The organism is Pseudoglutamicibacter albus (assembly GCF_031458175.1).
GTDB lineage: Bacteria > Actinomycetota > Actinomycetes > Actinomycetales > Micrococcaceae > Pseudoglutamicibacter > Pseudoglutamicibacter albus.
Map to the genome: position 1 here is coordinate 2,076,173 of NZ_JAVDXX010000001.1, position 115,343 is coordinate 2,191,515.

Genomic DNA, 115,343 nt, shown 5'->3' on the forward strand with positions numbered 1-115,343 from the left:
ACGAGTGAGTACCTCAAAGAATCCTGGTGCGCAGCGGCCTAACGCGTCGTCTGGGAAGGGCCGTAGCCCGGCCCCGCAAACGGTGAGTTCGCAGGGGAAGGCTCGTCCGGCGTCGTCGGGGGCTCGCCCAGCTAATGCGCGTGGCAGTAACCCTACCCTGGTGCGCCCTGCGCCTAAGGCGAAGGTGCGTAAGGCACGCCTCATGGTGTCCAAGGTGGACATCTGGAGCGTTTTGAAGCTTGCGTTCTTGTTGTCTGTGGCTTTGGGCGTGGTCACGGTTGTTGCGACTGTGGTGCTCTGGGCTATCTTCGACGTCGCTGGTGTTCTTGACCAGATCAACAACTTCTTGGGCACGATTATGGGTGAAGGCAAGAAGTTTGATGTCAAGGATTATGTGTCGATGGGTAACGTCACGAGCTTCTCGGTGATCATCGCGGTAGTCAACGTGATTCTGTTGACGGTGCTTTCGATGGTGGCTGCCGTGATCTATAACTTGTCGGCTTCCCTTGTTGGCGGAATTACGGTAACGTTAACTGACGACTAGACGCCTGCAGTGACGTTGGCGGTCTCGTCCGGTTTACGTGAGTTTCACATCACATCACGTTCGATTTGGAACTTAGAAAGAAACCAGGTAGAGTCTTTCAACGTTGCTCCTGCTAAGGAAACAAAACGAATGAGAACTGAATACTGAATCTCTTGAAAATTGAGAGATGCAAAGTTGAAGTTTAGATTTCGTTTCGATTTTGTTCAAGAAGGTTCTAGGAATAGAATCGACTGAAGAAAGATTCCTTAGCGGAATTCCGTAGCAAAACTCCTCACGGAGTGAGAGACGGAAATGGTGCGGGCGTATAGCTCAGACGGTTAGAGCGCATCGCTGATAACGATGAGGTCCCTGGTTCAATTCCAGGTACGCCCACCATGGGGGATTGGCGCAATTGGTAGCGCATCTGCTTTGCAAGCAGAGGGTTAGGGGTTCGAGTCCCCTATCCTCCACAAAGTGAAGGTCCGGATGATCGAAAGGTCAGCCGGACCTTCGTCATTTAACTCACGGCCACTGCGCAACCAGGCTGCGGGACAGCCCTATGCCCCGCGCGGCCCCTTTTGACCCTTAACCCTGGTTGCCTGTGGAGCCTTAGGCGCAGACTGATGGGCCGGTGGCTCAGGAGGGCCTCAGGGGAAGGGCCTGAGCGCCTTGACGCCCCGTGGGCCTGTTGACGCCCTTGTGAGGGCCGTTAAAGGAAGCGAGGCATAAAGAGAGCGCCCCCTCACCAACGTGTGGTGAGGGGGCGCTCTCGCGTCTTTGAGCTCGCTGTCTGCGAGCGGGAACGCTTACTTGTTCAGTGGGTTATCCGAACCGGTGCTTGCGTTCTTCAGCGGCTTCTCCGCAGCCGGCTTCTCAGCAACTGGCTTATCGGCTGCGCGGCGGCCGGACTGCTTAGGCTTCTCGCCAGTGACCTTCTCCTTGACGTCTGCAGCTTTGTCCTTAGCGGCATCGACACCGGTCTTAGCGGCGTCCTTAGCCTTCTCCACAGTGGACTCCTTCTCGGAAGCTGGCTTCGAAGCCAAGGTCGGGGCCTTCTCCTGAGGAGCAGGGTTCTTCCAAGGGTCCTCGACTGGACGGGATGCACGCCAAGCAGCAACAGCGGCAGCACCAATCGCTGCGAAGAGGACGAACAAGAAGAACTTCTTGCCGCCGGACTTCTTCTGCTTCTTACGCTCCTTAGCGGCTGCCTTACGAGCCGCCTCGGCCGCCTGCTTAGCCTGCTTCTTCAACTGACGCTTGGACATCTTCTTGCCCTTCTTCGCTTTCTTAGCGGACTTTTCCAACTCTGCACGGCCAGCGTTAGCTCCAGCCTGAGCCTGGGCTGCCAGCTCGGAAGCTTTAGTCTTAGCGTTCGTAAAGGTCTCGCTAGCGGTTTCTTGCGCGCGGGAGGCGAAATCCTTAGCTGCGGGGACGACGTCGTCCTGAACCTTTTCCATCATGTCTGCTGCCTTCTCCTTAGCGGTGTTCAAACCATCGGCAATAACCGGGGAAACCTGCTCATAACCGTGAGCAAGCGCTTCGGTGGCCGCATGGAGCTTAGGAGCAGCCCAATCGCGTACATTCTCGACAGTGCTGGCAATTGCGCCTTCTGTCTTCTTAACTGAACGGTCTTTCATGACTGCTCTCCTGTTTTAGTTGTTCGTCCACACATGAGTAGACGTTGTTCCATACATTTACCCTAGACGGAAAACGAGGTGTTGTGTTGGGATTTGTAGAACTTGCCCCAACCTGTTCACTGAACGCGTATGATTCGGCCACATAAACAGGGGCGCCTCATGGGATGATGGGGGCATGAGCATTGCAACGCATGAAGCAACTATTCATACGAGCTTGGGCGACGTAATTCTGAATCTGTTCGGCAACCACGCGCCACAGACTGTTGAGAACTTTGTTGGTTTGGCAACCGGCGAGAAAGAATGGACCGACCCTGCAACGGGTGAAGCCCGTAAAGGCACTCCCCTGTACAACGGCACCATCTTCCACCGCATCATCAAGGACTTCATGATCCAGGGCGGTGACCCTCTGGGTCGCGGCATCGGTGGCCCGGGCTACCAGTTTGATGACGAGATCCATCCCGAACTGACGTTCGCTGAACCGTATAAGCTCGCGATGGCCAACGCAGGTAAGCGGATGGGCCGCGGCACCAACGGTTCCCAGTTCTTCATCACGACCGTGCCAACCACATGGCTGCAGGGCAACCACACCATCTTCGGTGAGGTTGTGGACGATGCGTCCAAGGCCGTCGTGGATAAGCTCAACGCAGTCCCTACGGGCCCGGCCGATAAGCCACTCGAGGACGTCGTTATTTCCTCGATCGATATTAAGAAGCTGTAACTTGTGGCTCGCTTAGGTGCCCCGGTGCTGTAACAGCGCCGGGGCACCTGCCTTTAAGGGCTCTCACCATGGAGACATCAAACGAACGGGGATATCAATGAGGAATCTGCTGGTGCGTTACCCGGGAACAATCATCATCACTGTGGTCTTGGTGGCGTTCTATATCGTCCAGCTTGTGGTGGAAAGCTTCACCGAGGACATGTTGATCCGCGGGGTCTACGTTAACGAGCAACCGTGGCGTCTATTGAGTTCAGGGTTTGTCCACAGCACCGAGTTCCTGCCTTCAGCGCACCTACTGAGTAACCTGCTGATGCTGTGGTACGTGGGGCTGCTGCTCGAACGGATCCTAGGCACAATCCGGTTCATAGCAGTCTTCCTCGTAGGCGTCGTGGGAGGAAGTGCCGCGGTCGTATTGCTAACAAGCCCCATCGACGGGGCGCTGGGTGCCTCCGGCGGGATCTTCGCCCTGTGCACTTCCCTACTCATGGTCCTGCGTAAAGGAGCAACCACGGCGTTCGCAAGCCTCACGACCGTTGTGGTCATCATGTTTCTCCAGGGGCTGTTCATGCCAGGAGTTTCGTGGGAAGGCCACCTCGGCGGAGCAATCACAGGTATCGTGCTGGGCGCGACCGCACGCTTCCAGCCCTATGTTCTTGAACGTGTGAGTGACCTCTTCGATGTGACAGAAGGAATCAAACCCTCCGTGTCGCGGCAGAAGATCGTGACGGAAGTACCGCGCCGCATTGCAGAAGTTGCGATCTATGCCGGAGTGGTTGCCCTCGCCGTATGGCTGAGCACGAGCCACGTAACATCAACGCTCACGAAATACGGCATCACACCGTGATGTGCAACACCGTGACGTACAACATTGCGAGCTAAGCCTTGTGAGCCTGACCTAGGGCAGAGGACTGACCCTGACCTCTGCTCCTGATGGCGACCCCTGTCCCTCATCCTGACTGACCTCTAGCCCAGACGCCGCGTAAAGCACGCGGCGTCTTTACTTATCCACAGTGGTTCTCCACAGTGTGGACAAGAACACAACGGTGTAATTCGAATAAGGGACAAATATTCGAAGAAAAACTGTGCTAACTATAACCTAGGCCAAGATCCAGCTTAAAGATTACTTAAAGCAAGCACTAGCGAAGATGTGTTCGAATGTTTTCCCACTTTTTATCCCCACCTGTGGATAACTTTGTGCACGGGTGTTGACAGAATCTTGGAATTCTCGTTACTTTTCGCCACCTGCCGTTATCTTCATGTTTATCCACAGTCGTTTTCCACAGTGTGGAGAACTTACACCGTTGTGATTTATGAAGGATCTTTCAGACCTTAAGATACGGGGATGACTGTGATTCCGTGGATCCGGACATCTTTCTGTACATAGACTGTGAGAATATTTCGCAATCCACACACTTTATCCCCACCTGTGGATAACTCAAGTTCACACGTCCACAGCTCTTGTAATCCACAGTCGCCGTTTCTCGGCCTGCATCGCACATCTACCGCTCTTTGCTTCGGTCGCGGAATGCCCTCGTGGATACTGTGGAACGGAGGCTGTTCGCACCAAGATGGTCGAATAGGACGGTCGAACAAGACGGTAGGAAGATAGAGGAACAGCATGGCGTGGGTTGTATTGATCGTGTCCGGGCTCTTCGAAGCCGTGTGGGCCACGGCCCTCGGCAAATCCGAGGGGTTCACTAAGCTGTGGCCCACGGTCATCTTCTTCATCACCGCAGCAGTCTCGATGGGCGGACTCGCATGGGCCATGAGAACCCTGCCAACCGGTTCGGCTTACGCCATCTGGGTCTCCATCGGAGCGTCCGCGGCCGTCGCCTACGGGATGATCACCGGTGACGAAAACTTCAGCATCATCAAAGTGCTTCTCCTGTTAGGGATGATCGCGTGCGTGATTGGGCTCAAACTCGTATCGAGCTGAGCACACACACCTATTGAGGCAGATACGAAAGGGGCGGAAGCCCGCAACTCATGCGAACTTCCGCCCCTCAAAAGCTGAGTAGATAAGATGACTGGCTCTATTCTCGCCAGCCGAACATCATGATGAAGCCGATCATGGAGATACCGAAGCCAATCAGAATGTTCCAGTTACCGATCCTCGGGATCGGCAACTCGACACCGACCATGTGGGCAACATAGAACGTCACGATCCACACCAGACCGAGAATCATGAAGCCAAACATGATGGCCTTATATACAGGAGAAACAGGCTGGAACTCGCTGGCCTCACGGCGCTGACGACGAGTCAGCTCCTGCTGCTTGATCGCAGCGTTACGTGCAGCAGGGTTCCCAATCTTCTTCGGATTAGAAGATGCGCGCTTGGAAGATTCAGACACGTGTCCTCCTCAACCCATTCAACGTAGCGGTGTCAACGGCTCAGTGTTCAACGCCTGGATATGAACAGGTTGTAATATTGGTTAGTGTTCCCGGGCTCGGGCTCAACATCACATTCTAACGGTACATAACCCTGAAAATGCTAAAGAGTCCACAATAGAGCTAACAAACTCAGGAGGGGCTTGTGACAGCAGAGCCAATTGCCCGACGGCCTCGCAGGCGACGCAGCGTCGGGTCAGTGATCATCGGGATCATCGCTGAACTTTTGCTCACCGCAGGTCTCTTCGTCCTCCTCTTCATTGGTTGGCAGCTGTGGTGGACCAACATCGAAGCCGAATCCGTTCAGCAAAACGCCATCAGCCAGGTCACCCAAGAATGGGATCAAGCCGAGAAGAAGAGCAAGGACGGTAAACCCACTACCCCGATCGAAGGGGAAACCTGGGGAATCCTCTATATCCCTAAATTCGGCCACAACTATGCCAAGCCCATCGCTGAAGGCATTGGGATGGATGTCCTCAACACCGTGGGCGTAGGCCGCTACCCACAAACCCAAATGATTGGCGAGAAGGGCAACGTAGCGTTCGCTGGCCACCGCCAAACCCACGGGCAAGTGTTCTGGGACATGGACAAACTCAGCGAAGGCGACACCGCCTACATTCAAACCAAGGACGGCATCTACTCATATAAGCTCCGGCAACTCCAGTACGTCAGCCCGGAGCAATCCGACGTACTACTTCCAGTACCTGGCCAGCCCGGAGCGAAACCGCAAGAGAAACTTATGACGCTGACAACCTGCCATCCGCCGTTCAGTATGGCCGAGCGCATCATCTCAACCTTCGAACAAACCGACTTCTCTAAACGCGGTGAACCAATCCCTGCCGAAATCGAAGACATCGTCACTAAAACTACGGGTGGAAACGGCTGATGTACGGCTTCATTTTCAGGCTCCTACCTGGCCCACTATGGATCCGGGTACTCCAAGCGATCCTCCTTGCAGTCTTTGTGATCCTCTTGCTCATGAACTACGTCTTCCCTCTGCTGAACCCCTACAGCCCGTGGCAAGACTCCACGGTTAGCGGGAGCATTCTGGGAACGTTAGGCGGAGGCAAGTGACACACGGGTACCAACTAGGGGGCCGTGCGCACGAGCGGCTGAGCCCTGAGGCAGCGCAGCGTCAGGAATCGTTGCAGGGTGGTCGGGTACTTGTTGTCGACAACTATGACTCGTTCGTCTATACGCTGGTGGGTTATCTCCGTGAGCTCGGAGCGCAAGTCAGAGTTATTCGCAATGACGAATATTCACTCGAAGAAGCCCGGAATCTAGCAGAAGATTTCGATGGCGTACTCATCTCCCCCGGCCCAGGCAATCCACTAAATGCCGGAATAAGCATAGGTCTAATCCGTATATGTGTTGAACGGAATATTCCGCTGTATGGGGTCTGCTTAGGTCTGCAGTCTCAAGCTGAGGCGTTCGGCGGCATAGTGAGCCACGCAGAACAGCTTATGCACGGGCGAACCTCACTCGTAGAACACACGGGCCACCCCATGTTCGAAGGGGTCGCCAATCCGTTCACAGCAACCCGGTACCACTCGCTGGCAGTGCAAGCCGGTACGGTCCCAGATGATCTCGAGGTAACCGCCCAAACCCAGGACGGGGTGATCATGGGGCTAGCTCACAAGACCGCACTGGCATGGTGTGTGCAGTTCCACCCCGAGTCCGTCCTGACACAAGACGGCTATCGGATGCTCGGTAACTGGCTCGAAGCCCTTGGCCTGCCGGGCGCAGCAGAGCGGGCTGAGAAACTCAGCCCGCTCATCAGTAGTGTCAATCAGCGCTAGTCAGCGGCCTCTACGGCATAAGAGAGCAACCGGTGTGGCAAGGCCGAACGCTGATATGACCATCGGCCGCTGATACTAGATAGCGGCCGATGGTCAACGGTGACTACTCGACGATTCCGAGACTATTCGTCGGCTCCGATGGTTGAGGACGGGGATTCCTCAGAATCCTCTCCGGAATCGGATTCATCTCCCCCATCTTCAGACTCATCGGACGGGCTTTCACTCGGTTGTTCCGGAGCCTCCGCAACCACGATCACAACGATGCTGCCCGGCGAGGTCTTAGTGCCCTTGCCTGGACGCTGAGAAACCACGGTCCCCTCGTCAACAGAATCATCCACGGCGCGGGTCACCTGGACCTCAAGCTTGTACTCATCCGAGGTCAACTTCTTGACGGCTTCGGATTCCTCAAGCCCCGTCACGTCAGGAAGGCTGACCTCACCCGAAGAAATTGTTAACTGGACTTCGTCACCGAAACGCAACTCAGTCCCAGGTTTCGGGCTCACCTCAAGCACCGTCCCCTGCGATTCGCTAGCGGAGTCCTTCGTCTTGACGTCATCCGAAACCGTGAGCTTCGCTTCTTCCAAGATTCGACGGGCTTCGCGCTCATTCTTACCGATCACGTCACGGGGAACCTTAACCTTATCGGTACCCTCAGAAACCATGAGCGTCACCACGGTCTGCTTCTTCACGCTCGTGCCAGCCGCAGGGTCAGTCGAGATCACATGGCCCTCATCAACGGAATCCGAGTGCTCTTCCTTGACCTCATAGTTGAGTTCAAGCTCACTCAGCTTCGCTTGCGCCTGCTCGAGAGAGAGGTTTTCCAAAGAAGGAATGTTGACTGGCGCGTTCCTTTCGCGTTCAGCCTGCATCCACAGCAGCCCGAACACCACGCCGACGATCAGCAACACACCGAAGATCGAAGAAGCGATCCACAGACCCTTCCGGCTGCGCCTATCGCGCTCCTCAAGCTCCTCATCGTCATTGCTTTCCTGCAACGCAACAGGCTGGGCGTTCAAAGGCTGCCCGTTCATGGCATGCCCAGAGCCGTTCTGCGGCATTTGGGTTGCACCCATAATCGCTGCCGCAGGTGCCGCAGCAGGCAGGGTGCGCGTCGCGAGCGTAGCCGGCGACGGCGGTGTCTCTCCACGCTGCACGGAACGCAACGCAGCGGCGAACTCATCCGCGGTCTGGTAGCGGTCCTCGCGGTCCTTGGCTAACGCGACCTGCAAAAGCTCTTCCATAGCCTGCGGGATCTCAGGGTTGAAACGCTGAGCACGCGGTGGAGCTTCACTCACGTGCTGATACGCGACTGAAACTGGAGAATCGCCTTGGAAAGGAGGGCGGCCCGTCAACAACTCAAACAGCAAGCAACCGGCCGAATACAGGTCCGAACGCTGATCAACATCATCGCCACGAGCCTGCTCAGGTGAAAGATACTGGGCAGTACCCACAACCGTTTGTGGCTGTGTCATGGTCGCGGCGGAATCCGCCAACGCACGCGCAATACCGAAGTCCATGACCTTGATAGACCCGGAATTGGTGACCATCACGTTGGCAGGCTTGATGTCGCGGTGCACAATGCCTTGCTTATGAGATGACGACAACGCCGCTAGAACACCGAGGGTCGCGTTGATCGCGTCCTTCTGCGACAACGGGCCATGCTTGAGGCGTTCCTTGAGCGTATGGCCTGCCACGTACTCCATCACGATGAACGGGACCTTGAGGCTCGAATGCTCCCCCGGGATGCGAACATCCGTGTCACCAGTATCAAAAACAGAGACAATCGTAGGGTCATTCAGGCCAGCCACAGCCTTCGCTTCGCGGCGGAAACGAGCCTGGAAAATAGGGTCCCGCGCCAAATCGGAGCGCAGAATCTTCACGGCCACATCGCGGCCCAACAAAACGTCGCGAGCCAGCCATACATCGGCCATGCCCCCGCGGCCAATCAAGCGGTCAAGCTCATAACGACCATTCAGAGTGTGCTGGCGTGGCTGCGCCGCTTGCTCTTCCTCCCGATGACGGGGGCGGTCTTGCTGTTCGTCCTCAGTCACGAGTCACCTCAGTTGTTACTTGGAGGGTCAATGGATGGCAACGGCCTACCTGATCGTTGCGGGGCACTCTGGCTAGGCTCTGCGCTCGGCTGTGCAGTTTCACTAGGCGGCTCCGAGGTCGGGCTTGGCTGCTCTGTCTGTGAAGGCTGCTCAGTTTGAGTTGGGCTCGGCTGCTGCGTCCGCGAAGGGCGGGGCTGCTGAGTCGGTTGTTGCTGAGTTGGCGACGGGGCCGGCTGCGGAGAAGTGAACGCACCGTAATAGATGGTGATGTTGCTACCCTTCTCGAGCTCACCCGTCGGGTCGATATCCACAACCCGAGCCGCTTGCGACGCCGAGGAAACCTGGCGAGGCTCTGCCTCAACCTTAAAGCCACGCGATTCAAGCTCAGCTATGGCTTGTTGATACGGCTGGCCAAGGTACTTCGACTTAGTCACCAGCACGGTATCCTCCGCGCTCTTGGACTCAGACTCGGATTCTGATTCAGATTCGGATTCAGACTCCGAAACAGACTCGCTGACCGAAGGACTCGGCTTCGCCGAACCACCAGTCAACTTCGGAATCAGGACCGCGCCACCAACAATCAGCGCAAGCACCAGAAGACCAATGAGCCACCACAGCCACGTCTTCTTACCGCCATCATCCTCATCATCATCCGGATCCGAAGGCCCAGGGAAACCGGCATCTTCCTCACCCGATTCGAACATCGGGAAGGAAGGAGCCGCGGACCCAGAAACAGAATCCACCGCAGGCAACTGCGAGGTCGACGGGTTCGCGTCCTGAGAATCAACCACGGTCGTCGCGGCAGTAGGAGCGTCGTTGGCGGCATCAGAGTCCTGATTCAGGAACAACTTCATCCCCGGCACCGCAGCAACCGCATCGGACACTCGACCCGCACGCAACGCATCGGCAGCAATCGCCAGCTTCGAAGCGTTAGCCGGCCGGTTCAGAGGATCCTTAGCCAGCATCGACATGATGAGCGCATTCACCGGGGCATCCACCGTGTCAGGCAAGGCCGGCGGGTTGTCATTGACCTGCGCCAACGCGATGGCGATCTGCGACTCACCCGTGAATGGGCGGCGACCAGCCAAGCACTCGTAACCGATAACGCCCAAGGAATACAGATCAGACTGGCCCGTAGCCTGCTGCCCGGTAGCCTGTTCCGGCGCTAAATACTGCGCTGTACCCATAACCTGGCCCGTAGCAGTCAACGGAACCTGATCAGCCAAACGCGCAATACCGAAATCAGTGATCTTGACCTTGCCGGACGGCATGATCAAAAGGTTGCCCGGCTTCACATCGCGGTGCACCAAACCACGCGCATGCGCAGACCCCAACGCGCGCGCCGTCTGAGCGATCACCGAAAGCGTGAAATCAGAGTTCAGGTTGCGTTCACGCTCAATGATGGTGGAAAGCGGCTCGCCGGGAACCAGCTCCATCACCAGATAAGCAGAGCCATCGGCCTCGCCGTAGTCATAAACATTCGCGATGCCGTCATTATTAAGCAGGGCCGTATGCCGAGCCTCAGCCCGGAAACGCTCCCTAAAGCCCGGATCGCCCATATATTCCTCTTTGAGGATCTTGATGGCAACAACCCGGCCCAAGACATCGTCTAGAGCTTTCCAAACCTCACCCATACCGCCAATCGCGATGCGGTCAGTGAGCTTATAGCGGCTTCCAAGAACCATTCCGCTTGATGGTCTCATCGGTTCATCACCGCCCTCTCAATCTTGCTCATGATGGCGCTAGACAAGCCAGCGCTTTTCTCATAAGTGACGTTCTTGACAACAATCGTGACCGCATACTGAGGCTCATCTGCTGGGAAGAAACCGGTGATCCAGCCGTTGACTTTGCCTGATTCGCCAATATCTGCGGTACCCGTCTTGGCTGCAAGGTCCACGCCAGACACACGCGCACCCGTAGCTGTACCGGACTTGACCGGTTCACGCATCAGCTTGGTCATATCCTGAGCGACGTCAGAGCTGGTGGCGCGGCCATACTCCTCGGCCTTGAAACGCCTCAAAACACGCAGATCAGGGCTAGTGACCTGTTTGATGAGCTGCGGACGCATGATCTTTCCATCATTCGCGATACCCATGGCCACCATGTTCATCTGCAGAGCGGTTGTCTGAACATCGAACTGACCGATCGACGAATACGCAAGCTGGGCAGGGTCCGAGGTGTCTGGCCACACCGATGCTGAGGTTGGAGCCAAACCCATCCAGTCCGGCTTCTCACCGAAACCGAACCGCTTGGTGACGTCCTTCATCTTGTCTGCACCGATGTCCTGAACAACCTGAGCGAACGGAGTGTTACAGGACTGCGCAACGATGAAGGTAAGAGGGGCCTTATCCGGCTTGCTAGCGCAAATACCGAGGCTGAAGTTCTTCAACTCCCTCTCCGTACCAGGTGGCGACCAGGACGGAGGGTTGTCATATTCCTCATCCATTTGGAAATCGCCGGTCTCCAACCCCGCGATCAGGGTTAGCAACTTGAACGAGGAACCGGGTGAGATGCGGTCATAGACCGCGGGATTCCAGTTGACCGACATACCAGGTACCGATTCGATCTTGGCCCGGTTCTGCTTAGCTTGATCAGCGTTCTCTACAGACAGCTCGTTCGCATCGAAGGTCGGCTTGTTGACCATCGCGAGAATGCGTCCGTCGCGGGGATCAGTCACAACAACGGAACCCTGCTTGCCATCCGGCAGCGCGTCGTAGGCGGCTTTCTGGATAGCTGGGTCGATGGTCAGCTCGATATCAGCGCCGCGGTCTTCCTTGCCCGTGAAGAGGTTGCTCAAACGGTCAAAGAACTGATCATCGGAGGTGCCAGACAAGGTCGACTCTTGAGTCGATTCAAGCTGAGTTGCGCCACTGTTGATCGAGTAGAAACCCGTCAAGCCCGAATAGAGCTTCGAATCCGTGTAGGTTCGCTTGAACTTATATGGACCGTTTTCAGTCCTGACGCTCTGGGCGATCGGTTTGCCGTCCACGAGGATCGCGCCACGCGGACGGTCATAGTTAGCGAGGATGGGTCGACTGTTCAGGGGGTTCGTATTGAGTTTTTCAGCGCCGATGAACTGAACATAGGTTGTGCCCATGAGGATAACTACAAACAGGGTTACGACAGCCAGCCAGGTACGGCGGATTGCTGGATTCATGCTGACGTAGCACCTCCTGCGTTTGGACGGGCATCACTAGGCCGGGAATCATCGCGATGGTCTTGGTGTCCTGCCCGATGCGCGGCGCGGCGGCCGCTTGGACGAGCATGTGGATGGGCACCTGGACGAGAGTTGGACTGGTCCGGCCGGTTTGCCTGGCTAGTGTGGTTGCTTTGGGGGCGTGGCCGGTCATCTTCACGCGCGTCCAGGGCTGACGGCGTCTCAGGCGCCGAAAGTTTGCTTGCAAGTAGCGAATCATCTTCGCTTGTAAGCAACCCACCGGTTGCTGGGCGCCGCGCATTGTGGCTGATGAGCAGCAGCACTGCCGCTAGAACCCAGTTAGCAAGCAAGGAAGAACCACCTGCGGACATGAACGGAGTGGTCAAGCCGGTCAATGGGATGATGCGTAGCACGCCGCCTGTGACGATGAAGAACTGGAACGCGACCGCGAAAGACAGCCCGGTGGCTAGTAGCTTGCCGAAGCCATCACGGGCACCCAGGCCAGCGCGGATACCGCGCGAGGTAAACAGCAAGAAGAACATGACGACGGCGAAGAGGCCGACGAGGCCGATTTCTTCACCGAGAGCGGCGTAGATCATGTCTGACTTCGCTACTGGGATGCGTTCAGGGGAGCCAGCACCTAGTCCGGTGCCGCCAAGACCACCGTGAGCCATACCGAATAGGCCCTGAACAACCTGGTAGCTGCCGCCTGGATCGCGGTAGTAGATGTCTGGGTTGAAAGCGTCGTACCAGATCTGGAAACGGGCCCGGACGTGTCCCATGAACATATAGGCGAAGAAGCCGCCGAGAGCAACGAGCCCACCGCCGATGAGGATCCAGGAGATCCTGCCGGTTGCTACATAGATCATGACCATGAAGAGGCCAAAGAACATGAGGGCGCTACCGAGGTCCCTCTGCATCACCATGATGCCCATCGCAATGCACCATGCGATCAACATAGGCGCTAGGTCGCGATAGCGAGGCAACTGGAGGGAACCGATCTTGTGGCCTGCTAGGAGGATCAGGTCACGTTTGGAAGCCAAATAGCTGGCGAAGAAGATTGCGAGGGTGACCTTGGCGAATTCACCAGGCTGAACCGAGAAGGAACCGATGCGGATCCAAATTCGGGCGCCGTAGGTTGCGAAACCGAGGCCGGGAACCATCGGCAAGAGAAGCAATACGACGGAGACCGCGAGCCACACGTACGTGAACTTGCGTAGTACGCGGTGATCGCGGATGACCCACAGGATGATCACGGCAGAAGCCATGCCGACACCGGAATATAGCAACTGGGATGTAGCGGCGGTGGCTAATTCTGGCGGTCCGGCAAGGTCGAGGCGGTGGATCATCGCCAAGCCAATCCCGTTCAGTGCAACCAAAACAGGAAGTATGTAAGGGTCGGCATATTTAGCCCAGATGCGTAGCGAAATGTTCACGCCTACGCCAAAGGCACCCAGAACGAGAATGTTGGGAAGCCACGACTGATCATTACGCGAGGAACCCGCAGTCGTGGAAACCAAAAACTCCGCTAAAGCCGTGACACCCAACGCAAGAACGAGCAAGAAGAGCTCGGTATTACGCCGGGTTGGCAACTTCTTTGCACGATTCGCGGTAACGCTCACTCAACATCACCACGCAACTCATGGCACCACTCCGGAGCCTCATCACCAGGGTTTCCGTCCTGTGCGTTCTCCGGCGAGGACTGTGAACCCTTACCTGAGCTATCCGGTGCAACAACATCAGGCGGTGCTGGCGCCACTACAGGACACGACTGCTGGGCGGTAATCCGCACATCGTGCATGATCTGCTGGGCATCCTTACGCGACTGTGTTGCGATGCCGCTCTTAAGCTGGGTTTGAGTGTATTCGGGCAACGCCTCAAGTGGAATCTTCGATTCGGTGTCCACACTCGACATCTTGATAGGGCCAAGGTCCTGGGAAATACCCTTAAACATCGTGACCTTACCCTTGTGGACTCCCACGTAATACTGGGTTTGGGTCCAGGCGTACCCCAAGTAACCGCCCGTGAGCAGAATCAGCACCAAAACAACGAGCGTGGTAGGCAAAACCCATGCGAACCGACGCCGTGGCGGCTCCTCATCAAGTGCTGCGAGCGCCAGTTGGCGTTCACGCTCGGAGGAGCGATGCTGAAGTAGCGCGGCCGCGCGACGCTCACCGGAACGCTGCGTGACAATCGGGATCTGTCCCGACTCGGTCGCCAGCTGCGCGGCACCAACGAGTTCATGCGGGCGGTTAGCCATCGCGTGACGCAACAGCGCCTGATTAGCGGCGAGGTCACCGCCGCGAGCAACCTCGATCTGACCTGTGTCAAGGGTGGGAATCTCTATGTTGCTGAACTCTTCCGACAGCGGTTTGTCAGCATCGTCCACGATGTCCACGACAGCGACAGTGACGTTATCTGGTGAACCGAGTTCGAGGGTCCGCTCAACCAGGCGGTCCGCGGCTTCCCGCGGGGTCGCGGCGCTACGAACGATCTCCTCGGTTTCTTCCTCGGAAACCACGGCGTTCACGCCGTCGGAGCACAGCATCCAGCGTTCCCCGGCGGTAGCGGGGATTACAGACATATCGAGTTCGGGGGAAGCATCAGAGTCCCCCAAAACACGCATGATCACGTTGCGATGCGGGTGGATTTTCGCTTCGTCTTCGGTGATGCGCCCCTCAGCGAGGAGCTTTTCGACGAACGTGTGGTCCTTGGTGATCTGTTCCCACTCGCCGTCACGCAACCGGTATGCGCGTGAATCGCCGATGTGGGCGAGGTGAAGTTTGGAACCTTCCAGCAAGATAGCGCTGACGGTGGTTCCCATACCGGAGAGTTTGGGGTTTTGTTCAACGAGTTCGTTGAGGATGATGTTCGCTGACTGGATCTCGTCAGCGAGGATCGTGTTGGGTTCCTCGACATCGGGCCGGTCCAGGTGCACGAGGTCCAACACGGTCGATGCGGAGGCGACGTCACCGCCTACGTGGCCGCCCATACCGTCAGCGACGACCGCGAAGTGACGGCCCGCGTATCCGGAGTCGTCATTTTTGCGGCGTACACAGCCCACATCGGAGTGGGCGGCAAAGTCGAAATATAGGGCCATTATGGGCGCAGCTCCATCACGGTTTTGCCGATGCGGATGCGTTGGCCGACCTCGATTGGCTGGGCGCGGGTCAGCTGTACTTCATCCACATAGGTTCCGTTGGTTGATCCGAGGTCTTCGAGGAACCAGCGGGTTCCTTGCGGGAACAATCGGGCGTGTCGGGATGATGCGTAGTCGTCCATCAGCACGAGGCTCGCTTCCTGCGCGCGGCCGAGCAGGATAGGGCTGGCAGCTAGACGTACTGACGTGCCGGCCCCGGGGCCTTCAACAACAACGAGGGCGTGGGCGATGTTGCGGGGCGCCTGTGAGGGCTGGCTGGGCATACCGGCGCCTGGTCCGGATGATCCGGACGGGCCTGCTGGGGCGCCGGCTGGCTGTATGCGTGCACGCTTTCCTACCCCGAGGTCTCGGCGCATCGACATCACGATGATGAGGACCAAGATCCAGAGGAATACGAGGAAAGAGATACGCAGTAGCGTCACTACCAAGGGGACCATGCGGTTAGCTCATTCCTTCGGGGGCGTCCTGCCAGGAGAAGGTCAGGCGGGCGTGACCGATCGAGATGATCGTTCCGTCGAGTAGCTCTTCGTCGCCTTCGATGCGGGATCCGTTGACGTAGGTTCCGTTGGTGGAGCCGAGGTCGCGGATGAATACACGGTTTCCGCGGCGCACGATTTCGGCGTGCCGGCGGGAGGCTCCTTGGTCGTTGATGTGGAGTCCGGCATCGCCTGCGCGGCCCATGACGACGCTGTCGCCGCTTAGGGCGTAACGGCTGCCGTCGATTTCGATGACGGGTGTCCGGTTGCCGGTGGGACGGATGTGTTGGGTGCTGGCTTGTTGTTCCGCGGAGCTCAGTTGTGGGCGCGCAGATGGGCGGGGCTGTGGCGTGCTTGGTGCTTTGGTTCCGCCGAGGGAAGCATCGACTTCGATCTGTGTTGGCTGGATCGATTCGTCTTTGCGGAAGGTTACGGTTACGGCGTCGCGTAGTGAATAGTCCTGGCGTTGCGCGTGTTCGAGTGCGACGTCAGCGAGTTCTTGCGCTAGCGCGGTACCCCATTCGCGTGCCTGGTCGAACGCGTCGGCGCCGAGCCGGACTGTGAAGGAGTGCGGTGCGACGGTGCGGCCTTCTGAGATCGAGAAAGATTCGTCATCCATGGTGTTACGGATTAGATTGGCGATCTCTACGGGTTTGATGGTCCCGTTGGAGTTGCCGCGGAATGCGCGTGAAACGAGGCGCTCGAGTCCTTTTTCGAATCCTCTGACAATTCCCACAACGAACCTCCTCTCAACTGTGTTTGCTGTGTGCTCGCGGTTCACGAGGCGCTACGGTGTGTCCCGTGTTCTGCCGTGATTCTGGTTTTCAGGCACGGCGGATGTGGGGCACATCGTTCTCCGATCTTACCTAAAGCACCTGTTCATGCCTCAACCTGTCTGAAATCAGTGAAGTTTCCGCGCGTTACAGCCGCCCCAATGTGGCACTAAATGCGGCACTGTGACGGGGTTGCGGATGTGTCGATTATGAAATCTAGGCATCCTCAGTTAAGCTTTTCTCTGTTGTCTTTCACATGATGTGTTCACATCGAGCGTGGAGGGAACGAATAAGTTTACGCGCGAGTGGCGGAATTGGTAGACGCGCTGGCTTCAGGTGCCAGTGCCCGCAAGGGCGTGGGGGTTCAAGTCCCCCCTCGCGCACGTTTTCTGAGCGGTGTTGTAACGCAGACCGAATAGGTCTGGTTACAACACCGCTCTTTTCGTTTCTGCTCTTTTTTAGGCTGCTTGGTTGCACTGCTTATACGCGGCCTGCTTGCGCTCCCTTCCGGTAGATCACGCGCCAAATTCACCTTCCTCGAATCGACTACGAGCTATCCCTGTTTGCAACTACGGCGAATCGAACATTATATTTAGGCATGCCATCATGATGCGCTCTGGGCGGGGCACATCAACAGTCCTAGTGGGTGGAAATCCCTTCACCCACTTACTGACATTGGAAGGTTGCCTCTCTTGAAGCACATCAAGAAACTCCTCTCTATAATCGCGATCACCGTACTTGCCACATTCGGGCTCACAGCATGCTCTGACAGCGGTTCCAACACCGAGGCGGGCGGTGACGGCAAATCGATCAAGGTTTACGCGACCACCGGATACCTCGCTGATGCGGTCAAGAACATCGCGCCCGATGCTGAAGTCACGACCATGGTCGGCCCCGGCGGCGACCCACACACCTACCAGCCGTCCACCAAAGACATCGAGACCATCCAGAAATCAGATCTCGTGTTCTGGAACGGCCTACACCTGGAAGCCCAGATGACGGACCTGCTCACAAGCCTCGGTGACAAGCAGGTGGCCGTGGGGGAGAGCCTCCCCAAGAACCTCTTGCTGGACTGGCCTGAAACTGATGATCAGGGAAATGCGTTGCATGACCCGCACATATGGAACAGCCCTGACGCGTGGTCGCTCGTTGTGAAGAACGTCGCCGATAAGTTCGCCGAAGTGGACCCGGACAACGCCGAAAAATACAAGGCGAACGCCGACAAGTACCTCAAGGAGATCGATGCAGCGGTAGATGAGGCACGCGGCCTTCTAGCAGAAGGCAAAATCAACCCCCGCATCCTGGTTACTGGTCATGACGCTTTCAACTACTTCGGTAAAACCTTCGACCTTGATGTTCACGCGACCGACTTCGTCTCCAGCGAAGCGAAACTCAGCGCCTCTGAGCTGGCGAAACTCGCGAAGTTCATCGCCGATAAAAAGGTCCCGGTGATCTTCCAGGACAACCAAGCTAACCCCCAGGCGATCACGAGCCTTAAAGAAGCTGTCCGCTCCCATGGCTGGCACGTCAAGGTCTCCAACCAGGAGCTGTACGCAGACTCCCTGGGCGCTGAGGCACCCATGGACACCTACATCGGTGCCCTCAAACACAATGCCCGCGCTATCGCTGACGCCCTGAAAACCTCAGGAGAGTAGACGTGACCAACCTGAGCGATCCACGCGGGCCTGCCGCAACACCAGATCCACAAGAGGGTAGCCCTCTTCACGGCGCCGCCACGCCTGCGTGCCGTACCCATAACCTCTCGGTTGCCTACGATGCGGTGCCGGTTCTACGCAACGTTGACTTCACGGTCCCGCAGGGGGTTGTGATGGGAATCGTTGGCCCGAACGGCGCAGGGAAATCAACCCTCATCAAAGCGATGCTCGGGCTCGTGAAGCCGTTGACTGGCACGTCCGAGTTCTTCGGTAAACCGCTGGCGCGTGCGCGCAAACGGGTTGGTTATATGCCTCAAACTACGAGTGTCGATTGGGATTTCCCGACCACGGTGCTCGATGTGGTCACGATGGGCACGTACGGATCGCTCGGTTGGATTCGTCGGCCAGGTAAGAAGGAACGCGCCCGCGCTGTCGCTGCCCTCGAACAGACGGGGATCGCTGATCTGTCTTCGCGGCAGATCGGTGAGCTTTCCGGAGGGCAGCGACAGCGCGTGTTCCTCGCCCGCACACTCGTGCAGGCCCCCGACCTGTACTTCATGGACGAACCGTTCCAAGGCATCGACGCGAAAAGCCAACAAGCTATCGTCTCGGTTCTGCACACCCTCAGAGAGCAAGGCAGGACCGTTGTGATCGTGCACCACGACCTCGCAACCGTACGCCAATACTGCGACTACGTGACCCTACTGAACCGGCGCGTGATCGCCTCCGGCCCGGCCGAACAAGCCTTCACGCGGGAGAACATCCGCATCGCTTATGAGGTTTCAGTAACGGATGAAGCGTTCCTGGAGTCCGCGTCGTGAGCCTTATCGAATTCTTCAGCAATCACACCTACCGGATGGTGTTCTTCGGCACCATGACCATCGGGCTTGTCGCGGGCGCGCTCGGTTCCTTCGCTTATCTGCGTAAACAGTCGCTCATCAGCGATGTGATCTCTCATGCCGCTCTGCCAGGCACGTTGCTCGCGTTCCTCACCGCGGTCGGCGTGCTGGGCGCTGACGGCCGCAACATGCTTGGCCTGATCCTCGGCGCAGTCATCGTAGGCACCATCGCGGTGCTGATCGCCAACGGCATCAGCCGCATCTCCAAGATCCGTATCGACACCGCGATGGCGATATCTCTCACCGTTTTCTTCGGTGGCGGGATGCTTTTGATGCGCATCATCGCCAACGGCGCCTACCCAGGCAAAGGCGGCATCCAAGACTACCTGTTTGGTAACGCCTCCGTGGTCACCGTCGCGGACCTGGTAACCAGCATCAGCATCGGGGTGATCGTGCTCGCCCTCGTGGTGGTGTTCTGGAAAGAATTCACGCTACGGACCTTCGACCCGGACCACTCCACGGTGCTCGGGTTCCGGGCCCGCACCATCGACACCCTCATGTTCGCGACCATCGTCATCGCGACCGTGATCGGCGTCAAAGCCGTGGGTCTAGTGCTCATGGTTGCTTTCGTGGTCACCCCACCTGCAGCGGCTAGACAATGGACTAGGACCCTGCCCGGCATGGTAACGCTCTCGGCCGTGATCGGTGGCGTCGGCAGCGGGGTAGGGGCATACCTGTCGATTGTGCTCGGCAAAGTTCCAACCGGGCCGCTCATCGTTCTCACACTGTTTACGATCTTCCTGTTTTCGCTCTTGTTCGCGCCACGGCGCAGCATCATCACTCGTGCCGTTTCTCGCGCCCGTGCACGCGCGAGCCTTAAACAGGAACTGATCGAGGAAGGCGGGCACGCATGAGCTTCTTACTCGGGACCATGTTGCTTGCGGTAGTGACCGCGCTCGCCTGCGCACTGCCCGGCGTTTTCGTTGTGTTGAGGCGAAACTCGATGCTCGTGGACGCCATCAGCCACTCGATTTTCCCCGGGATCATCTTCGGATATTTCCTCACCCGCAACTTCAACTCGCCTTTGTTGATCCTCGCGGCTGCACTGGCAGGGTTAGCTGTAGTCTTGGGAAGCGAATGGCTCGCCCGCACCGGCTTACTGTCCGGTGACGCCCCGCAAGGTCTGATCTTCCCCGCCCTGTTCAGTGCCGGCGTGATCTTGGTGACCCTCGAATTCGCGAACATCCACCTTGATACCCACGCGGTTCTGGCAGGCGACCTCAACATCGCGGCCTGGCAGCCCCTCATCATCGCAGGAACACACTTAGGGCCTGCCTACCTCTATGTGATGCTGGGTGTTCTGCTGATCAACATCGTGTTCCTTATGTTGTTCTATTCAAAGCTCAAGGTCACAACCTTCGATCCCCAGTTCGCAACCAGCCTCGGCATCCGCTCCGGGCTCATGAATACTGCGTTCATGTTCCTCGTCTCCGTCACCGTGACTGCCGCGTTCAACGCAGCCGGCGCGATCCTGGTTATCGCCCTCGTGGTTGTTCCGCCCGCGACAGCTTACCTGCTCACCACCCGTTTACCGGCAATGATCGCGCTCACTGTGCTCATCGCCATCGTGGGCGCGCTGGCTGGGTTCTGGATAGCGTATGTGCTCGATGCTGCAACAAGTGCGGGTATGTCGCTGTTCTATGGGCTTGTGTTCGGTGCTGTGCTGTTAGCTACAAGGCTTCTACCCAAACGGCATCAGAAGCAGCACGCCCTAGCATGAGCCGTTCGGTTTGCCCCTCAACAAGAAGCTCCACGGTTTCTGAATAAGGCGCGCTCGGGTGCACTTCGAGCAGCGTGCCGAAATGTATGCCGTTTTCTGCAAAGAACTGCAGCAGTTGCGGATCATCGTCAGAGATCCGCTCGACCCGAGCTTTCGAGCCCGCCGCGAGCGTGGTGAGGAGCGTTGCGTTGGGGCGTGCCACATCGCCGTCGGTCGTTGGGATCGGATCGCCATGCGGATCACGAGCAGGGTGGCCCAAGAATTCGTCGAGGCGCTCGATCATGAAATCAGACACCGCGTGTTCGAGTGTCTCGGCCTCATCGTGCACTTGATCCCATCGGTATCCAAGGGTTTCTAGCAGGAACGTCTCGATCAGACGATGCCGGCGTACCATCGCAATCGCGTGCGCGCGCCCCGTATCCGTCAACGTCACTTCGCCGTACGGCGCATGATCAAGAAGACCTTGTTCGGTGAGTTTGCGCACCGCATCCGATACCGAGGACAGCCTCAGCCCCATCCGATCCGAAATCAGTTTCGGCGTGACCGGGGCATCTGACCACTCACCGAGGTACCACACGGTTTTCAGATAGTCCTGGGTGCTCGCAGACAACTCAGAAACAGACATAGCGAACAGTCTAGCTGTCCAAAGACCTGCGAAGGCCTACGCTTAAGGTATCGAGGCAGCGTCCAAGATGAGTCTGTATATGAGGAGTAAGGGTGTCGCCGGGACAGGTTAATAAGCCGCATAGCGATCCGTTGATGAGGCAATACGATATTTCGACGCTGGGCGCGTTGAAGTCTCCGCGGAAGCTGGTGCGCGAGGTTTTGGCAGGTCTCGTGGTGGCGTTGGCTTTGATCCCGGAGGCGATCTCATTCTCGATCATCGCGGGCGTGGACCCTGCGGTGGGCCTGTTTTCTTCTTTCATCATGGCGGTCGTGATCGCGATCGCCGGTGGCCGTACCGCGATGATTTCCGCCGCTACGGGGGCTGTCGCGTTGGTGATTGCGCCGCTGATGCGGGATTACGGTTTTGACTACTTCATTGCCTGCGTCTTATTGGCCGGAGTTTTCCAGGTTGTTTTCGCGCTCCTGGGTGTATCGAAGCTGATCCGGTTTGTGCCGCGTGCGGTGATGGTCGGGTTCGTGAACGCGTTAGCGATCCTTGTGTTCATGGCGCAGATGCCGCAACTGATTGATGTGCCGTGGGTTGTGTATCCGCTTCTGGCGGCAGGGATCGTGATTCTGTGGCTTTTCCCCAAGATCACCGGCGCTGTTCCGCCGCCACTGGTAGCGGTGGTCGTGATTACCGCTGTGGTGATGATCTTCGATATCAAGGTTCCGACGGTTGGCGACCAGGGCGAGTTACCGCAAGGGTTACCGCAGCTGTTCATCCTGAATGTTCCACTCACGTGGGAGACCCTGCAGATCATCGCCCCGTATGCCGCGGCGATGGCTTTGGTGGGTCTCATGGAGTCATTGTTGACGGCCCAGCTGGTTGACAACATCACCGGTACTTCTTCAGATAAGAAGCGTGAATCCTGGGGTCAGGGTCTCGCCAACATCACGTCCGGATTCTTCGGCGGTATGGGTGGTTGCGCGATGATCGGGCAGACCATGATCAACGTCAAAGTGTCAGGTGCACGCACACGTATCTCTACATTCTGTGCCGGCGCGTTCCTGTTGGTTCTGGTTCTGGTATTCGATCAGTGGGTGGCGCAGATCCCGATGGCGGCATTGGTTGCGGTCATGATCATGGTGTGTATCGCCACGTTTGATTGGCACTCGATTCAGCCACGTACGCTGCGCACTCTCCCGAAGTCAGAGACGGTAGTCATGCTGGTGACGGTCGCTGTGGTTTTGATGACTTCGAACCTTGCGATCGGCGTGATCGTGGGTGTTTTGACTGCCGCTGTGGTGTTCGTGCGTCAGGTTGCTCACGTGGTGCGGGTCGAGCGGGAACTGCAGGACGAGGAAGGCAACGTCCTTTCTGCGGATACACCAGCGGATCAGGTGGCCCAAGCCGTCTATAAGGTGCGTGGGGCGTTGTTCTTCGGTTCGAGTAACGATTTCACGACGATGTTCCGGTACGGCGAGGACCCGGACCTCGTGTGCTTGGACTTGTCTCAAGCGCAGGTCTGGGATGCGTCATCGGTCGCCGCGCTCGACAGCGTTGAGGCAACATATGCCGAACAGGGAAAGCGTCTGGTGATTGCGGGCATGAGTGAGAAGAGCCGCCGGATCCATGACCGTTTGAGCGGTGAGCTAGGGGAGAGCTAGCTATCGCGAATTCGCGCGGTGTTCACGTGATATTTACGTCCTATCTGCGCTCGGATTATTCCCCGCAGGTCCGATTAGCGTACGCTGTCGGACGTAGTACGGGACTACTTTTTGCGCGACGAATAACGTGTGAAAGGTAGTAGCGTCATCATTTTGGTATGAACTCTAAGGAGAGATTGTGAAAGCTTTCACCAATACTCGTCGCCCAGGCGCCCGCCTCATCGCTGGCCTGTCCATGGTGGGCCTTGCAGGCGCGCTGCTGACCGGTTGCTCGGGTGATAACAACCCAGATGGCAAGCTGTGCGATGACGCCACCAAGGCGCTCAAGGATGCTGGCATCGAAAAGCCTACTGAAGTCCTGCAGATCGAGGACAGCGCTAAGATGTCCAAGCTCGGCCAGGATCTCAAAGCAGCAGCTGAAAACAGCAAATCGGACCTTGCAGAACCTGTCAACCTCTTAGGTAAGTCAGCCGAGCTCGCCGCTAAGGTGAAAGAAGACCCATCGAACGCTGATCAGCTCAAGTCTGAAATGGATGAGATCGGTGAACAGCTCCGGGACGAGGATAACGGAGAGAAGGCTAAGGAACTCTCTAAGAAGTGCGACGCCTTCAAGAACTAGTGGAACCTAGCGCAGGCTAGGTGACATGCTCCCCGTTGGCTGGACTGAGAAATCAGTACCTGGCTAGCGGGGAGCATCTTTATGCGATCCGTGCTGAGATGAGTAGAGATCAGTTTTGAGTAGGGCTGAGTTGCCTAGGAAGTTGAGGAATGGATCATCGCCGCACGTTCTAACGCACGCAGTGCCCAGCATTCTGGTGCACGCCTCATCGCAGGGTTATCGGTTGCTGGTCTTGTGACTGCCTTCCTCGCTGGATGCTCGGCTAAGGACCCAGATGAGGCCTTGTGCGAAGACATGGTCAAAGCAGTAAACGCGACCGGTGCCAGAAGTTCCGACGAGCTCGAGGACAGCGACAAGAAACTTAAGGCCGGGAGGAACCTTCAGATAGCGGCTCACAATAACAAGGGTTCGCAGTACTCAGATGCTCTGGAACTTTATGGTCGCTTCACAGAGGCTGAAGCCAAGGCGGATCACGAGAGCTCGAACCCTGAATATCGTGAAGAGAAATGGGTGCTTGAAGTCAGGATGAATGAAGAGCGCACAGAGGAAAAGGTGGACGAGTTCTACAAGAAGTGTCTGGCCTTCCGGGACGAGTAAACAACTGAGCGTGCATGACCACTTCAATATGAAAGTTGATGGTCACTACACTAAAGTGCCCTGTTATTGGTGTGAAGTAACAACTAGCATCGTTTTTAAGCAGGAAGCAGGGAGAAGGTCATGAAAACACGTTCTAGTGCACCCAGTACCCATCGCCCAGGCATTCATCTCATCGCGGGCTTGTCCGCACTTGGCCTTGCGGCCGGGCTTCTGACTGGTTGCTCGAACAAGGACCCCGATGAGGGTCTGTGTGAAGAGGCGACCAAGGCACTCGAGTCCGTTGGCTTGGACAACGGGAACGATATCCCGAACCTCGAGAAGGCTGAGAAAGTGAGTCAGCTCGGCGAAGGGTTCGTTGATGCAGCCGAGAAGTATGACGATTCTGAGTACGCTGAACCCATTGAAGTCGTAGGCAAGATGGCGGTTACTTCCGCCAAGCTTGACCAAGACCGCGAGAATCAGGAACTTCAAGCGGAGTTATACAACCTGTCGCAGCAGGCCGCCCAGCCAGAGCTAGGGGAGAAGGCTAAGAAGTTCGCTGAGAACTGCCCTGCCTTCGATGAGGACTAGCTACCAGCGTTGTTCCCCCCCCCAAAAGCGTTGTTCCCTGAGTAGGAACTTAAGGAGTAGATTATGAAAGCACGTTTCAACACACGCGGCACCAAGCACCCAGGTGCCCGCCTCATCGCTGGCTTGTCCGCACTTGGCCTTGCGGCCGGGCTTCTGACCGGTTGCTCAAACAAGGACCCCGACGAGGCCCTGTGTGAAGACTTCTCTCAGGCGCTGAAGAATGCAAACATCGAAAGTTTCAGTGACTTCATGCGCATCTCAGACTCCGAAAAGCTGGCTCAGTTCGGCCAGGACCTCAAAGGTGCCGCTGAGAAGAACAGTACGTCGGAGCTGTCCGATCCGATCTACCTGCTTGCCAAGATGATTGACGTTCAGGTCAAGATCTCAGAAGACATGTCGAACACTGAAGCTCAGGCTCAGATGCGTGAACTCGGGGAACGAGCCACAGACCCAGCGATGGACGATAAAGCCAAACAGTTCGCTGAGAAATGCCCTGTCTTCGAAGAGGGACGCGAGTAGTTCCCGCAACGGGCCAACGTTTTTCTTGTTTAGGACTGTTCTCACACGTGTTCTGCGGTTAGTATCAGTTCAAGACTGACCTGAAACAGATACGGAGTACACCATGGGCACCTTCATCGTCGGCGTTGACGGCTCGCAGACTGCATTCAAAGCTGCATCCCGCGCAGCGCATGTAGCGGCACGAACTGGCGACACCCTCGTTGTGGTTTCGGCTCACTCCAAAGACAACACTGAGGTTGTCAACATCGGTACCGACACCTGGGTTCTCGACGACGCCGACCTCGCAGGTGACCTTGCTCGCCGCGTGGCAGACCGACTCCTCGAAAACGAGCCCGACCTCAAAGTAGAGACCGCCGCGATGTTCGGCAAGCCCGTGGATGCCTTGATCAAGGCCGCTAAAGAACACAAGGCTGACGTGATCTTCGTAGGTAACGTCGGCACTCACGGCCTGGGCCGTGTGCTCGGCTCCGTAGCCACCGGCATCGTGCACAACGCACCGTGTGACGTCTACGTTGTCCGTACCTCCGGAAACTAATATCCCGCACCCTTCTGAGATGCCCGCGCAGCTGAACCGCCTGCGTCTGTGGTGTGCACCTGGAACCAGCCCTGACAAGTGGCTTAAGCGTTTTGGTGACGCACGCCCTGATGTTTCGGTCCAGCTGACCGCGGGCACCTCTGATTCTGAGGCAATCGAGGCGCTACTGAACTTCCGCTCGGACGTCGCTTTGGTGCGCCACAGTGTTGACGAGGTCCTCACCCGCCGCGAGTTCCCCCGGGGCGTCCGCCTGCACGCGGTGAGGCTCTACGACGAGGATGTTGCGGTTGTAACGGCCCGCGAGCATGACGCGGAATACTGGGATGAACACGATTCAATCCCGCTAGAGGAAGTCGCGGCGTGGGCGCGTCTTGACCCTGCCGATTACCCAGATGATGTTGCGGGCCAGCGCATGATGGTCGAGGTCGCTGCCTCGGGTGCTGGCGCGGTAGCTGAGCTACCTTTTCCGTTGGCGCGCATGCTCTCCCGCAAGGACGTTGTGGTGCGCCGCCTGCAGGCAGAACCTCGAACACGCGTCTCCGTTGTATGGGTGCACCCGGACGCGGTCCCAACAGTGAGTAACGGGGATTGGAGCCTGGCTGAGCGCGAGACGCGCGAGGCTGTGATCCAAGACTTTGTTGGAGTGCTCAGAGGCCGCAGGGCAGGGTCATCCCGCGGATCAACATCATCTCGCGGATCAACCCAGACTTCCCAGCAAGAGAGCTCTTCGCAACAGAGTTCTTCTCGGCGGTCTTTTTCTCAACAGAGATCTCTAAAGAGCCGGACTTTACGAAGAAATACAGCTAGTTCTCGAAAATTACGTAGGAAGCGCTAATTTTCCACATATACGATAAATCCACGCGCTTGCTCATGTGGGCTTAATGGTGACCCTGAAAACGCGTGCTTATTCCGAATAAATCCATCTAACAAATTTCGTTCGTCAAAATGGGAGCGATATTTGCGCAAGGTATGTGGGAAATAAGTCAGGTCGGATAGTGACACCTATCAGCATCAAATGACTGGCGGCTCATAGCTATCCGTGACCTCACACAAGAAAAACATCAGGAGAATTCAACCAAATGGCCACAGCTGACCATGACAATCTGAAACAGACCATCAATGAGGGCATAGGATCTTCCTCGCACGTTCTGCGCAACACGGTTGTCGCGAACCTTGGACGGCGCATCGTTCATGGCGAGATCGGCACTGGCTCACGCTTCACGCTCGATGACATCCAGGACCATTTCGACGTGTCCCGCACGGTGGCACGCGACGCGATGCGCATCCTGGAATCTATGGGCCTGATGTACGCCAAGCGCCGCGTGGGCCTCATTGTTACCGGCCTGGAGCACTGGCGTGTGCACGACCCGCAGGTCATCACGTGGCGATTGTCCGGCCCAGACGGTGACACTCAGTTCCGTGAGCTGACGGAGCTGCGCCGCGCAATCGAGCCGATGGCGGCTGCTGGTGCCGCGATCCACGCCCCACGCGAAGTCAAGAACGACATCATTGCGTTGGCAGGCCAGTTGCGTGACACCGCTGCATCGAATGACATGGAAGCGTTCGTGCGCACGGACACCGAGTTCCATGAGCTGATTTACCGTTACAGCGGAAACTCATTGTTCCGCATGTCTGGGCATGTGATCCAGCAGATCATGCGCCGCAGCTTGACCGTCAACGGTGAGCTTGTGTCTCCGAGTGAAGCGGTGCTGGATCAGCATGACGCTCTCGCTCTTGCGATCTCTTCCGGTAGTGCTGAGCGCGCTCGTGAGGCGAGCGAATGGATTACGAGCGAAGCCAACCGCACCGCGCACACTGAGCGTGAGGCCGCCTAGCAGCCTTGCTACCGCGACACCCTTCTAGGTATTACTTTCTAAAGGTGACAATGGGCACACTTCGGTGCACCCTGGTAATAGTCAGGAAGAATCGATTGCTCATCCGGCAGAAGGTGAACCATGGAATTTGGGGAGTTCTCAACAGTAAACGTTTCTGAGCGTGGAAGCGCTTTGCTTGTGAGCATCAACAGGCCGCGGGCGATGAATGCGCTCTCGACCCAGGTGGTCGCTGATCTCGATGCCGTGGTCACCACGTGCTCCCAGTTGCTGGAAACAGCGCCTGAGTCCGGGTGGCCGTTCCGTGCTGTAGTTATCACCGGCGAGGGTGAGAAGGCTTTCGCGGCAGGGGCGGACATCGTTGAGATGAGCGAGTACGGCTCAGAAGAAGCACGCGCCTACGCCGAGTCGATGCATCAGGTCACGCTCGCGTTGGAGGCGTTGCCGGTTCCGGTGATCGCTGCGGTGAACGGTCACGCGCTCGGTGGCGGCTGCGAGCTGGCGTTGGCGTGCGATTGGATCATCGCGTCTGAGAACGCCTCGTTCGGCCAACCTGAGATCACGTTGGGGATCATCCCGGGTTTCGGCGGCTGTGTGCGTTTGCCGCGCCGCGTCCCGTTGGGTGTGGCTCGCGAGATGATCCTGACGGGTAACCCGTTGCGCGTACAGCGTGCTCTGGAGGTCGGCCTGGTCAACTGCGTGTGCCCAGATAAGGATGCGCTGCTTGAGTGCGCTGATGAGCTGGTTGCTTCGGTTGCACAGCGCTCCCCGGTTGCTGTTGCCCAAGCTAAGCTAACGATGGCCAAGGCGGATGCGCTCACGGTCCGTGATGGTTTGGATGTTGAGTTGGGCGCGTTCTCTGCCGTGTTCGGTTCTGAGGATTCGCGTGTAGGGCGGCAGGCTTTCGTGGATAAGCAGACCGCTCAGTTCCCGGGTCGGTAACCAAGACGGTGAGTGATGGTTACAGGGATACTGGCATGTTGGTGATCGGTGAGGCGCTCGTCGATATTCTTCAAAAGACTGACGGCAGCGTTGCGGCGTACACAGGCGGTTCGCCGCTGAACGTCGCTATGGGTTTGGCCCGTTACGGGGCCCAGGTGACGTTTGCGACGCGTCTGGGTGATGACGATGCCGCGCACGTTGTTTTGGAGACGTTGGCGCGTGAGGGCGTTGAGGTCTTCACTCCGCCTTTGCGTGGAGCCACGACTGTTGCGCGCGGCCAGGTGGACTCCGATGGTCAGGCGGATTATCTTTTTGAGTCACTCACGTGGGATCTAGGCCCGGCTGATGATGAGTTGGCTGCGTTGGCGACTGACGCGTCGGTGGTTCATTCGGGCTCGCTTGCGGTTTCGTTGGATCCGGGGCGCTTCGCCGTGTTGAACGCGATGCGGGCGGCCCGTGGGCGTGCGCTGGTGACGTTTGATCCGAATGTGCGCCCTGATACGGCGGGGACCCGTGAGGTCGAGGCTGAGTGTATCGAGGAGGTTGTTGCGCTGGCTGATGTGGTGCGGGCCTCTGATGAGGATTTGGAGTGGCTGTATCCGCAGTGCCCTGCTGTTGATACGGCGCGTAGGTGGCTTTCGATGGGCCCTTCGCTTGTTGTGGTGACGAGCGGGGGTAGTGACGCGTTGGCTATGACTCACGAGCATCTTGTGACGCGTGCGGCTCATTCGGTTGATGTGGTGGACACGGTGGGTGCAGGGGACGCTGTGATGGCTGCGTTGATTTCTGCCTTGGTGGATGCCGGTTGTGGCGGTATTGGTGCGGCTGAGCGGGTGCAGGGCTTGTCTGAGGGACAGGTTTCGCGTCTGTTAGATGTCGCGTTGGCCGCGGGTGCGTTGGCGGTTGAGTCTGAGGGGCCTGATGGGCCCTCGCGTGAGCAGCTTTTGAGTGTTGTTGGTCCGGTGGCGGATGGCGGCAGGGAGGGGGTGTTGCTGTGAAGCTTTTGGTGACTGACCTGGATGGGACGGTTGTGCGTCGTGATGGGACGATGTCTGACCGTACTGTTGAGGCTTTGCACGCCGCGCGTGCCGCGGGTGTGCACGTGGTTTTGGTGACGGGGCGGCCGTTGCGGTGGCTTGGGTCGGTGCGTGAGCGTTTGGGTGATCTGGGGCCGGTGATCGCCTATAACGGCGCTGTTTTGTTCGATGATTCGCGTGGCGTGGTGGTGGATGCTGCGGAGATTGATGCGGCTGCGATGCGTGAGGCGCGGGAGCGGATTCTGCGTGCGGCTCCGGATGCGTTGTTTGCTGCGGAGACGTTGGAGGGGATTGTTGCGGAGCCGGGGTTCATTCCAGCTCAGGCTCGCGCGGGTTTTGTTGATGCGGGCGCGCGTGTTTCGGATTCGGGTCTGGATCTCGATGCGGCGGTTGCTCAGCGTACTGTGAAGCTTTTGGCTAAGCGGCCCTCGGGTAAGGCTTCGGAGTTCGCCGCGGTTGTGGGGCGTGCCGTGGATGATGTTGTGACGATGACGCATTCAGCGTTTGATGTCGCGTTGCTTGAAATGTCAGCCCCGGGGGTTGATAAGGCGGCACGTTTGCGTGATTTCGCGGCGTCTTTGGGGGTTGCGCGTGAGGATGTGTGGGCGTTCGGGGATATGCCTAATGACATCCCGATGCTCGCGTGGGCTGGCACGGGTGTTGCGGTGGGCCCGGATTACCAGGTGGTGGCTGACGCCGCGGATCGTGTGGTTGGCCCAGTGCACGAGGACTCGGTTGCTGTTGAGATTGAACGGGTCCTGAAACGCTTAGCTTAGAGCCGACCGGCGCCCGTGGCGGCGCCCGTTCCTGCTAGCCCCGCTCCTACTAGCGTTGTTCCTGCTGCTTCCGTTCCGGTTGTCGCTGTTCCCGCCATCACCGTTCCCGCCGGCGCTGTTTGCGCGGGTATCGTTCCTGCCAGCGCCATTCCTGCCAGCGCCGTTTGCGCGGGCGCTGTTTCCATTGGCGCGGTGGTTGTGGTGGCGTGGGTCTGAATCGACCGCATAGTGCAGGAGTGCGCGCAGCTCGCCCGCGTATTTCGTTTGGGTTTCAGGCGGGGCGTCACGCATGAGCTCCATGAGCGCCAGATAGTTCCGCACGTGCGCAAGCAGGGTTGCTGGGATGAGGTAGTCCAGCAGGTTCTCTGGTGAAACAGGGGAGTCCGCGGCGAGTGGGGTGATGTAGTTGACCAGCAGGGAGCGCATCGGTTCCTGGAGTGGTTCTGTGCGTAGCACGTTGCCGAGTTCCAGCGCGATCCCTGCGATCGCGAGCAGCGGGTTGGTGAAGGTTGCCCCGCTCCAGCCAACGAACATGATGGGGTTGCGGTGGGAGTCCGGTAGCAGGATGCTTCTGCTTTCCGGGTTGAGCTGGTTATAGACCAGGGGGAGCTTGGTTGAGGCGAGCGCGGCGGAGGCGTCCTTGAGGTGACGTGATTCACGCCGGAGGAAGTCCAGGGTTGTGGGCTCGATCCATAGCGGGTGGTAGTCCGGCATGCTCTCGTGGATGTCGAGTGCGTCCGTGTACAGGTCTGGCCAGGACTCATCGGTGTAGGCGAGCGCTCCGAGGTTCATGAGGCGGTCCTGGCTGGTGGCCGTGGCCTGGTGCAGATCCGATGCCTCGGTCAGTACCCGTCCAATGAGTTTGGTGGCTGCTTCTGCTTCTTTAGGGCTCAGTGCGGAGCTGCGGCGCTTGCCGTGTTGCCGTTGCGGCATGAGGTCGGAGAGCGGGGTTCCGATGCCGGGGGTCAGGATCCAGCCTTGTTCGGGCTCAACCGCGATGGGGACCGGGACGTGGCCTTTCGTGACGGCGGCCAGATGCGCGGACAGCGTCGCTTCCGCGGCTCGCGCGGGAGCGGTGGCCTTGAAATAGATGGTCCCCTCGGGTGTATCGATGCTGTAGACGGCCGCCGCGAGGGTTGCTGTGACAGGTTTGAGGCGGGCTACACACTCGATACCGAGGGTGTCGAGGGCACGCTGAATCCAGCCGCGGGCAGTGTCTTTCCACCCTGCGGCTTTCCAGGTGTCTTCCCATTCACTCATATCTGTACCATCTTAGGTTGGCCCGGCCTTCTTGTGTACCTCTCGGATCTACTAGCCTAGCTTGCCTGGCTGGGCGCCTTGAGGCTCGTCTACGTGGGTGGGGACGGTCTTACGCCACAACGCAATTCCTCGCATCACGTGATAAATCAGCAGGGTTGCGATGGTTCCCAACGCGATCCCGTCCAGCGTCAGGCCCGCGATCATCAGGACGTTATCGCCGCCGTTGAGTGCGATCGCGATGATGAGGCCCGCGCCCGCGGTCATGAGGTTGATCGGGTTGCCGAAATCCACTTGGTTTTGAACCCAGATGCGGGCACCCATGATCCCGATCATCCCGTAGAGCACGATGCCCGCCCCGCCGAGCACGCCCGGAGGGATGGTTGCGATGACGGCCCCGAATTTAGGCATGAAAGACAACACGATCGCCACGAAACCAGCGATCCAATACGCCGCGGTGGAATACACTCGCGAGGAAGCCATGACGCCGATGTTCTCTGCATAGGTCGTGGTGCCCGAGCCGCCAGCAGAGCCTGCGAGCATGGTCGCAATACCGTCACCCATCAGGGTTTTACCGTTGAGGTGATCGTAGCTTTTGCCCGTCATGACGCCCACGGTGCGGACGTGGCCCACGTTCTCCGCGATCAGGACGAACAGAACCGGCAGGAACAGCAGGATCACGTGCAGATCAAACGTCGGGGTGTGGAACGCTGGCAAACCAACCCACGCGGCCTCCTTGACGGGCGCGAAGTCGATCTCGCCCTGAGGCAGTGCCACGAGGTAGCCGATCACGATGCCCAACAGGATCGACAACCGTCCCAACATTCCGCGGAACAGAACCGAACAGATTACTACCGCGGCCATCGTGCTGAAGGTCGTGAGCGTGTATTCCTTCATTTTCGGCACGGTCGAACCGGCAAGGTTAAGCCCGATGAGCGCGACGATGGTCCCCATGACCGCCGGCGGCATGAGCGCGTGAATCCAGCCCGTACCGGTACGGTTGACGATTACGCCCACCAAGAACAGAGCGAAACCCGTAACAAGCACACCACCGAGTGCCGCACCGAAGTTGTCGCGGCCAGGCCCCATCGCAGCGCTGACCGGCGCAATGAACGCGAACGAAGAACCGAGATAACTCGGGATCCGGTTGCCCGTAACCAACAAGAAAATAATGGTTCCAAGCCCCGAGAACAACAGTGTTGTGGTGACAGGGAAGCCCGTGAGAGCCGGAACTAGAACCGTGGCTCCAAACATCGCCATGACATGCTGAACACCGATGCCGATAGTCTGCGGCCAGTGGAGGCGCTCGTCCGGGGCAACAGCTGTATTCGGTGAAACCGTGCGGCCATCGCCGTGCACAGTCCAACTGAACACAGGCTTGCTTTTCTTGGACATGGAACTTCCTGAATGGCGCCAAAAACGGCACCGTTAAAACATGTGGGGCTGAACGAGTATCTTACTCTTCAGTACGCCAAGAAACTAACTCGTAACTCATATGTCCTTGGCCGGCCGATACCCACCCCATAGGATCGAAATATGATGGCCACCAATCAGACTCCCGAGAACGCCGCCCGCATCCGTACCGCCCCAGACGACGCGGAGAACCGCGGGATCCAGGAGACCGTGGCGCACCTGCGCGAAGGCGCGCTCTCCCGGATCGCTCACGTGCGTCGCTTCAGGATCGCTCAACTCGATGCTCTCGAGGCGATGCTCGCTGAAAACCGCGAGGAACTACTCGAAGCGCTCGCGCAAGACCTCGGTAAGTCTGAAACCGAATCCTCCGTGGCCGAGCTGCAGGTTGTTGAAGGCGAAATCGCGCACGCCCGCCGCCACCTCGATGACTGGATGATGCGCCGCAAAGTATCTTCACCCATCGCGCTCGCGCCAGCATCAGCCACCGTGATGCCGCGGCCTAAAGGGCTCGTGCTCATCATCTCGCCGTGGAACTACCCCGTGAACCTCACGCTCGCCCCACTCGTAGCAGCGCTCGCGGCGGGCTGCTGCGCCGTGATCAAGCCGAGCGAACTCGCGCCAGCCACAGCACAGATCCTGACTGAACTGATCCCTAAATACCTTGACCACCGCACCGTGGCCGTCATCAACGGTGGGGCAGAGGAAACCCAAGAGCTACTGAAGGAACAGTGGGACCACATTTTCTTCACCGGCTCAGAAAAAGTGGGGCGCATCGTCTACCGTGCCGCAGCCGAACAAATGACCCCGTGCACACTCGAACTCGGGGGCAAGAGCCCCGTAGTGGTTGTGGACGGCAACATCAAGACCGCGGCACGGCGCATCGCCTACGGCAAGTTCATGAACGCCGGGCAGACATGCGTGGCACCGGACTACATTCTCGCGGTGGGTTCACGCGTGAGCCGGGCGCTGGAAAAAGAACTGCCGGCCGCGATCCAGCAGTTCTACGGGACAGACCCGCAACAATCCCCGGACTATCCACGCATCATCACCACACGCCACGCAGAACGCCTTAAAGGCTTCCTCGACCAAGGCCGCGTGGTCACCGGCGGAACCGCCGATATTGAAGACCGCTACATCGCCCCGACCGTGCTTGCCGATGTTGAGCCGGACCAGCCCGTGATGCAAGAAGAGATCTTCGGGCCCATCCTGCCGATCATCACGGTGGAAACCTTCGATGACGCCCTCGACTTCATCGAAGACAGGCCAGACCCGCTGGCCGCCTACCTGTTCTCAGGCAAGGCAGGGCTCCAGCGGATCTTCGAAGACTACGTGCGCGCAGGCGGGGTGTGCATCAACGCGACCGTGATCCAACTAGCGATCCCGTCCCTACCATTCGGCGGCATCGGAGCCTCCGGGATCGGTCAGTACCACGGCAAAGCCGGCTTCGACGAGTTCAGCCAAGACCGCCCAACCCTCTCCAAGCCGCTGCGCTTCGATACCCTGCGGGTCGCCTACCCGCCATATAAGGGAACCAAATCGAAGCTCCTCAAAGAGCTGCTGTAGGGAGCTAGATCAGGCCGGCTGAAGCCAACTCACGCTGCATGAGAGCCGCGATGCACAACAGGTGGACCTCCGAACCCATCCGGCCAATCAACTGAGCCGACATCGAGAACCCATCAGGGGTCCACCCCACCGGAACCGTCACGGCCGGAACCCCAGCCACGTTCACCATCGACGTGTACGGGGTATACAGGCACTGTAAGCGGTAATCCGTCTCGGCATCGTTGTCGGTGAAATAACCGAGCGGCGGCGGGGTTTCAGCCATCGCAGGAGTCACCACGACATCGAAGGAACCCCACGCGGTGGACATCGAACCACCGATCTCCAGAAGCCGCTCGTTGGCCCGTTCTTGTTCGTTCTCTGAGCGGGCCTGCGCCTCCGCACGGAAGGACGCCGCCAACTCGCCCAGCTTGTCCTCATACGGGATCGGAGTGCGCCCCAACCAGGCCGTCCACACCTTCCGGAAAGTTTCGTCATAATCACTCGGGGCCTGCCACGGGGACTCCTCGACATCGGCACCCAGGCGTTCCAGAACCGCGCAAGCCCGCGCAAACGCGGCCTCAGCGGCAGCAGAAATCTCAACCGGCAACGCGGAATCGAAAGCGCTGGTGCGCGTGAAACCCACATGCAACCCAGCCAGGCCCTCCGAATGATCCAACGTAGCTTCTACGGAATCCAGCGCCGGGGTAGCGGAATGGCCAGCGGCCAGCCGCGAACGGTCAAAAAGCAATCCATCCAGCATCAACGCGGCATCCCGTGCATCTCGACCCAACGGGCCAGTGACCGATAGCTTCGGAGCACCCCAACGGTCGATCGGTGACGCCGCACCGGTTTCATCCGTGATGTCTTCGACCATCGCGCCGCGGCCCAACTTCAGACCAATCAGCCCGGTGGCTGAAGCCGGAATGCGAACCGAACCCCCACCATCACTACCCGGAGCGACCGGCATCAAACCGCCAGTAACTGCCGCCGCAGACCCACCCGAAGAACCGCCGGGAGTCCGGGAAATATCCAAAGGGTTCTTAGCCGGCGGAAGGATCGGGTTCTCCGAATGGCACGAAAGCAGAAACTCCGGAACCGAGGTCTTAGCAAACAGATTCGCCCCAGCTGAACGCAAACGCGCAGCATGTAGCCCATCCTCGCCCGCCACTACATGGTCCATCGAGGCGGAACCATACGTAGTAGGCAGACCGGCAATATCGAGGCCATCCTTCAACCCCATCGGCAAGCCAAGCAACGGCGGAACCCGCTTACCCAGGGAAGCCGCTGAGGTCGCTGAAGACGATGACGCTGAGTCACCGCCCGTAGAGTCACTGCCGCTGGAGTTAGCGCCGTCGGCCGGGCTGCCGGATGAGTCCCGGTAACCAGCCAGCGCATCGTCGGCTTCACGCGCTTGCGCCAGCAACATGTCCTCATCCCACGTCACGACAGCGTTCAGGTCAGGGTTCTTAGACCGCACCCGTTCAGCAACATCGTGGGCAAGCTCACCCGCGGAAACTTCGCCCGCAAGCAAGCTGTTTCTCAACTGGACGGCCAACGGCAAACCATCATCAACCCTGCGCGGAACACCAGACAACGCTTCTGGAATCTCAAAACTCATACACCCATGATGCCAACCCATATCCACCACGTCACACGAACGCCACGAAAACTAACACCACCCTGAAAACAAATCGCACAGAGAGGCTCGATACAGTGGGAAATCTGTAGGCTGGGAACCACCGGCACCCGGACACACAGTTTCCGGGGCACGCAACACAGCTACCGGGACACCGTCAGCAAGGAGCACAGCATGTCAGACCTCTTCGAAAACGTCAGCGTCAGCGACGTCCCAGATGGTGCAGCCATCCTCGATGTCCGCGAACAAGACGAATGGGACGCAGGGCATATCGTCGGGGCACGCCACCTCCCACTCAGCGAACTCATGCAGCGTTACGAAGAGCTCGATCCGGATGAGGACCTCTACATCGTGTGCCGCACCGGTGGCCGTTCGATGCAGGCTTGCGGCTGGCTCGCGAACCAGGGCTACAGCGTCTTCAACATCGCTGGTGGGTCCGGCGCATGGCTTGATGCCGGCAAACCCATCGAAAGCGACAACGGAGAAACCCCGCGCATCAAATAGGGCAGCGCCGGATATGAGACAACACTGTGCATGCCTACCAAACCGTGCATGCATACCAAACTGTGTATGTCCACCAAGGCATACACAGGCGTTGTATGTCGGATTGCTTATATAAGGACAGAGTGAGCGTGAAATACACCTATCTGGGACCAGCCGGAACCTTCTGCGAACAAGCCCTCCTGACACTGCCGGGGCCCGCCGCGGAACCGGAACACAACCGGATCCCGGCCACCAACGTGGACGCAGCACTCCAGCTAGTTCGCACAGGTGAGGTTGATGCGGCCGTTGTGCCGATCGAAAACTCCGTTGAGGGCGGGGTCTCCGCGACCCTCGATGCGATCGCCGCAGGGGATTCGCTCCACATCGTCGCAGAAGCCGTGATCCCCGTGACCTTCCAGCTCGCCGCATTGCCAGAAATCAACGCCCTCGACCAGATCCGCACCATCTCAACCCACGGCCACGCGTGGGCCCAATGCCGGCAATGGGCGCAGAACGCGATCCCGGAGGTCAACTTTCTGCCCGCATCATCCACCGCGGCAGGCGCGCTCGGCCTCCTCGAAGACAACCCCGCCTACCAAGCGGCAATCTGCTCACCCTTGGTCGCCCAACGCCACAACCTCAACGTCCTAGCTGAAGGCATCGAAGACAACCAAGGCGCGGTCACCCGCTTCGTCATGGTCCAAAAACCCGGCCGCATCCCAGGGCCGACCGGGTCCGATAAGTCCACCATCGTCGTCGAACTCACCCACGACCGCCCCGGCGGCCTGCGTGAAATCCTCGACCACTTCGCAACCCGCGGCGTGAACCTCACCCGCATCGAATCCCGCCCCACAGGCCTGGGACTTGGCCAATACTTCTTCTCGATCGACCTCGAAGGCCACATCAGCGAACCCCGCGTCGTAGAAGTGCTCCACGGCCTCCACCGCATCAGCACCTACATCCGCTTCCTCGGCTCCTACCCATCCGCAACCCCGATAGTCGTCAACGTTCCACCACACGCAACCCCCGAGGCCTATCAAGCCGCCGACGCCTGGCTCAACGACATCCTGACAAGCGGCAACCAGGCCGATGCCACCCAAACAGACGGCAACCAGGCGAGGTAGTCGCCTAACTACGCAGAGAATTCAGGGCCTTACGGAAACCGCGCGGCAGCATCGCAAGCAAATCCCCACCAGGAGCACACCGATCCACAGGGCGCGGAACCCGCAAAGTCAGCGCATGCTTGACAACCTCAGTCGTCATGGTCGTGACCTTACCCACCGGGTCACCATCAATCTGAGCCATCACCGGCTTCAAAGGACGCACCGAAATCTTCCGCATCTGAACATGCGCCATCAACCGGGTGCGCAAACGCTTATGCCACAACGTCTTCACACCCACAATCGACCACCCCAACGCAGTACGCGGCCTATACAACACAACATCCTGCACACCATCAGACATCGAAGCACCCGGCGCGAACTCGATACCACCCTGAATGTAGCCAGCGTTCGCCATCACAATCGTGCGGAAATCAACCGTCTCCCACGCACCATCATCAATCCGCACACGAGCCTCCTTAGGGAAACCCGCTAACCGCTGCAAACCAGCCGCAACATAAGCCCCCGGACCAATCAGCCTCTTCAACCGGGAATTCGTGTTCGACATGACCTCCGCATCGATCCCCACACCAGCAGCGACCAAACTCAACTGCGAATCCACAGACTTATCCGGGCCCACCAACTCAACCCGCAAGGCATCCACCCGATACGTCTCCCCCAACAACGCCGTACGGATAGCGCCTGAAACATCGTCCGGATCAATACCCACATTCCGGGCCAACAAATTACCCGTCCCCAACGGCAAAACAGCTAACTCAACATCGCCACGCCCCACCAAATACTCAGCGACCAACCGAACCGTACCGTCACCGCCACCAACAACAATCAGATCAGCGCCCGTAGCCAACGCCTCCGCAGCCTGCCCAGCCCCCGGATCATCCTCCGTCGTCTCAAAAAACAAAGGCTCCGCAATACCCTCCGCCAGCGCAACCTCACGGAACTCATCGCGGATGGCCTCCAAACCGGGCTTACCGCCATTCAAAATCACCGCAGGCTGAACCAACGAACCCACCAAAACCTTCCACTACAACAACCACAAACAGACACAAACGTGCCGTCCCCATAGATTACCGACCAAGCCACCATCCTGTGAACCACATAAGACACAACAAACCCGTCAAGAAGACCGTGACAGGTAGGCTTATAACCATGATCGACTTGAAAGACCTGGCCGAAAACCCAGAGAAATACCGTGCATCCCAACGCGCCCGCGAAGCCGACGAACAACTCGTCGATCGCGTTCTCACGGCCGACGCCGAACGCCGCAGCGCGCTCGCCGAGTTCGAAACACTGAGAGCAGAACAAAAAGCGTTCGGCAAAAAAGTCGCCCAAGCCACAGGCGAAGAAAAACAAGCCCTCCTCGAAGGCGTGAAACAACTCGCAGGCCAAGTCAAAACAGCAGAAGCCGCCGCCAACACAGCCCAAGAACAGCGCGATACGATCGCCGCATCGTTCCCCAACCTCATCATCGACGGCATCCCAACCGGCGGCGAAGACGACTACACCGTCCTCAAAACCGTAGGAACCCCACGCGACTTTAGCGCCGAAGGATTCGAGCCACGCGACCACCTCGAACTCGGTGAAATTCTCGGGGCCATCGACATGGAACGCGGCGCGAAAGTATCCGGCTCCCGCTTCTACTTCCTCAAAGGAGTAGGCGCACGCCTTGAAATGGCGCTCATCAACATGGGTATGGACCTCGCGCTACGCAACGGCTTCGAGCCGATCATCACCCCAACTCTCGTACGCCCACAAACCATGCGCGGTACCGGCTTCGACGTCGAACACGACGACGAAATCTACCGGCTCGAAAAAGACGACCTCTACCTCGTCGGAACATCCGAAGTCGCACTCGCCGGCTACCACGCCGACGAAATCCTCGACCTCACCGCCGGCCCCCTCAAATACGCCGGCTACTCCACCTGCTACCGCCGCGAAGCCGGCTCCGCAGGCAAAGACACCCGCGGCATCATCCGCGTACACCAGTTCAACAAACTCGAAATGTTCGTCTACTGCCAGCAAGAACAAGCAGAAGAACTCCACGAACAACTGCTCGCCTGGGAAGAAGAAATGCTGCAGTCCCTCGGGCTCGCTTACCGCGTCATCGACACCGCGGCAGGCGACCTCGGAACCAGTGCGGCACGCAAATTCGACTGCGAAGCCTGGGTACCAACCCAAGGAACCTACCGCGAACTGACCTCCACATCGAACTGCACCACATTCCAGGCCCGCCGCCTCAACATCCGCGAACGCGTCACCGACGTCGAAGGCAAGAACAAAGGCACCCGCTCCGTAGCAACACTGAACGGGACGCTGGCAACCACCCGCTGGATCGTCGCGATCCTCGAAACCCACCAGAACGCCGACGGCTCCGTGACCATCCCAGAAGTCCTGCGCCCATACATGGGCGGAATGGAAAAACTCGAACCCATCCAGCGCTGAAGAACCCATCCAGCGCTGAAGACGCACCATCACCTTGAGGGCCCGCCCAATAACGAAACCCCGCTGAAAGAGCAGGTTGAAATGAGTGAGCTTGAGATGACAAAGGTTGAGACAATCGAGACTGGGAACCCTGAGCACAGTCGGTACATGATCTGCCTGGATGTAGACGGCACCATCGTTGACCATTCAGGTGAACTCTTCGAACCCGTCCGTGAGGCCGTCCACGCAGTGAGGCGGGCGGGCCACGAAGTGATCATCGCTACCGGCCGCTCGCTTCCAGCAACCTTGCCGGTCGCGGAAGCCTTAGGCATCGATAAAGGCCACGTGATCTCCTCCAACGGTGGGGTCACAGCCCAACTCGACCCCACGTATTCGCGCGGGTTCTCCGTTGTCGACCGGAGAACCTTCGACCCGGAACCCGCACTGAGGGCCCTCCAGGAAGCCCTGCCGGTAGCGAAGTTCGCCATCGAAACAGACACCGGAGACTTCCTCTCAACCGAACGTTTCCAAGACGCCAGCTTCGGCGTCCAAGCCCGCGGCGTGAGCCTAGAGGAGATGATGCAAGCCGATGCGGTGCGGCTCGTCGTGTTCTCAACCGACTCAACCGCTGAGGACTTCGGCCGCGCCGTCGAAGGCATCGGCCTATCCGGGGTGACCTATGCGGTCGGCTGGTCCGCGTGGCTCGACATCGCAGCCCACGGCGTCACGAAAGGCTCCGCACTCGAAGCGCTACGTTCACGGCTTGGCTTCCCGATCGAAAAGACCGTGGCGGTCGGGGACGGCCGCAACGACATCGAAATGCTCGCCTGGGCCGGACGCGGCGTGGCCATGGGCCAAGCAGTCGAAGAAGTCCGCGCCGCCGCCGGTGAAGTCACAGGCCATGTGGACGAGCACGGGCTCGCCGACGTCCTCAACTCGCTGCTTTAGTCCTCGACTTCGGCGATGGCGCCGCGGACAGCGGCCTCCAGCCGCTTCGCCGCATGCCCCGTATGCCCGGGTGCCCACGGAGCCACCAGCTCCAGATGGCGCGCGAAACGTGCGTTATCAAACGGAACGAGTGCGACGTCGTCGTTGGCCATGTGCTGCGCAAGGAGCGGGATCAAACCCACCGCAAGCCCTGCCCCTACCAGGCCAAGCAGGGATGGAAGATCATCGGTGCGCAGCGTGGAAACATTGAGCTGGAGCCCGGCGTCAGAGAACACGTCCATGACCACCTGATCCATAGGGTCACCCTCTTTGGTGCCTAAAGCCCACTTCTCTTGAGCCAACGGAACCAGGTCTTGAGCGCGGACAACACTCAGCCCAGCCGCCCAATGGTCTGTGGGGACCGCGAGTAAAAGTTCGTCCTCATACAGCGGAATACGTAGGGCGCGCGGCCCAAGCGAGAGCGGATAGCCGTCCACCGCGTAAATGATCGCGGCATCCAAGGCGCGGCGGTTGATGCGCTGGATCAAGTCCGGGCTTTCCTCCAAGGTTGGCTCGACCTCGAAACCCAGCTGCTCAGCGCTACGAACAATCGAGGGCAGAAGCCGCGCCGCCGCGGTAGGGAAGAGGCCCAACGTGAGGCGAGTACGGCCCAGACGAGCAAGATCCCGGGTGTCGCGCAGCGCGGAATCAGACAACGCGAGGATCTCCGCGGCGCGCTCCGCCATGAGCTCACCCGCATGTGTGAGCCGTGTACCGCGCGTATCGCGCACCGTGAGCGGGGCACCCACAGCGCGGTCAAGATTACCCAGGTGATGATCAACCGTGGGCTGCGACCAGCCCAAAGCCCGCGCCGCCTTAGCCACCGAGCCGTGACGAGCTATCGCATCCAGGGCCTGCAACTGCCGCGTATCGAGCATGAACCTGCCTCTATCGTCTTTGGAAGTGAGAGTGGAGCGCCCTAAAGCTGGGTCACCTAGAGCTTGCTGAGTTTGGAATGTGGCGACCCTAGAGCTGGCTGACCCTAGAACTGGTTAAACCGAGGGCCGGCTCCATACTGAGTATAGAGGGATATAGAAAAATGACCCGTTCACAGCATAGATTTCGCATGTTTTCATAGAGGTTATGCTCAAGGAAACCTTTATGTGCAAGCCGGGATCTGACCTCCAGAAGACCGCCCGCGAGGTTGGCGACATCGCCCGCGGAAACCCAGCACAGCATCGTGCCCCGTTCGGCCATGCCCTCCTTGAGTATGCCCAGCGCGACACCCTCCAGGTCATGGTGCCCGGCCATGCGTGTGATGCTGAGCGTTCGTATCCGGAGCTCGTGGACTTCATGGGCGCCCAAGGTGTAGCGCTCGATGTTCCACCGATGACCGACGGCATCGACCTAGGCGAAAACACCCCGCTCGATGAGGCGCTCGAGCTCGCCGCTGAGGCGTGGGGTGCCTCCCGCACGTGGTTCATGACCAACGGCGCGTCCCAGGCCAACCGCACCGCCGCGATCGCGGTGCGAGCGCTCGGTGAGCGCGTCATGGTTCAGCGTGCTATGCATTCGAGCTTCACCGACGGGATTCTGCTGGCGGGGCTCATGCCGTCTTTCGTTGTCCCGAACGTTGATTCACGCAACGGCGTCACGCACGGCTTGACCCCTGAAGCGCTCGATGAGGCGCTCACTTCACAGGCCCAGGCCGGTGAGAAGGTCGATAGCGTCTATGTGGTTTCGCCGAGCTATTTCGGTGCGGTTGCCGATGTCGAGGGGCTCGCTGAGGTTGCGCACGCACACGATGCAGCACTCATCGTGGATGGCGCGTGGGGCCCGCACTTCGGTTTCCACCCGGATCTGCCCGGCTCGCCGGTGGCGCTCGGTGCGGACCTCGTGATTTCTTCGACGCATAAGCTCGTTGGTTCGCTCACCCAATCAGCGATGCTGCATTTGGGGCACGGGCCGTTGGCGCGAAAGCTCGAGCCGTTCGTTGAACGCGCGTACACGATGACCGGCTCGACCTCGGCCTCCAACATCCTGAAGGGCTCTCTGGACGTGGCCCGCCAAGGCCTCATCAACGGCCGTGACCGCATCGAGAGCGCCTTGCGTGGTGCCGAACAGCTACGCGAGGCGCTACGTGAGGATGATCGTTTCCGTGTTCTTTCTGATGATTTCGGTGATTTCGCGGACATCCATGAGATCGACACGCTCCGCATCCCCGTGGATGTATCCCGTTTGGGGCATACGGGCCATTGGGTGCGTCAGCGGCTCATCGCGGACCACGACGTCTACTGCGAAATGTCCACTGCCACGACCATCGTCATCATCTTCGGTGCCCTGGCTACCCCTGCGGTTGACCGGACCCTCGAGGCGCTGCGTGCTGTAGCTGATGCCGCGCAGAACCCGAATGTCGACGCCGATTCCGCTGACATCCCGGTTGCTTCCGGTAACTCGGTGGTTGCGGCAACGGACGCTTGGGAAGCAACCACCCCAGGCCATGCAGTTGACGCGCTCAGCGGTACCGCGGAACAGCCCGGTACTGAGGAGCGTTTCCCCGAGCTCCCGAAAGCCGGAACTATGCGGCTGCTGCCGCGCGATGCCTACTTCGCGGACGCTTTCGACGTGGTTTCAGATCAGGACGCGGTGGGCCGGATCAGCGCGGACACCCTGGCCGCTTACCCGCCAGGCATCCCGAACGTTCTGCCGGGCGAGGAAATCACGCAAGAGATCGTCTCGTTCCTGCAGGCAGTAGCGACCTCGCCCACCGGATACGTGCGCGGTGCGCAAGACGCGAAAGTAACGACCTTCCGCGTAGTCGCAGAATAGGGCCAGCCGTGTAGCCCCGGTGTTGCCGGCCCAGCCGCTGCTGACCCACCCGCATGTTAGACGAGGGTCTCTGCGAGCCGTAACAGGAGCTCAGCTGAGGCGCGGCCCGCTACTTCTTCGCGCCAGCGGGCGCGCGCTATGGTCTGCGATACCGCTTGAACGGTGACCCCTAAAGCCTCGGCTACGGCCTTCTGTTGGCCACGCACACCAGGGAGAAGTAAGTCAATGACCGCCCAGTCGGCGGCCGAGCGGCGTGAGATCACGTCCCCTAAGAGGACGAGCGCGCCCTCAGCGGCGGCAGCGGTTTCCGGCGCGGTGGGTAGCCCATCGAGCGCTATACCCGCCGGTCCGGCCTCAACCGCGACGGGCACCGTGGCCCGCACCGTACGTTCAACGGCCACCCGAGACCGAGCCGCCGCGGCATCGTGTGCATCAACCCCGGCAATACCGACCCCCACCCGGAACACGGCACCGTCAGGGCCGGGCCGCAACCCCGTCAGAACAGCCAACACCACATCGGCGGGGTCAGCGATAAGGCCCGCGGCCTCATCGCCCACGGTCCGGTCGAAACCATCCGCGGCATCGCCCACCGACCGTTTAAGTGACTGCAGCAGAACACCCACGCCATCGCCGACGTCGCGGGTGTTCTGCTGCGTCAAAGTCACATGGAACAGAGGTGCTCAGCCCTTGAAACGTTCGATGGACTCCTGAAGTTCCTTCTCGGCGGCCTCACGGTCAGCCCATCCCTCAACCTTGACCCACTTGCCAGGCTCAAGATCCTTATAACGAGTGAAGAAGTGCTCGATCTCCTGGCGTAAGAACTCGCCCAGGTCCTCAACGGACTGGATGTGATCGAAACGAGGATCAGACGGAACGCACACAACCTTCGCGTCCTCACCGCCGTCATCAGTCATGTTCAAAACGCCGATCGGGCGAGCCTCAACCACAACACCTGGGTGCAAATCCACGCCTGGGATGTAAACCAAAGCATCCAGCGGGTCGCCGTCCAAACCGAGGGTGTTGTCAAAGAACCCGTAGTGGGTTGGGTACTGCATAGGGGTGAACAGGACGCGATCCAAGTGGATGCGGCCGGTTTCGTGGTCCACCTCGTACTTGACACGGGAGCCGGCAGGGATTTCGATGGTCACATCATGCTTCATGTGTGCACTCCTTTAAGTGGTGGGTAAATGGTGGGGTGTCCCGCGCGTTGCCGGCGCGCGGGCGTTCTCTGTTTAAGGGTAACTGACGTGAGCTAAGTAGAATTTCATTGATGACCAATGCTTCCCGACCCGCGCGTCGCTTCCTTGTCCCTGTAGTTGTGGCCCTGTTGTTGGTGGCCGCAACCCAGGTGGTGTCTGCGTTTTTTGGGCGGCCGGATGATCCGGCCGCGACCGCCGAGGTTCCTCAGTTGCCGGCCCCGGCGTTCAGTACGTCGGGGCCGGCCCCGGATGCCGCGGTGCTGCAACGCAAGGTCGATGCAGCACTTGAGGACAGCCCGGGCACGGTTGAGGTATCAGTGGTCGATGCGGTCACAGGCAAGCAGGTCGCTCACGTTGGTGAGGGGGAGGCGTTGATCCCGGCGTCTTCCTTGAAGGTTCTGACAGGTACCGCGGTGGTGTCCACGCTGGGGCTGGAGGATCAGTGGGTCACGCGGACCGTTCTGGACAAGCGGGGCTCCGGGGCGCCTGTCGTGTGGCTGGTTGCTGGTGGCGATGTGATGCTCAACCCGGGCGCAAGTGATGCGAAGGCCGTGAATGGTCGCGCAGGTTTGAAGACGTTGGCTGAACAGACCGCTAAAGAACTCAAGGCCTCCGGGGCGCTTGATGAAGCGGATGGTTCGCTCAAAGTGGGTGTGGATACCCGGATGTTCACAGGCCCAGCGTTGAACCCTGACTGGGCAGATGATCTGGTTTCAACCAACAACGTCACCGAGATCGCCCCGATTGCCCTTTACGCGGGCCGCTCAGAGGCCTCACACACCTCCCCGGTGGTCCGGAACCCGGACGAGCATGCTTTAGAGGTGTTCACCGGCCACCTGCAGTCTGCCGTGAAGTCAGGGAAGAAAAGCGTTGAGGTCAAGCAGGCGTCTGGGAAGACTAAACCGGGCTTTGACGCCGTAGACCCGTTTGAGCCCGGCAGCGTCGAAGGTCAGCTCGCGGCCGTGCATTCAGCGACGGTGCGTGAACAACTCGCCTACGGCGAAGCGCATTCAGACAACGTGATCCTCGAAACATACGGCCGCCTCGTGGGGATCAAACGCGGGCATGAAGGCTCGACTCAAGGCGCCATCGAGGGCGTTAAACAAGCCCTCGAAGAACTCGGCGTAGAAACAAACGAGCTCGTGATGCGAGACACCAGCGGGCTCTCAGACAAAAACCGCGTCCAAGCAGGCACGCTCGCCGACGTCATGGCGCTGACCCTCAACGATGGCTCGGCAAGCCAGCCTGCTCGTCGGGATCTAGCGTTCGTGCCATCCTTGCTACCGCGCGCGGGCGTCAACGGAACCATGGAAACCCGCCTGGATGGGAAGAAGACTAAGGCGCTCGTGCTCGCGAAAACCGGCACGCTCGCAGACGTCATATCCCTCACCGGCGTCGTCACCACCAAGGAAGGCCGCCCACTCGGGTTCTCCATCATTTTCAACGACGTCGAAGGCAACCTGGACGCCGCACGCGCCTCAGCCGACGCCGTGGCCACCGCGCTCGCCGACTGCGGTTGCCAATAGAGCGTCCCCATGAACGAAACCCGGCCACGATGAGTAGCGAACGCATCCCACCCGCAGTATTCAGGCGGATTCAGCGTGCCCGCGAGGCGCTACGCCAGCGGTTGCCGGGCGGACTGAATTATGTGCTCGCGGTGTCTGGTGGCGCGGATTCGCTCGCGCTCGCCGCGGTGTGCGCGCAGATGCGTCGCGACGGGGACTTGACTGGTCGGCTCACCGCTGTGGTTGTGGACCATCAGTTGCAGGCCGGAAGCGCTGCCGCCGCGGAAGGGGCGGCGCGCGCATGCCGCGTTTTGGGTGTGGAGCAGGTGGTGGTCCGCCGTGTTGAGGTGCCGGGTAAAGGCACAGAGAACGATGCGCGGGAGGCCCGGTATCGCGAGCTTGAACTGGTGCGTGAAGAGGTTGGGGCCGAGTTCGTTCTGACCGCCCACACCGCCAACGATCAGGCTGAACAGGTGCTGCTCGCACTCGCGCGGGGTTCAGGCACACGCGCTATAGCTGGGATCCCGGACCGGCGGGGACGGTTCCTGCGGCCGTTCCTGGAGGTGTGGCGCGAGGATACCGAGGCGGTGTGTGAGGCTTATGGGGTCCAGCCGTGGGAAGACCCCACGAACACGGACCCCGAATTCGCGCTACGGAACAAGGTCCGGCTCGAACTGCTACCAGAATTCACGCGAGTGCTGGGCGATGGCGCGCTCACCAACCTTGTTCGCACCGCAATCCAAGCCCGCCACGATGCCGAGCACCTCGATAACGAAGCCGAAGCCGCACTCCAAACGTGCGCACTGACCGAAACCCCAGAAGTCCTCGACGGGCCCCGCGCATCAGGGCGGGCACCGATGCAGTGGGACCTCGACCGTTACCTGCTGAAAAACGCGCCGCAAGCCATCCGCACCCGCGTATTGCGTTTCGCCGCGCAAACCGTAGGGGGGCGTGCTCCCACCGCAGAACGCACAGCGGCACTCGAACGCCTCACTGCAGGTGAAGGCTCCGCAGGCCCCATCGAGCTCGACGGCTACGTTACCGCTCACCGCATCAAAACCACACCTAACCACAGCGTGATCCGGTTCATCGGGCGGCCGCCGGCGGGCGCATCGGACGCATAAATCTGAGCACAAATCCTGCAGAGAGCACTATCGTGTGCAAACATGGAGGGAAGCGGCTTTCTATATCGCTAGCCGCCGGCCGCCACATCGTGTAAAAAGGGGAAGTCCGTGAAGCCAGATCACGTCGCCGATGACCTAAAAAACGTACTCATGTCGCGTGAGGAAATCGATCAGGTGGTTCGCGACCTGGCCGCAAGAATCGACGAGGACTACAAGGGCCGCGACCTGCTGCTCGTCGGCGTCCTCAAAGGTGCCGTGATGATCATGGCTGATCTTTCCCGCGAGTTGAAGATGAACGTCTCGATGGATTGGATGGCGGTGTCCTCCTACGGATCCGGCACGCAGTCCTCGGGTGTCGTACGGATCCTCAAGGACCTCGACACTGACCTCATGGGCCGCGACGTGCTCATCGTTGAGGACATCATCGACTCCGGTTTGACGCTCTCGTGGCTTGTCTCCAACCTGAAGTCGCGCGGGCCGCGTTCCCTGGAGATCTGCACGTTCCTGCGCAAGCCTGACGCGATCAAGGTCGATATCGACGTCAAGTATGTGGGCCGCGACATCCCGAACGAGTTCGTGGTCGGTTACGGCCTAGATTTCGCAGAGAAGTACCGCAACCTCGATGCGCTCGGCACGCTCGCTCCGCACGTGTACCAAAGCGAGTAGTACCTCGGGTTGATTCTGGCGCGGTAGGCGACAGGTAATCTAGAACGTTAGAAGTATGTAAGCGGGTTCGCAGCTCCCCTTTGAACAGCCGGCCGTGTTGAAGAACAGCCGGTTTTGACGGGTGGGGTAGGGGCTGTGGCTAAGAGGAAGGCGCGTCAGCGCATCAATGGACAAGACGACTCAGCCTAAGAAGAAGCTGTATCAAACCTGGTATTTCTGGGTCATTCTGGGTGTTGTTGGACTCATGGTTGGTATGTCCGTTCTGTTGAGCGGGCAGCGCAACGAGGTCCCGACCTCGGTTGGTCTGAAGCTTCTTGAGGACAACAAGGTCACGCGCGTTGATCTGAATGATGACGGCAACCGGGTTGAACTGAAAACCACGGAACCGGTCAAGCATGAGGGCCGTGACCTTGGTAAGAAGGTCACGTTCAAGTATTCGGTGACCCGCGGCCCGGAGGTCGCTAAGGCGATTGCGGCCGCGGAGCCAGAGAATGGTTTCGAGGACCGCCCGCAGACCAGTAACTGGTTCTTGTCCACGTTGGGTCTGTTGTTGCCGATGATCATCATCCTCGGCTTGTTCTTGTTCCTGATGTCGCGCGCCCAGGGTGGTTCCGGCAAGATCATGCAGTTCGGTAAGTCCCGGGCGAAGATGATCAATAAGGACATGCCGGAGGTCACGTTCAAGGATGTGGCTGGCGCGGATGAGGCTGTTGAGGAGCTCCGGGAGATCCAGGAGTTCTTGCAGCATCCGCAGAAGTTCGCTTCAGTTGGGGCGAAGATCCCGCGCGGTGTTCTGCTGTATGGCCCTCCGGGTACCGGTAAGACGTTGCTTGCTAAGGCTGTTGCCGGTGAGGCTGGGGTTCCGTTCTTCTCGATTTCGGGTTCCGATTTCGTTGAGATGTTCGTTGGTGTGGGTGCCTCCCGCGTGCGTGACTTGTTCGAGCAGGCTAAGAGTTCTTCGCCGTCGATCATTTTTGTTGATGAGATCGATGCGGTGGGCCGCCAGCGTGGTGCCGGCATCGGTGGCGGTAACGATGAGCGTGAACAGACGCTGAACCAGTTGCTGGTTGAGATGGATGGTTTCGATGCGAACACCAACGTCATCTTGATTGCGGCGACGAACCGTCCGGATGTTTTGGATCCGGCCTTGTTGCGTCCGGGCCGTTTTGACCGTCAGGTGCCTGTTGAGGCGCCGGATCTTGCGGGACGTAAGAAGATCCTTGAGGTGCATGCGCGCAATAAGCCGCTGGTTGATGGGATTGACCTTGAGGCTGTCGCGAAGAAGACACCGGGGTACACGGGTGCTGATCTTGCGAACGTTTTGAATGAGGCCGCGCTGTTGACGGCGCGTTCCAACGCTCATTTGATTGATGATCGAGCGATCGATGAGGCGATTGACCGTGTGATGGCGGGCCCGCAGAAGCGTACGCGTTTGATGCGTGAGCATGAGCGCCAGGTGACGGCTTATCACGAGGGTGGCCACGCATTGGTTGCGGCTGCTTTGAGGCATTCGGCTCCGGTCACCAAGATCACGATTCTTCCGCGTGGCCGTGCGTTGGGCTACACGATGGTTGTGCCGACGGAGGACCGTTATTCGATAACCCGCCAGGAGTTGTTGGATCAGCTCGCGTATGCGTTGGGTGGCCGCGTTGCGGAGGAGGTCGTGTTCAACGATCCGTCAACGGGTGCCTCGAACGACATCCAGAAGGCCACCGAGACGGCCCGGAAGATGGTGACCCAGTACGGCATGAGCTCCGAAGTGGGTGTTGTGCAGCTGGGTACCGGTAGCGGCGAACCGTTCCTGGGCCGTGAAGCCGGGCAGACCCGCGACTATTCCGAGGGCATGGCTGAGGTTGTGGACAAGGAAGTCCGTCAACTTCTGGATAACGCTCACGCTGAGGCGTATCAGATTCTGACTCAGAACCGGCACGTCCTGGATCGCTTGGCTAAGGAACTTTTGGACCGTGAAACCTTGAACCAGGCGGAGGTCGCAGAGATTTTCCATGATCTGGTGAAGCTTCCGGAACGTGAGCAGTGGCTGTTCGATGAGGCCCGCCCTGGCCAGGACCTCCCACCGGTACGTGGTGAACGTGACATCAAGCGCGACCCGCAGGGTAAGGGCACCGAGCCGAAACCTGGAGAAGGTGTCACGGTTGTGGACCCTCCGGCTGGGGGAACTGAACTGCCGGGAGGGGAACCGCAAGGGCCAGGTGCTTAGGCCCTGGCACATAGCGGCGGAGCTCGCGAGGACCAGGCGTCTGGCCCTCGCGGCGTAATTGTGTACGCGTGTGCGGACGGAACGGTGTTTGAGGTTCTCCGAGCTAGAACCTGCAGGCTGGTCTGATCTAAGATCAAACTGATCTGTCTCCGAAGCCACGTTAGGTTGTCATGAACACCTCCGATTACTCCTCAATGACTGAGGAAGACGTCAGAAATAATCCCCAACTGGATCAGACTACGCTGATGAATGTGGCGCAGTCGCGCCCGGATCTGCGCGCGGCGGTGCGCCAGCACCCTAACTGCTATCCAGGCCTCGCGGAATGGATCGATAGCCAGTCAGCTGGCGGGCAGCAGCCACAGCAGAACCAGTACCAGTACCAGTACGGTCAGCAGCAGCCGCAACAGAGCCAGCCTGCGCAAGGCTATGCGGCCCAGGGTTATGGAGCGCAGGGCAACGGGGCTCAGGGTTATGGGGCTCAGAATCCGTCGCAGCAGTCGGGGTATAACGCCGGCTATGGTCAGCAGGCTCAGCAGTACGGTCAGCCACAGCAGTATGGGCAGCCTCAATCGCAGCAGTACGGGCAGAACCAGTACGGCCAGAATCAGTATGGTCAGCCGCAGCAGAATCAGTACCAGCAGGGTCAGTACCAGCAGTATCCGGCGCAGCAGCAGTCGGGCTACAACCCTGGCTATGGTCAGCAGGCTCAGCAGTACGGTCAGCCACAGCAGTATGGACAGACTCAGTCCCAGCAGTCCGGGCAGAACCAGTACGGCCAGCCACAGTATGGGCAGCCACGTCCGGGCGTTGTGCTTCCGAAGGAGTGGACAGGGTGGCTTCCTGTCATCATCGCGGGCTTGGCTGTTCTTGCTTTCATTGCGATCTTCTTGCCGGCTGTCAGCGCGAAGAGTAGGTTCGGTAGCCACACCGGTTCGCTTCTTGATGCCCCGGCCGGCGTCAAGGTGCTTGCGATCATTTCGATGATCTTGGTGATCGCGGCCGCAGCTGTGCCGGCCGTGGCGTTCTTTGTCCGAAGGAAACCGCTGCCATTGATCTATCCGATTGCGGGGATCGCGGCAGGCGCTTTGGGCGTCATCACCTACATCGTCATGTTCATCCAGGTCGGCGCCGAGGCGAACAAAGCGCGTAAGCAGCTTGAAGAGTATGGCTATTCCCTGGAGGACACGGGCACTTCGGTAGGCCCAGCGTTCGGCACGTTCTTCGGTCTGGTTGTTTTCGGCCTACTCCTTGCGGCGGGTGTTGTTGCGCTTCTCATGGAGCTGAAGGGTAAGGGCATCAGCGCGAATCTGCAGCCAGCTTTCACAGGCGGCTCGAACGGGGCAGGCTGGAATCAGCAGCCGTACCAGAACAACCAGTACGGTGGCTACGCCCAGCAGTCGCAGCACCCACAGCAGGGCCAGCACGGTCAGCAACAGCAGCAGCAACATACTGGCGAACAGCAGTCTGGCCAACAACAGTCAGACCAGTCGCAGGATGATCAGCAACAGGGCGAGCCGCAGCGGGGTGGACAGGCACAGGGAGTCCAGCAGCAGGACAGTGGCCAAGCGCAGGGTCAGCGGGCGGCTTGGCAGTCGCCGGACCAGCAGCCTCAGAACGTCGAGGCCAAGCTTCCGGACTCTGAAGAGTCTGCTCAGAGTGAGGCGAAGGTTTCGGAGACCGCGGTTTCGGAGCCGGTTGCGTCCGAGCCTGAATCTGTTGCTACTGGCGAGCCGGTATCCGAGACACCTGAAGAGGTTAGCGAGGCGCCAACGCAGGCTGCAGATGCTGAGCCTGTCGATGAACCAGTTGTAGCCCCGGTTGAGGAACCAGTTGTAGCGCCGGCTGAGGAGCCTGCCAAGGAAGAGAGCCAGGAGGCGCCGACTGAGGCCTCGGGTGAGACGGTGCCGGCGGGGGCGTCGGCAGTTGAGCTGCAGCAACTTGCCGCGACTAAGCCTCAATTGTGGGAGCAGATCCGTCAGCACCCTAACTGCTATCCAGCGTTGGCGGAGTGGATTAAGCAGGCACAGAGCACAAACTGACCTGCTCAGAAGTAGTTAGCAGAATGCCCCAGGAGGCAAGATGCCTCCTGGGGCATTCTCTTGTTAACGATCCATACTTCTCAGCGCATACTTTTCAACGCATTCTTGCCACAAGCTTGGTGGCAGAATGTGGTCATGGTCACTTAACCTGGGTTAGCCTTAGACCAGGTTAAACCGCCAGTAGCTTCACAAAACACAAAGAAACAGTTGATTACTTCAAGGTAGGTCGCCATGAGCACCCCTGATTTTTCTTCAATGACTGAGGCAGACGTTCGTGACAATCCTCAGTTGGATCAACATACGTTGATGAATCTGGCGCAGTCGCGTCCCGATCTGCGGGCGGTAGTGCGTCAGCATCCCAACTGTTATCAGGGACTCGCGGAATGGATCGACGCCCAATCAGGCGGTGGGCACCAGCCACAGCAGTATGCCCCGACGCAGTACGGTCAGCCTGGTGCGGACGTTGTGCTTCCGAAGGGATGGTCGGAGTGGCTTCCGGTAATCATTGCAGGCCTAGCTGTTCTCGGTCTCGTTGCATTGTTTTTGCCCTTGGTGAGCGTACGGGTTGATATCCACTCAAGTTCTGTCGGTTTCTTCGCGGGGGGCAATTTAATTAAGGAAGCTAAATTAGTTCCGCATGAGGCGACGATACTTGCGATCATCTCTATGGTCCTGGTGATCGTTTCCGCGGCTGTGTCGGTCGCGGCATTCTTCGCTCGTAGAAGAGCGTTGTTATCGACCTACCCGATTGTGGGGATCGTGGCGGGCGCTATGGGCCTCACCGCGTACATCGTGGGGATTGCTGGAGTGAACGGCAAGCTCAGCGAAATACGCAGATTTGCTGAAGCACTTGGAGCATCCTGGGAAACTGAAGACACCATGATTGGTCTAGGCTTCGGTTCATTCTTTGGCCTGGTTGTGTTTGGCCTGCTCCTGGTGGTGAGCGTTCTCGTACTTATTATGGAGCTGAAAGGCCGGGATCTCAGAGCGAATATTCGGCCAGCTGTGTTCGTGCCGGGGTCGGCAGCTCAAGAATTACCAGCTGAGGCAGCGGGTCAGACGGTGCCTGCTGGGGCGAAGCGAGGGGCTGTAGCGATGCCGTTCATGGTGGCCGGTCTCGCCGCCCTGGCATTCGCGACCGTGTTCATTCCAGCTTATGTTCTTAACATCGAGGGCCACGGAGGGCCTGCCTTTGTGTGGAGGCTTGAGGATCCGGTCTTGATCCTGGCGGTCATTTCTATGGCTCTGTCGCTTGTTTCAGCAACCCTTTCCGCCATAGCAATATTTATTCGCTTGAAGCCGCTCCAGGTGACCGGCGCAATGAGTGGGGCTATTGCCGGGGTTGCAGGTGTCGCAACTTATATTGTGTTTTTCCCTCATCTGGCGATGATGAACGATAGGTTGAAAGATCTCGAATATTCCAAGTATTCATTTGCTGCTGCCCCTGGCGCTTTCATCGGCCTGACCGTTTTTTCCATCTTGCTTATAGGCGGAAGCATCGCTGCTGTTCATGCATTCAGGAGTCGTGGTCGTTCGGAGGGGATTGGCTAGGCCTCGATAGAGGTTCCGCTGATGTGGGCGGCGACGGGGACGTGGAGTGTGATGCTCCACGTCCCTTCCTGGTTAAGGACGTAAAAGACTGTTCGAGGCTCACCGTTCGCGTGTACGATAGATCACAGTTGCGAATACAGAATGCAGTGTTCGCATATCGGACTAATCTGTGATCTTTTATCCCAATACTTTCACCGCAATGGAGCCAGAATGCAGTTTCACCACAACGGCTATGTGACCGGAGACCCCCTCATCAAGGAAGCCGCAGGAGTCGGCATCGACCGTAGTGAAGACCTGCCGGAGGTTATGGACGTACTGATCGTGGGCGAAGGTCCCGCCGGTATGACTACCGCAGCGCAACTCTCGGTCTTCCCGCAGCTCGAGGTGCGCCTCATCGAACGCCGCGAACACGAACTCCAGGTCGGCCAGGCAGACGGCATCCAGGCCCGCTCCGTCGAAACCTTCCAAGCCTTCGGGTTCGCAAACCGTGTGATCGATGAGGCCTACCATCTCCGCGAAATGGCGTTCTGGAAGCCAGACCCAGAAAACCCAAAGAACATCGTCCGCGCGGCACTCGCCCCGGATGACCCGCACGGTGTCTCCGAATTCCCGCACCTGATCATCAACCAGGCCCGCATCATGCAGTACTTCGGTGAGTTCATGCGTAACCAGCCTTCCCGCATGAAACCGAACTACGGCATCGAATACGTCTCCCACGAACGCGACGACTCCCAGGAATACCCGCTGCTCGTCAACCTGCGTTACACCTTCGGTGAGAAGGCCGGCGAAGAGTTCTCGGTCCGCACCAAGTACCTCGTCGGCGCTGACGGTGCGCGTTCACAGATCCGCCGCGACATCGGCGCAACCCGCGTAGGCCAACAAGCCGCACACGCGTGGGGAGTCGTGGACTCCATCGTCGAAACCGACTTCCCAGACTGGCGCACCAAGTGCGCGATCCAGTCCCATGACGGCGGCTCGATCCTCCACATTCCACGCGAAGGTGGCGCGATGTCGCGCATGTACGTCGACCTCGGCGAAACCGCCGCAGATGACGACGGCAAGGTTCGCCAGACCCCGCTCGATGAGATCGTGCGTCACGCCAACGAGATCCTCCACCCGTACACGGTTGAGGTGAAAGACGTCGCATGGTGGTCGGTTTATGAGGTCGGCCACCGCGTCACCGACCGCTTCGATGACGTCCCAGTGGAAGAAGCCGGGAACAAGATGCCGCGCGTATTCATCCTCGGTGACGCATGCCACACCCACTCCGCTAAAGCCGGTCAGGGCATGAACGTCTCGATGCAGGACGCATTCAACCTCGGTTGGAAGCTCGCGCACGCCCTGCTCGGTACCGCTCCGTTGGAGATCCTCTCGACCTACACGGGCGAGCGTCAGGTGATCGCGCAGAACCTCATCGACTTCGACATGGAATGGTCCTCGATGATGGCGCGTAAGCCAGAGGAGTTCGAAAACCCGAGCGACCTCGAGGACTTCTACGTCCGTACCGCCGAGTTCCCGGCAGGTTTCATGACCGAATACGAGCCGTCCATGGTGTGCGGTGACACCAAACACCAAGAGCTCGCTGCCGGTTTCCCGGTCGGTAAGCGCTTCAAGTCGGCGTGGGCTACCCGCCGTTGTGACGGAGTCCGTTTGCATCTGGGCCACCTTGCAGAAGCCGATGGCCGCTGGCGTATCTATGTGTTCGCTGACGGTGCGCACCCAACCGAGCACTCCGCGGTGGATGATCTCGCAGCATGGCTCAAAGACGACGAGGCATCGCCGCTGGTTGGCGGCGAGCTGGGCGGCCGCCCACGTCACGAATGGTTCGACGTCAAGGTGATCTACCAGCAGTCCCACGAGGAGTTCGAGGTCTTCGACGCACCAGAGGTGTTCCGTCCACGCTACGGCGACTTCGGCATCATGCAGTGGGAGAACGTCTTCGCCTCGGCTCTTGGTTCGGCTGACCGTGAACGTCAGGAAATGAACCCTGTTGCTTTGAGCCGCGACATCTACGATGCGCGCGAGCTTTCGCGTGACGGCGTGATTGTTGTTGTGCGCCCTGACCAGTACGTTGCCCAGGTCCTGCCGCTGGATGCCACGGATGAGCTGAGCGAGTTTTTCAAGGGCGTCCTCTCGGAGTCCTAAGGAAGCCACGGAAGATAGAGCCAGGTTGTCTTTGTGACGGTTGATTCTGAGGGCCGTGCGGGGGCGTCTGCGGCGGGTTCGCAGACGCTCTCGCGCGGCCTGAGTTTGTTGGAGGCCATCGCTGAGTATGAGCAGGGCCTCACGATCCCGCAATTGTGTGAACGGGTCGGTTTGCACCGTTCGATCGTCTACCGGTTGCTGCGTACGCTAGAGGCGCACAACATGGTGGTGCGGGGCGCCGATGGTGTTGTGACGTTGGGCCCTAACTTATTGGTTTTGGCGCGTTCAGTGAGCCGTGATGTTCAGGCTGCCGCGTTGCCGGAGCTAACGAGGTTGTCTCAAGGTCTGCAGATGACGGCGTTCATTGCTGTTTTGACGCAGGATCAAGTGGTGACATTGGTTTCGGTTGAGCCGAAGGTCGATGGTGCCACGCTGGTTCAACGTCCGGGTTCCGCCCATCCGTTGGACGCTGGCGCCCCGGGGGCCGCCATCCGGGCGCAGCTGGGGACTGCGGAGTTGGCGGCGCGTGGTTTAGCGCATCCGGAGTTGCTTGGGGATGCCGCCGCACCGTATACCAAGAGCCGTTCGCAGGTTTTGACTGGCGTGAGTTCGATCGCGGTCCCGTTGCGGGTCCCGGGCTATGCGGCGGCGTCGCTCGCGGTGGTGTTTGTGGGTAGTGAGGACGATGCGGGGGTCGCTTCCGCGTTGCACCTGTCGGCTTCGGTGATTGAGGCTGAGCTGTTGTAGGTCGGTAGGCTGTGATCATGTCGAACGTGGACTCTAATGGTTTTGGTGTGACGGGCAAGAGCCCTGACGCTGCACCCGGTGACGCTGGGCTCGGCGGCACTGTTGCTGGTGACGTTGAGCTTGGCGAGGTTGAGCAGGGTTGGACGGAGCAGGGTCGTGTTGATCAGGCTCGGATTGAGCGTGCTGTCCGCGAGATCCTGTTGGCGGTCGGTGAGGATCCGGACCGGGATGGTTTGGTGGATACGCCGGCGCGTGTGGCCCGAGCGTATGCCGAGGTTTTCTCGGGCCTGCATATGGATCCGGCTGACGTGTTGTCTGCGTCCTTCGATATTGATCATTCGGAGATGGTCTTGGTCAAGGACATCCCGTTCTATTCAACGTGTGAGCATCACCTAGTTCCGTTTCATGGGCGGGCTCATATCGGTTATATCCCGGGTGTTTCAGGCAAGGTCACGGGGTTGTCGAAGCTGGCCCGGCTGGTTGATCTATTTGCTCGGCGTCCGCAGGTTCAGGAGCGTTTGACTACGCAGATTGTGGAGGCATTGGAGGATCATCTGCAGCCGCGTGGGGCGATTGTGGTGATTGAGGCGGAGCATTTGTGTATGTCGATGCGGGGCGTTCGTAAGCCTGGGTCGACGACCACGACTTCGGCTGTGCGTGGTCAGTTGCGTGAGTCGGCTACGCGTGCTGAGGCGATGGGCCTGATTATGGGGCATGGCCGGTAGCTTTTTCGGCTGGCGGGTAGGCTAGTGGTGTGCGGCCGTGTGCCGCGTGTTCGTTGCGTCTCGTCTGGAAGGTCGGTTGATGTTCAACCTCGCTGCAACCCCTGGTACTGGCCCTAATACGTCTGCTTTGGCTGTGATTCGTGCGAAGTCGCGTGAGGATGCGTGGGCTGATTTGCCGCGTGATCGTTGCTTGGTGATGGGTATTTTGAATGTCACTGAGGATTCGTTTTCGGATGGCGGCCGTTTCCTGAATGTTGATGCGGCGATTGCGCATGGTCTTGAGATGATGCGTGCCGGCGCTGACATTATTGATGTTGGTGGTGAGTCGACGCGTCCGGGCGCTGATTTTGTGGATCCTGAGGTTGAGGCTGCTCGGGTTGTGCCTGTTGTGAAGGGCCTGGTTGCTGCGGGCGCTGTGGTTTCGGTTGATACGACGCATGCTTCGACTGCGCGTGAGGTGTGGGAAGCTGGCGCGCATCTGATTAATGATGTTTCTGGTCAGACGTTTGAACCGGATATGGCTCAGGTTGTTGCCGAGTTGGGTGCTCGGGTTGTGCTGACGCATCGCCGTGGGGATCAGAAGACGATGGTGGATCACGCTGAGTATGGCGATGTTGTGGCTGAGGTTGTTTCGGAACTGGTCGAGGTGCGGGATCAGTTTGTTGCCGCGGGTGTGGCGCGGGAGAACATTATTTTGGATCCGGGCGTGGGTTTCGCTAAGAACGCCGAGCATGATTGGGCTGTTTTGAATGCGACGGATCGTTTTGTGGCGTTGGGTCATGACGTTTTGATTGGTACGTCGCGTAAGCGTTTCTTGGGGCGGTTGCTGGAGGAGCGTAAGCGCCCGCATGAGGTTGCTGACCGTGACGCGGCAACGCATGCGACGAGCACTTTGGCTGCCGCCGAGGGTGCGTGGGCTGTGCGTGTTCATGATGTTGCCGGTACCCGCGATGCGGTTGAGGTTGCGCGTGCGTGGGTGAACCCTGCTGAGGCGGTTAAGGCGTGAGGCCTTTCCAGTGGGATGGTCATGACGTCATCACGATCAACGGAATTTCTGCGACGGGTTTTCATGGTGTTTTTGATCATGAGAAGCGTGAGGGCCAGAGGTTCGTTGTCGATGTGAAGGTTGCGACGTCCTTCCGGGTCTCGGCCGCATCGGATGATGTTTCGGACACCCTGGATTATGGGTCGATGGGCCAAGCCGTTGTCGATGAGGTTCAGGGCGGGCCATACAACTTGATTGAGAAGCTGGCTTCGGTGATTGTTGACCGTTTGATGCGGGACTTTTCTCCGCTCGCGGTGCAGGTCACGGTGCATAAGCCCGAGGCACCGATCCCGGTGCCGTTTGGCGATGTGGCTGTGACGATGAGCCGTAGCCGTTCATAACGTTGGAGGCTGTAATGTCGCAGGGTTCTGAACCGTATGAAGCAGACGGTGGCCCGCTCCCGGAGGTTTTGACGCGCGAGCCGGGTTTCCCGGTGGTTGCGGTGATCGCGTTGGGCGCTAATTTGGGTGACGTTGTTGAGACGTTGGCGTTGGCGCGCGCTGAGATCGCGGCGTTGGATGGGGTCACAGTCACGGGTGAGTCGCCGATGGTGTTGACGGATCCGGTGGGCGGCCCCGAGGGACAGCCGGAATACCTGAACCAGGTGATCGAGGTTTCAACAACGCTGGCGCCGGCGACGTTGCTGGAACAGTTGCAACGTATTGAGGCTGAGCACGGCCGTACTCGTGAGGTGCGGTGGGGTGCCCGGACCTTGGATTTGGACATCATCACGTTCGGCTCTGTTGTGAGCGATCACCCGGTCTTGACCCTGCCGCATCCGCGCGCGCTGGAGCGCGGGTTTGTGGTGATCCCGTGGTCGTGGATGGACCCGGGCGCGTTTGTGGGTTCGGAGTCCGTGTTCCGTGTTGCGCGTGAACTTGAGCCTTTAGGCGGGGTGCGCCCGTACATGGATCCCGCGCATCGGCTACCGGACTCGCGCGATGACCGTGAGGCCACCGCAACCGCTCCGAGCAATGGTGGGGCGTCCGCATCGTGATTAAACTACGCGTTGTGCCGATGCTGGGTGGATGGCTTGTGTTCGCGGCCCTCGGGTTGTTGACCTCGACGCTGCTTGCCGTTGTGAGCGCGGACCTGTGGGCTATGGGGCGGGCGTCCTCGGTCGCGTTGGTTGCGGTGGCTGTTGTCGCGTTAGTTCTGGGTTTGTGGGTGTTTTTATCGCGCACGCGGCGCACTGATCGCCGGATTGACCCGTTGGCGGCGGTGCGTGTTGTGGTGTTTGCGCAAGCCTCGGCGTTGGTGGGGTTGGCGGCATCGGGTTTCCACGCCGGCGTTGTGATCGATGTAGTGGTGAATGGTGTTGTGGGGTCACCGATTTTCTTCCGCGCGCTCTTTGCGGCGGCGGCCGGTCTGATCGTGGCAGCGGTGGGGCTGGTAGTGCAGCGGTTATGCACCGTGGACTCAGACGATGACGACGATGCCGCCCCGACGGAAGGAGCCGCAGATGCAGCACAATAACGATGCGGCGCAGGGTGGCTCGCCGGCGCAGACTGGGTGGGTTGCGGATCACGAGTGGATTCCGGTGGATCCGCGGTTGGCGCAGATTCAGCATCTTTCGAATATTTTCACGGTTCTGTGTCTGGGGGCGGCGGGGTGTGCGCCGTGGATCTTGAAGCGCCTGGGTGTGTTCGATGCCTCGACGTGGCTCGTGTGGGCGGGCTGGATCGTGGCTGGCTACACGCTGGTGAGCGGGGTTGTTCAAGCGTTCCTGATCGGGCCGCGCGTACGCAGCATGGGGTGGATGCTGCGGGAGAACGATTTCACGTACCGGGTGGGGATCGTGTTCCGCCGGGTTGTGGTGGTGCCGTATGGCCGGCTTCAATATGTTGATCTGAAGTCGGGGCCTCTGATGCGCGGGTTCGGTTTGTGCCAGGTCTCCTTCAAGACGGCCGCAGCAGAAGGCTCGCCGGACATCCCTGGCCTGACTCAAGCTGATGGCGAGCGTCTACGTGATGAGCTCGCGGCGCGGGGTGAGCAGAAGCTCGCCGGGATTTAGGGGGCGTTGTGTCAAACGTGCCTGAAACGGTTGAGTGGAAGCGGGTTCATAAGGCGACCCCGTTGGTGCGCGGGTGGATCATTTTCGCGCTGTTGGCATTCAATTTTGTGCGCAGTTGGGCCGAATCGTTTGTCAGCGGTAGCCCCTCCGGCGGCGATGGCGGGCGCGAGGGCGAAGGTGAGGGCGAGGGGTCCTCGGATTCTTTCGGCCTGTTCTCCGATGACACGTGGGTGATGTGGGCGTGGCTCGCGGTCATCATCGGCACGATCGTGTATTCGTGGTTCGCGTGGCGGGCCATGGGGTACCGGATCACAGCGAACCGTGTCGAAGTTCGGCAGGGCATCTTCATGAAGAACGTGCGCCACGCCCGCATCGACCGGATACAAAGCATCGACATCAACCGCCCCATTCTGGCCCGTATTTTCGGTCTCGCTGAGCTCGAGTTCCATGTAGCCGATGCGCAAGAAGCAGCCGCGAAACTCCAGTACGTGACCTACCGGCAGGCCCAACAGTTACGCGAGGACATCCTGCGTGCCGCCCGCGGCGAGCAACAACCCGTGGCCCCGGTACAGACCGAGGGGAACGCAGCACAGACAGAGGGGAGCACAACACAGACCGAGACTGCCCCGGCAACTGCCGAGGTAACAGCGGCAAAGACCCAGGCAACGGGAGTAACCGCCGAGGCAACTGCAGCATCGGAGGTAGTGCGTCCTCTCGTCAAAGTTCGCATGAGTCGGCTCGTGGCCGCGGCCCTACTGAAGAACGTGGTTTTCGGTGCCGTGGTGATTATCGGGTATGTGGTGAGTGCGATCGAGACGTCCTCGTTCACGCAGCCGCTCGTGGTTTTCGGCCCGCTACTCATAGCGTGGGGTGGCCTCGTCTTCTCGATGATCAACACCAACGGCGGCTTCGTTGTCAGCGCGGGGCAGGACGGGCTGGTGCTGACACGCGGCTACACCGAATCAAGCAACACCACAGTCCCCCCGGAACGCGTGCACGCGCTGGGGCTCCAACAGCCTCTGCTGTGGAAACTCACCGGCTGGTGGCGGGTTGTCGCGAACGTCCCCTCCGATGGAGCCTCCGCAGAGAAAAGCAACGTCTTGCTACCGGTGGGCACGTTCCAGGAGGCGCTCGCCGTAGTTGCGGCGTTGATCCCGAACCCGGGGACGGACCGGACCGGACCGCTCGTTGTGGCTGCCGCGGAACGCCCTGGGGAGGAACCGGAGTTTGTGGTGAGCCCACGGAAGGCGCGCTGGCTGTCCCCGATCGCGGGGTCGCGGCAGGCGTTCGCGCTCACGCAGACGATGCTGATCATCACCTCAGGCCGTCTGGTGAAGAAGGTCGCGTTTGTTCCGCATCAACGCACCCAAGGGGTTGCTTTGAGGCAAGGGCCGTTCGCTAGGGCGGCTGGTGTTGCGACTCTCACGGTGGCTACGGCTGCGGGGCCGGTCAACACAAAGATCTACGATGTTGCGGAGAAGACCGCGGACACTTTCGTTTTCAGGCAGTGTGAGCGGGCCGCCGCCCTGGCGGGCTGGGCAGACAAGAACCACTGGGGTGAGGTGCGGTGAGTTTTTCCTCCTTAGGCTCGGCTTCTTTGGGCGCGCATGCCCCGCGTTTAGGCATCGGGATTATCGGTGCGGGCCGCGTAGGCCCTGTGGTTGCTGCCGCGTGGAGGTCCGTGGGCCACCAGATCGTGGGGATCTCGGTCACGGATGAACGTTCCGCCGACCGGGCCGAGGCGATCCTGCCAGGCGTCCCCCACACGAGCACCGCTGATGTCCTCGAACGCAGCGAAGCCGTCGTGTTCGCCCTGGATGCCGCGACCATCCAGCAAGAGGTCGCATCCGCGGCCGCTGCTGGCCGCTTCCAGATGGGTCAGCTCGTGCTCCACACATCACCGGCGGTAGGCATCGACGTCCTGACTCCAGCCGCGGAAGCTGGCGCCATCCCGTTAGCGATCCACCCACTGCTGCGGTTCACGGGCACAAGCATGGACGCCACCGCGCTGAACGGGGCGCGCGCAGCCGTCTCTGCGCCGAAGCTCATGGTCCCGGTCGCGCTGGCGCTCGCCGTGGAGCTGGGTTGTGAACCCTTTGTGCTCGATGAGGATGACCGCGATCTGTATGCCGCGGCCGTCGCTGTGGCTACGGAGCCGGTCTCTGCGTCGCTTGCGTATGCGTGGGATGCGTTGAACAGCGTGGGTGTTGAAGATCCGAGCGCGGCCCTGGGACCGTTGGTGCGCTCCTCTGTTGATGCGGCGATAGCGAGCGGTTCGAGCGCGGGCACAAGTTTTGCTCGCACGCTGAGCCCGGAGGCCGTGGCGTCCGCGCGTCGTGGCTGGTCAGGGCCCGATGCGCCAGTTGGGGCGCACGGCTTCTATGTTGCGATGGCCACAGCGGCCATCACTCGAGCTGTTGGCCGTGGTGAAATAACCGACGCTCAAGCCGCCGCGGTGCTGGATGCGCTACAGAGCGAATAGCTGTTTTGTAGGGCGAACGAGTGATCCCGGGCACGAATTCGAAGGAATTTCGGTGACGGTGGCCACAAATTTTTACGAGTTTTCAGTGGTGCAGCACACCTTGAACCAGCAGGTTCCGCGGAATCATGCGGTTTTCGGTGCTGGTTGGAGCTCTGGAGGGGTTCATCGCCGATTTGCATGTTGTTCTGAACTCCCGTAATGTTTTCTCTTGTCGCCGCGAACGGCTCCGACTGAAAAAGATCGTGAGAGCACTGAGGCGACCAACCCACTGAAAATCACCAAGAAATTGGTTGGTATTCAGTGCGCCCTTCGGAGCGGACTATAGATAACTGTAGCGAGCTGGTTGGGTGTTTGTTGTTTGAGAACTCAATAGTGTGCCAAGTTTGTTTGTTGATACCAAATATTTTTTGTTTGGTGGTTGCCTGCATGCCTTTGATCCCTGTCAGGGTGTGTGGGTTTCTGCTTGGATTAGATGTGACCGCGCCCTTTTTTGTGGGGTGTGGTTGTCCGCTTTGTAGCATCTGTTTTTATGTTTTTTGCGGAGAGTTTGATCCTGGCTCAGGATGAACGCTGGCGGCGTGCTTAACACATGCAAGTCGAACGCTGAAGCCTGGTGCTTGCACTGGGTGGATGAGTGGCGAACGGGTGAGTAACACGTGAGTAACCTGCCCTTGACTTCGGGATAAGCCCGGGAAACTGGGTCTAATACTGGATATGACTCCTTACCGCATGGTGGGGGGTGGAAAGATTTATCGGTTGGGGATGGACTCGCGGCCTATCAGTTTGTTGGTGGGGTAATGGCCTACCAAGACGACGACGGGTAGCCGGCCTGAGAGGGTGACCGGCCACACTGGGACTGAGACACGGCCCAGACTCCTACGGGAGGCAGCAGTGGGGAATATTGCACAATGGGCGCAAGCCTGATGCAGCGACGCCGCGTGAGGGATGACGGCCTTCGGGTTGTAAACCTCTTTCAGTAGGGAAGCAGCCTCTTTTTGGGGTGACGGTACCTGCAGAAGAAGCGCCGGCTAACTACGTGCCAGCAGCCGCGGTAATACGTAGGGCGCAAGCGTTATCCGGAATTATTGGGCGTAAAGAGCTCGTAGGCGGTTTGTCGCGTCTGCTGTGAAAGCCCGGGGCTTAACTCCGGGTGTGCAGTGGGTACGGGCAGGCTAGAGTGCAGTAGGGGAGACTGGAATTCCTGGTGTAGCGGTGGAATGCGCAGATATCAGGAGGAACACCGATGGCGAAGGCAGGTCTCTGGGCTGTTACTGACGCTGAGGAGCGAAAGCATGGGGAGCAAACAGGATTAGATACCCTGGTAGTCCATGCCGTAAACGTTGGGCACTAGGTGTGGGGGACATTCCACGTTTTCCGCGCCGTAGCTAACGCATTAAGTGCCCCGCCTGGGGAGTACGGCCGCAAGGCTAAAACTCAAAGGAATTGACGGGGGCCCGCACAAGCGGCGGAGCATGCGGATTAATTCGATGCAACGCGAAGAACCTTACCAAGGCTTGACATGGACCGGATCGGCGCAGAGATGTGTTTTCCTTTCGGGGCTGGTTCACAGGTGGTGCATGGTTGTCGTCAGCTCGTGTCGTGAGATGTTGGGTTAAGTCCCGCAACGAGCGCAACCCTCGTTCTATGTTGCCAGCACGTGATGGTGGGGACTCATGGGAGACTGCCGGGGTCAACTCGGAGGAAGGTGGGGATGACGTCAAATCATCATGCCCCTTATGTCTTGGGCTTCACGCATGCTACAATGGCCGGTACAATGGGTTGCGATACTGTGAGGTGGAGCTAATCCCAAAAAGCCGGTCTCAGTTCGGATTGGGGTCTGCAACTCGACCCCATGAAGTCGGAGTCGCTAGTAATCGCAGATCAGCAACGCTGCGGTGAATACGTTCCCGGGCCTTGTACACACCGCCCGTCAAGTCACGAAAGTTGGTAACACCCGAAGCCGGTGGCCTAACCCTTGTGGGGGGAGCCGTCGAAGGTGGGACTGGCGATTGGGACTAAGTCGTAACAAGGTAGCCGTACCGGAAGGTGCGGCTGGATCACCTCCTTTCTAAGGAGCACTCAACACCACAACCTGTATGGATATATGCATGGTGGTTGGTGGTGTCAGAGAATAGATGGTGCTGCTGTCACGGGTGTTGACAGGTGCCATGCTCATGGGTGGAATATCAACGAAACCACGCACTCTCTTGGGGGTGTGTGGGTCTTGGTGCATTGTTGGGTCCTGGAGCAACAAACCACCAGGTACGTAGCGGGCATGTTTTGTGTTCGTGTGTTTGGTGTGGTTGTTTCTCTAGTGTGTCCCCGACCTAATACAACACGCTACTGTGTGCGCTGGTTCTTTGACTGGTGTGTCTGGTGTGGTTGGTGGGTGTGGGGTTGTTGTTTGGTTACTGCATAGTGGACGCGAGCATCTTGTGAGGATGACACCCCTTGTGGGGTGTTGTTTTCATGTATGTGATTTTCTCAACCCAACACAATCAGTCCAGTCTTTTCCTTTTTTGGTTGGTTGGTTTGTTGGTTGTGTGGGTTGTGTTTGTTGCTCATGAATCAATGGTTTGCATATGTGTGTGTAAGTTGTTGAGAGCGTATGGTGGATGCCTTGGCATCAGGAGCCGATGAAGGACGTGGGAATCTGCGATAAGCCTGGGGGAGTTGATAACCGGACGGTGATCCCAGGATGTCCGAATGGGGGAACCCCGCATGCTGTGAGGTGTGTGACCTGACACTGAATATATAGGTGTTATGGGGGGAACGAGGGGAAGTGAAACATCTCAGTACCCTTAGGAAGAGAAAACAATAGTGATTCCGTTAGTAGTGGCGAGCGAACGCGGATGGGGCTAAACCTGTATCGTGTGATACCCGGCAGGGGTTGCGGTGCGGGGGTTGTGGGTGTATGTGTCCAGTTACTGCCGTGGCTGGCTGGTGAGGTGCGGGCGTGGAGACGAAGCAGTGTGAGTGCTGCACCGTAGAGGGTGTGAGTCCCGTAGTCGTATTATGTTCCGCCGCTAGATCGTATGACCCGAGTAGCACGGGGCTCGTGGAATCTCGTGTGAATCTGCCAGGACCACCTGGTAAGCCTGAATACTACCTGATGACCGATAGCGGATCAGTACCGTGAGGGAATGGTGAAAAGTACCCCGGGAGGGGAGTGAAATAGTGCCTGAAACCATGCGCTTACAAACCGTCAAAGCCCTTTAGGGGTGATGGCGTGCCTTTTGAAGAATGAGCCTGCGAGTTAGTGCTGTGTCGCGAGGTTAACCCGTGTGGGGTAGTCGTAGCGAAAGCGAGTCTGAAGAGGGCGTTTCAGTGGCACGGTCTAGACCCGAAGCGGGGTGATCTACCCATGGCCAGGTTGAAGCGTGTGTAAGAGCACGTGGAGGACCGAACCCACCTAGGTTGAAAACTGGGGGGATGAGCTGTGGGTAGGGGTGAAAGGCCAATCAAACTCCGTGATAGCTGGTTCTCCCCGAAATGCATTTAGGTGCAGCGTTACGTGTTTCTTTACCGTGGTAGAGCTACTGGATGGCTGATGGGCCCTACAAGGTTACTGACGTCAACCAAACTCCGAATGCGGTGAAGTGAGAGCGTAGCAGTGAGACTGTGAGGGATAAGCTTCATGAGTCGAGAGGGAAACAGCCCAGAACATCAGCTAAGGCCCCTAAGCGTGTGCTAAGTGGGAAAGGATGTGGAGTTGCTGAGACAACCAGGAGGTTGGCTTAGAAGCAGCCACCCTTGAAAGAGTGCGTAATAGCTCACTGGTCAAGTGATTCCGCGCCGACAATGTAGCGGGGCTCAAGTACACCGCCGAAGCTGTGTCACTCCATACTTTTGTGTGGGGTGGGTAGGGGAGCGTCGGGCATGTGGTGAAGCCTGGGTGGAAACCATCAGGTGGAGCGTGTTCGAGTGAGAATGCAGGCATGAGTAGCGAATGGCGGGTGAGAAACCCGTCCGCCGAATGATCAAGGGTTCCAGGGTCAAGTTTTTCTTCCCTGGGTGAGTCGGGACCTAAGGCGAGGCCGACAGGCGTAGTCGATGGACAACGGGTTGATATTCCCGTACCGGCGAAGAACCGTCCATATCGAAGCGATGATGCTAACCACCCCAACCACACCAGACCAGCCACTTTGTGGCTAGATGGTGTGTGCGGCGTGGGACCCGATTCGTGGAGGTAAACGTAGTAACAGGTGTGACGCAGAGAGGTAGCCGGGCCAGGCAATGGAATCGACCTGGTCTAAGAGTGTAGGCCGGTGTATAGGCAAATCCGTACACCATAATGGCTGAGACTTGATGGGCGCCCACTATGGGTGGGTGATCCGGTGATCCTGTACTGCCGAGAAAAGCATCGACGTGAGGTTCTAGCTGCCCGTACCCGAAACCGACACAGGTGATCTGGTAGAGAATACCGAGGCGATCGAGAGAATCATGGTTAAGGAACTCGGCAAAATGCCCCCGTAACTTCGGAAGAAGGGGGGCCTGCCTCGTGACCCCCACATGCTGGGGTGAGCGGGTGTGGGCCGCAGAGACCAGAGGGAAGCGACTGTTTACTAAAAACACAGGTCCGTGCGAAGTCGCAAGACGATGTATACGGACTGACTCCTGCCCGGTGCTGGAAGGTTAAGAGGACCTGTTAGAACATTCGTGTTCGAAGCGGAGAATTTAAGCCCCAGTAAACGGCGGTGGTAACTATAACCATCCTAAGGTAGCGAAATTCCTTGTCGGGTAAGTTCCGACCTGCACGAATGGAGCAACGACTTCCCTGCTGTCTCAACCATGAACTCGGCGAAATTGCAGTACGAGTAAAGATGCTCGTTACGCGCAGAAGGACGGAAAGACCCCGTGACCTTTACTATAGTTTGGTATTGGTGTTCGGTGCGGTTTGTGTAGGATAGGTGGGAGACTGTGAAGCAGCCACGCCAGTGGTTGTGGAGTCATTGTTGAAATACCACTCTGATCGTATCGGATGTCTAACCTCGGCCCGTGATCCGGGTCAGGGACAGTGCCTGATGGGTAGTTTAACTGGGGCGGTTGCCTCCTAAATGGTAACGGAGGCGCCCAAAGGTTCCCTCAGCCTGGTTGGCAATCAGGTGTCGAGTGTAAGTGCACAAGGGAGCTTGACTGCGAGACTGACAGGTCAAGCAGGGACGAAAGTCGGGACTAGTGATCCGGCAGTGGCTTGTGGAAGCGCTGTCGCTCAACGGATAAAAGGTACCTCGGGGATAACAGGCTGATCTTGCCCAAGAGTCCATATCGACGGCATGGTTTGGCACCTCGATGTCGGCTCGTCGCATCCTGGGGCTGGAGTCGGTCCCAAGGGTTGGGCTGTTCGCCCATTAAAGCGGCACGCGAGCTGGGTTTAGAACGTCGTGAGACAGTTCGGTCCCTATCCTCTGCGCGCGTAGGAAATGTGAGAAGGGCTGTCCCTAGTACGAGAGGACCGGGACGGACGAACCTCTGGTATGTCAGTTGTACCGCCAGGTGCACCGCTGATTAGCTACGTTCGGGAAGGATAACCGCTGAAAGCATCTAAGCGGGAAGCCTGCTTCAAGATAACATTTCCAACCAAACATTGCTTTGGGAGAGGCCCCCAGCTAGACCACTGGGTTGATAGGCAGGAAGTGTACGCACGGACCATAGACGTGTTCAGCTGACCTGTACTAATAGGCCGATCACTTACACACAACACCAACCTCATCCTCTTCAATAGCGAGGGTTCGCGTCCACTAAGCGGTCACCACACCACAAACCCACCCCAGCGGTGATACACAACAACTGAATACAGCAACACACACGTACACGTAACAGATTTCCCCAACCAGCACCACAACGAGAGTGTTGGGTTTGGGGTGAGAGAGTTACGGCGGTTATAGCGTGGGGGAAACGCCCGGTCCCATCCCGAACCCGGAAGCTAAGCCCCACAGCGCCGATGGTACTGCAACCGGGAGGTTGTGGGAGAGTAGGACACCGCCGAACACACTTCACGAACGTGACAGGAGAAGAGACCGATTATCGGTTCCGCTTGAGCCACCCCACCACCACCGGCTCGCGACCGATAGCCCCTTTCGGTTCTTCTCCTGTCACTTTTTCTTTTAAACAGGCACACGAACACCAACACATCATCCACAACCCGCCGCTTCACTTTGGAGCCCGTACCCGGCGCCCGGTAGCGTTATATACATGACCGCTACAGCTAACACCGACATCGAAGCCACCGACGTGCCGCGTCCACAAGACGACCTGTACCGTTGGGTCAACCACGAATGGCTCACCAGCAACGAGATCCCATCCGATCGTGGATCCTACGGTGTCTTCCACGAACTACGCGACCGCGCAGAAGCAGACGTGCGGAACATTGTCGAAGAAGCTGTAGCACGCCACCATCAACGCCAAGCCAACAACGGCAGCAGCAATACCGCCGAAAGCAACGGCGGCAACACTGCCGATAGCAGCGACGAAGAAGCCGCGCGCGACGCCCGCATCGCTGGCCTATGGGACTCCTTCATGGAGGAAGAACGCATCGAAGCGCTCGGAACCAGCCCCGTGGGCGACCTGCTGGAGAAAATCGACAACGTCCACGACGTCGAACACCTTATGAAGCTCGCAGGAGAGTTCGCGATCGTTGGGATCGAGGCGTTCTTCAGCATCGGCGCCTCCAACGACGCCAAAGACCCAGAGGTAAACCTCTTCACGATCCTCCAAGGCGGCATCGGCCTACCAGACGAGGCATACTACCGCGAAGACGCCTACCAGGACATCCGGGAGGCTTACCACGCTCACATCGAGCGGATGCTGACCCTCTTCGCATACCCAGACCCAGCAGGTACCGCTATCCGCATCTTCGATCTTGAAACAGCGATCGCCAAGCACCACTGGGACATCGTGAAAACCCGCGACGCCCAAGCCCGCTACAACAAGATGAACAGCGACGAACTGCTCGAGCTGGCCCCGCTGTTGCGGAACTGGTTTGACGGCTCACGCATCTCAGAAAAATACTGGTCCGTTGTAGACGTGTGGCAGCCAAGTTTCCTCGAAGGGCTCAACAAAGAGCTCACCGAACAACCCCTTGAGGCATGGAAGGAACTGCTCGCGTTCAACGTGATGCGCGCACGCGCCCCGTACCTCAATAAAGACGTCGTGACCGAAAACTGGTCCTTCTACTCCCACACCCTCGGCGGGGCCACCGAACAGCGCGAACGCTGGAAACGCGGCGTAGCGTTCGTCGAATCCGGCGTGGGCGAGGACATCGGCCAGATCTTCGTGGCCGAACACTTCCCGCCGGCAGCGAAAGAACGGATGGACCATCTTGTCGACCGTCTGATTGAGGCATACCGCACCTCGATCACCGGGCTGGACTGGATGGGTGAAGACACCCAGAAGCGAGCACTCATCAAGCTCGAGAAATTCCGCACCAAAATCGGCTACCCGAACGAATGGATCGACTACAGCACCCTCGAGGTCGACCCCGAAAACCTGGCGGGCAACGTCGCAGCGATCGCCCAATTCACGCTCCAGCGCGAGCTGAAGAAGATCGAGGACGGTGTGAACCGTGAACTGTGGTTCATGTATCCACAGACCGTCAACGCCTACTACCACCCGCTGCTCAACGAAATCGCGTTCCCTGCAGCGATCCTGCGGCCACCGTTCTTCGACCTCAACGGCGATGACGCAACCAACTTCGGTGCGATCGGCGCGGTGATCGGCCACGAAATCGGGCACGGCTTTGACGACCAAGGCTCCCGCTTCGACGGCGACGGAACCCTCACCGACTGGTGGACCGAAGACGACCGCAACGCCTTCGAAGCCCGCACCAAGAACCTGGTTGAACAATACGGGGCACTCGTCCCGCCAGAAGCGCCGGAGCACACCGTCAACGGTGAGCTGACCCTCGGTGAGAACATCGGCGACCTCGGCGGCCTCGGAATCGCCCATAAGGCTTACCTCGCCGAAATGAAGGCGACCGGCCGCGACCCCGAGGAAGAGACCGACGGGCTGAGCGGCAACCAGCGCTTCTTCACATCGTGGGCAAGGGTGTGGGCGAGCCTCACCCGCCCAGAGTCCATGGTCACCATGGTCTCGACCGACCCGCACTCACCAACCGAGTTCCGGGCCAACCAGACCGCCCGCAACGTGGACGCCTTCCACGAAGCGTTCGGCACCGAAGAAGGCGATGGAATGTGGCTGGCACCCGAAGAACGCGTCAGCATCTGGTAGCCAGTTAGCCGGCAGACTCACGCCCGCCTTGAGTTCCGGTCAGCGACTGGGTTCTATACAGCGCAGTGTTCTGTACAGCGCTTTGAGTTCTATCTAGCGCAGAGGTGCCAGCTAGAATGGTGGGCGTGACTGCCAACGCTAACTCTTCTGAAACGACATCGACCGTTGACAACCGTGACCAGCGCGCCGTGCGCCTGGCCAAGCGTCAGGAAATCCTTGACTCCGGTAAGCAGGCGTACCCGGTAGGGGTCCGCCGCACCCATTCACTGGCGACCGTGCGCGAATACTGGGCGCATCTTGCAAGCGGTGAAGAAACCGACGATGTGGTTGGTGTCGTGGGGCGCGTTGTGTACCAGCGCAACACGGGTAAGCTCTGCTTCGCTACCCTCCAAGAGGGCGGCGAAGACGGCTCGACCGTGCAGTTGCAGGTCATGATTTCGCTCGCGGAGGTCGGTCAGGAAGCGCTTGAAGACTTCAAGCACCTCGTTGACCTTGGCGACCACGTGTTCTTTGAAGGACGCGTGATCTCATCCCGCCGCGGGGAACTGTCCATCATGGCTCAGCGGTGGCAGATGGCCTCCAAGGCGCTACGTCCGTTGCCTGTTTTGCACGCTGACCTCAACGAAGAAACCCGCGTACGTCAGCGTTACGCAGACCTCATCGTGCGTGAAGAAGCGCGCCAGATGATCTATAAGCGGGCCGCAGTCACCCGCGCGATCCGCCGCGTACTCGATTCCCACGGCTATGTGGAAGTCGAAACGCCGATGTTGCAACTCATCCACGGCGGCGCCGCGGCGCGTCCGTTCGAGACGCACCTGAACGCGTTCGATCAGGACATGACGTTGCGTATCGCGACCGAGCTGTACCTCAAGCGCACCGTGGTGGGTGGGGTGAACCGCGTCTATGAGATGGGCCGTATCTTCCGCAACGAAGGTGTGGATTCGACCCACTCGCCTGAGTTCACGACACTCGAGTTCTATGAGGCGTACGCGGATCAGTTCGTGATGGCCGCACGCCTCAAGGAGATCATTCTCGCCGCCGCCGAGGAAATCGGTTGCGGCCTACAGATCCCGGGACCAAACGGCACCACGATCGATCTTTCCGGTGAATGGGCTTGGGTGAGCGTCTACCCGGCGCTATCTGAAGCTGTGGGCCGCGAGATCACCCCAGAAACCGGCATCGACGTGTTGAAGGAAGTCGCTGCTGAAAAGGATGTGGCCTGGGATGAGAACTGGGATGAGCAGAACGCCGTGATCGAGCTGTTCGGGGAGATCGTCGAACCAACCCTGATCAACCCGACGTTCGTCTACGACTATCCGCCGGCAGCCCAGCCGCTCGCACGCCAGCACCGCTCCAAGGACGGTGTCATCGAAGCGTGGGACCTCATCATCGGAGGTATGGAGCGCGGCACCGCGTTCTCCGAATTGATCGACCCGGTGATCCAGCGGGAACGCCTCACGCATCAGTCCGAGCTCGCCGCAGGTGGCGACCCCGAAGCGATGCAGCTCGATGAAGACTTCCTGCGTGCACTCGAATACGGTGCGCCACCGATGGGCGGCACCGGCCTGGGTGTGGACCGCCTCGTCATGCTGTTCACCAACGTAGGCATCCGCGAGACCATCCTCTTCCCGCTGCTGAAACCGGAGGCATAGCCATGGCCGAAATCTGGGACGCCATTTACCCATACGTTTCAGTACTGTTGCCGACCATTACCCTCGCCCTTATTTTCTGGTGGGTTATGCGCTCGATTGTCAACGCCGACCGCCGCGAGCGTGAAGCCGCAGCTAAGGGCAAAGAGCGCACGGACGCGCGGTTCGAAGACGCCGTTGAGAAGCGGATGAAAGAAATCGAATCCGAAATGGCTGCTAAGAACCAAAAATAGCGAAAACCCGTCAGAAAATATCTGACACCCTCAACGGCGTAGCGTAGTATTTTTATTCGAAGCTTATTTTGATGACCTTTCAATTTAAGCGAACTCAATAATGAGTGGAGAAGTATTTATGGCACGCCAAGTTCAAGTCACGCTGATCGACGATATCGACGGCACGCCAGCAGAATCGACGGTTTATTTCGGCCTCGAAGGCATGCACTACGAAATCGACCTTTCCCAAGACAACCTCAACAAGCTACGGGAATTCTTACGCCCCTACATCAAAGCCGGCCGCCGCTCCGCGCCGCACTCATCCGATGAAGCAGCGCGCATCCGCGCATGGGCCAAAGAAAAAGGCTACGACGTCTCCGACCGCGGACGCCTCAGCCACGAGATCATCGTGAAATACCGCGAAGCACACCGCAGCTAAGGCGTCCACAGACTTCGAAGCCAAGGCACAGACTTCTGCTATCTGCGTACACGGTCACAAACTGTTCACCTGATGGTGAACACAGACCAATCAACTGCTTTCGATGCGTAGCATCGGAAATAAGTCATTAAAGGAGTGTGCGCATGTTCGAACGTTTCACGGACCGTGCCCGTCGTGTTGTGGTGCTCGCCCAAGAAGAGGCGCGCATGCTCAACCACACCTACATCGGCACCGAACATATCCTGCTCGGCCTCATCCACGAAGGTGAAGGCGTAGCAGCAAAAGCCCTGGAATCCCTCAACGTGTCACTCGGAGCGGCACGCGAACAGGTCCAGGAAGCCATCGGTCAAGGCTCGCAAGCGCCAACGGGACACATCCCCTTCACCCCGCGCGCCAAGAAAGTCCTCGAACTTTCCCTACGTGAAGCCCTCCAACTGGGCCACAACTACATCGGCACCGAACACATCCTGCTCGGCCTCATCCGTGAAGGCGAAGGCACCGCAGCCCAGGTACTCGAAAGCCTCGGCGCCGACCCACAAGCCGTACGCCAAGAAGTCATCCAACTCATCTCCGGCTACCACTCCTCCAAGGAACCAGCCGGAGCCGGCGGCGGCTCCCGCGACCAGAAAGACGGAACCCCGTCCGGTTCCGCCGTCCTCGACCAGTTCGGCCGCAACCTCACCGCCGCAGCACGCGAGAACAAACTCGACCCCGTCATCGGGCGCGAACACGAGATGGAACGCGTCATGCAGGTCCTTTCTCGCCGCACCAAAAACAACCCCGTGCTCATAGGTGAGCCAGGCGTCGGTAAGACCGCGGTCGTTGAGGGGCTCGCGCAAGCGATCGTGCGCGGCGATGTGCCAGAGACCCTCAAAGACAAGCACCTCTACACGCTTGACCTGGGTTCCCTCGTGGCTGGCTCCCGCTACCGCGGTGACTTCGAAGAACGCCTCAAGAAGGTCCTCAAAGAGATCCGCACCCGCGGCGACATCATCCTGTTCATCGACGAAATCCACACCCTCGTCGGTGCCGGCGCCGCCGAAGGCGCGATCGATGCCGCGAGCATCCTCAAGCCGATGCTCGCCCGCGGTGAACTCCAGACCATCGGCGCAACCACGCTCGATGAATACCGCAAACACATCGAAAAAGACGCGGCACTGGAACGCCGCTTCCAGCCGATCCAGGTACCGGAACCATCGGTCGAGCTCACCGTCGAAATCCTGCGCGGCCTACGCGATAAATACGAGGCACACCACCGCGTATCCATCACCGACGAAGCGCTGCAGTCCGCAGCCCAGCTCGCCCACCGCTACATCTCCGACCGCTTCCTGCCGGACAAGGCCGTCGACCTCATCGACGAAGCCGGCGCCCGCCTGCGCATCCAGCGCATGACCGCCCCGCCAGAGCTCAAAGAGATGGACCAGAAAATCGCGGAAATCCGTCGCGAAAAAGAATCCGCGATCGACGCCCAAGACTTCGAAGGAGCGGCCAAGCTCCGCGACGAAGAGCAGCGCCTGATCACCGAGCGCCAAGAAAAGGAAGCCGCATGGAAGAACGGCGACCTCGACGAAATCTCTGAGGTCACCCCAGAGGTCATCGCCGAAGTCTTGGCTTCCTCGACCGGCATCCCGGTTGTGCAACTCACCGAAGAAGAGTCCACGCGACTACTCAACATGGAAGAGGAACTGCACAAGCGCGTCATCGGCCAGGACGAAGCGATCAAGTCGATCGCCCGCTCGATCCGCCGCACACGCGCCGGCCTCAAAGACCCGAACCGTCCAGGCGGCTCGTTCATCTTCGCAGGCCCAACCGGTGTAGGTAAGACCGAGCTCGCTAAAGCGCTCGCCGAGTTCATGTTCGGTGACGAGGACGCCCTCATCACCCTCGACATGTCCGAATACGCAGAGAAGCACACCGTTTCCCGCCTGTTCGGTGCGCCTCCGGGCTACGTCGGGTACGAAGAAGGCGGTCAGCTGACCGAAAAGGTACGCCGCCGCCCGTTCTCGATCGTGCTGTTCGACGAGGTTGAAAAGGCCCACGCTGATCTGTTCAACTCGCTACTGCAGATCCTCGAAGATGGCCGCCTGACCGATTCGCAAGGCCGCGTGGTCGACTTCAAGAACACGATCATCATCATGACCACCAACCTCGGTACCCGGGACATCTCCAAGGGCGTGATGACCGGCTTCCAATCCACCACCGACGTCCAAACCGGTTACGAACGCATGCAGGCCAAAGTCCAGGAAGAGCTACGCCAGCACTTCCGGCCAGAGTTCCTCAACCGTGTTGACGACATCGTAGTCTTCCCGCAGCTGCAGCACAGCGAGATCGTCCAGATCGTGGACCTGTTCACCAACCGGCTTGCCGAACGGCTCGTCGAACGTTCGATCTCGCTGTCCGTCACGCAACCTGCACGCGACCTGCTCGCAGACCGCGGCTTCGACCCAGCGATGGGCGCCCGCCCACTACGTCGCACCATCCAACGCGACGTCGAAGACCCACTGTCCGAGAAGATCCTCTTCGGAGACCTGCTGCCAGGCCAGACCGTTGTTGTAGACGTCGAAGGCGAAGACGACGCTCGCAAGCTGACCTTCACCGCAGTCGACGGGCCAGACCAGCTCGAAGGCAAACCAACCCCAGCCGCGATCCTCGCCGGCTCCACCGAACCAACCGGCTCGGAAGAGACCGGTTCAGGATCTGACTCCGGTTCGGGTTCAGGCGAGTCAGGCTCGGGTACTGGCGAGTCAGGCGCCGGCCGCCACGCCTACAGGCCAGGCACCTAGCGCATCGAACGCATGAGTGAGCTGTGCCCCGCGTCCCGTGAGGGAAGGGGGCACAGCTCAGTCAGTTAACAGGGCATAGCCTTAGCAGGGCCTAGTCATAATACGGCCCAGTCATAACTGAGCGCAGCCTTAACAGGCCTTTATATTGAGGCCACCAAACTACGATGGACACCATGGCAACCCCAGCAACACACAACCCCAACGCGATCACCGTCCGGCCAGCGCGCTCACAAGACGTGAAATTCATCCGAGACCTCGTACGCCCATACGCCGAACAGCGGATCCTGCTGGAAAAAGAAGCCGTCGCCTACTACGAATCCTTACAAGAATTCAGGGTCGCCGAAGACGCCGACGGGCGCATCATCGGTTGCGGAGCCTTCCACGTCATGTGGGAAGACATCGGCGAAATCCGAACACTCGCCGTCCACCCAGACGCCGCCGGACGCGGATGCGGCGCAATGCTGCTGGAACACCTACTCCAAGACGCCAGAGACCTCGGCATCCACCGGGTCTTCTGCCTCACATTCGAAGTCGAATTCTTCAAAAAACACGGATTCGAAGTCATGGACCAACAAGACGCCGTAGCCCCCGAAGTGTTCCAAGAACTCCTCCGCTCACCTGACGACGGCGTCGCCGAGTTCCTCGACCTCGCACGCGTCAAACAAAACACCCTCGGCAACACCCGGATGATCACCTCGCTCAAAGACGTCGAAGAACGAATCACCCCGCTCATGAGCCAAGATTAAGGTGCGCCAGGGCTGAGCTGCGCCGGAATTGAGGGGTGCGGGGCATATATCCACGCTCTCAGCGGTCGCCGCCGGAAGCCACCTAGCCGGGAAGTGACACCTCACCGTAAGTAGTCAGCACCGCCAGCCCATCCTCAATAAGTCCGCGGGCGCACGAAGCCCGCTGCGCATCGTCGGCACCAAGCAAAGCCAACTGAGCCAAAGCAGAACGCAAATGCGCCTCCGCGACTTCCTGCGCGGCCCCCTCCGCACCATCACGCGTAACGAGCACACCGTACGGAACCGGGCCATCGGACTCCCGTAAAACCGCCATCATCCGGCCACGCACCTGCCGGTCCGTCCCATGCCACGCCTGCCCACGCGGAACGTAATCCGCTGCCGGCTTCCCTGCAGCAACCCACGCACACACAGACTCCACCGGGCACTCACCACACCGCGGATCCCGGGCCGTGCACACCAGCGCACCCAACTCCATCGAGGCCGCATTCCACGTATTCGCCTCAGCGACCTCCGCAGACGTGAACGACGCATCCGCCGCATCCCCCGCCTCATTCGGGTGAGCCGGCATCAATGCTTGAGCCTCACGATACTGCGCCCGAGTCATCGAAGGCCCCGGCAGCGCCTTAGCGTGAAAAGCGCGACCCACAACCCGGCGAATATTCGTATCAACCACGGTCGCCGGGACCTGGTATGCGAAACACGCGACCGCCGCGGCCGTGTACTCGCCGATACCGGGCAGAGAAAGCAGGGTCGGAAGATCGCGGGGAACCACGCCAGCGTGCTCCGTGACGATCGCCTGTGCACAAGCATGTAAACGCAACGCACGGCGCGGATAGCCTAAGCGACCCCAAGCGCGCAGGACCTCACCGGCGGGCTCAGCCGCGAGATCATGCGGGGTAGGCCAGCGTCGCATCCACTCCTCCCACACCGGCTGAACCCGCACCACCGGGGTCTGCTGCAACATGATCTCCGAAACGAGGATGCTCCAGGGGCTCGCCTCAGGACGGCGCCACGGAAGGTCACGGCCGTGGGCTTGGAACCATTCGTTGACGCGTGCGCGGACCACGCTGGCGGAGGGCATTGTGGGGTTTGGGTTGTGGGTGGACACGTGTGTCATCATACGGCGGCTAGCTCGTCAGGGATGGTTAGCCGATTATCCTGGAGGCATGGCCACCGAGAACCAGAAACCGTCTGCAGCCACGTATCGACGTCGCCGTATTGTGGCACTGATTATTCTGCTGATCCTCCTCACCTTAATAACCTTGGGCATCGTGAGTGTCGTTAAATGGGTTTCCGGAGTCTTCGGTGGAGGCAAAACCCAAGCGCAAGAACAAAGTCAAGAACAAAGCCAGCAGCAGCAAGCCGCGGAAGGCTCGAAACAGTCGGGCGAAGAAAATAGCAGCACTGGCGATGCTAAAGATAAGAACACTGGTGATGCCGAAGATAATAAGAGCACTGGTGATGCTAAAGATGAGAAAGAGGGGGAGGGGCGGCCCAGCCCTCGGCCCGACGGCAGCCAAGAATGCGCGGACGGCGACATCAAAGTCAGCGCAGCAACCGACAAGAAATCCTATGGCGCGGGTGAAAACCCCGTACTGATCCTCAAAATCAAAAACACCGGTGACGTCCCCTGCACCATGAACGTCGGCACCAGCCAACAAGAGTTCGTGGTGACCTCCGGCTCCGACCGAATCTATTCGACCCGTGACTGCCAAAAAGACGCAGAAGACATCAAGCTCAAGCTTGAAAAAGGCAAAGAGGAAAACGCCCGTTTCACGTGGAACAGAGTACGGTCCCTGCCCGAATGTCAACCGATTTCAGCAAAACCGCTACCAGGTACCTACAAACTCAAAGTCAGCCTAGGCTCCAACGAATCCGAACCGGCCGCGTTCCTGCTGAAGTAGCCACCGCGCCAGCCTCCGCATGCCGGCGGGTCAGCGGTAGCGTTCCAACAGACTGTCTTCGGCGAAACGGCTTAGCCCTTCTCGTACGCTGCGGGCGCGGCTTTCGCCGACCCCTTCAATCTCTTGTAGCTCATCGACGTTCGCGGCCATGAGCTCCTGCAGGCCATCGAAACGCTGAACCACCCGCTCCACAAGATGCTGTGGCAACGAAGTAATACCGGACAGCAGCCGGAAACCGCGCGGCTCAACATGACGGTCAAGATCCGAGGCGCCCTCCGGGAAACCCAAAAGCATCGCGATCTGCCCAAGGTCCACCAGATGCGGAGAGTCCATGGCAGCAAGTTGTTGCTCTACCTGGTTGATGTCCACAAGCGTCTCACCGATACCGGCACGGCGTGCCGCGTTCGCGTAGTCCCGCAAAACAACCGAAAGCGACGGCCCAGCGCCCGTGCTGAGCTCTTCAAGGTGCAAATCAACGAGCCGCCCGTTAACACCTAGTTCAAGGATGTCGTCACGGATCTCCTCTGAAATGCGGCGCACCATCTCAAGCCGCTGGAGCACCATCGCGACATCGCGCACCGTGACAACGTTCTCGATCTCCTGATTCGATAACGCGTTCGTCACCTCAACCAGGCGTGCCTTATACCGCTCCAGGGTCGAAAGCGCCTGCGTTGCCCGCGCAAGGATCGTCTCAGAACCCTCAAGCTGGTGGCGCTGCCCATCAACATAGATGGTGATGGTGTTCATCGACTGTGATACCGCGATCACCGGATAGCCGGTCTGAACCGAGGTTTGCTCTGCCGTGCGGTGCCGGGTTCCGGTCTCCGTCGCGGGAATTGTCGGGTCAGGAACCAGGTGGATTCCGGCATGCAGGATGCGGGTGACATCCCGGGAGACGATGATCGCGCCATCCATCTTGGCAAGCTCCCGCAGCCTAGTCGGAGAGAACTCGATATCGATCGGGAAGCCGCCGGTGATCAATTGCTCAAGCCCGCGGTCGAAACCCAGCACGATGAGCGCGCCGGTGCGGCCGCGCACAATCCGTTCAAGCCCGTCGCGCAACTCAGTGCCGGGCGCGAGCCTGATCATCGTCTGCCGCAGAGCCTCAGCCTGCTCAGGCCGCAGGTCATCGGCCCGGTAGTGCTCGGCTCGCACATGTTCTGAATAACGAGGCGTCACGTGGGTTGGGTACCTTTCACATCGCGATGCGCAGCCCCGAGCCAGCGGAGCGCGCACGAACATTCATCTTTATTCTAGAAGCGCTCGCCGGCGGATGGGGCCTCATTTAGGATGAGCCGGCCGGTGTGAAACCTGCTAAATGTAGAGCTTCCGCGAGGCTCGTTACGGTCCTGACTTCCATTCCGTCAGGGATTTTCCCGGGCCCGTTGGGGGAGGTGGGGACGATCGCTCGCTGATACCCCAAACGGTGCGCTTCAGCGATGCGCCGGTTAACATCCTGTACCGCACGCACCTCGCCTGCAAGACCGACTTCACCGAACACGATCATGCGTTGGTCCAGAGGGTGGTTCGCTACCGCCGAGGCCACGGCGAGGCACGCCGCAAGGTCGATTGCGGGCTCAGTCAACCGGACACCGCCCACGGTTGCTACGAAGCAATCTGTCTGGCCTAAGGCGAGCCCTGCTCGGGATTCCAAGATAGCTAGCAGCATCGAGACCCGGGAAGAATCGAGGCCGGTTGTACTACGACGCGGTGACGGCGTGGTCGCCGCCGTCACTAGCGCCTGGACTTCAGCGATGAGTGGGCGGCGGCCTTCAACGGTCACGGTGAGGCACGTGCCGGCAACGGGTTGGATGGTGCGTGTACGAAACAGCCCGGACGGATCGGCTAGCCCCTCGATACCGGAGTCAGTCAGGTCGAAGCAGCCGACCTCATCGGTGGGGCCGTACCTGTTCTTGACCGCGCGTAGAAGCCGCAGGCGTGAGTGTTTCTCGCCTTCAAACTGACACACCACATCCACCAGGTGCTCAAGTAGACGCGGCCCGGCGATGGTGCCTTCCTTGGTCACGTGCCCCACAACGATTGTGGTGATGCCTTTAGTTTTAGCGGTACCGATCAACGCGGACGCGACTTCACGCACCTGTGAGACCCCGCCCGCTGAACCGGAAACCTCGGCAGATGCCAGGGTTTGAACCGAATCCACGATCAACAAGTCCGGCTCAATCTGTTCAACCTGGCCCAACGCGGTCCCCAGGTCTGTTTCCGAGGTTAGATACAGATCATCCGAGATGGCTCCGATGCGCTCAGCCCTCAACTTCACTTGCGCGGCGGACTCTTCACCCGAGATATAGAGGACCTTCAAACCAGAACGGGCAGACCGTGCCGCCGCATCGATCAACAGGGTCGACTTACCCACGCCAGGCTCCCCGGCGAGCAGAATCACCGCGCCTGGAACCAAGCCTCCACCTAAGACCCGGTCGAATTCACCCACGCCAGTAGCCCGATGCACCGCCGGCTGCGAATCGATGTCAGCGATTTTCTGAGCCGGCTTAGCCGCTGAACGCACCTGAGTCAGCTGACCCAGCTCAGGGCCAACTTCTTCAACAGATCCCCACGTCCCGCACTCAGGGCAACGACCAACCCACTTGATGGTCGCCCACCCGCACTCCTGGCACCGAAACTCACTCGACTTTCGGGACGCCTTTTTCCCGGAAGAACTCATGCCCCAACCCTACGCAGATACCCTGACACTTTGTTCACGCAGGCCCGCTCCGCCAAAGCATCCCGCCACAGCAGCAACCCCGCCGCAACAACGCACGCTAGATGCGGGGCAGGTATTCCGATGCGGCGTCGCGCGGGACCCCGGTTGCGTGCAGAATATCCACGGCAGTAGGCCGCAACAGCATAATCAGCGTGGTCAACTGCATGGTCTCGGCACGCCACGAGGCCGCATCCAAGTCGCCCACGACCTCCTCCATGATCGAGCGGGCGCGGCGCCGCATCATGTTCGCAGACCCCGTTGAGGTCTCCGCTGCCGAGTTCGCCAAAGCGTTCATCGCATCAGCGAACCCCTCAAACAGAGTGTGTAAGCGTTCCCGTTGTTCCGCATCGGGCGCCAAGGTGTTCAAAAGCCCCGCGGCACGCCGAGCCACCACGTTGAGCCCACGCAGAATTAGGTCAGCAACCTCCAAAAGCTGCTCCTGATCACTCAACTCATGACGGTGCCGCCGCCCCAAAACACTCAACTTCGCGTAATCGTTGGAGGTCTTGATCTCTTGCCGCGCCTGATCAACCAGCGTGCTAGCGTTACGCACCCGCACCAGCGTGTGCCACGCGGCCTGCGAATCTGAACGCTCAAGCGCTTCACCCAACTCACGGAAACACTGACTGACCTCCCGCAGCAGGCCCGAAAGTTTCGCCGCTGGCGCTCGCCGTGGGTCGCGTGGCCACATCAGCATCAAGAGTAGGCCCACGGTGCCGCCGATGATCGCGTCGATGGATCTGGTGAACGGGCCGCCGTAGGGGATGGGTAGCAGCACAACCAGCAGGGATTGGACGCCGAGTTGGGTTGCGAAGATCACGCCGGGGTCAAGGAAGCGTGCAAGCACGAGGGAGAGGAACACGACGATCGCGGCCTGCCATACGCCCCTGCCCAACAGCGTCATCAGCACGTCGCCTAACACGATGCCGAGCGTGCACCCGAGCGCGACCTCAAGGGTTCTGCGCAAGTGGGATGATGTCGCGAAGCCGAGCACGATGAGGGCGCTGGTTGCGGCGAAGATCGGTTGTTGGTGGCCGAGCACTTTTTCTGCGAACCAGAAAGAGAACACTGACCCGACTGTCGCGAAGATGATCCGGGTCATGGAGATCTGTACCCGGCGGAGGCCACCTTTGAGGCGGGCCTTGAGGTGGCGCATGGCTGCGCTCGATGCGCGGGGTAGCTTCCGCTTGCTGCGTGTGCTCATCCCGCGCACCTCCTTACACCCAATGTGATCAATATCTATCCTCCATTCTTACACCACCCCAAATAGTTCACCTGTTGTTCACATAAGGCCACAGGTTCCGTTACCTTGCGTGGTTAGCGTCTAGAGCGTCGCCGCAAAACCGCGGCACTCGCCTCCCCAGGAATGAAAGAGAAAGACCGTGCAGATTAAGCACTTCGGCCGTACGGCTGCAATCCTGTCCATCGCGGCCCTGGGCCTCACCGCATGTGGCCAGGCAAACAACACTTCCGGCTCCTCGGACAAAGACTCCGGCAACGGCGACGCCAAGCAGGTTTCCGGCACCCTTTCCGGTGCTGGCGCTTCCTCGCAGGAATCCGCTATTGGCGCATGGACCGCTGGTCTGAAGGAATCCCAGAAGGACCTCAACGTCCAGTACAACCCAGCTGGTTCCGGTGCTGGCCGTAAGGCATTCCTCTCCGGCCAGGCTTCCTTCGCAGGCTCCGACGCTTCCATCAAGGAAGAAGAAGTTGCTGACGCAGAGAAGATGTGCGGCCCAGAGGGCGCAATCAACATCCCTGCATACATTTCCCCAATCGCGATCGTCGTGAACCTCGAGGGCGTTGACGAGATCAACCTCGATGCCGAGACGCTGGCGAAGATCTTCGCTGAGGACATCACCACCTGGAACGACCCAGCGATCGCCGCACTCAACGAGGGTGTTGACCTTCCAGACACCAAGATCATCCCAGTGCACCGCGCTGACAAGTCCGGTACCACCGACAACTTCACCGATTACCTCGCTGAGAACGCTAAGGACGCTTGGCCAGCAGGTAACGTCGAAGAGTGGCCATCCGACCTCGGCGGCGAAGCGGCACAGGGCACCTCCGCACTGGTTGGTGTTGTCCAGAAGAGCAACGGCGCTATCGGCTACGCCGACAAGTCCGCAGCTGGCGACCTGACCCTTGCGAAGATCAAGGTCGGCGAGAACTTCCAGGCCCCAGAGGAAGAAGCAGCAGCTAAGTCTGTTGAAATCTCGGACCGCGTTGAAAGCAAGAACGAGAACGACATGGCTGTGCGCATCAACCGCACCTCCACCGAAGAGGGCACCTACCCACTCGTCCTTGTCTCCTACCACATCTACTGCTCCACCTATAAGGATCAGTCGACCGTGGACATGGTCCAGGCATGGGGCCACTACGTGGTCAGCGAAGACGGCCAGAACGCTGCCCAGGCAGCTGCTGGCTCCGCACCAATGACCGAAGCAATGCGTAAGGACGCCGAAAAGGCAATCGACGCCATCAAGGTCGCCGAGTAACGCATACCTGTGACGGGCGGCCGGCTTGAATGCCGGCCGCCCGACCACGCATCTAAGCCCCCACATCCCACTGGATTCACCCGCACAGGAGCAATCTCGTGACTTCCCCATCGCTGGCACCAAAGAGTGGCCCGCTCGATGAAAAGGCGAAAGGCCGAGTCGGAGACAAAGTATTCTCCGGCACCGCCTTGGTAGCCGGCATCATCATCCTTGTCATCCTCGTCTTCGTCTCGGTCTTCCTGGTCACCCAGTCCATTCCGGCGCTGACTGCAGACCCAGCAGACATCACAGGCGGCAAGGGCTTCCTCAACTACGTCCTGCCGCTAGCGATCGGTACCCTCATCGCCGCCGGCATCGCATTGCTCCTAGCAACACCAGTCGCAGTTGGTGTTGCATTGTTCATTTCCCACTTCGCGCCCCGCCGCATGGCGAAAACGGTCGGCTATGTGATCGACCTTCTCGCAGCGATCCCATCGGTCGTCTACGGTGCATGGGGCATGGCCGTGCTCGGCCCAGCGATGGTCGGGATCTTCAACTGGCTGCACGACAACCTCGGATTCATCCCGATCTTCGGTGACCCATCCCAGACCGGCCGAACACTCATGACCGCATCGGTCGTGCTCGCGGTGATGATCCTGCCGATCATCACCGCGCTCTCCCGCGAAATCTTCGTCCAAACCCCTAAACTTCACGAAGAAGCAGCGCTGGCACTCGGCGCAACCCGTTGGGAAATGATCCGCATGGCAGTCTTCCCATTCGCCCGCGCCGGCGTCGTCTCCGCAATCATGCTCGGCCTCGGCCGCGCCCTCGGCGAAACCATGGCAGTCGCAATGGTGCTCTCCGCAGGTGGCCTTACCATCAACCTCATCGGTTCCGGTAACTCCACCATCCCGGCAGACATCGCCCTGCACTTCCCAGAGTCCTCCGGCCTACGCGCCAACGAACTCATCGCGGCCGGCCTGGTCCTCTTCATCATCACCCTCATCGTGAACCTGATCGCACGGTGGATCGTGTCCCGTCACAAAGAATTCGACGGAGCTAACTAACATGACCCGCCCGAATCACGAACACAGCTCCCAAAAGTCTGAGGTAAAACCAGTGAACGCGACCGAACAGCGCACCAAAACCACATCAGAGGGGGAACGTCGCCACGGCCGTAGCCGCCTCACCTCCGGACAAATGCCACGATGGGGCGAGCCACTCATCGGCGTCATCTCGCTGATCCTCGGCGCCGCCATCGTAGCGCTCATCGGCTTCAACATCGCAGGCTGGCTCTGCGTCTCCGCGATCATCTTCCTGATCGTCGACTACGTTGCAACCCTGCTGGTAGCCAACCGCCGCCAAGCGGCCAACACGCTAGCCCGCAACCTCATCGTCGGCGCGTTCCTCATCGCGCTGGTCCCACTCGTCTCAGTCATCTGGACCGTTGTCGCCAACGGCTCCAAAGCGATCGTCGCGCCAGGGTTCTTCGCATCCGACATGCAAGGACAGATCGCGATCGCCGACATCCAGCACGCCCGCGAAGGCGGCCCGCTCATCGGCGGTATCAAGCACGCACTCATCGGTACGTTGCTCATCACCCTCGCAGCCACCGTGATCTCCGTGCCGATCGGTCTGCTGACCTCGATCTACCTCGTCGAATACGCACGCGACAACTGGCTCTCTAAGGTCATCCGCTTCTTCGTTGACGTCATGACCGGTATCCCATCAATCGTCGCGGGTCTGTTCGCGGCCGGTATCTCCGCCTACGTGATGCTCGACCTGTTCCAGATGCGGCCAGGCTCCCAGCTGATCGGTTTCTCTGCAGCGATCGGTTTGTCAGTGCTCATGATCCCGGTTGTGGTCCGCTCAACCGAAGAAATGCTGCGCGTTGTCCCGAACGAGCTGCGCGAAGCGTCAGCGGCACTCGGCGTACGCAAGTGGCGCACCATCATGAAGGTTGTCCTCCCAACCGCGCTATCCGGTATCGCATCCGGCGTCACCATCGCTATCGCACGCGTCATCGGTGAAACCGCGCCGATCCTGGTGACCGCAGGTACCGCATCAGTCGTGAACTTCAACCTGTTCAAGGACTGGATGATGGCGCTACCGGTCTTCATCTACCGCCAGCTGAACTACCCGGCAGCGCCAGCCGCGCAAGACGCATCGACCCTACGCGCATGGGGTGCAGCGCTTGTCCTGATCATCATCGTGATGCTGCTGAACCTGCTGGCACGCATCATCGCTAAGATGTTCGCACCGAAGCAGGCCGGCCGCTAAAGGAACCGGGTGGTGCGGAACACGCCAGCCACCCCACACACGAGCTCTCATAGACCACTGACCACAGGTCACACCAACCACTGACCACCAGGTCAAAGTGAAGGAAATAAAAACTATGGCAAAGCGCATCGACGTCTCAGACCTCAACGTCTACTACGGCAGCACGCACGCGGTAAAAGACGTCAACATGACGATTGACCCTTGTTCTGTTACCGCGTTCATCGGCCCATCCGGTTGCGGTAAAACCACCTTCCTGCGGACTTTGAACCGTATGCATGAAGTCATCCCGGGTGCACACGTCAAGGGCAAGGTGCTACTCGATGGCGACAACATCTACGGTTCAGGCGTTGACCCGGTGCGTGTCCGTACCGAGGTCGGCATGGTTTTCCAGCGCCCCAACCCGTTCCCGACCATGTCCATCCAGGACAACGTCCTCGCCGGGTTCAAGCTCAACGGTAAGCGCCTCTCTTCCTCCGACCGTGAGGAGATTGTCGAGAAGTCGCTGCGCGGCGCGAACCTGTGGAACGAGGTCAAGGATCGCCTGGATAAGCCAGGTTCCGGTCTCTCCGGTGGTCAGCAGCAGCGTCTGTGCATCGCCCGCACTATCGCAGTCCAGCCGTCCGTGATCCTGATGGACGAGCCGTGCTCCGCGCTCGACCCGATCTCCACGCTCGCCGTCGAGGACCTCATCAACGAGCTCAAGGACACCTTCACCGTGGTGATCGTGACCCACAACATGCAGCAGGCAGCCCGCGTCTCTGACAAGACCGCGTTCTTCAACATCGCAGGCACCGGCAAGCCAGGCGAGCTCATCGAATACAACGACACCTCGACGATCTTCAACAACCCACAGCAGAAAGACACCGAGGATTACGTTTCCGGCCGCTTCGGCTAAACCACGCCGGGGAGCTGCGAGCGTGCAGTAGCGGCAGCGAAACAATAGCCACACCACGATGGTGGCGCCTGCAGACAGCGGGCGCCACCATCGCTGTTTAAGCGGAAGATGTGCTGGCTGGGTGCTGGACGGGTTGGCCGCGGCGCAGGCTGGCCGCTGCGCAAGGCGGGGCAGCGGTGCGCTACCCGATGAGTGGGGACGCGGCGAGGTACAGGACGGCGCTGACGAGGAAGGTCACCACCGGTGTCATGAGCCAGTAAGCCGCGACTTCAACGGCGCGGCGCTGATTCACGGTCATGTGACGTTGTGTGAGGCCGGCACCGAGTAGCGAGGTTGTGACGGACTGGGTTGAAGAGATCGGTAAGTGGAAGGCGATCGAACCGAAGAACACGAGCAGGGAAGAAGAAACTTTCGCCATGCCTGCCCGCAACGGGTCCAGCTGCACGAGCCGCGTTGAGAGGGTATAGGTGATACGCCAACCTCCCACAAGCATTCCCGCACCCAGGATCATCGCGGTGATGATCTCGAAACCATGCATGTCACCGTAATCGAAACCTAATCCGGCGGTAGCGGTCATAACAAGCAGGAAGACAGCCAAACGCTGGCCGTCCTGCAACCCGTGAGCGAATGCCACCGCAGCGGTCGCGATCGCCTGGGAAACCCGGCCAATCCGGTCAGCAGATTTCGGTGTCTGATACCGCATGAGCCACGCCGCCGGGATCATGATCAGTATCGACAACAGTGGCGCAACAAGCACCGTGACCGCAAGCGGAATAAGGATCGCCAACAACAAGGTCAGCCACACGCCCGTGTTCTCCATGTGGCCCATCGTTATCGCCGCTACCAAGGCGCCTACAAGCCCGCCGTACATCCCGTGGGTTTGGGAGGTCGGTTGTCCACGCCACCACGTGAACAAAGCCCACATAGCCGCCGATGCCAGCGCCGCCATCGCCATCACGAGGCCCGCAGGACCGGGCGCCAAAGCCAGCTCGAATTGGTCTTGAAACGCGATCCCCAGCCCCGTGGAGAGAAATGTGCCGGCCGCAGCGAAACCGGCCACAACAATCGTTGCGATACCAGGGGTCAAAGCACGCGTACGCACCGAGGTCGCAACAGCGTTGGACGCGTCATGGAAACCGTTGAGGAACGTGACCAAAGCCCACAGCAGGCACGCACACACCAAAAGGAAACCCATTTACGATTCCTTGACCAGGATGGTCCCAAGATGGTTCATCGCCTGAATCAGTTCGTACTGGGCTTCACGCAAGTCATCGAGCAACATGGTTTGAGACAAGGCGGTCTGTACGCGGGTGGTTTCGCTGATTTCGAGTTTCCAGGTACGGATCGTGTGGCGGCCGCGGGTGGTGAGCCCCATGAGGTCCAGCCAATCGTCTTCGACGTTGTCCAGCTGCGCCAGATGCGTGAAAACTTTCCGTAACACTTTGGCTTGCTGGCCCAGAAGCTCAAGAAGCTCAGGCAGCGACGTTGAACGCATCGGGATCGCATCCGGGATGAGGCCCGCCGCATTAGAGACAGCACCGATGGATGCGCGAAGGTGGCGAGAGAACGTGAACAGGTCTTCCCGAGGCAACGGGTTGATGAACGAGGTACGCAAATGCGTGAGCAATGTATAGGTTTTGTCATCAACCTCGTTCAGGTTTTCCTTGATCGCTTCACGCAAAGCGGTCCGTTCCGTTGCAGGCGCAGAGATGAGTTGGGCGGCCGAACCGATGGCCTCGTATAACAGCTCAGACATGCCGGCCAGCAACTTGAGGCTTCGAGCCTCAGAAGGAAACAGCCGCAAACGCACGGAAACCTCATTCTCAAAGGGGACGTTACAGCTGGCAGTCTAATGAGTGAAGGTTAACAGACAAACGCGTTGAGCGGCGGGGGATCTGCGCAGGCAGCGATGCGCGAACTAATGTGCGGCGACAAAGATCCCGGACGTTGACAGAAGCCAGGATTTGAAAGACACCGGGCCGGGGGCGCCTCTCGGCGGAAGGCCGCTCGAAGCGGCAGATATTTGGAGCCCGGGGCCTCCTGCGGCCCGGTGTCCCCTCCAGTGTGGCAGACGGGGCCGGGTGCTCGTCAAGCGCTGCGGGGATACCGGTAGTCCTTGCGCCAGGTTGGTGTGGCCGCGGCGGGGCTATTCGAGTTGGTTGCGGCGCCACATTTCAGCTGAGGCGACGAGGTCCGACGCGGTGGAAGCTAAGCGTCGCGAACTTTCAGTGAGTGCGCGGGCATGCTGTGTTGCGTGCGCCTCGGCACTGTCGGCGTGGGCGGCCTGACCGGCGGCGACGAGCCGGCAGAACGCGGCGGCGCGCTCGAGCGCGACGGCGAAGTCTCCCGTATAGGCGCCCGTGAGGATCGCGGTGGTGACCTCGACCACCTCGCTAGGCCCCGGCGGGTCCGCGACCCCAGCAACCACAACCGTGACGTCATCCACAGACATACCGGCGCGGAACAGCGCGGACCAGCGTTGCGCATCGTTCATGACAGCCCGGCGCAGCACATACAGCCGCCACAACGTACCCGGCAGCGAAACGGCAGGGGAGGCGGACCACAGTTCGGCGAGCTCAAGCAGACCATCCGAGTCCGCGAGCTTGATGAGGCGGTCCAGAACCTCCGGCTCAACCCCCGAACGGCCCTGATGCACGATGGCGTGGGCAGTCAGGTGTGCCGCCTCAGAATGATGTGCCGGATCCGAGCCGGGCGCCTCACGATCCAACAGCTCGGGAGGCATCACGGCTGGCTTGTGGTGGGTGCGCGCCGAAAAACTCATCCCCTCCAGTGTAGGAACACGCGCGATCGCGGCCGGGTTGGTGCCGGTGGCGGGGGCAGGAGGCAGCGATCGTGACGGGCGGGTTAGGGAAACTGCGGTGGTGTCGTTTACGATAGGGAGCTGGGGCCTATAGCTCAGCTGGCAGAGCACCGGACTTTTAATCCGTTGGTCCCGGGTTCGATCCCCGGTGGGCCCACACAAAGATCAGCCTCGGAACTGAGCAGACGGTACGCCGTCGATGCGTCAGCTCCGAGGCTGATGTGTTTTTGAGGCTCGCGTGTGTTCACACCCTGAGCACGTTCACACCCCGAGCATCGTGGACAAGTGGCTGTTGAGGAGCACCCCGTTGGGGTCTACTTGTTTGCGGACGGTGAGCCAGTCGCCGAAATGTGGGTAGCGCTCGTGGAGGTCCTCTGGCCCGAGGGTGTGGAGTTTGCCCCAGTGGGGGCGCCCGCCGGCGGCTTTGAAGATGTCTTCGAGCACGGCGAAGTATTTTCTGTGGTCTTCGCGGTAGAAGCGGTGAACCGCGATGTAGACGGAGTCGCGGCCGTGAGCGGTTGAAAGCCAAACGTCATCGCTTTTGGCGGTCCGGACTTCCAGCGGGAATGTGATCCCTTCCGGGAACGCGTTGACGGCGCGGACCACTTCGCTGAAAACCTCGTGATAGTCGGCAATGTCGATCGCGTACTCCATTTCGCGGAACCGTGTGCGCCGTGGCGAGACAAAGACCTTATGGGAGGTGTCAGCGAAACTGCGGTTGCCCATCGTGCGTGCCGCGAGTTTATTGAGCGCCGGAACGGTTTTCGGCGCGAACCTGCCGAGTTCGCAGATGGCGCGGTGCCCGCCGTTGTTGAGCAGTTCGTCCCCGAACCAGTGTTTGAACGAAGACAGCGGTTTATCGCCTTCAAAGCCGGGGGAGCGGCGGTTGATTTTACGGGCCACGACGTCAGTGTGCTGAAACCAGTAGAACTCGACGTGGTCGCGTTCGCGGGAGAGCTCAACGAAGTTCTCGAGCGTGTCAGCCAGCGGCACGGGCCGTTCCTCTGCATGCAGGATGAACGCGGGCACGACGGCGAGGGTTGCGTGGATGATGACGCCGAGCGCGCCGAGACCCACACGTGCGGCCTCGAAAAGCTCAGCGTTTTGGGTGGGGGACGCGGTGACGATCTGCCCGGTTGGTAGCGCGATGCGCAGTGCACGGATCATGCCCGCGTAGCCGGTGAATCCGAGGCCGGTGCCGTGGGTTGAGGTTGACAGTGCGCCGCCGATGGTTTGCCGGTCGATGTCTCCCATGTTCGCTAACGCGAGCCCATAAGGTTCCAGTAGGGCTGGTAGCTCCCACAAGTGGGTTCCGGCGCCGAGCGTTACGGTCCCGCCCAGTGGGTCGACTGCGTAGAGGCCGTGGAAGTTCCGCATGTCGAGCAGGATCTCGTCGGTGTGCGCTAGCGGGGTGAAGGAGTGGCTTCCACCCACAGGGCGGACGGTGCGTTTCTCTTCTGAGGCGCGCACCAGCAGTGCCGCGAGCTCGGCTTCATCGCGTGGGGTGAAAACCTCGGCAGGTTCGCTGCGGTAGAGGCGGCACCAGTTGGTCCACTCTTTACCTCGGGCTGCGGCGCGGCCGGTTTTGTTGGAAGCGCGGGCGCTGGCCCGGCTGGCGCGGGTGCCGGCCTTTTTGGTGTGGGGATTGGTTTTCATAGGAATGCTTTCCCTTCGCCACGGTAGGTGGGCCATTCGTCGATGACTTCTGAGCCTGAGATGACTACAACGCTGTTGAGGCGTTCCGATACTTCGCCGGCTTTCGCGTGCCGAAACCACACGACATCGCCGATTGCAAGGCCGCGAGCGCCTCGTCCGGTGAGCGGGGTCTGCACTTCACCGGGACCTTCAGTTGCGCGGTAGGTGACGTTGGGTGGCCACGCGACCCTCGGTAGCCGGCTTGGACCGGGCGGCCCGGAGGCGACCCAGCCCCCGCCGAGCACTGTTGCGGTGTTCTTGTTGGGGCGGCGTACAACATCCATCCCGAACGCGAGGGCCGGCGCTGGTTTGAAAGCGGTGTAGTGGTCGAATAGACCGGGGCCGATGAGCCCGGAGCCTGCCGCTACCTCCGTGATGGCAGCTTCGGTCCCGGTGGTCTCGATCGAACCGGTCCCGCCGCCGTTGACGAAACGCAACGGAGCGATCTCGGAGACAGCATCGACGGTTTCAGCACGCCGTTGCGCGATCTCTTTCGCGGAAGCCGCCTGGATGCGCCGCAAGATCACTTGCCGCGGCGAGCTCCCCGCGTTCGCCTCGCCTGCGATCTGCCCCTCGTAGGCCATGAGCCCATCCAGCGTGAAACCCTTCCTGCCCACGATGTGGGCCGCCAGCCTGGCCACCTCCTCCGGGCTGGATAGCGGCGAACGTGCCGCACCCACCATGACGCCGCGTACGGGACGGTAAGCCGCATCGAGCTCTATAGCGACCTTGAGGTCCGGATGGCCGGGGGCGAGGTGAGCGATAATCTCCAGCTGCTGCGGATCATCGACCATGAGGGTCACGTGCTGCAGCGCGGCCTCGCTCGCCGTCCACGCCGCAATCGCTTCGGCATTCACGCTCGGGTACGCAACCACGATGTCCTGATAACCCTTTTCGGCAAGCCACACGGCTTCCGCCAGCGTGAAACCCAGAATCCCAGCGAAACCAGGAGTCTGCAGTGCGGCATCGAGCGCCTTACGGATGCGCAGCGACTTACTCGCAACCCGAACCGTAGGGGACAAGCCGGCGTTAGTGCCGGTGTTAGTGCGGATGTTACTGCGCAGAGTGGAAGCCTTCTTGAGACGCTTGACAAGGCTTTCGGCATTCGCGTGAAAATGATCCGCGAACAAAACACCCACAGGGCGCGAGGCGTAGCCGGCATCAGCCAGGATGTCCTTGAGTGCCGGCCAGTCAATCTTCACATCAGAGACGCGACTGTTGCGGAAGCGGTGCATGCTTAGTCCTCCGAACAACGAGACTTCAGGTCACGGAATGGTCACGATTAGATACCGATAACCACCCCTTCAGGTTACGTCGCGCGGGATTGAACACGCCAGATCGGCGCGATTGCAAGGCAAAACGCCGATAACAATCAAACTGTGAACACCCTGTGCAGTCTTAGTTTTTCTTGCATCTGAGCCGAAACCTTCTACCGTGGAAGTATGCGACGTTTCTATGCGGCCGCCGCAGCGGCCCTGTTCGGCATCACGCTGGGCGTCGCCCCACAAGCAACAGCGGCAACGCTGAACCTCAAACCTGAAGTGCTTACCGTTGGGGCGAACGCCTCAATGGTGCACACCGGAAAACAGCACACCGCAAAACAAGACAGCGGCAAAGCATCGCTTCGTGTAGCTACCGTGAGCGCCGGCCTGAGTGAAGAGCGAGAAGGGGCGCTCGCCGAGCGCCTCGAAGGCGGTAACGACACCGCCGCTCAGATGCTCGCCCGCAGCGTCCAGCAGACGCGCCCGGATGTTCTCCTGGTCACTGACATCGATACGGACAGCCACGTCGCTGACATCTTCAATGAACAGTACCTCGGCCAGGCACAAACCGACGGCGCCGAAGCGAACGCCGATGCGGGTGCTGATGCAGGATCCAAGGAACCGTCCTCGACCGAGTACAAATACGTCTACTCCGCAACAACGAATGCGGGCATACAGTCCGGTGCCGACCTCAACGGAAACGGCACAACAGGGGACCCCGGAGACGCTTTCGGCGCGGGACACTTTGAGGGACAACGCTCGATGGTCCTGTACTCGCGTTACCCCATCGATCAGGACGAAGTCCGCACGTTCAATGACCTGACCTGGGACGAGGTACCGGGCAACAGCCTCGATACTGAGAAATACTCGAAGCTTGTGAGGTCGGTTCTTCCACTGAACTCGACGAGCATGTGGGACATCCCGTTGAAAGTTGACGGCGAGACCCTGCACGTGATCGCAACAGACCTCACCCCGGACAATGGCGAAGGCGCTGACCCTGTGCGCAGGCTTGACCAGTTGCGTTTCCTCAGCATGTACCTCAACGACAACGCTAAGTTGCGGGAGCTGACCGATGACGCCGGGCAGTACGGCGGCTTGGATAAGTCCTCTAGCGCGGTTGTGCTTGGCGCCCTCGGTCCGGACGAGGCATCCTTGGGTAACGACGCAGACCAGATGCGTCAAGACGCATCGGCCGAACTTGAAACGCTCATGGATTCGAAATCCCTAGAGGTTGCGAAACCCTCCATGGCTGCTGGGCAGTGTGAGAACACGTTGCCGATACAGATCCGCACGTTCATGGACTTCATGTGCGCAACCCAGTATGCGACCCGCATGGACGGAGTGGCTAGCCGCTCCGACTATGTTGGGGTCACGGCGGGTCCCAAGATCGTAGAATCCGGAATTGAAACCGCGATGAGCGATGCGGGAGACCACCACGAACACGGCTCAACCGATCACCTGAGCGGTGAGCGCCGCATGGTGTGGGCTGACATCACGCTCAAGCGTGACTAAGAGCCCTCGCCCAGCACGTTAGGCTGGGAACATGTCTACTGAGAACACGCCCCGTACTCAAGCGACGCCGCGCCGCGCCCGTAAAGCGCGCCAACGTCGCAGCGCGGAGGTAGTTCTACCGCGTGAAGCAACCGAAATGCTCGCCCGCAGCATCGTGACCGATGGCGGCAAGGTCAATGACGGTTTCGAACGAGGCCTCAAACGCGTCGTAGGGTGGCAGAGGCCGGTAGTCGTCGCCTACATCCGCCGGTTGAGCAAGAAGCACCCCACCGCAACCCCAGCTGAGCTCGCACGCATCATCGAAGTGAACTATGTGCGCACCGTAACAACCATGGGTGCCGCGGGAGGTGCCGCCGCCATCGTGCCTGGGCTAGGCACACTCGCATCACTCGGGCTCTCCGCAGGTGTGGCCATCGGCTACCTGGAAGCGACCGCGCTCTATGCGCAAGGCATGGCAGAACTGCACGGAGTCGCCGTGGATGACCCGGAGCGGGCAGGCGAGCTCGTGATGGCCCTCATGCTGGGCGAAGAGGGCATCAAGATCCTCAAAGACATGTCCGGCGTTATCGCATCCGGCGGCAAAATCGGGATGCGCACCTTCTTCGCCACAGCGATCGGCGCGGGCGGATCATATGCCTCACTCGGCAAGCAACTGCATTCAAAGTTCCTGAAGAAATTCGCCAAGCGACAATCCGCATCCGCGCTAGGCCGCGCGATGCCGTTCGGGGCAGGCGCGGCATTCGGCGGGGTAGCGAACCGGGTTCTTGCCCGCCGCGTGGTGCGAGCCGCCCACGAACTGTTCGGCGATATGCCCACGGTCACGCCGCGTGACGTGAAAGCTACAGAGCCGCGAGACGCACTGGAAGTGGCCCCGGAAGCGATCGAGAAGTGAGCCGTTAACTTCCATCACGGATGTGCTGGTGGCCCACGGTCGATGTAGAATCTTGTGTTGTATTTCACCCATCTCGCGCCACCACTGTGCCCTCGCGGCTCCACACGTGCAGTATGCCTTAGTCAACATGTACTGGAGCCTGGGTTGAGACCGTCTGCGGGCCTGACATCGGCCGCCCGCAGGTGTTACGCATAGCTATGTGGCGCGGGGTCTCTAACTAGTTCTAGAGCGGAGCGCATATGACCTGGGGTCCTCACCTCACATCTGCACGCAGCGCAAGTCGCAAACGACGTGCACGGGGCGTACTAGCCCTCATCGCTTCATTCGGCCTCATCGGATCGATGGCTACAGGCGCAGTCACCAGCCACGCAGCCCCGGAACAGGCCGTCAACAGCTCCGTGCTTGCCACGAGCAAGCAAGCGGCTAAGCCGCGGCAGATCACCGGGACCGTCTATAACGACGTCAACCAGGACAAGACCCGCAACGAGGGCGAAAAGGTGCTATCCGGCTATGAGGTGGCACTGTTTGAAATGCGGACGCTGGCAAAGGCTGCCGGGGTGCCTAAACCCAAAGATGCTGTAGCCTCCATGAGGTCAGATAGGGCAGGAAAGTACGTCTTCAACGACGTAGCGGACGGCACATACGTCGTCGTCATCTATCCGGTGGAAGCCACCGACGGACTCACCCACGCTGGCAGCTTTGTCCCACAGGAACAGGGCCTGTGGCACACCGGACCCATCGGCATCAATGGCACCACAGGGCACGCGGGCATCGACTTCGGCATCATCAAGCCTCAGCTAGGTTTCAAGGTGACGAAGAAAGTCAACGGCGCCAACAGCGTGACCCTGGAGGCCGGTAAGAAAGCGACGTTCACCACGGAAGGTGAAAACACCTCCAACGTGACGCTGGATCGAGTAACCCTCACCGACACCTGGATGAGCGGACGCGAACCGCTGTCCCACACATGCACGTTCTATAAAGCGGACGGCACCCAGTACAAGGGCCAGGCGCTGCGCGAGACCTACATGGGTTTCCCGAACACCAAGACAACCGTCAAGATGAAGGCGGGCGAATCCTTCAAGTGCTCCGCAACCTACGTTGTGACGCAAGCTGACGTAGATGCGAAACAAGACCTCACCAACGAGGCCAGTGTTCGCGGCGCCTACGACTACCTCGACAACTTCGGTAGCAAACAGAGGCCAAGGGAGACACTGGACGTGAGAGCGGCCGACAGCGCAGTGATCCGCCTCTCCGACGAGGAGCCAACGCCGGAGCCAACCGAAAAGCCTGAACCAACCGAGAAGCCTTCGCCGACGACGGAGCCGACTGACAAGCCTGAGCCTACTGAGGATCCGACCGAGGAGCCTGAACCGACCGAAGATCCATCGCCGCAGCCAGGCGGGGACGCGTCGATGAAGCTCGTGACCCTCATCGACGGCGAAAAGTCTGTTGAGAAGAACGTTGGCGATGCCGCGAAGTTCACCATCAAGCTCGAGAATACGGGTGCAGCTGACCTTCACGACGTCGCGTTCACCGGTTCCTGGGTTGACGGTAAGGAACCGCTCGAACTCTATTGCGAGGTCGACGGCGACTACGTTTACGCAGACGACGAGAAGTTCGCGCTGAACGTCGGTGAAGCCCTCAACTGTGAGTCCGAATACCGGATGACGCAAGGAGATATTGACGCGGGCGAGCCTCTCAAGAACACCGTGACTGCTGAGGCCGTGACCCGCCCAGCATCCGGTGAGCCACAAAACCTCAAGGAAACTGACTCCGCGGAAGTCATCCCAGCAGCCGCAGACGCACAGCTTGAGGTAAGCAAAGAAGCGTGGGGCGAATACGGTGACGACAACAGCACGGTCGGCGATGAGATCGAATACTGGTTCACGGTACGCAACACCGGCAACGTGACTGTTTCCGACATCGAAATCAATGACCAGATGCTCGCCGACGCGGGCGAGGACGTCGTCTGTGAAGACGACACACTCGCACCGAACGGCCAGACTGAATGCTCCGCGACCTACACCGTCACTGACGGCGATGTGGCGGACGGTAAGACGGAGATCATCAACACCGCGACCGCGAAGGGCAAGACCCCTGCCGGCGAGGACGTCGAAAGCGATGAAGCGACCGCGACCTCCCCAGTTGGCCTGCCCGCTTTGCAGATCGAGAAGAGCATCCTCGATGAGCCAGCCGAAGGCTTTACCGCTGGCGATACGGTGACTTACAGCATCGTGGTGACCTCCACCGGTACCGGTAGCGTCGAAAACGTTCTGGTCAACGACCAGATGCTTTCCGACCGCGGCTCCGAGCTGACGTGTGAATGGAACGGCCGAGGCATCGCGAACGGGCGGATCTTCCTCGACCCGCAAGACACCGCAACCTGCACGGGTTCCATCACTGTCACTGAGGAAGATGTTGCCGCTGGCAAGCCAATCGTGAACACGGCAGAGGCAAGCGGCGGATACAACGACGTCGAAGCCGACACGGTGACCGCTACCGCCGAATTCACGCCGGCAGCGACGAAGGAACCTAAACCGACGGAGGAGCCGACCGAGGAACCTTCGCCAACTGAAGAACCGACGGCTGAGCCGACCGAGGAGCCTTCGCCGACTGAGGAGCCAACGGCTGAACCGACTGAGAAGCCAACTGAGCAGCCTTCGCCAACGGGTGAGCCAACGGCTGAGCCGACGGAGGCACCTTCGCCGACTGAAGAGCCGACGGAGGCACCTTCGCCGACTGAAGAGCCGACTAGCGAGCCTACGGAGGAACCGACTGAGGTGCCTGAGCCGACCGAAGAGCCTACGGAGCAACCTTCCCCGACAACGGAGCCGACGGAGGAACCGACCGCAAAGCCGACTAGCGAGCCTACGGACGAACCGACGGGTGAGCCAACGGCTGAGCCGACCGAGGAACCGACGGGGAAGCCTTCGCCGGAGCCTACTGAGGCACCGAAGGCCCCTCAGCTGTCGCTGACGAAACTCCTGAAGGACCCTGCCACGGGCAAGCTCGTGAGCGAAGCGGAGCTCGGCGCGGGTGAGACCGCTCAGTTCACCATCACGGGTACCAACTCGGGTGAGGTCGCGGTTCAGCCTGTCAGGCTCGTTGACACGTGGGTTGAGGGTAAGGCTCCGCTGGACCTCGCATGCCAGATTGACGGCGCCAAGGTGAATGTCAAGGACGCGTCGCTGCGGCTTGAGCCGAAGCAGTCGCTGATCTGCATCACTGAATACACCGTGACCGAAGCCGATGTCGCCAAGCAGGAAGACCTGGTCAACAAGGCAACGATCACCGGCGACGCCGTCAAGAACAAGGCGGGGGAGCGCTCTGCGAAGAGCGTGACGACGTTCAGCGCAACCAAGGCCGATGCTGGCGAGAAGGGCGCGGGCGCGAGCGCGTCTGCTGAAGCTGTCATCAAGATGCCGGCACCAGCATCGACCCCGGAACCGACAGCGGAGCCAGAACCGACAAAGGAACCAGAACCGACAGAGGCGCCAACGAACGAGCCGACCGAGAAGCCGTCGCCGGAGCCATCGGAAAACCCATCCGAGGAACCGAGCGAGAACCCATGGGAAAAGCCTTCCGAGAACCCTTCTGAGGCACCTTCCGAGAAGCCGTCTGAAGCGCCGTCTGAGAACCCATCCGAGGAACCAGGCGAGAAGCCATCTGAGGAATCAAGCGCGGACCCGACGGTGGAAGCATCTGAGGACCCAGCAGGCGATTCAGGTAGCGAAGCCAGCGAGGACTCCGCCGACTCGGGTTCCCTCGCGGCAACCGGTGCGCAAGTAGCGGGTGCCATCGCGATCGCTGTAGGCCTCATCTTCCTGGGGATTCTGCTGACGATCATCATGCGTCGCCGCAATAAATAAGGCGGCCTCGACTAGCCCGGCAGCCGGCCTGCCCCGCTAGAGCAGACCAGCACAACAGCAGGGTGGGAACACGAAAACCGTGTTCCCACCCTGCTGTATCTGTATTCACTTCTCACTCGCAGACGGAGCTGCCGGCTAGGGCGGCGCTGTCGGTCCAGGTGGAATGACCGGCCAAGAGGGACCCCACATCCGGCCCGCCACAGAATACACTCAACGCTAAGAGAGCCCGGCACTCACCAAACTAGCCAACGCAAAAATAGCGACACCAGCCAACGAACCCACGACAGTACCGTTGATCCGGATGAACTGAAGATCCCTACCCACCATCAGCTCGATACGATCCGTAGCCTGAGACGCATCCCAATCACGCACAGTATCCGTAATCAGCTCAACAGCCTTATCCCTATACCGCACAGCAGCCCACCGGGCAGCCTGAACAGCCCACACATCGACCTTCGCAGCAAACGGATCGCCACCAACCAACCGCCGGCCAAGATCAACCAAGCCATGCGTCAAAGACTCACGCAACGGCGCATCAACAGAAGCCGCAGCATCGGACACAGACCGCTTCATCTGAACCCACACATCGGAGGCAACCTGACGCAACCGCGGATCCGAAGCCAACGAAACCTTCAAAGCCTCAAAACGCTCCTGCGTCACAGCATCCCGCTGCAAACCATCAGCAACAGAGGCCAACCAACCATCCACACTCACACGCAAAGGGTGAGCCGCATCAGACCGCGCCGCCTCCAAAACACTGACCAACTCCCGATGCAAACGCTCACCGATCAACCGATCCACCCGCGACGGCAACCAGCCAGGCGTCCGGTCAGCAACCAACCGATGAACAACCTCCGGATGCTCCCGCAACCACCCAGCCGCTTGATCGACCAAAGACTCCACCGCCGCAACATGCTGCCGATCATCCACAACCCGGCCCAAAACCATGCCAACCGTGCTAGCCCACTGCGGCTCAACCACATGCTCACGAACCAAACCCTCAGCGACCCGCTGAAAATCCTCATCCGCGACAACCTCCATCAGCCCAGACGCGATCGTCAAAAGCTCGCCCGAAAGCTGCTCAGCCCGCTCACGATCAGCGATCCAGCCACCCAACGGCTGCGCAACACGAAGATTCGCCAAACGCTTCTCAAGAACCTCATCATTCAAGAAATTCTCACGAACAAAAGCGCCCAAACTATCGCCAATCTGATCCTTCTTCCGAGGAATCAAACCCGTATGCGGGATCGGCAAACCCATCGGCCTACGAAACAAGGCCGTCACCGCAAACCAATCCGCCAACGCACCAACCATGCCGCCCTCAGCGCCAGCACGAACATAACCAGCCCACACAAAACGATCCTGCAACGCAAAACCGACCGCAAAAATCACAGCCAGTATTGCGAGCAGTGCCGTCGCGACGAACTTCATTTTGCGAAGAGCCTGGCGCCGCTCTTCATCGGTAGGAGCACTCAGGTTAGGGCTAGTAGCGAGCTGGAACGGGGAGGGTTCCTTGCTAGTTGGCTCTTTGTCGGCCGGTTGTTGATTGAGCGGCTGTTGGTTGAGTGCAGGGGTGGACGGCACGGAATCCTCCTCAATGAAAATGAACAATCCAATCTAAACACCTGCGCCGCATCGTTAACAGCTCAGGGCGTAAGAAGCTAGGCTGAAGGCGTGCCACGCATATTTGCTCACCGCGGATCATCAGGCCGCTATGCCGAAAACACTCGCGCTGCCTTCATGCAAGCAATCCAGGACGGAGCCGACGGGCTGGAATGCGATGTGCGGCTCACCGCCGACGGCGAGGTTGTGGTGCATCACGACGCGAAACTCGGGCGGACATCGAACGGGTCAGGTCCGGTGAGCGAGCATAGCTTGGCGCAACTGCGCGGAATGGACTTCAGCAGCTGGAAGAACCCGAGTTGGCCAGCCGAATACGGGGGAGTACGCGAGCAGCTCTTGACGTTGGATGACCTGCTCGATATCGCGGAGGCGGCTGGCCGGCCGATCGAGGTAGCGATCGAAGTGAAACACACACCCGCACACAACCCGGCCCTCGATGAAGCGGTGTTGGCGATCCTGGAGGCCCGCTCCACCCCCTCCTCTTTAACCTTCGGCAACGTGAGTGCTTCTATTATGAGCTTCAGCCCCACCTCGGTACGCCGCATGATAGAGGTCTGTGGGGCAGAGAAGGTATGTATGCTCATTGAAAATAAGAGACTGACCAAACTACAAAGGTCGCGACAAAAAGCTGCGATGAAAATGCTCGATGAAACCGCTCAACTCCTGGCGGGCCCAGGAGTATCGTTCATCCGGGCGCATGAAGAACATGTACGCCGATGGATACGCCAAGGCACGAAGCACCGTGTGTGGACAGTCGACACGCTCGAAGACGCCCACTACCTACTCGATCTAGGGGTCGAAGAGCTCACCGGCAACTACCCAGCCGAGCTGCGGCAAGCACTACAAGACGCACCCACCCCCACGCCCTAACTAACCTTCGGCACCAGGTATGTAACCTTCGGCACCAAAATTGCAGTTATTAACCCCGCAACGATTAATTTCAGCAATTACGTTGCCCAAGATTAAAACGAGGGGCAGACCGCACCGCTGCTCAACACGCCCGCGCACTAGGATGGCAACCAAACCAAACCCCATCCCACAGGAGCTAGCATGCAGAAGGAAACGCGCCCCCGCATCGTTATTGCAACCCCGCTGAACGAAGAGCTCACCAGCCGCATCAGCACCGAACTTCCGGAATGCGAGATCGTCAGCGCACCTGACCTGCAACCGCCAGCGCGATACCCCGGAGACTGGCCCGGTGACCCGAACTTCACCCGCACCGCAGAGCAACAACAACGCTACGAAGAGCTCCTCGCAACTGCCGACGCACTCTTCGCAGTACCAGACGAATCCGGCACTCTCCTCGGCAAAATCGTGGAGAAAAACGACAAACTCCGTTGGGTTCACACCACCGCGGCCGGCGGCGGGGCACAAATCAAACGCGCCAACATCAGCCCTGAACGCCTCGAAACATTCACCGCCACCACATCGGCTGGTGTCCACGGGCAAACCCTCACCGAGTACGCGCTATTCGGGGTCCTCGCCGGCGCGAAAGACCTGCCCCGCATCCAGGAAGATCAACGGAACTCTCATTGGCCGGAGCCTCGCTGGACGATGCGTGCACTCGCAGATATGACCGTTCTGGTCCTGGGTTTGGGCGGCATCGGCTCCCGCACGGCAGCCGTGTTCTCTGCTGTTGGCGCCCGAGTCTGGGGTGCTTCGCGTTCAGGGCGCCCAGTTGACGGGTTGGACAGGGTCATCCCGATGGATGAGTTGCACGGCGCGCTGGGCGAGGTGGACGCGCTCGTTGTGACGCTACCCGGGACGTCAGCGACCCGCCACCTCGTGGACACTGAGTTTTTGGACGCGTTGAAGGACGATGCGGTTGTGGTCAACGTGGGGCGCGGCTCGGTGATCGATGAGGCAGCTTTGGTTGAGGTGCTTGATCGGGGGAAGATCAGTTTCGCTGCGCTGGATGTGACGGAGCGGGAACCGTTGGCGCCGGAGAGCCCGCTGTGGCGACACGAGAAAGTGATGATCACCCCGCACAACGCCGCGCTGTCGAACAAGGAGCCAGAGAGGGTCGTAGACCTGTTTATTGAGAACGCGAAAGCCTGGCTCGCCGGTGAAGAGATGAAAAACGTGGTCGATAAGGTCCACTTCTACTGACAATTTTGTACCTTCGGCATCGCTAGTGCTGAAAAGGCCCCCTCGGGGCCGAATTTCAGCACTAGCGATGCCGAAGATGGTTAACGGGGGTGGTCAGGCTCCCTGGTCTTCCTCAAAGCCGAGTACATTGCCGGGGATGGACGCCAACAGTTTCCGTGTATACGGGTGCCGCGGGTTCGTGAAGATCTCCTCCGAAGACGCAGCCTCCACCAGTTCACCCGACTTCATCACACACACATAGTCCGAAATCAGCCGCACCACCGCCAGGTCATGCGAAATGAAAAGATACGACAGCCCCTTCTCTGCCTGCAAGCGTCCCAGCAACTTCAAAATCTGGTCCTGAACCAACACATCGAGCGCCGACACCGGCTCATCACACACAATCAGATCCGGCTCCAACGCCAAAGCGCGCGCAATCGCCACACGCTGCCGCTGCCCACCCGACAATTCAGAGGGATAACGCCCCAACAACTCGAGCGGCAACGCAACCTCATCCATCAACGAACGCACCTTCTCGCGACGCTGCCTAGAAGAACCCACCCTATAGGCGTCAAGCGGCTCCCGGATGATGCGGCCAATCGTATACATCGGGTTCAAAGACGAATAAGGGTCCTGAAAAATCGGTTGCATACGGCGCCGGACACCCCTCCAATCCGCCTTCCCCATACGCAACATGTCCCGGCCATCAAACTCAATCCGGCCACTCGAGGGCTCAGTCAACCCCAACAACATGCGCGCCGTCGTCGTCTTCCCAGACCCAGACTCACCCACAAGCGCAACCGTCGAACCACGCGGAATCTCAAACGAAACATCCTTCGCCGCGAAAAAATCCTCACCGCGCCCACCACGCCTCGGATACGACTTCGACAACCCCTCAACACGAACCAACGGGCCACCAGCATCCGCCACAGCCGCCGTATCGGCCGCAGCTGCCGCATCAAGCCCCGATGCCGAATCAGCCCCACCGGAACCTGACCTCGCGCTAGACCCAGCCACCGCATCGTAAGCCCCAGCAACACCAAGCATGCCCGCATACGCGCCCGGCACCAACCGTGCCGCAGCGACCGACGGCGCCGCCGTCACCAACTCACTCGTGTAAGGGTGCTGCGGGCTCTCCAACAACTGGCGCGCAGGGCCCGCCTCAACAACACGGCCACGATGCATCACCACGATGTCCTCGGCGCGCTCTGCCGCAAGACCAAGATCATGCGTAATCAACAACACCGACGTACCCTGCTGAGCCGTCAAAGTGTCCAACTCATCGAGGATGACCCGCTGCACGGTCACATCGAGCGCAGACGTCGGCTCATCAGCGATCAAAAGACGCGGCCGGCACGCAAGCCCGATAGCGATCAAGACACGCTGGCGCAAACCACCCGAAAGTTCGTGTGGATACTGCCGGGCCTTATCCTCAGGGTCAGGGACCCCCGCCTCCCGCATCAGCTCGAGGACGCGCGCATCAACCGTGCTCTTAGTGGCTGCCCTGTTGATGAGCAGCGTCTCCGCGATCTGCGCACCGACCCGCGCCACCGGGTTGAGATTAGACATCGGATCCTGCGGCACAAGCCCGATGTGGTTGCCGCGTAGCCGCTGAAAGTCGTGGTCAGAGTAGGTCGCGAGGTCAACGCCCTCGAAGAGGATCGAACCGGACGTAATGGAGCCGTTCTCGGGGAGTAGGCCGATGACCGCCATCGCGAGGGTGGATTTACCCGAGCCGGACTCACCAACGATCGCGAGCGTCCTGCCGGGCTTCAACGTGAGGTTGGCGCCTTGGACCGCGTTGACTTCGCCATGACGGGTTTTGAAACTGACGGAGAGGTCTTTGACGTCGAGTAGCGGGCCCTCAGCGGTGGTGTTAGGCGCTATATCGTCCTCGCAGGAAGTGACGTGAGGCATGGGCACCATTTTGCCTTATGAGTGTTGTTTTCCCTCAGACGTTAATCTTCGGCACAAAAATTGTAGTTATTCGGTAAAGCTATGCGGGTCAGCGCGATGTCGAGCCGAGGGCGAAGCGGCCGAGCCGCAGCAGGGCGGCGGCATGGTAGCGATTCGCTGGCGGGCCAGTGGCCAGGCGGCACGGTAGCGATTCGATGGCGGGCCAGTTGCCAGGCGGCACAGTAGCGAGACGACGGCTACGCGACAGTTTGGTGGCAGCGTGCCTGTTGGCGAGTCTATTTCAGCAATTTCGTTGCCGAAGGTTCCTTAAACCGTAGTTTTGGAACACTCTTGTTGCTAAAGGTTAGAGAGGAGGTGGGCGGTGGCTTTCGCGATCGCGACCTCTTCGTCGGTCGCTACGACCATGACTGTAATGGTTGAGTGTTCGGTGGAGATGATGGTGGGTTCTGTGCTGGCGTTGTTGTTCGCGTTCTCATCGATCTCGATCCCGAGCGGCGCGAGGCCTTTGCAGACGATGTCACGGAACGGCGCGGAGTTTTCGCCGATGCCGCCGGTGAACACGAGTGAATCTGCTCCGCCGATCGCTACATGGTAGGCGCCGATGTATTTCTGTAGCCGGTACGCGGCAACATCGAGCGCGAGCTGCGCTTCGGGGTTTGTTGCCGCCGCATCGACCACTTCTTTCATGTGTGAACGCCCCGCGAGCCCGAGCAGGCCGGAGCGTTTGTTCAGCATGACATCCAGCTCGTCGGCGGTGTAGAGGCCGCGTTCGATGAGTTGCGTTACCACGGAAGGGTCGAGGTCGCCTGACCGTGTCCCCATTACCAGGCCTGCGAGCGGGGTGTAGCCCATCGAGGTGTCGTAGGACTTGCCGTTGCGGATTGCGGTGACGGATGCGCCGTTGCCGAGGTGGGCGACGATGCCGTTGAATTCAGCACTAGTGATGCCGAGGGTTGCGGCGGCGGTGTTGGCGACGTATTCGTGGCTGGTGCCGTGGAACCCGTAGCGGCGGACGCCGTGTTCTTTGTAGAGGACGTCGGGGATGGCGTATCGCCAGGCTTTTTCTGGCATGGTCCGGTGGAACGCGGTGTCGAAGACGACGACTTGCGGCAACTCCGGCCACTGTTCGGATACGGCCCGTAGGCCCGATGCGGCGGCCGGGTTGTGTAGCGGCGCGAGCGGGGATAGCGCTTCGATTTCTTTGATGACGTCCGGGGTGACGAGCGTGGGTTCTGAGAATTTTTCTCCCCCGTGCACGACGCGGTGCCCGACAGCGTCGATGCCGTGGTCGTCGCCGAGCTCCCGCTGCATGTGTTCAGTGACGAGGGTGAGGGCCTCCCCGTGGTCATCGACGCCGCCGAGCCCGATCTCTTCGACGTTCCCAGAAAGCGCTTCGTGGCCTGTTTCTGGGTCGAGGATCACGTATTTGAGGGACGAAGAACCCCAATTCATCACGAGAATACGCACCGCAACCTGACCCTTCTACACACTGTCTTGAGGTGAGGCGCATGTGTGAGGCGCCCACCACATCGTAGTCTAACTGGGATTAGAGCACTCCTGTTGCCGAAGTTAGTCGGCTTGGTGCGGGGTGTGCTCGCGTGGGGTGAGGCTTTGCGCTTGGATCGCCGTGATGGCGACGGTGTTGACGATGTCGGCGACGGTGGTGCCGCGGGAGAGGTCGTTGACGGCTTTGTTGAGTCCTTGGAGTACGGGGCCGACTGCGACTGCGCCAGCGGATTGTTGCACGGCTTTGTACGTGTTGTTGCCGGTGTTGAGGTCGGGGAAGATGAGGACGGTGGCTTGGCCTGCGACGCTGGATTGGGGCAGTTTGGATGCGGCGATGCTGGCGTCGACGGCGGCGTCGTATTGGATAGGGCCTTCGACGGGGAAGTCAGGGTTTTGGGCGTGGACGAGTTCGGTTGCTTCACGGACACGGTCGACGTCTTCGCCGCTGCCGGAGGTTCCGGTGGAGTAGGAGAGCATCGCGACGCGCGGGTCGACGTCGAATTGGCGTGCTGTTGCGGCCGATGCGGTGGCGATGGACGCGAGTTGTTGCGCGGTCGGGTTGGGGTTGACGGCGCAGTCGCCGTAGACGAGGACTTTCTCCGGCAGGCACATGAGGAACACGGATGAGACGATGTCTGCGCCTGGACGGGTCTTGATGATTTGGAGGGCTGGGCGGATCGTGTCGGCGGTTGTGCCAACCGCTCCGGCGACCATGCCGTCTGCGCCACCGGTGTGCACCAGCATCGTGGCCCAGAACGTTTTATCAGACATTTTGGCGCGCGCATCGTGTTCGGTGATGCCTTTGTGTTTGCGTAGTTCGTAGAATTCGCGCGCGAACTCTTCGGTGCGCGGGTCGGTTTCGGGGTCGACGATGGTGACGCCGGTGAGGTTGATGCCTTTTTCACGGGCGAGGGTCTCGACTTCTGGGCCGCCGAGGATGATGAGGTCGCAAATGTTGCGGCGGGTGATGATTTCAGCGGCGCGTAAGATGCGTTCGTCTTGCCCCTCGGGGAGCACGACGGTGCGGCGGTCTTGTTGGGCTTTGGTGATGAGCCGGTGGAGGAACCGGATGGGGGTCACGACGTCGGGGGCGGGCAGTTCGAGGCGGGCGAGGAGCTCGTCTTCGTCGACGGATTCTTCCCACGCGGAGAGTACGGCCGCGTTTTTGCGGGCGATGTTGTCGGTGATGTCGCCGTGGATGTTCGCGACGGTTTGCGCGGTGGTGAAGGTGCCTTGTTCGGTCGCGTAGACGGGGAAGGGCGCTTCGGCGAGGACGGGTAAGACCGCGGAGTCGACGGGGCGCGGCCCGGTGACGAGGACCCCGGCGGTCGAGTAGAAGTCGAGGGTGCGGGAGGCGGCGACGGCGGCGAGGAGGACGTCGCTGCGGTCGGATGGTGTGATGAGGAACGTGTCGTCGGCGATGTAGCGTTCCAGTAGGTAGCCGACGTTCATGCCGGCGATGATGGTGTTGTTGATGGTGCGTTCGGGGTTGTTGGTGCCGGCGATGAGGCGCGCGTCGGTTGCTTTGGCGATGTTTTCGACGGTGGGTGCGGTGACGTCGGTGAGTTCGGGGATGACGTAGACCTTGCGGTGGGAACGGCCTGGCCGGACTTGGGTGCGGATGTCGTCGAGGAGGGCCGGGTTGGCGCGGTTGACGATCATGGACAGTAGGGACACGTTGGCGTCGTAGAAGGCGTCACGTGCGAGGTCGACGGCTTCGGCGACGTCGTGGGCGGTCTTGTTGGAGCCGTTGACGACCCCGATCATGTGGCTGCCGAGGTGGTTGGCGAGGCGGGCGTTGAGTTCGAATTCGCTGCCGTAGTCGTGGCCGGTGAGGTCGGTGCCTTCGATGACGATGACGTCGGTGTTCGCGGCGAGTGTTGAGTAGGTTTCGAGGGTGCGTGTATAGATTTCTTCGGTGTGCCCGGAGGCGATGAGTTCGTGTGCTTCGCTGCGGGTGAGGCCGACCCCGGAGTTTTCGTTGGTGAGGCTGTAGTTGGCGCGGAAGTACTGGAGCGAGGTGTCGTTTTCGGGTGTGTCGGCTTCGGTGATGGGGCGGAAGAAGCCGACGCGGGTTGCGCGACGGTGGAGGAGTTCGGTCACCCCGACGGCGATGATCGTTTTGGCTGCGCCGGGGGCAGTGGCAGAAATGTACAGGCCGCGGGTCATGAAGTCCTCGCTGTGTGGTGGGGGGATGTACGTGTGACCCCTACATTTTCCCACCATTTTTCATCTTCGGCACTTTAACTGCTGCAAAAGTGGCGATAACGACAATGTTGATGCCGAAGGTTAAGAAATGGAGTAACACGGCATGCCTGAACGCTACCGGGTGGCTACTTCTGTGGCAGCTAATCGCAGATGGCCACCGAGTTTGTTGGATGTCTGGTTCATTTTTGGGGAAATAACAGCATTCTCGGTGCCGAAGGTTAGAAAAAGGCAGGAAGGGGCGCAGATCATGGAGTTGGTGTCAGGCCGCTAACGTGTAGCCGAGCGCTTTACGGATCTGGCGGATAACAGGTGATTGCGCCAGCGCCGGCGCCAACCCCATTGAGGCTGGCTGCCATACCCGCAGTTTGATCCCGTAATGCCCGATGCGTACCCCGAGCGGCCGCATCGGCCTCTGTTTGTTTTTGCTGAGTTGGCTCCAGGCGGTGAGGCGTTCCCGGGTCAGCCAGCCGAGGCGCTCCTGCGGTGACATGTCATTCTCTGTCGCAATGATTTGTTGCCATCCGAGCCGGGCTGTGAGTGCGTTGCGGCGCGCGTCGGTGACTTGTTTCTTTGCGGTTGTGTGGATTGCGCCGTCGTATTCGCACGCTACTTTCGCTTCGGGCCAGGTGAGGTCGGGGCGCACGATGGGGTGTCCGTCGTGGTCTTGGATCCACCGGTTGACGGCAGGTTCGGGCAGTTGAGCTTCGCGGCAGGCGAGTCGTAGGCGGGTTTCTTGGGGCGAGTCGGCGCCGATGCGTGCGAGGCGTAGTGCTTTTCGCGCGATTCTGATACCTGGAATGTGGGGGTGCGCGTCGATGAACGCCGCGATTTTCGCGGGCGTGGAGAGTGGTTTTTCGCGGTTTTCGTATTTTGGGTTGGGGATGCGGATGATGTGGTCGAGGGTGATGACCATGTTTTCGAGGTCGAGGATGTTGGCGAGGTCGAACCAGGTGCGTTCGACGGTGGTGATGTGTATGTGGGTGGGGAATTCGGGGTCGGGGAGGGTTGTGACGTCGCCTGGTTTGAGGCGTCGTTTGTTCCATTCGAGGTGGTGGCCTGGGTGGTCGCGGCGCCAGGTGCGTGACCAGAGGCTGATGCGTGGTGTTGGGGTGTTTGGGTCGGTGGTGGGGTTTTCGATCCAGTGGGGTAGTGGGAGTTTGTAGTGTTGGGCTGCTTGTATTCCTGTGATGACGATGCGGGGGCGGCTTCTGCTGTAGGCGCGGGCGATTGCGGTGGGGGTGGGTGTGGTGTTGCGGTGGCAGTAGATGCTTGGGGCTACGCGTGTGTATTGGTGTGAGCGGAGTTGGCCGGGTGTGAGGCCGGCTTGGATGGCTTCTTGGCGCGTGAAGACAGTGTTGTGGAGTGCTTCTGGTGGTGGTGTGAGTTTTCTTCCCATGGATGCATCATGGGGTGTTTTTGTGTGGCGTGGGGGTGATTTCTAGAATCTGTGGATAATTATTCTTTGGCAACGTAATTGCTGGAAAATCTGTGGATAGTGGCCTGGGTGCGCGGTTTTGTAGCACTGGTGTTGCCGAAAGTTAAAGGGTGTCACTTGGGTGGGCTTCGCCGGGTAAACGTGGCACGCTGTTTTTTATGATTGTTGCTTTTTCTGTTGCGCCTTCCGGTGCTGGTGCTGACAGTGATGGTTCGGTCGCTGAGGCTGTTGCCGAGGCGGTGAAGGTGGTCCGTGATTCGGGGCTGCCGAACCGCACGTCGAGTATGTTCACGGAGATCGAAGGCACTTGGGATGATGTGTTTGACGTGATCAAGCGCGCCACCGAGGCGGTGGAACGGTTCAGTTCCCGTGTTTCGCTGGTCATCAAGGCTGATATTCGTCCAGGGTTCGATGGGGAATTGGACGGTAAGCTTGAGCGCTTGGAGTCCGCTATAAGCAAGTCGGATAGCTGATTGTTGTGGCGACGCGGTACGCACGCGTCGATCGAGTTCGCGTGGCCGGTTCGGGTTCGCATCGTGGTTGTGGGAGGTTTGAGTGACTGACGTTCCTGTTGGGGGTTTCTCTTTTCAGGGGTTGCTGTCTTCGGTCACCCATGAACCTGAGGCGTTGGCTACTATTCGCCGCCAGTTGGAGGCGGAGGGCGATACTCATGCGAGTGCTTCTTTCGGGAAGTTGTTGGCGTTGTTGACGACGTTGACTCGTTCTCGGCGTGTGCTGGATATTGGTGCGGGGCTGGGGTATTCGTCTGGTTGGTTTTTGCAGGCGTTGCCGGCGGATGGGCATTTGCATGCGTTGGAGATTGACCGTGACTGCGCTGCTCGGGCGCGGGAGAATTTGCGTCTGTTGGACCCGGAGGGTGAGGCTTCGGGGCGGTGGACTGTTGATGCGGGGCCTGCGGTTCGTGCGTTGCATCAGTTGACGTGGAATCGTTTGGCTCCGTTTGATGTGGTGTTGATTGATGCTGATCCTGAGTCGGCTGCGACGTATTTGAAGTGGGCTTTGCGGTTGACGACGCCGGGTTCGGTTGTGGTTGTGCGTGGGCTGGATGCGTTGGCGGATGCGGATGTTGAGGATGCGGAACGGGCGTGGGCTGAGGAGTCAGCGTCGTCGGAATCTTTATATGCCGTCACGGGTAAGAAATCAGCCTCGATAGATGCCGCTACTGGAATGTATGGAGCGTTGCAGCTTTTGCGTGATGATCCGCGGTTCGCTTCAACTGCGTTCGGTTGTTTGAGTGAGCAGGTTTCCTCCGGCACGGCGGTCGCCTTGATTACTGCGGCGAGCCCGCCTGCATCGGCTGGCACTGATGTGCGCATCGAGCCTATGACTGCGGAGACAGTCAGGGATGCTTTGCGTGTCAAGAATCAGGGCTGGCGTGACACGTATGACAAGTATTTGGGTGAAGAAGACCTGAATGAGATGGATGCGCGCCTAGATAAGGATGTGGCTGCATGGTCGGCGATGTTGGCGCGCCCAGGTAATCAGTCGCGTTTCGCGGTCGCGCGTACCTCGGATGGTCAGGTGGTTGGTGTGGCGACGGCGGCGCCGATTCTTGATGACCAGGATCGTTTTGAGACGCACGCGAAGTGGCAGCTGTTCACTTGTTACGTGGACAAGGCGTGGCATGGCAGTGGGATTGCGTCGCGGCTGGTGGATTTTGTGGTTGGTGAGGACTCCTGCATTTTGTGGGTTCTGGAGAATAACGCTCGTGCGCGCGCTTTTTATACGAAGCTTGGTTTCGTTGCCGATGGCGCGGTGGAGAATCTGCCGGATGAGTGGTCGGGCGCGCGAGAGATTCGCATGATCCGCAATGTTCCAACGAAGAATTTGACGACGCATTCATGAGCGGGAGCTCAACGCAGCGCGGGGGTGCATCGCGTAGGAAGCGGGGGAGGGCTGCCCGCCGATCACGCTTGCTGCAGGGCGAGAATGAAGCGTCCGATGTGGGCGCTGATGCTCGCACGGATGCTCCGCCGGCAGGGCCGGAGGATCTGCGGGAAGGCCAGTGGCCTGTTTCGACTGGTGAGGTGGCGCTTGAACGTGACCCGTATACACCTGATACGTGGACGGTTTTGGTGAATGGTGTGCCGTCCTCGAGCATCAATCTTTCTGATCCGTTGCACCTGGATTTCGAGTATATGCGTTGGATGGCATTGATTCTGGGCAATGTTTTTGATGCTGAGGCGCGTCTTCGGGTTTTGCATTTGGGTGGTGGGGCTGCGGCATTTCCACGGTATGTGAATGCGGCGTTCCCGAAGTCGCGACAGGTTGTTGTGGAGTTGGATGCCCGGCTAAACGAGCTGGTGCGGGGCTGGTTCGATCTGCCGCGGGCGCCGATGCTGCGGTTGCGTTCGGGGGATGCTTTGGATGTTGTTCCGACGCTGACGGCGGCTAGCCGTGACGTTGTGGTCCGGGATGTTTTCGCGGGAGATGCGACGCCGTCGGGATTCGTTGATGCCGGGTTCGTTGGCGAGGTTGCGAGAGTCTTGGCGCCGGATGGGTTATATCTGTTGAATGTGGGTGATGGCCCGGAACTGGTGAATGTGCGCCGCGAACTCTCAACCCTTAAAGGAACCTTCGGCAACATAATTGCTGTTTCGGATCCCGCGGTATTTAAGGGAAGGCGCAGAGGAAATATCGTGATGGCGGCGTCGAACCAAGGCTTCGGAGATGCGGCGCGCCTTGTTAAAGGATTGCTTTCTGACCCTTTGCCGGCTCAAGTGTTGGCAGGCAACGAGCTGGAGTCACGCTTCGGCGCGAAGTGAAGGTTGCGTTGACGGTCTACGCGGAAATCTGACGACAGGGTTAGGTGACTATAGTCCTCGTAATAGTAGTCCCGCTCGTGTCAAGGACAGTTCCTCAGGATAAGGCGTACTGCAGCGCTTAGTGAGACTCAGCGGTCGATGATGGATGGTGTGATCGTACTCGGGTTCAGATAGCTCGCAGGTTACCTGGTGGATATAGCAGGAGTAGCGTAAACAGCGGCACTGACACATCGCTGGTATTGGTTATTCACCCGAACCCCCAGAGGGTATGTTCAGGGCCGGCCGCGGGAAGCGGCCGGCCCGTTTTGTGTGTTGTGTTGTGGGATTGTGATGCGCGGCGGCTGAGCGGTTATGTGGGGCTCGCGCTTTGGTGGGTGTGTGCCGTTATGTGTGGTTAGCGTGTTTGGCGGGGTTTGAAGATGGTGAAGTCTTGTATCTTGCAGGTCGGGTCATCATTGGGGTTACCTGGTTGGCAGGGACCAGAGACATTGACGGACCTCATACTCCACACCCGTATATCTAGGGGTGTGGCTTGGGTTTCCAATGTGCCGGGGATCGTGTCCCAGGTTTCACCGTTATCCAGGGAGTACTTCCCCGTGTAGGTCACAGTGGCTTCCACCCGGTAGGTTCCTCGTTTCTGGTACATGTGAGAGGTCGGGGTTTCCTTCTCCCACACATCAGCTTTAGTGGGCAGCATTTTCCCCGCGGTTCTAGAAGTGCGTGCCTCGCCGTCGCCGTATTTCCACCGATACTTGATCGGCGTCAGCTCGACGGTGACGTTCTCACCGAGAACGTCGATGGTTTCCCGCACCACACCACCAGCGGCGGCAGTGTCTTTACCGGCTTTGCCGTTCTTGTTGCCGTCGGTGGTCTGTTTGGGGTTGGTGAGGTAGAAGTTGGTCCAGGCGGTGGTGAGGGTGTTGGGTTTGATCGCATCGGTGGTGACTGCTCCGGGGTGGATGTGGATGCGTTTGGTTTCGGTCTCGATGAGTGTTCGGATTTCGGTGATGGTCAGCGGGGCCTGCTCAGGTGGGGCATCGTTCTTAGATGGTTTGCTTTTGGCGCGGCAGGCGAGTTGTGTGGTGGCGGTGTTGGTGGTGTAGAGCAGGTCGTCGCGTTGACCGCATTCATCGACGGCTCGTCGGGTGCAGGCTTGGGTTTTAGCCGCGTTACGAGCTTTAGAGTCCACCATCTCGGCTACGTGCAGGTCACTACCAGCAACCTTGGTGGAACCGGTCACAGCCCCGGAGCGATCCAACGCGCCCGGGGTACAAGCTGGATCCCACAACAAACGCTTCCCAAAAAACTTAGGAACAGCCGCCGGCGTGTGGTTAGCAGGACTCTTAGAACTCGTCGTGTGTTTCTCGACGCTCTCTGTATGGGCGACTTCGATTCCATCTTGGATGGGTGCAACATTCACCGCTGAAGATCGCGGAACATACAAGCTCTGTGAAAAGAACAAGAAAAGAGTCAGAAGGAGAACGTAAAAGTACCTCGTCTTAGTCAGCATAGTTGTAGAACCCCTTGACTACCCACTTGTCTTCGCGCCATTCCAACGCAACGAATCCGTTGGGTTGCTTAGTCGCAGGGACAGTCTGGACGGGCTTTGTACTGTTCTTTGTGTAGACGAGAATCTTGTCGTTACTA

At 59.5% G+C, this 115,343-nt stretch carries 96 protein-coding genes, 4 tRNA genes, 3 rRNA genes and 2 pseudogenes (2 of these 105 running past the window's edge); 71 read left to right on the top strand and 34 right to left on the bottom strand.

The genetic code is table 11. The features are described 5' to 3' along the window. The 4 genes from gyrA to J2S67_RS09160 all read left to right on the top strand — a co-directional run. A protein-coding gene (gene gyrA, locus J2S67_RS09145) for a DNA gyrase subunit A (protein WP_310248427.1) crosses the window boundary here: on the top strand, positions 1-8 show its 3' portion. Its footprint begins 2,662 nt before the window's first position; the window shows 8 of its 2,670 coding nt (coding positions 2,663-2,670); the start codon falls outside the window, past its left edge; the stop codon is at positions 6-8. Next, entirely contained in the window at positions 5-544 is a 540-nt protein-coding gene (locus J2S67_RS09150) for a DUF3566 domain-containing protein (protein ID WP_083285473.1), read from the top strand. The genes gyrA and J2S67_RS09150 overlap by 4 nt, the downstream gene beginning before the upstream one ends. A gap of 298 nt (positions 545-842) precedes the next feature. After that, a tRNA-Ile gene (locus tag J2S67_RS09155) sits at positions 843-919 on the top strand. 1 nt (position 920) lies between these two features. Further along, a tRNA-Ala gene (locus J2S67_RS09160) sits at positions 921-993 on the top strand. A gap of 336 nt (positions 994-1,329) precedes the next feature. Here the strand turns inward: J2S67_RS09160 and J2S67_RS09165 are convergent. Continuing rightward, positions 1,330-2,160, bottom strand: coding sequence for a hypothetical protein (locus J2S67_RS09165; protein WP_310248430.1), 831 nt, complete (start codon positions 2,158-2,160; stop codon positions 1,330-1,332). 175 nt (positions 2,161-2,335) lie between these two features. Here J2S67_RS09165 and J2S67_RS09170 point away from each other — a divergent pair, with 175 nt between their 5' ends. From J2S67_RS09170 to J2S67_RS09180, 3 genes are all read left to right on the top strand, one after another. Further along, a complete protein-coding gene (locus J2S67_RS09170; protein WP_310248432.1) occupies positions 2,336-2,878 on the top strand; it encodes a peptidylprolyl isomerase in 543 nt (180 codons plus the stop codon). Positions 2,879-2,990: 112 nt separating this feature from the next. Then, on the top strand, positions 2,991-3,722 hold the full coding sequence (locus J2S67_RS09175) for a rhomboid family intramembrane serine protease (protein ID WP_052048438.1): 732 nt from the start codon (positions 2,991-2,993) through the stop codon (positions 3,720-3,722). Between the two features lie 774 nt (positions 3,723-4,496). After that, complete coding sequence (locus J2S67_RS09180) at positions 4,497-4,814, top strand: DMT family transporter (RefSeq protein WP_310248438.1); 318 nt, start codon at positions 4,497-4,499, stop codon at positions 4,812-4,814. A gap of 97 nt (positions 4,815-4,911) precedes the next feature. Here the strand turns inward: J2S67_RS09180 and J2S67_RS09185 are convergent, their stop codons facing one another. After that, positions 4,912-5,229, bottom strand: a complete 318-nt coding sequence (locus J2S67_RS09185) for a cell division protein CrgA (RefSeq protein ID WP_310248442.1) — start codon at positions 5,227-5,229, stop codon at positions 4,912-4,914. Positions 5,230-5,411: 182 nt separating this feature from the next. Between J2S67_RS09185 and J2S67_RS09190 the strand changes: the two genes are divergently transcribed. From J2S67_RS09190 to J2S67_RS09200, 3 genes are all read left to right on the top strand, one after another. After that, a complete protein-coding gene (locus tag J2S67_RS09190; RefSeq protein ID WP_070491328.1) occupies positions 5,412-6,152 on the top strand; it encodes a class E sortase in 741 nt (246 codons plus the stop codon). Beyond that, on the top strand, positions 6,152-6,340 hold the full coding sequence (locus J2S67_RS09195) for a hypothetical protein (RefSeq protein ID WP_035756061.1): 189 nt from the start codon (positions 6,152-6,154) through the stop codon (positions 6,338-6,340). The genes J2S67_RS09190 and J2S67_RS09195 overlap by 1 nt, the downstream gene beginning before the upstream one ends. Before the next feature lie 71 nt (positions 6,341-6,411). After that, complete coding sequence (locus J2S67_RS09200; RefSeq protein ID WP_310248821.1) at positions 6,412-7,065, top strand: anthranilate synthase component II; 654 nt, start codon at positions 6,412-6,414, stop codon at positions 7,063-7,065. Between the two features lie 122 nt (positions 7,066-7,187). On the opposite strand, the gene pknB is transcribed toward J2S67_RS09200, so the two are convergent. From pknB to J2S67_RS09235, 7 genes are read right to left on the bottom strand one after another with little or no spacing between them, the layout of a single operon-like run. Further along, entirely contained in the window at positions 7,188-9,116 is a 1,929-nt protein-coding gene (pknB, locus tag J2S67_RS09205) for a Stk1 family PASTA domain-containing Ser/Thr kinase (protein ID WP_310248447.1), read from the bottom strand. A gap of 8 nt (positions 9,117-9,124) precedes the next feature. Continuing rightward, entirely contained in the window at positions 9,125-10,819 is a 1,695-nt protein-coding gene (locus J2S67_RS09210) for a protein kinase domain-containing protein (protein WP_377649438.1), read from the bottom strand. After that, on the bottom strand, positions 10,816-12,273 hold the full coding sequence (locus tag J2S67_RS09215; RefSeq protein WP_310248453.1) for a penicillin-binding transpeptidase domain-containing protein: 1,458 nt from the start codon (positions 12,271-12,273) through the stop codon (positions 10,816-10,818). Before J2S67_RS09215 ends, J2S67_RS09210 begins: the two co-directional genes overlap by 4 nt. Next, positions 12,270-13,895, bottom strand: a complete 1,626-nt coding sequence (locus J2S67_RS09220) for an FtsW/RodA/SpoVE family cell cycle protein (RefSeq protein WP_310248456.1) — start codon at positions 13,893-13,895, stop codon at positions 12,270-12,272. The genes J2S67_RS09215 and J2S67_RS09220 overlap by 4 nt, the downstream gene beginning before the upstream one ends. Next, on the bottom strand, positions 13,892-15,373 hold the full coding sequence (locus J2S67_RS09225; protein WP_310248459.1) for a PP2C family protein-serine/threonine phosphatase: 1,482 nt from the start codon (positions 15,371-15,373) through the stop codon (positions 13,892-13,894). Before J2S67_RS09225 ends, J2S67_RS09220 begins: the two co-directional genes overlap by 4 nt. Next, on the bottom strand, positions 15,373-15,870 hold the full coding sequence (locus tag J2S67_RS09230; protein WP_070507536.1) for an FHA domain-containing protein FhaB/FipA: 498 nt from the start codon (positions 15,868-15,870) through the stop codon (positions 15,373-15,375). Before J2S67_RS09230 ends, J2S67_RS09225 begins: the two co-directional genes overlap by 1 nt. Before the next feature lie 4 nt (positions 15,871-15,874). After that, entirely contained in the window at positions 15,875-16,645 is a 771-nt protein-coding gene (locus J2S67_RS09235; protein WP_070507537.1) for an FhaA domain-containing protein, read from the bottom strand. 336 nt (positions 16,646-16,981) lie between these two features. On the opposite strand from J2S67_RS09235, the gene J2S67_RS09240 reads away from it, so the two are divergent. The 5 genes from J2S67_RS09240 (at position 16,982) to J2S67_RS09260 (ending at position 20,956) form a co-directional block, all read left to right on the top strand. Further along, positions 16,982-17,065: transfer RNA gene (locus tag J2S67_RS09240), tRNA-Leu, on the top strand. 309 nt (positions 17,066-17,374) lie between these two features. Further along, positions 17,375-18,337, top strand: coding sequence for a metal ABC transporter substrate-binding protein (locus J2S67_RS09245; RefSeq protein WP_198020643.1), 963 nt, complete (start codon positions 17,375-17,377; stop codon positions 18,335-18,337). Between the two features lie 2 nt (positions 18,338-18,339). Continuing rightward, entirely contained in the window at positions 18,340-19,158 is an 819-nt protein-coding gene (locus J2S67_RS09250; RefSeq protein WP_232219274.1) for a metal ABC transporter ATP-binding protein, read from the top strand. Then, positions 19,155-20,090, top strand: coding sequence for a metal ABC transporter permease (locus J2S67_RS09255; protein ID WP_035756052.1), 936 nt, complete (start codon positions 19,155-19,157; stop codon positions 20,088-20,090). The genes J2S67_RS09250 and J2S67_RS09255 overlap by 4 nt, the downstream gene beginning before the upstream one ends. Further along, the gene (locus J2S67_RS09260) at positions 20,087-20,956 is read left to right on the top strand and encodes a metal ABC transporter permease (protein ID WP_035756049.1); all 870 of its coding nucleotides are present in this window, start codon (positions 20,087-20,089) and stop codon (positions 20,954-20,956) included. Before J2S67_RS09255 ends, J2S67_RS09260 begins: the two co-directional genes overlap by 4 nt. On the opposite strand, the gene J2S67_RS09265 is transcribed toward J2S67_RS09260, so the two are convergent. Then, complete coding sequence (locus J2S67_RS09265) at positions 20,907-21,581, bottom strand: metal-dependent transcriptional regulator (protein ID WP_035756047.1); 675 nt, start codon at positions 21,579-21,581, stop codon at positions 20,907-20,909. The genes J2S67_RS09260 and J2S67_RS09265 overlap by 50 nt on opposite strands. Positions 21,582-21,715: 134 nt before the next feature. On the opposite strand from J2S67_RS09265, the gene J2S67_RS09270 reads away from it, so the two are divergent. From J2S67_RS09270 to J2S67_RS09320, 11 genes are all read left to right on the top strand, one after another. Continuing rightward, positions 21,716-23,233 (top strand): SulP family inorganic anion transporter, encoded by a 1,518-nt coding sequence (locus tag J2S67_RS09270; RefSeq protein ID WP_310248824.1) that lies wholly within the window; start codon positions 21,716-21,718, stop codon positions 23,231-23,233. A 178-nt stretch (positions 23,234-23,411) separates the two neighbouring features. Then, the gene (locus J2S67_RS09275; protein WP_035756045.1) at positions 23,412-23,852 is read left to right on the top strand and encodes a prolipoprotein diacylglyceryl transferase; all 441 of its coding nucleotides are present in this window, start codon (positions 23,412-23,414) and stop codon (positions 23,850-23,852) included. Positions 23,853-24,086: 234 nt separating this feature from the next. After that, the gene (locus J2S67_RS09280) at positions 24,087-24,449 is read left to right on the top strand and encodes a hypothetical protein (protein ID WP_035756043.1); all 363 of its coding nucleotides are present in this window, start codon (positions 24,087-24,089) and stop codon (positions 24,447-24,449) included. Positions 24,450-24,569: 120 nt separating this feature from the next. Next, entirely contained in the window at positions 24,570-25,019 is a 450-nt protein-coding gene (locus tag J2S67_RS09285; protein ID WP_035756042.1) for a hypothetical protein, read from the top strand. A gap of 63 nt (positions 25,020-25,082) precedes the next feature. Further along, positions 25,083-25,538 (top strand): hypothetical protein, encoded by a 456-nt coding sequence (locus tag J2S67_RS09290; protein WP_035756040.1) that lies wholly within the window; start codon positions 25,083-25,085, stop codon positions 25,536-25,538. A 103-nt stretch (positions 25,539-25,641) separates the two neighbouring features. Continuing rightward, entirely contained in the window at positions 25,642-26,073 is a 432-nt protein-coding gene (locus J2S67_RS09295; RefSeq protein ID WP_035756037.1) for a universal stress protein, read from the top strand. Positions 26,074-26,092: 19 nt separating this feature from the next. Further along, entirely contained in the window at positions 26,093-26,908 is an 816-nt protein-coding gene (locus J2S67_RS09300) for a LysR substrate-binding domain-containing protein (protein WP_310248472.1), read from the top strand. Positions 26,909-27,152: 244 nt separating this feature from the next. Next, a complete protein-coding gene (locus J2S67_RS09305) occupies positions 27,153-27,908 on the top strand; it encodes a FadR/GntR family transcriptional regulator (RefSeq protein WP_052048434.1) in 756 nt (251 codons plus the stop codon). 120 nt (positions 27,909-28,028) lie between these two features. After that, the gene (locus J2S67_RS09310) at positions 28,029-28,847 is read left to right on the top strand and encodes an enoyl-CoA hydratase/isomerase family protein (protein ID WP_310248475.1); all 819 of its coding nucleotides are present in this window, start codon (positions 28,029-28,031) and stop codon (positions 28,845-28,847) included. An 8-nt stretch (positions 28,848-28,855) separates the two neighbouring features. Further along, a complete protein-coding gene (locus J2S67_RS09315) occupies positions 28,856-29,845 on the top strand; it encodes a carbohydrate kinase family protein (protein ID WP_310248478.1) in 990 nt (329 codons plus the stop codon). Then, positions 29,842-30,660, top strand: coding sequence for an HAD family hydrolase (locus J2S67_RS09320; RefSeq protein WP_310248481.1), 819 nt, complete (start codon positions 29,842-29,844; stop codon positions 30,658-30,660). The genes J2S67_RS09315 and J2S67_RS09320 overlap by 4 nt, the downstream gene beginning before the upstream one ends. Here the strand turns inward: J2S67_RS09320 and J2S67_RS09325 are convergent. Beyond that, positions 30,652-31,920 carry a hypothetical protein gene (locus tag J2S67_RS09325; RefSeq protein WP_310248484.1) on the bottom strand — a complete coding sequence of 423 codons (1,269 nt, stop codon included), beginning with the start codon at positions 31,918-31,920 and terminating at the stop codon, positions 30,652-30,654. The genes J2S67_RS09320 and J2S67_RS09325 overlap by 9 nt on opposite strands. Before the next feature lie 51 nt (positions 31,921-31,971). Beyond that, positions 31,972-33,312 (bottom strand): uracil-xanthine permease family protein, encoded by a 1,341-nt coding sequence (locus J2S67_RS09330; protein ID WP_310248486.1) that lies wholly within the window; start codon positions 33,310-33,312, stop codon positions 31,972-31,974. Positions 33,313-33,453: 141 nt separating this feature from the next. Here J2S67_RS09330 and J2S67_RS09335 point away from each other — a divergent pair, with 141 nt between their 5' ends. Continuing rightward, positions 33,454-34,893 carry an aldehyde dehydrogenase family protein gene (locus J2S67_RS09335; RefSeq protein WP_052048432.1) on the top strand — a complete coding sequence of 480 codons (1,440 nt, stop codon included), beginning with the start codon at positions 33,454-33,456 and terminating at the stop codon, positions 34,891-34,893. Between the two features lie 4 nt (positions 34,894-34,897). On the opposite strand, the gene J2S67_RS09340 is transcribed toward J2S67_RS09335, so the two are convergent. Continuing rightward, the gene (locus J2S67_RS09340; protein WP_310248491.1) at positions 34,898-36,490 is read right to left on the bottom strand and encodes an amidase; all 1,593 of its coding nucleotides are present in this window, start codon (positions 36,488-36,490) and stop codon (positions 34,898-34,900) included. A gap of 192 nt (positions 36,491-36,682) precedes the next feature. On the opposite strand from J2S67_RS09340, the gene J2S67_RS09345 reads away from it, so the two are divergent. Both J2S67_RS09345 and pheA read left to right on the top strand, forming a co-directional pair. After that, complete coding sequence (locus J2S67_RS09345) at positions 36,683-37,012, top strand: rhodanese-like domain-containing protein (RefSeq protein WP_035756021.1); 330 nt, start codon at positions 36,683-36,685, stop codon at positions 37,010-37,012. Positions 37,013-37,140: 128 nt separating this feature from the next. Continuing rightward, the gene (pheA, locus tag J2S67_RS09350) at positions 37,141-38,115 is read left to right on the top strand and encodes a prephenate dehydratase (protein WP_232219276.1); all 975 of its coding nucleotides are present in this window, start codon (positions 37,141-37,143) and stop codon (positions 38,113-38,115) included. A 4-nt stretch (positions 38,116-38,119) separates the two neighbouring features. Here pheA and J2S67_RS09355 read toward each other — a convergent pair whose 3' ends face one another. After that, positions 38,120-39,124, bottom strand: coding sequence for a diacylglycerol/lipid kinase family protein (locus J2S67_RS09355; protein ID WP_070491343.1), 1,005 nt, complete (start codon positions 39,122-39,124; stop codon positions 38,120-38,122). Positions 39,125-39,261: 137 nt separating this feature from the next. Here J2S67_RS09355 and serS point away from each other — a divergent pair, with 137 nt between their 5' ends. Both serS and J2S67_RS09365 read left to right on the top strand, forming a co-directional pair. Further along, on the top strand, positions 39,262-40,554 hold the full coding sequence (serS, locus tag J2S67_RS09360) for a serine--tRNA ligase (protein WP_035756018.1): 1,293 nt from the start codon (positions 39,262-39,264) through the stop codon (positions 40,552-40,554). Between the two features lie 81 nt (positions 40,555-40,635). After that, positions 40,636-41,481, top strand: a complete 846-nt coding sequence (locus J2S67_RS09365) for an HAD family hydrolase (RefSeq protein ID WP_141742483.1) — start codon at positions 40,636-40,638, stop codon at positions 41,479-41,481. Here the strand turns inward: J2S67_RS09365 and J2S67_RS09370 are convergent. Further along, positions 41,478-42,398 carry a LysR family transcriptional regulator gene (locus J2S67_RS09370; RefSeq protein ID WP_070491344.1) on the bottom strand — a complete coding sequence of 307 codons (921 nt, stop codon included), beginning with the start codon at positions 42,396-42,398 and terminating at the stop codon, positions 41,478-41,480. The genes J2S67_RS09365 and J2S67_RS09370 overlap by 4 nt on opposite strands. Positions 42,399-42,603: 205 nt before the next feature. Here J2S67_RS09370 and J2S67_RS09375 point away from each other — a divergent pair, with 205 nt between their 5' ends. Then, positions 42,604-44,289, top strand: a complete 1,686-nt coding sequence (locus tag J2S67_RS09375; protein WP_310248497.1) for an aminotransferase class I/II-fold pyridoxal phosphate-dependent enzyme — start codon at positions 42,604-42,606, stop codon at positions 44,287-44,289. Positions 44,290-44,345: 56 nt separating this feature from the next. Here the strand turns inward: J2S67_RS09375 and J2S67_RS09380 are convergent, their stop codons facing one another. Next, positions 44,346-44,948, bottom strand: coding sequence for a hypothetical protein (locus tag J2S67_RS09380; RefSeq protein WP_141739848.1), 603 nt, complete (start codon positions 44,946-44,948; stop codon positions 44,346-44,348). 21 nt (positions 44,949-44,969) lie between these two features. Next, positions 44,970-45,449: an inorganic diphosphatase gene (gene ppa / locus J2S67_RS09385; RefSeq protein WP_035756011.1), complete on the bottom strand. Its 480-nt coding sequence runs from the start codon at positions 45,447-45,449 to the stop codon at positions 44,970-44,972. A gap of 110 nt (positions 45,450-45,559) precedes the next feature. Between ppa and J2S67_RS09390 the strand changes: the two genes are divergently transcribed. The 25 genes from J2S67_RS09390 (at position 45,560) to J2S67_RS09510 (ending at position 77,807) form a co-directional block, all read left to right on the top strand. Beyond that, positions 45,560-47,014, top strand: a complete 1,455-nt coding sequence (locus tag J2S67_RS09390; RefSeq protein ID WP_310248501.1) for a D-alanyl-D-alanine carboxypeptidase/D-alanyl-D-alanine-endopeptidase — start codon at positions 45,560-45,562, stop codon at positions 47,012-47,014. Positions 47,015-47,043: 29 nt separating this feature from the next. After that, the gene (tilS, locus tag J2S67_RS09395) at positions 47,044-48,117 is read left to right on the top strand and encodes a tRNA lysidine(34) synthetase TilS (protein WP_310248505.1); all 1,074 of its coding nucleotides are present in this window, start codon (positions 47,044-47,046) and stop codon (positions 48,115-48,117) included. A 150-nt stretch (positions 48,118-48,267) separates the two neighbouring features. Continuing rightward, positions 48,268-48,783, top strand: coding sequence for a hypoxanthine phosphoribosyltransferase (gene hpt, locus J2S67_RS09400; protein ID WP_052048441.1), 516 nt, complete (start codon positions 48,268-48,270; stop codon positions 48,781-48,783). A gap of 166 nt (positions 48,784-48,949) precedes the next feature. Beyond that, positions 48,950-51,001, top strand: a complete 2,052-nt coding sequence (gene ftsH, locus J2S67_RS09405; protein WP_377649483.1) for an ATP-dependent zinc metalloprotease FtsH — start codon at positions 48,950-48,952, stop codon at positions 50,999-51,001. 170 nt (positions 51,002-51,171) lie between these two features. Further along, on the top strand, positions 51,172-53,040 hold the full coding sequence (locus J2S67_RS09410; RefSeq protein WP_310248508.1) for a variant leucine-rich repeat-containing protein: 1,869 nt from the start codon (positions 51,172-51,174) through the stop codon (positions 53,038-53,040). A gap of 231 nt (positions 53,041-53,271) precedes the next feature. Further along, positions 53,272-54,591 carry a variant leucine-rich repeat-containing protein gene (locus tag J2S67_RS09415; protein WP_310248511.1) on the top strand — a complete coding sequence of 440 codons (1,320 nt, stop codon included), beginning with the start codon at positions 53,272-53,274 and terminating at the stop codon, positions 54,589-54,591. A 210-nt stretch (positions 54,592-54,801) separates the two neighbouring features. Further along, positions 54,802-56,736 carry an FAD-dependent monooxygenase gene (locus J2S67_RS09420; RefSeq protein ID WP_310248514.1) on the top strand — a complete coding sequence of 645 codons (1,935 nt, stop codon included), beginning with the start codon at positions 54,802-54,804 and terminating at the stop codon, positions 56,734-56,736. 33 nt (positions 56,737-56,769) lie between these two features. After that, positions 56,770-57,483: an IclR family transcriptional regulator gene (locus tag J2S67_RS09425; protein ID WP_239446773.1), complete on the top strand. Its 714-nt coding sequence runs from the start codon at positions 56,770-56,772 to the stop codon at positions 57,481-57,483. A 17-nt stretch (positions 57,484-57,500) separates the two neighbouring features. Then, positions 57,501-58,208, top strand: coding sequence for a GTP cyclohydrolase I FolE (gene folE / locus J2S67_RS09430; protein ID WP_310248518.1), 708 nt, complete (start codon positions 57,501-57,503; stop codon positions 58,206-58,208). A gap of 79 nt (positions 58,209-58,287) precedes the next feature. Beyond that, positions 58,288-59,214, top strand: coding sequence for a dihydropteroate synthase (folP, locus tag J2S67_RS09435; protein WP_070507564.1), 927 nt, complete (start codon positions 58,288-58,290; stop codon positions 59,212-59,214). After that, on the top strand, positions 59,211-59,594 hold the full coding sequence (folB, locus tag J2S67_RS09440) for a dihydroneopterin aldolase (RefSeq protein WP_070507566.1): 384 nt from the start codon (positions 59,211-59,213) through the stop codon (positions 59,592-59,594). Before folP ends, folB begins: the two co-directional genes overlap by 4 nt. Positions 59,595-59,608: 14 nt before the next feature. After that, entirely contained in the window at positions 59,609-60,250 is a 642-nt protein-coding gene (gene folK, locus J2S67_RS09445) for a 2-amino-4-hydroxy-6-hydroxymethyldihydropteridine diphosphokinase (RefSeq protein WP_070491354.1), read from the top strand. Continuing rightward, positions 60,247-60,729 (top strand): DUF3180 family protein, encoded by a 483-nt coding sequence (locus J2S67_RS09450; RefSeq protein WP_070507570.1) that lies wholly within the window; start codon positions 60,247-60,249, stop codon positions 60,727-60,729. The genes folK and J2S67_RS09450 overlap by 4 nt, the downstream gene beginning before the upstream one ends. Continuing rightward, a complete protein-coding gene (locus tag J2S67_RS09455) occupies positions 60,716-61,267 on the top strand; it encodes a PH domain-containing protein (protein WP_310248522.1) in 552 nt (183 codons plus the stop codon). The genes J2S67_RS09450 and J2S67_RS09455 overlap by 14 nt, the downstream gene beginning before the upstream one ends. 8 nt (positions 61,268-61,275) lie before the next feature. Beyond that, a complete protein-coding gene (locus J2S67_RS09460; protein WP_310248525.1) occupies positions 61,276-62,838 on the top strand; it encodes a PH domain-containing protein in 1,563 nt (520 codons plus the stop codon). After that, complete coding sequence (locus J2S67_RS09465) at positions 62,835-63,749, top strand: DUF2520 domain-containing protein (RefSeq protein ID WP_256174061.1); 915 nt, start codon at positions 62,835-62,837, stop codon at positions 63,747-63,749. The genes J2S67_RS09460 and J2S67_RS09465 overlap by 4 nt, the downstream gene beginning before the upstream one ends. A gap of 535 nt (positions 63,750-64,284) precedes the next feature. Further along, a 16S ribosomal RNA gene (locus J2S67_RS09470) occupies positions 64,285-65,817 on the top strand. A gap of 520 nt (positions 65,818-66,337) precedes the next feature. Then, positions 66,338-69,448: ribosomal RNA gene (locus J2S67_RS09475) — 23S ribosomal RNA — on the top strand. A gap of 175 nt (positions 69,449-69,623) precedes the next feature. After that, positions 69,624-69,740: ribosomal RNA gene (gene rrf, locus J2S67_RS09480) — 5S ribosomal RNA — on the top strand. Together the 16S, 23S and 5S rRNA genes form the textbook arrangement of a ribosomal RNA operon. 204 nt (positions 69,741-69,944) lie before the next feature. Then, positions 69,945-71,978: a M13 family metallopeptidase gene (locus J2S67_RS09485; RefSeq protein ID WP_070506948.1), complete on the top strand. Its 2,034-nt coding sequence runs from the start codon at positions 69,945-69,947 to the stop codon at positions 71,976-71,978. 116 nt (positions 71,979-72,094) lie between these two features. Beyond that, positions 72,095-73,630, top strand: a complete 1,536-nt coding sequence (gene lysS, locus J2S67_RS09490) for a lysine--tRNA ligase (protein ID WP_035757277.1) — start codon at positions 72,095-72,097, stop codon at positions 73,628-73,630. 2 nt (positions 73,631-73,632) lie between these two features. Further along, on the top strand, positions 73,633-73,860 hold the full coding sequence (locus J2S67_RS09495) for a hypothetical protein (RefSeq protein ID WP_070506943.1): 228 nt from the start codon (positions 73,633-73,635) through the stop codon (positions 73,858-73,860). 118 nt (positions 73,861-73,978) lie between these two features. Next, positions 73,979-74,278 (top strand): histone-like nucleoid-structuring protein Lsr2, encoded by a 300-nt coding sequence (locus tag J2S67_RS09500; protein ID WP_035757283.1) that lies wholly within the window; start codon positions 73,979-73,981, stop codon positions 74,276-74,278. A gap of 143 nt (positions 74,279-74,421) precedes the next feature. Next, entirely contained in the window at positions 74,422-77,061 is a 2,640-nt protein-coding gene (locus J2S67_RS09505; RefSeq protein WP_070506940.1) for an ATP-dependent Clp protease ATP-binding subunit, read from the top strand. Positions 77,062-77,234: 173 nt separating this feature from the next. Further along, positions 77,235-77,807: an amino-acid N-acetyltransferase gene (locus J2S67_RS09510; protein WP_070506938.1), complete on the top strand. Its 573-nt coding sequence runs from the start codon at positions 77,235-77,237 to the stop codon at positions 77,805-77,807. A gap of 82 nt (positions 77,808-77,889) precedes the next feature. Here the strand turns inward: J2S67_RS09510 and J2S67_RS09515 are convergent, their stop codons facing one another. After that, entirely contained in the window at positions 77,890-78,924 is a 1,035-nt protein-coding gene (locus J2S67_RS09515) for an HhH-GPD family protein (RefSeq protein ID WP_141739799.1), read from the bottom strand. A 49-nt stretch (positions 78,925-78,973) separates the two neighbouring features. Here J2S67_RS09515 and J2S67_RS09520 point away from each other — a divergent pair, with 49 nt between their 5' ends. After that, positions 78,974-79,711: a DUF4834 family protein gene (locus J2S67_RS09520; RefSeq protein WP_035757288.1), complete on the top strand. Its 738-nt coding sequence runs from the start codon at positions 78,974-78,976 to the stop codon at positions 79,709-79,711. Positions 79,712-79,741: 30 nt separating this feature from the next. On the opposite strand, the gene disA is transcribed toward J2S67_RS09520, so the two are convergent. The 3 genes from disA to J2S67_RS09535 form a co-directional block, all read right to left on the bottom strand. Next, positions 79,742-80,836, bottom strand: a complete 1,095-nt coding sequence (gene disA / locus J2S67_RS09525) for a DNA integrity scanning diadenylate cyclase DisA (RefSeq protein WP_256173838.1) — start codon at positions 80,834-80,836, stop codon at positions 79,742-79,744. Positions 80,837-80,996: 160 nt separating this feature from the next. After that, positions 80,997-82,391 (bottom strand): DNA repair protein RadA, encoded by a 1,395-nt coding sequence (radA, locus tag J2S67_RS09530; RefSeq protein ID WP_035757291.1) that lies wholly within the window; start codon positions 82,389-82,391, stop codon positions 80,997-80,999. Between the two features lie 97 nt (positions 82,392-82,488). Further along, the gene (locus tag J2S67_RS09535) at positions 82,489-83,634 is read right to left on the bottom strand and encodes an FUSC family protein (RefSeq protein WP_035757294.1); all 1,146 of its coding nucleotides are present in this window, start codon (positions 83,632-83,634) and stop codon (positions 82,489-82,491) included. Positions 83,635-83,812: 178 nt separating this feature from the next. Between J2S67_RS09535 and J2S67_RS09540 the strand changes: the two genes are divergently transcribed. The 4 genes from J2S67_RS09540 (at position 83,813) to pstB (ending at position 88,082) form a co-directional block, all read left to right on the top strand. Then, positions 83,813-84,928 (top strand): phosphate ABC transporter substrate-binding protein PstS, encoded by a 1,116-nt coding sequence (locus J2S67_RS09540; protein WP_035757297.1) that lies wholly within the window; start codon positions 83,813-83,815, stop codon positions 84,926-84,928. 98 nt (positions 84,929-85,026) lie between these two features. Next, entirely contained in the window at positions 85,027-85,974 is a 948-nt protein-coding gene (gene pstC / locus J2S67_RS09545) for a phosphate ABC transporter permease subunit PstC (RefSeq protein WP_083285333.1), read from the top strand. Positions 85,975-86,107: 133 nt separating this feature from the next. Next, positions 86,108-87,187, top strand: a complete 1,080-nt coding sequence (pstA, locus tag J2S67_RS09550; RefSeq protein WP_052048627.1) for a phosphate ABC transporter permease PstA — start codon at positions 86,108-86,110, stop codon at positions 87,185-87,187. 115 nt (positions 87,188-87,302) lie between these two features. After that, complete coding sequence (gene pstB, locus J2S67_RS09555) at positions 87,303-88,082, top strand: phosphate ABC transporter ATP-binding protein PstB (protein WP_035757300.1); 780 nt, start codon at positions 87,303-87,305, stop codon at positions 88,080-88,082. A 181-nt stretch (positions 88,083-88,263) separates the two neighbouring features. Here the strand turns inward: pstB and J2S67_RS09560 are convergent, their stop codons facing one another. The 3 genes from J2S67_RS09560 to J2S67_RS09570 all read right to left on the bottom strand — a co-directional run bounded on the left by J2S67_RS09560 (position 88,264) and on the right by J2S67_RS09570 (position 90,864). Beyond that, positions 88,264-89,277, bottom strand: a complete 1,014-nt coding sequence (locus tag J2S67_RS09560) for an inorganic phosphate transporter (RefSeq protein WP_310248540.1) — start codon at positions 89,275-89,277, stop codon at positions 88,264-88,266. Further along, positions 89,278-89,838 (bottom strand): hypothetical protein, encoded by a 561-nt coding sequence (locus tag J2S67_RS09565; protein ID WP_310248543.1) that lies wholly within the window; start codon positions 89,836-89,838, stop codon positions 89,278-89,280. Positions 89,839-90,228: 390 nt separating this feature from the next. Then, the gene (locus J2S67_RS09570; protein WP_310248546.1) at positions 90,229-90,864 is read right to left on the bottom strand and encodes a hypothetical protein; all 636 of its coding nucleotides are present in this window, start codon (positions 90,862-90,864) and stop codon (positions 90,229-90,231) included. Between the two features lie 123 nt (positions 90,865-90,987). On the opposite strand from J2S67_RS09570, the gene J2S67_RS09575 reads away from it, so the two are divergent. After that, positions 90,988-91,060, top strand: a tRNA-Lys gene (locus J2S67_RS09575). 104 nt (positions 91,061-91,164) lie between these two features. Here the strand turns inward: J2S67_RS09575 and J2S67_RS09580 are convergent. Together J2S67_RS09580 and J2S67_RS09585 are read right to left on the bottom strand one after the other, a co-directional pair. After that, a complete protein-coding gene (locus tag J2S67_RS09580) occupies positions 91,165-92,559 on the bottom strand; it encodes a D-arabinono-1,4-lactone oxidase (protein ID WP_310248549.1) in 1,395 nt (464 codons plus the stop codon). Beyond that, positions 92,556-93,833: a type III PLP-dependent enzyme domain-containing protein gene (locus tag J2S67_RS09585; RefSeq protein WP_310248551.1), complete on the bottom strand. Its 1,278-nt coding sequence runs from the start codon at positions 93,831-93,833 to the stop codon at positions 92,556-92,558. The genes J2S67_RS09580 and J2S67_RS09585 overlap by 4 nt, the downstream gene beginning before the upstream one ends. A gap of 207 nt (positions 93,834-94,040) precedes the next feature. Between J2S67_RS09585 and J2S67_RS09590 the strand changes: the two genes are divergently transcribed. The 3 genes and pseudogenes from J2S67_RS09590 to J2S67_RS09910 all read left to right on the top strand — a co-directional run. Then, positions 94,041-95,372, top strand: coding sequence for a hypothetical protein (locus J2S67_RS09590; RefSeq protein WP_310248554.1), 1,332 nt, complete (start codon positions 94,041-94,043; stop codon positions 95,370-95,372). Positions 95,373-95,403: 31 nt separating this feature from the next. Continuing rightward, the gene (locus J2S67_RS09595) at positions 95,404-96,264 is read left to right on the top strand and encodes a hypothetical protein (RefSeq protein ID WP_052048611.1); all 861 of its coding nucleotides are present in this window, start codon (positions 95,404-95,406) and stop codon (positions 96,262-96,264) included. Between the two features lie 1,025 nt (positions 96,265-97,289). After that, positions 97,290-99,566 (top strand): annotated as a pseudogene (locus J2S67_RS09910) (DUF7507 domain-containing protein); the annotation flags it as partial. 284 nt (positions 99,567-99,850) lie between these two features. Here J2S67_RS09910 and J2S67_RS09915 read toward each other — a convergent pair. Both J2S67_RS09915 and J2S67_RS09605 read right to left on the bottom strand, forming a co-directional pair. Then, a pseudogene (locus J2S67_RS09915) lies at positions 99,851-100,114 on the bottom strand (hypothetical protein); the annotation flags it as partial. A gap of 235 nt (positions 100,115-100,349) precedes the next feature. Continuing rightward, positions 100,350-101,717 carry a DUF445 domain-containing protein gene (locus tag J2S67_RS09605; RefSeq protein ID WP_310248561.1) on the bottom strand — a complete coding sequence of 456 codons (1,368 nt, stop codon included), beginning with the start codon at positions 101,715-101,717 and terminating at the stop codon, positions 100,350-100,352. A gap of 90 nt (positions 101,718-101,807) precedes the next feature. Between J2S67_RS09605 and J2S67_RS09610 the strand changes: the two genes are divergently transcribed. Both J2S67_RS09610 and J2S67_RS09615 read left to right on the top strand, forming a co-directional pair. Then, positions 101,808-102,626 (top strand): glycerophosphodiester phosphodiesterase, encoded by an 819-nt coding sequence (locus J2S67_RS09610; protein ID WP_310248566.1) that lies wholly within the window; start codon positions 101,808-101,810, stop codon positions 102,624-102,626. A 180-nt stretch (positions 102,627-102,806) separates the two neighbouring features. Next, positions 102,807-103,865, top strand: coding sequence for a D-2-hydroxyacid dehydrogenase (locus J2S67_RS09615; protein WP_310248569.1), 1,059 nt, complete (start codon positions 102,807-102,809; stop codon positions 103,863-103,865). A 93-nt stretch (positions 103,866-103,958) separates the two neighbouring features. On the opposite strand, the gene J2S67_RS09620 is transcribed toward J2S67_RS09615, so the two are convergent. The 4 genes from J2S67_RS09620 to J2S67_RS09635 form a co-directional block, all read right to left on the bottom strand. Next, complete coding sequence (locus tag J2S67_RS09620) at positions 103,959-105,761, bottom strand: ABC transporter ATP-binding protein (RefSeq protein ID WP_310248571.1); 1,803 nt, start codon at positions 105,759-105,761, stop codon at positions 103,959-103,961. 336 nt (positions 105,762-106,097) lie between these two features. After that, positions 106,098-107,228 carry an acetate/propionate family kinase gene (locus tag J2S67_RS09625; RefSeq protein ID WP_310248574.1) on the bottom strand — a complete coding sequence of 377 codons (1,131 nt, stop codon included), beginning with the start codon at positions 107,226-107,228 and terminating at the stop codon, positions 106,098-106,100. Between the two features lie 102 nt (positions 107,229-107,330). Further along, a complete protein-coding gene (gene pta, locus J2S67_RS09630; protein ID WP_310248578.1) occupies positions 107,331-109,436 on the bottom strand; it encodes a phosphate acetyltransferase in 2,106 nt (701 codons plus the stop codon). Positions 109,437-109,734: 298 nt separating this feature from the next. After that, a complete protein-coding gene (locus J2S67_RS09635; protein WP_310248580.1) occupies positions 109,735-110,871 on the bottom strand; it encodes a hypothetical protein in 1,137 nt (378 codons plus the stop codon). Between the two features lie 197 nt (positions 110,872-111,068). On the opposite strand from J2S67_RS09635, the gene J2S67_RS09640 reads away from it, so the two are divergent. From J2S67_RS09640 to J2S67_RS09650, 3 genes are all read left to right on the top strand, one after another. After that, entirely contained in the window at positions 111,069-111,383 is a 315-nt protein-coding gene (locus J2S67_RS09640) for a thiamine-binding protein (protein WP_070506922.1), read from the top strand. A gap of 82 nt (positions 111,384-111,465) precedes the next feature. After that, entirely contained in the window at positions 111,466-112,776 is a 1,311-nt protein-coding gene (locus tag J2S67_RS09645; protein ID WP_310248583.1) for a GNAT family N-acetyltransferase, read from the top strand. 98 nt (positions 112,777-112,874) lie between these two features. After that, positions 112,875-113,696 carry a spermidine synthase gene (locus tag J2S67_RS09650; RefSeq protein ID WP_310248585.1) on the top strand — a complete coding sequence of 274 codons (822 nt, stop codon included), beginning with the start codon at positions 112,875-112,877 and terminating at the stop codon, positions 113,694-113,696. Between the two features lie 394 nt (positions 113,697-114,090). Here the strand turns inward: J2S67_RS09650 and J2S67_RS09655 are convergent, their stop codons facing one another. Both J2S67_RS09655 and J2S67_RS09660 read right to left on the bottom strand, forming a co-directional pair. After that, positions 114,091-114,954 (bottom strand): PKD domain-containing protein, encoded by an 864-nt coding sequence (locus tag J2S67_RS09655; protein WP_310248587.1) that lies wholly within the window; start codon positions 114,952-114,954, stop codon positions 114,091-114,093. Between the two features lie 241 nt (positions 114,955-115,195). Then, on the bottom strand, positions 115,196-115,343 hold the end of the coding sequence (locus J2S67_RS09660) for a DUF6318 family protein (protein ID WP_310248589.1). 566 nt of this gene lie beyond the right edge of the window; the window shows 148 of its 714 coding nt (coding positions 567-714); the start codon falls outside the window, past its right edge — the gene reads right to left on this strand; it ends in the stop codon at positions 115,196-115,198.

Excerpts from the sequence above, each read along its gene's own strand:
- J2S67_RS09495 (WP_070506943.1), top strand. The coding sequence starts at position 73,633 with ATGGCCGAAATCTGGGACGCCATTTACCCATACGTTTCAGTACTGTTG.
- folK (WP_070491354.1), top strand. The coding sequence starts at position 59,609 with ATGTCGCAGGGTTCTGAACCGTATGAAGCAGACGGTGGCCCGCTCCCG.
- J2S67_RS09375 (WP_310248497.1), top strand. The coding sequence starts at position 42,604 with ATGCTCAAGGAAACCTTTATGTGCAAGCCGGGATCTGACCTCCAGAAG.
- J2S67_RS09640 (WP_070506922.1), top strand. The coding sequence starts at position 111,069 with ATGATTGTTGCTTTTTCTGTTGCGCCTTCCGGTGCTGGTGCTGACAGT.
- J2S67_RS09335 (WP_052048432.1), top strand. The coding sequence starts at position 33,454 with ATGATGGCCACCAATCAGACTCCCGAGAACGCCGCCCGCATCCGTACC.
- J2S67_RS09560 (WP_310248540.1), bottom strand. The coding sequence starts at position 89,277 with ATGGGTTTCCTTTTGGTGTGTGCGTGCCTGCTGTGGGCTTTGGTCACG.
- serS (WP_035756018.1), top strand. The coding sequence starts at position 39,262 with ATGATCGACTTGAAAGACCTGGCCGAAAACCCAGAGAAATACCGTGCA.
- J2S67_RS09230 (WP_070507536.1), bottom strand. The coding sequence starts at position 15,870 with ATGGTCCCCTTGGTAGTGACGCTACTGCGTATCTCTTTCCTCGTATTC.
- pta (WP_310248578.1), bottom strand. The coding sequence starts at position 109,436 with ATGACCCGCGGCCTGTACATTTCTGCCACTGCCCCCGGCGCAGCCAAA.
- J2S67_RS09515 (WP_141739799.1), bottom strand. The coding sequence starts at position 78,924 with ATGACACACGTGTCCACCCACAACCCAAACCCCACAATGCCCTCCGCC.
- J2S67_RS09270 (WP_310248824.1), top strand. The coding sequence starts at position 21,716 with ATGAGGCAATACGATATTTCGACGCTGGGCGCGTTGAAGTCTCCGCGG.
- J2S67_RS09285 (WP_035756042.1), top strand. The coding sequence starts at position 24,570 with ATGAAAACACGTTCTAGTGCACCCAGTACCCATCGCCCAGGCATTCAT.
- J2S67_RS09370 (WP_070491344.1), bottom strand. The coding sequence starts at position 42,398 with ATGCTCGATACGCGGCAGTTGCAGGCCCTGGATGCGATAGCTCGTCAC.
- J2S67_RS09165 (WP_310248430.1), bottom strand. The coding sequence starts at position 2,160 with ATGAAAGACCGTTCAGTTAAGAAGACAGAAGGCGCAATTGCCAGCACT.
- J2S67_RS09615 (WP_310248569.1), top strand. The coding sequence starts at position 102,807 with ATGCAGAAGGAAACGCGCCCCCGCATCGTTATTGCAACCCCGCTGAAC.
- J2S67_RS09455 (WP_310248522.1), top strand. The coding sequence starts at position 60,716 with ATGCAGCACAATAACGATGCGGCGCAGGGTGGCTCGCCGGCGCAGACT.
- J2S67_RS09410 (WP_310248508.1), top strand. The coding sequence starts at position 51,172 with ATGAACACCTCCGATTACTCCTCAATGACTGAGGAAGACGTCAGAAAT.
- J2S67_RS09305 (WP_052048434.1), top strand. The coding sequence starts at position 27,153 with ATGGCCACAGCTGACCATGACAATCTGAAACAGACCATCAATGAGGGC.
- pstB (WP_035757300.1), top strand. The coding sequence starts at position 87,303 with ATGGCAAAGCGCATCGACGTCTCAGACCTCAACGTCTACTACGGCAGC.
- J2S67_RS09180 (WP_310248438.1), top strand. The coding sequence starts at position 4,497 with ATGGCGTGGGTTGTATTGATCGTGTCCGGGCTCTTCGAAGCCGTGTGG.
- J2S67_RS09390 (WP_310248501.1), top strand. The coding sequence starts at position 45,560 with ATGACCAATGCTTCCCGACCCGCGCGTCGCTTCCTTGTCCCTGTAGTT.
- J2S67_RS09300 (WP_310248472.1), top strand. The coding sequence starts at position 26,093 with ATGCCCGCGCAGCTGAACCGCCTGCGTCTGTGGTGTGCACCTGGAACC.
- J2S67_RS09260 (WP_035756049.1), top strand. The coding sequence starts at position 20,087 with ATGAGCTTCTTACTCGGGACCATGTTGCTTGCGGTAGTGACCGCGCTC.
- J2S67_RS09310 (WP_310248475.1), top strand. The coding sequence starts at position 28,029 with ATGGAATTTGGGGAGTTCTCAACAGTAAACGTTTCTGAGCGTGGAAGC.
- J2S67_RS09585 (WP_310248551.1), bottom strand. The coding sequence starts at position 93,833 with ATGCACCGCTTCCGCAACAGTCGCGTCTCTGATGTGAAGATTGACTGG.
- J2S67_RS09485 (WP_070506948.1), top strand. The coding sequence starts at position 69,945 with ATGACCGCTACAGCTAACACCGACATCGAAGCCACCGACGTGCCGCGT.
- J2S67_RS09170 (WP_310248432.1), top strand. The coding sequence starts at position 2,336 with ATGAGCATTGCAACGCATGAAGCAACTATTCATACGAGCTTGGGCGAC.
- J2S67_RS09520 (WP_035757288.1), top strand. The coding sequence starts at position 78,974 with ATGGCCACCGAGAACCAGAAACCGTCTGCAGCCACGTATCGACGTCGC.
- J2S67_RS09265 (WP_035756047.1), bottom strand. The coding sequence starts at position 21,581 with ATGTCTGTTTCTGAGTTGTCTGCGAGCACCCAGGACTATCTGAAAACC.
- J2S67_RS09330 (WP_310248486.1), bottom strand. The coding sequence starts at position 33,312 with ATGTCCAAGAAAAGCAAGCCTGTGTTCAGTTGGACTGTGCACGGCGAT.
- tilS (WP_310248505.1), top strand. The coding sequence starts at position 47,044 with ATGAGTAGCGAACGCATCCCACCCGCAGTATTCAGGCGGATTCAGCGT.
- hpt (WP_052048441.1), top strand. The coding sequence starts at position 48,268 with ATGTCGCGTGAGGAAATCGATCAGGTGGTTCGCGACCTGGCCGCAAGA.
- J2S67_RS09365 (WP_141742483.1), top strand. The coding sequence starts at position 40,636 with ATGAGTGAGCTTGAGATGACAAAGGTTGAGACAATCGAGACTGGGAAC.
- radA (WP_035757291.1), bottom strand. The coding sequence starts at position 82,391 with ATGAGTTCTTCCGGGAAAAAGGCGTCCCGAAAGTCGAGTGAGTTTCGG.
- J2S67_RS09195 (WP_035756061.1), top strand. The coding sequence starts at position 6,152 with ATGTACGGCTTCATTTTCAGGCTCCTACCTGGCCCACTATGGATCCGG.
- J2S67_RS09510 (WP_070506938.1), top strand. The coding sequence starts at position 77,235 with ATGGCAACCCCAGCAACACACAACCCCAACGCGATCACCGTCCGGCCA.
- J2S67_RS09620 (WP_310248571.1), bottom strand. The coding sequence starts at position 105,761 with ATGCCTCACGTCACTTCCTGCGAGGACGATATAGCGCCTAACACCACC.
- J2S67_RS09215 (WP_310248453.1), bottom strand. The coding sequence starts at position 12,273 with ATGAATCCAGCAATCCGCCGTACCTGGCTGGCTGTCGTAACCCTGTTT.
- ftsH (WP_377649483.1), top strand. The coding sequence starts at position 48,950 with ATGGACAAGACGACTCAGCCTAAGAAGAAGCTGTATCAAACCTGGTAT.
- J2S67_RS09535 (WP_035757294.1), bottom strand. The coding sequence starts at position 83,634 with ATGAGCACACGCAGCAAGCGGAAGCTACCCCGCGCATCGAGCGCAGCC.
- J2S67_RS09415 (WP_310248511.1), top strand. The coding sequence starts at position 53,272 with ATGAGCACCCCTGATTTTTCTTCAATGACTGAGGCAGACGTTCGTGAC.
- J2S67_RS09500 (WP_035757283.1), top strand. The coding sequence starts at position 73,979 with ATGGCACGCCAAGTTCAAGTCACGCTGATCGACGATATCGACGGCACG.
- lysS (WP_035757277.1), top strand. The coding sequence starts at position 72,095 with ATGGTGGGCGTGACTGCCAACGCTAACTCTTCTGAAACGACATCGACC.
- J2S67_RS09290 (WP_035756040.1), top strand. The coding sequence starts at position 25,083 with ATGAAAGCACGTTTCAACACACGCGGCACCAAGCACCCAGGTGCCCGC.
- J2S67_RS09505 (WP_070506940.1), top strand. The coding sequence starts at position 74,422 with ATGTTCGAACGTTTCACGGACCGTGCCCGTCGTGTTGTGGTGCTCGCC.
- J2S67_RS09345 (WP_035756021.1), top strand. The coding sequence starts at position 36,683 with ATGTCAGACCTCTTCGAAAACGTCAGCGTCAGCGACGTCCCAGATGGT.
- J2S67_RS09595 (WP_052048611.1), top strand. The coding sequence starts at position 95,404 with ATGTCTACTGAGAACACGCCCCGTACTCAAGCGACGCCGCGCCGCGCC.
- folP (WP_070507564.1), top strand. The coding sequence starts at position 58,288 with ATGTTCAACCTCGCTGCAACCCCTGGTACTGGCCCTAATACGTCTGCT.
- J2S67_RS09340 (WP_310248491.1), bottom strand. The coding sequence starts at position 36,490 with ATGAGTTTTGAGATTCCAGAAGCGTTGTCTGGTGTTCCGCGCAGGGTT.
- J2S67_RS09635 (WP_310248580.1), bottom strand. The coding sequence starts at position 110,871 with ATGGGAAGAAAACTCACACCACCACCAGAAGCACTCCACAACACTGTC.
- ppa (WP_035756011.1), bottom strand. The coding sequence starts at position 45,449 with ATGAAGCATGATGTGACCATCGAAATCCCTGCCGGCTCCCGTGTCAAG.
- folE (WP_310248518.1), top strand. The coding sequence starts at position 57,501 with ATGTCGAACGTGGACTCTAATGGTTTTGGTGTGACGGGCAAGAGCCCT.
- J2S67_RS09325 (WP_310248484.1), bottom strand. The coding sequence starts at position 31,920 with ATGAGTGAATGGGAAGACACCTGGAAAGCCGCAGGGTGGAAAGACACT.
- J2S67_RS09420 (WP_310248514.1), top strand. The coding sequence starts at position 54,802 with ATGCAGTTTCACCACAACGGCTATGTGACCGGAGACCCCCTCATCAAG.
- pstA (WP_052048627.1), top strand. The coding sequence starts at position 86,108 with ATGCCACGATGGGGCGAGCCACTCATCGGCGTCATCTCGCTGATCCTC.
- J2S67_RS09580 (WP_310248549.1), bottom strand. The coding sequence starts at position 92,559 with ATGAAAACCAATCCCCACACCAAAAAGGCCGGCACCCGCGCCAGCCGG.
- J2S67_RS09565 (WP_310248543.1), bottom strand. The coding sequence starts at position 89,838 with ATGTCTGAGCTGTTATACGAGGCCATCGGTTCGGCCGCCCAACTCATC.
- J2S67_RS09295 (WP_035756037.1), top strand. The coding sequence starts at position 25,642 with ATGGGCACCTTCATCGTCGGCGTTGACGGCTCGCAGACTGCATTCAAA.
- J2S67_RS09225 (WP_310248459.1), bottom strand. The coding sequence starts at position 15,373 with ATGGCCCTATATTTCGACTTTGCCGCCCACTCCGATGTGGGCTGTGTA.
- J2S67_RS09570 (WP_310248546.1), bottom strand. The coding sequence starts at position 90,864 with ATGAGTTTTTCGGCGCGCACCCACCACAAGCCAGCCGTGATGCCTCCC.
- J2S67_RS09590 (WP_310248554.1), top strand. The coding sequence starts at position 94,041 with ATGCGACGTTTCTATGCGGCCGCCGCAGCGGCCCTGTTCGGCATCACG.
- J2S67_RS09210 (WP_377649438.1), bottom strand. The coding sequence starts at position 10,819 with ATGAGACCATCAAGCGGAATGGTTCTTGGAAGCCGCTATAAGCTCACT.